The sequence below is a fragment of the Rhodovulum euryhalinum genome (genome assembly GCF_004342445.1).
Lineage (GTDB): Bacteria > Pseudomonadota > Alphaproteobacteria > Rhodobacterales > Rhodobacteraceae > Rhodovulum > Rhodovulum euryhalinum.
The window spans coordinates 1-111849 of record NZ_SLWW01000014.1; the positions used below are offsets into that span (position 1 = coordinate 1).

The window sequence follows — 111849 nt, forward strand, 5'->3', positions numbered from 1 at the left end:
CGCGTCAGCGCCATGCACTTGAAACACATTCTTCGCCAGGTCGAGCCCGACCGTGATAATCTCCGACATGACCGCCCTCCTTTGTGGATCGTCGCTGACCCACCTTGGCACATTGATGCCGTCGGGGGGCGGTCACATCATCAAAGCCCTTCGCAACCCAAACCTGACAATTGGCTCGTCTTTGGCGTCCCGCCCCTGAACCCCGCCCGTTTCGCACTCAGCGCTGCGCCTGTTGGGCTTCGGTCTCGATGGATTGACCGGCGTTCTCGATGTCCCGCCCGGCGCCTTCGATCGTCTCGCAGGCGGCGAGCCCGACAAGCGCCGTCAGGGTGAGCGACAACAAAAGACCGAATTTCATGTTCCCTCCGGGGTTTCGTGTTTCCGTTCGCCTTGTAAAACGCGACACGGGCCGACGGGTTCCCGCCCCGCACCAGGTTTCTACCCCGCGGTGGCCGTCCGGGCGGGGGCGTCGTCTTCCGCCTCGTCCTGTGTCGGTACGGACGGGGTGAAGGTCACGTGAAGCTCGTAGCGGTCGGGCTTGCTTTCGATCTCGAGCGTGCCGTCGAGCTGGGTCGCGAAGGAGGCGATCAACTGCTGCCCGAGACCGGAGCCCTCGGTCTCCTCCTCTTGGGTGTCCGCGCGCGAGTTCACCACGCTGAGACAGATCCGCCCGTCGTCGAGATGTTGCAGCGCCAATGTGATCCAGGCCGGTCCATCGGGCGGCGTGGCGCAGTATTTCACCGCGTTGAACGCCGCCTCGGCGGCCAGAAGGGACAGCGGCACCGACTGGTCGGGGCTGATCTCGACCGGATCGAACCGGGTGGCGATCCTGACGCGGCTTCCTGCGGTCTCGATGTCGCCCATCACCACCAACTGCCCGATGATGTCGTCAAGCAGCCGGTCGGCGCGCACCATCGACAGCTTGCGCGCGAGATAGAGATACCGGTGGATCGCCGCCAGCGCCATCACCCGGTCCTGGACCCGGCGCAGCAGGGCGCGGGCCTCGGGGCTGCGGGCGTTGCGGATCTGCATGTTCATGATCGAGGTGATGATCTGCAGATTGTTCTTGACCCGGTGATGCACCTCTTTCAGCAGAGTGGTCTTCTCGGCAAGGTCTTCGGCCAGGGTCTGGTCCTGTTCGGCAAGCCTGCGGGTCATCGAGCGGAACGCCTCGGCCACCACCTCAAGTTCTTCGGGGGCGCGGTCAAGCTGCGCGGACTCGAAATCCATGGTGCCGCTGGCGTAGAGCCGCATCCAGGATTGCAGCCGCCGGATGTGGCGGATCACCAGGCGGTGGACCGCGAAATAGGCAACGACGATGCCCGCGCCCCACATCAGGATCGGGAAGTAAAGCGCCATCGCACGGCCGGCAGAGGGCAGCAGGCTGCTGCGCTGGGGCGCCCAGCTGCCCAGCGCAAAGACGCGCTGTTCGATCACCGGCACGACCGCGAAATCGCGGGTCTCGCCCAGCCGGTTGCGGCCGCGGAACGACTGCCGCCCCTGCCCGGCCAAATCCTCCAGGGTGCGCGCGAACGGCAGGATCGCCTCGAAATCGCCCGGTGCGTTGGCTTGGGGACGGTTTGCGGCCTCGGCGGTCAGGAACTCGCCCTCCCGGTCAAAGACCACCAGATCGACGGACTGGCCCTGGTCGTCGAGCGTGTAGTAGGCCGCCGCGTAGGGTATCGCGATCAGCACGAAGCCCCGCAAGCCGTCGGTGTCATAGACGGGCGCGCTGACCCGCACGACACGCGGACCGGGCAGATCGTGGTTCATCCGCGTTTCGACGCGCGGCTGCGGATCGCGGAGAAGCCCCAGGAAATAGGCATCCTCGGCAAGGTTCGGGTGGTCGCCGCTCGACGAACAGGTAATCGTGCCCGCGGTGTCGATGAACCCTGCGAACGCGAAAGCGTCGGTCTCCGCGACCAGCCGTTCCAGCACCGCGTCACACGACATCTGCCCGTCCCCGAACAGCACGTTGGCGGCGGCCACGGCATGGGCGGCGCCGAAGGCCCCCTGGATCAGGGCCTGGGTCCGCGCGGCGGCGCGTTGGGTGCGGTCCATCAGCGCAACGCCCGAAAGCCTGCGCGATTCTTTCAGCACCTGCGAGGTCTGGTAGACCGAGATCAGGCCCAGCGGCAGCATCGCCACCGTCAGGGCACCGATCAGCCAGAGCGCAAGACCGTTCTGCCAGGGGTGCTTCCGCAGCCGGTCCTTCAGGCGGTCGGTCATGCGACGGGTCGGCCCGACAGCGCAGCAAGCGTGGCGCGATCGGAGATCAGGACATCCTCGCCCTCGTCCAGATGCATCAGTTCGATCAGGCGGGCCCGCCCCCGGTTGACCCGGCTCTTGATGGTGCCGACCGCGCAACCGCAGGTCGCCGCGGCCTCTTCGCACGAGAATCCCTCGGCGCCCACCAGGATCAATGCTTCGCGCTGCTCGTCACTCAACTGCTCGAAGGCCACCCGGAAATCCTCCAGCGCCAGGCGCCCGTCATGGCGCGGCCGGTCCGACAGGGTCGCCGCGTGGACGCCCTCGGGATCCTCGACCTCGCGCCGGCGCTTGCGGTGCATCGAATAGTAGGTGTTGCGCAGGATCGTGAACAGCCAGGCCCGAAGGTTGGAGCCCGGTTCGAACTTGTCGAGATTGGCCCAGGCCTTGACGATCGCCTCCTGCACCAGATCGTCGGCGGTGGCCGGGTTGCGCGCAAGGCTCAGCGCGAAGGCACGCATCGCCGGTAGATGTCCGACAATCTCGTCGCGGGGATCGCCGCGCGCAGTCACGATTCGGCCCCATTGCCCGGCGGCTGCTTGCGCAGTTCTTCGAGCAGCTTGAGCAACCTGTCCGGAATCTCTTCCTCGGCCGCCTGTGCGTAGACGCGGCGCAGGTTCTCGTCGATCTGCTCTTCCATGCGTGCCTTTCGATCCTTGTCCGACATCGTCCGCTGCCCGTCCTCCAAGCAAACTTTTTTCGCGCTTCACCCGCGCGCCCGGGAACCAAACGCCGTGTGGGCGCGTTGGGTTCCATGAGCATTGCAATTTTTCAGAGGTCGCGCATGACGCAATCCCCCAGAGCCGAAGAGTTGTCCCGATTGATCGGATCCGAGCTGCCCTATCTGCGCCGCTATGCGCGCGCGCTGACCGGCAGCCAGACCAGCGGCGACGCCTATGCCGCCGCCACGCTCGAGGCGATCCTGGCCAACCGGGAGGTTTTCGCCCTTGGCCTGTCGCCGAAAACGGCCCTGTTCAAGGTCTTCAACGATATCTGGGTGTCATCGGGTGCGCCCGCCGGGGCCGGCGATGGGACAAGCGGCATCGAGGCGCAAGCCCAGTTGCGCCTGGCCGGGCTGACCCGGAACACGCGCGAAGCCCTGCTGCTGCACAGCATCGAGGGTTTCGCGGCCGAGGATATCGGCGCGATCATGGGCGTCTCGGGCGCCGACGCGGCCGAACTGATCGGGATCGCGCGCGACGAGATGGCAAAGGCGATCGCGGGCCGGGTGCTGGTCATCGAAGACGAAGCGATCATCGCCGCCGACATCGCCGACATCGTGCAGGGCCTGGGTCACGTCGTGACGGGCATCGCCCGCACCCGGACCGAGGCGGTCGAGCTGGCGCGGAACGACCCGCCCGAACTGGTGCTTGCCGACATCCAGTTGGCCGACAGATCCTCGGGCGTGGATGCGGTGAACGACATCCTGTCCGAACTGGGTGACCGGCCCGTGGTGTTCATCACCGCCTTCCCGGAGCGCCTGCTGACAGGGGAACGCCCCGAACCGGCCTTCCTGATCTCGAAACCCTATACCGAACATCAGGTGCGCTCGGCGGTCAGCCAGGCCATGTTCTTCGCCAGCACCGAAACGCTGGGGGCGTGAACCCGCCTGTGCGCGGACCCGAGCCCCGGAGTCGAAAGGCCCCGCCGTTTCCGGCGGGGCCCGGTCGTTCCTGCCTGATGCCGATCACGGCCGGCGGCCGCGCATCACGCCCATCACGATGGCCCCCACGAACAGCACGAGGAAGATAAAGAACAGGATCTGCGCGATCCCAGCCGAGGCCGAGGCGATCCCGCCGAAACCGAAGACACCGGCCACGAGGGCGACGAGAAGGAAGATTAGGGCCCATTGAAGCATTCTTTTGATCCTTTCCATTCCATTCCGTTGGTACCTGCCCAACGTGGAAGGACGGCATCCGGTTCCATCGCCGCGGCAAGTCCTTCTGCTGCGTTGCCGTCGCGGGGCCTGCAGGAACCGAACCCGCGTGTCATGCGTTCCTTTCCCGCAACGACAGGTGAAACAGGGAAGAAAGGCGGCAGGACAATGGCACAATCGCAGAAAAGCTCCGCGACCGATGATGATCTCGGACGTCAGATCGAGGCCTTGAAATCCGATGTCTCGGACATCTCGAAGACCCTTGCGCAGATGGGCGCCGAGCGCCGGGATGAAACGGTTGACGGTGTGCGCCGGGCCGCCTCGGGCCTGCGCGCGCGAGGCGCCGATGCCGCCGACCAGATCAGCACCGGGGGCATGGCCCTGGGCGAGGAGGCCGCCGACGCCGTGCGCCGCAATCCGGGCTCGGCGATGGCGCTGGCGGTGGGCGCGGGCTTCATCGTGGGGCTGATGACGGGCCGGCGCTGATGCGCCTTCAGCCGATCGAGGCGGTCGAACGCCGTGCCGCCGACCTGTCGCGCCGGCTCGCCCTTGGCACCCTGGGGGCGGTCGCCATGGGCGCGGGGTTCGGCTTTCTTACGGTGGCGGCGTGGCTTGTGCTCGATGCCTGGAAAGGGGCGCTTTTCGCGGCGGGCACGATCGGGTCGGCCTATCTCGGGCTTGGTCTCGTCCTGCTGGCGCTGGCCTGCAAGGGAAAGTCGCGCCGCCCCGCGCGGGTGCCGGAAGAGTCGGTCGATCCCTTCGTCCGGATGGCAACAGGCTTCGCGGCGGGCCTTGAGGCGGGGCGTGCTGCGCGCGAAGGCCGGATGGACCGGCGCTAGCCCTCGGCCAGCGTGTCGTGGACCATGCGCTCGGTGAAGGGCCGGGGCAACAGATGCCAGCCATGACAGGCAACCCGCTCGGCGTCCTCGCCGAGGGTCAGAACGAGGCGTGCCCCGAGGCTTGCAAGCGCCCTGGCCAGGGCGCTGTTCAGCGCGTCGTCGAACCTCATCTCGAGAAATGCCGCCTCCACCCGGCAAAGCCCGCGCAGCGCGCTTTCGGCATCCTGCGTCGACGAAAAGTGCAGAACCCGGCAAGGCCCACGGATTTCCAGCGCCTGGATCAGATCCGACGAGATCAGTGCATCCTGTTCCAGAACCAGGAAGGTTGGCATGACGCCGGGATCCGTGTCCGGCGAGTGATGGTCGGTCATCTGGCGGTCCGTCAGAAGGAGCAATCCCGCTTCAGGATACGACAAGCCCAGATCGCAGCACGCAGATTCAAGCACGACATCGCGGAAATTCGCATCAGGGGGCGGCGTCCGGTAGCGCACCGCTGCACGGGTCTGCTCGACAGGGTCCCGAACGCGCGGTCGCTCCCGCGGGCTACAGAAAATAATCGGCCCCGCCCGATGGGGCGGGGCAGGGCAGCGAAAGTCGATGAACCCCGAACAGGGGAATCAGAAACGGCTCAGGAACTCGTCCACCTCGCGTTCGGCGGCCTCGCGGGTCTTGCCATAGCGGGACTGGATCAGCCCCACCAGCTGTTCACGGTCGCCCTCGATCTGGTCGACATCGTCGTCGGTGAGAACCCCCCAGGCCTCGCGCACGCGGCCCTTGACCTGCTTCCAGCCACCTTTCAACTCGTCCATGTTCATTTCGATCTCCTTTCCGATCGGTTTCCGGGGACTCAACGCATGGCAAGGAACCTGGTTCCCCCGGGGGCACGGAAACCCCGACGAAACCCTGAAGCCCGCCGGAGCGGCCCATGGGGCAGAGACGGGCATCTTTCGTCTTCCGGTCGCGACTACAATGGCCAGATCAGGAGCAGCAGGGGCAGGCTGACGGAAACCACCAGCACCTCGAGCGGCAGACCCAGTTTCCAATAGTCCCCAAAGCGGAACCCCCCGGACCCAAGGATCAAGGTGTTGTTCTGGTGTCCGATCGGGGTCAGGAAGGCGCAGGAGGCGCCGATTGCCACCGCCATCAGGAAACTGTCGGGATTGACCCCCAGTGTCGCCGAAATGCCCAGGGCAATGGGGCATAGAACCGCCGCGGTGGCGGCGTTGTTCATCACGTCCGACAGGAACATGGTGGTGATCAGGACCACCGCCAGGGCCGCAATGCCGTTGCCCTGCGCGATGGTGTCGACCAGAAATCGCGCCAGCAGATCCGCGGCGCCGGTGGCCTGCATCGCGCCGGCGACCGGGATCAGCGCCCCCAGCAGCACGATCACCGGCCAGTCGACGGCGGTATAGACCTGTCGCAGCGGAACGGTGCCCAACAGCATCGAGGCCAGCACACCCAGCGCAAAGGCCGGGGCCGCGGGCAGCAGTCCCAGCACCACGATGCCGATTGATCCCAGCATGACCGCTGCCGCGACGAGTGCCATCCGCTTGTCCGGAAGCCGCAGATCGCGCTCTCCCAATGGCACGCAACCCGTTTCGTTAATGAAATCGTTCAGAATGTCCGCCGGGCCCTGCATCAGCAGCAGATCGCCGGATTTCAGCCTGAGCGTGCGCAATCTTGCCCGCGGAGGACGCCCTTCGCGGGCGACGGCCAGCAGGTTGATCCCGTATCGGGTGCGCAGCCGCAGGCCGCTGGCCGACCGTCCGACAATGGTCGAACTGGGCAGGACCGCCAGTTCGCGCAGAACGATGGCCTCATCGGTTTCCGCGCTTTCGTCGTCGTCCTTGTCCGGGGCGCTGGTGGCTGCATCCCCCGCGTCGTTCGTGTCGCTCGCGGGGGATGCGTCCTTCTTTGTGGAAGAGGCCTGCTCTTCCAGCTTGATGTCGAACGCCGACAGAACATTTGCGAGCGATCCGACATCTGCCTCCAGCGACAGGATATCCTCGGCGTGAATGCGTCGGTTGCCATGTGGTGCGATCATCCGCACCTCGTTGCGCACAAGGCCAACGACCTGGGCGCCGCTGTCCTCGATCTCGCGTTCGAAGGCATGCAGGGTCAGGCCAACGGCCTTGCTCTTTTTCGGCACGCGCACTTCGGTCAGATACGCGCCGGTATCGAAGCCTTCGCCCACCGCGGATTTGCGGGCGGGCACCAATCGCCAACCGATGACCGCCACAAAGATCACGCCAAGCGTCGCGACGGCCGCCCCCACCGGGGTGAAATCGAACATGGTGAAATGCCCCAGGCCCGCCTCGTCCCGGAAGCCCGAGACGATCAGGTTGGGCGGCGTGCCGATCAAAGTGGTCATGCCCCCCAGAATGGTGCCGAAGGCCAGTGGCATCAGCACCTGACCCGGTGTCAGGTCCAGCCGCCCGGAGAGTTGCACCGCAACGGGCATCAGCAATGCCATGGCGCCGACATTGTTCATCAACCCCGACAGCGCCGCGCCCAGCCCGATCAGGGCGATCAGACTGGTCACACGGCCAGCCTCTCGGGGAAGCACGGCACGCGCCAGCCGGTCCACGGCACCCGTGTTCTGCAAACCCTGACTGAGGATCAGGACACAGGCCACCGTGATGACCGCCGGGTGACCGAAGCCCGCAAAGGCATCAGCCGCCGGAACCAGACCCAGGATCACGCAGGCCAGAAGCGCGGCAAGCGCCACGACATCATGGCGAAAGCGCCCCCAGAGAAAGAGGGCCATGGTGGCGGCCAGAACGCTGAAGGTCAGCAACTGTGGGGTAGCCATGAGAGCGCTTCTCTTGCCGGGTGCGATGCAAGATGAACAGACGAAGGTTACGGACTCAATGGCATGTTGCGGCCATTGGGGACGCGAGGCACCCGGATACCGATAATGCCTCCTGTGCGCGGTCGGCCCGGGGCGGTCCTTGGCCGCGGACGGGCGTTGCCGCATCGCCGCGTGCGGTTCGCCCCATCGTGCGACGCGCAGCGAAACCGAGAGCGGAAGTCAAGCGACTGCAATGCCTTTGGGCCCCTCGAAACAGCGGTGAGACCGATTCCGCTATCCCGGCACCATGCCCGTCGCATGGGCGTTGCACACACGCTGCGGGTGCGCAGGCCAAGGCGCGACCCCGGTCGCTCGGGGTCAGGGTCGCGCCGGGTCGTTGGCCGGATTCAGGAAATTTCCTATGGCCTTGCCCAGTTGCCACGAAACAGGCCCATGCCGGCACTCGGACTCGACCCCATGGCTCTTGCAGAACGCGTCAATTGCCTGGCGCGTCCCGGGGCCGATAAGTCCGTCCGCCATGCCGGGATCGAATCCGCCTCGCGCCAGACGCGACTGCAAGGCCTGGACATAAAGCCTTTGATGCGGCCGGAGGTCGAGAAGGGCGGCGGTGTAGTCCTTCCCCTCCAACGTCTCGAGCATCGCCACGGCTTCGGCGCGCGCCGCCTGTCCCTCGATCCGCGGTGCCGTCTGGACAAGCTCGTGGCGGACAAGACGCGGCCGGTCCAGGAGTGCCCCGTATGCCTCGACGATCATGGCCGATTGCCGGGCCGCGTTCGGTGACCTTGTTGCCAACCGGTGCCAGTAGTCGAACAGGCTGCGGGCTGCCGTTTCGTCGCCGCTGGCTGCGGCTTGCCCTGCGATATCCAGGGCCGTCTTCCGCAGGTCTTCGGTCTTGCGCGCGATGGCGCCTTTCTCTTCCCGCATGGTCACGGCGACCCGGACCATGCCGGGATCGCCCGCGGCGATGCCCTCGGCAACAAGGTCAAGACCGGCACCGGGATCGGACAGGGCACCGAATTTCCGGTAGAGATGGGCGGTGGCAAGATCGCGCCGCGCCGTCGTGACGACGTCGCCCTCGCCGGTCAGCGCCACCTTGAAATTCCGCAGCGCCTCGGCCGGGTCGGGCTGCGTGCCCTCGCCGTTCAGCAGCATCCGGGCAAGATGAAGCGCGGACCAGGCATTTCCCGCCTCTGCAGCATTCCGCATGGCAAGGAACGCGCCCTCCGGATCGACCTCGCCGCCCTCGCCGGCCCTGCGCATCCGGGCCAGGTCGGACCAGGCGTTGAATCCGGGCAGGGCCGAAGCCGCCTCGAAAATCTGGCGCGCGGCACGTATTCTGTCCGGATCGGGCTCTCGCATCAGCCCGCGGGCATAGCTCACGCCGGAAACGACGTCTCCGGCTTCCCATCCCATCCGCAGGGCTTCGAAGATTTTCCCGTCATCGGCGCCGATCTGGCGCAAGAGCCATGTCAGGCGCTGGATGGAGGGAATGTCGCCTGACGTCGCGGCGGGCCCAAGGATGTCGATCGCCGCCTGAAGATCGCCTTGTCTCTCGAACGCGCGTGAAAGGATTCCCGCGGCCGCCGCGTCGCCCGTTCCGGCAAGGTCGCGCAGTTGCGCCTCGGCGGCGTCGCGGGTGGCGGTTTCGGTCGAGAAGAGATTTTTCTGAAGCGTCGCGACGTCCGGCAGGTCCCGGCCTGCGGCAGGGAATGCTACCGGACCAAGCAGCAGGCAGGCGACAAGGAGAAGGGGAGGTCTGGGCATTGATTCAGGTTCTGCCTCTTGCCACGTGCCGAAATGTCAGTTGATCCGCGCCACCGAAAACGCAACGGAGATGTCCGTACGCAGATCGGAAGATATATCCGCCAGTATCCGCGTTCCAGTCGAAACATGATGCCCTGCATGACGTGTCAGGGGCGGCACGGCGCCGATGCGGGACGTTGCGCTGATCCGGTCCGGTTCTCCTTCCCCGGTGCCGTACATTCAGTCGGCGTCAGGCCCGCGCTGCCCGCCTGCCGCCCCGGAGGGGGCATCGGGATCGTCCGGCGCACGCGGACTTCAGGGCCAGGGGTAGCCTGCCACGGGCAGGCCCGCAGCGGTCAGGTCGGCCGCCACCGTTCGGCGCAGCGCCACCACGTCCCCGACGCGCTCGGCGCGCAGGGCTGTGACTTCGGCGGGCGTGAAGGGGCGATAATCCGCTGGCAGCGAGGCGCCTGCGAACCTTTCCATCACATGGTTCATCACCTCGGCGATCTGCGTATCGGTGAGCGAGGCATTGGTCACCCCGGGCACGTGCATCAGGTACCGCCGTCCCGCCTCGGAGGCCGAGAACGAGCCGACATAGCCGCGGAAATCGGGAATCCCGACATCCGCGCTGCCCGCACCGTCGGCACCGTGGCAGCCGATGCAGCGCAGGACATAGTTTGTCTCTGGGCCCCAGGCCTCGGGGCCGGCATGGGCCGGCATGGGCGCGGCCAGAGCAAGGGCCAGGGCGGCTTGATTGAGGAAACGGCTCACTGACTGCCTCCACGCAATTGCATAAGATCCTTGTGGCCCGGCGGCGCGGCGCGTACGGCGGCGATGTCGGCGGGCGTGACTTCGGCCTCGATCCCGCCCAGATTACGCAGCACATGGGTCGTGACGGCGGCCAGTTCCTCGTCGCTCAGTTGGCTTTGCGGCGGCATGACCAGGCCGTAATAGCCCATCCCCTGCGAGAAGATTGTACCCGAAAAGCCCGCGATCACCACGCCCGCGATGAAGCGCGCCGATGTCTCGGGCCCCAGCCGCGTCCACAGCGGCGGGTCCGCCAGCGGTGGCGCCACGCCCGGCGTGCCGATGCCGCCCGCATTGTGGCAGGCGGCGCAGACCCGGTCGAACACTTCGCCCCCGTCCGCGGCGGCGGCATGGGCCGGGGTGGCGAGGGCCAGAAAGGCCCCCGCCAGCAGCATCCGAAGGTTCATTCCGCGATCCCCACCAGAACCGCCACCGTGCAATGGTAGCCCTGGCTGGTATTGGCCATGCACCAGTTGATGTCGTTGTGCAGGCCCATGCGGTAGCCGGGGCGCTCGCCGACGTTCTGGTTGCAGAACGGAGAGTTGTCGCAGGCCGTCCGGCCGCAGCAGTCGTTGTAGGAGACCAGATAGTCCTTGCCGTCCGAAGGGTTGCGGCACGTCCCGACCCAACTGACCTTGGACGTTTCCGAGCCCGGCGGGCATTCGGTCAGCGTACCGCCGCAACTGTTGCAGAGGTTGCCGTCCAGCGCGCAGTAACGCCAGTAGTCGCACGCGTATTCGTCCTCGCCCGTGGCCGCGAAGGCTGTGCCGAAGGTTCGGTCATAGGGCAGAACCGGCATCAGCGCAGCCCCCACGAGGCCGCCCCCCATCCGGGCGAGGAAGCTGCGCCGTCCGGTCTTGTGGGCAACGCCGCGCACGCCGGCCTCGGTCGCGCGATCCATCAGGTCGGTGATCTTTGCAAGAATGTCCATGGTTTCCCTCATGCTGTGATGGCGGGGCGGTCGAGCCAGGACTGGATCGAGTCCACCCCCATGTCATGGGCGTTGAACAGGCTGTCGAGTTGTTCGCGAGAGTTGATGAGCCCCTTGGAGCGGATCGTGCCGTCGGCCGCGAGCAGCACCGCGAAGGGCAGCCGCGAGACCCGGTAGGCAAGGCCAAGCTCGGTCGAGTTCACGAACGGGAACTCGGTCAGGTCCGCCGTCTGGATGAAGCGGCGCAGCCGGGGTTCCTCGCCGTCCGAGGCCAGCACGATGTCAAGCCAGCCCGCCTCGCCGGTCCGTGCCGATTTCAGGATCGGCAGCAGCTTCTTGCAGACCGGGCAGGTGGGCGAGAGGAAGAACACCAGCGTCGCACGCCCCTCGCGCGGGCCGATCTCGACCGGCGCGGGCCCGGTAAGCGAGGCAAGCGTGAAACGCGGCGTGGCCTGGCCGACCCGGGGCCCGGAATCGTTCACCAGCGCGCCCATGGGCGCGATGCGTTCGAACAGGACGCCCACCTGCCGTGCGAGCGCGAAAAGGGCCACGGTCAGCGCGATCACGATCACGAAGAGTACGGCCACAAGGAAGGTCAGTATCGTTGTCATGTCTCGGGTTCCCTAGCTGCGCCGCGCGACGGGGTCGGCGGCGTTCGAGATGATCTGGTCGAAAAGCAGGTAGGTGATGAACAGCGCCCCACCGGCGGCAATGGCGGCCCCGGCCCCGGCAAGGCCGAGTATCCCGTCCGCTCCCGCCCCGCCGGCAAGCATCAGCGCCGCAAGTCCCGCGTTGCGGACGACGAGCGCCGGACCGAGGGGCTGAGGCGCGCCCCCGCAGCCACATTCGATGCGGGTATGGCCGCGGGCGAGGTTCGCTGCGATGGCCGCACCATAGGCCGCAACCATCACAGCCCCCGTCACCAGCCCGGGCACCCGCGCGCCCGGCACCAGCATCGCCAGCACCACCAGCGTCTCGATCAGCAGGATAGCCCCTGCCGCAGGCACCACGGCACGTGCGGGCAGCAGCCGGTAATCCGCGACGAAGCCGGTGAAGGCCCAGAAATCCCAGGCCTTGTGCCACGCCGCGCGGGCAAAGAAGATCGCCGTGAAGGTCGCGACCGCGGCCGATGCCAGGGCGGCAAGCTCGGCCCAGTTCATTCCGTCACCCATAGCGACATGGCAAAGCCCGCTAGGCCCGTCTCGGCGGACTTGGTCAGCGCCATTCCCGCGTCGATGTCGTAGCGGATCAGCTTGCCCTCTTCCGTAGTGCCGAACAGCACGGGCGCTGCGGCCGGGGTGACCGTGATCGAGCTCAGATGCTCGACCTTCGAGCGCGCGGCCACGGTGCCGGTGGCAAGGTCGATGGCCCAGATTTCCTCCATCCCCTTCTTGTGGCTGCCGTCGAAGGATTCGGGGTGCATCCCGACAAAAAGGACGTTCTTCGCCGCATTGGCTGCTATCAGTTCATAGCCGCCGGGCGCCCATCCGCCCTCGATTCCGGCGACGAGATCGGTCTCGGACAGCTTTTCGACAGCCGCCCCCGTGTCGGAAAGGCGTATGAGCTTGCCCGAGTAGGTCAGGAACAGAAGCGCGTCACCCACCCGTTCGTCCTCGATGAAGATCGGGTCGGTCTCGGGGTCGAAGACCGCCGCGCTTGTGGCCTTTTCGGCACCGGTGCCGTCGGCGCTCAGGGTGTAGCTGGCGAAGGTTCCGTCGCCGCAGATCGTCGAGAACCTTGCGCCTTCGGCCGCGGGATAGATACCCCAGCAGCCGGGGGTCGGAATCTCCTGCACCACGGTCTGCGCCGTCACATCCACCACCGTCACCGACGAGGCGGGCGTGGCGTTCTGCACCAGGACGAACCGGCCGTCGGCGCTGTGGCGCAGAAGCGGCGTGTAGCCGAGCGCCATCGCGGCCTTGGGCGGCAGGATCACCTCGGGGCCGATGGCAGCGGTTTCGACGTCGAAGCGCGTCAGCACCATTTCGTTCGGTCCGTAGGTGGTGCGCTTGAGAAAGCTCGACTGCGCCCAGGCGGTCTTGCCGTCGGCCGAAACCAGCATCTGCCCCATCGCGCCCGTCGGCAGCAGCGCCTTGAGCTTCAGCGTCGCCTGGTCGAAGATCGCGATCGAGCCCGCGCCGATCCATTGCTGCTGGTTGACGAAGACGTTGGGGCCGGGGTCGATCGTCGGCTTCACCGACAGGGTTTCGGGCACGAAATCCTGCGCCGGGGCAGGGCCGCCGGCGAGGGTCAGCGGAACGGCCATTGCCGCGGCCAGCACCACGGGGGCCTTGAGACTTGGTCCGGTCACTCGGGTCACTCCTTTGGATCAGGTTCCGTAACCAAGCCTAGAATTGTCCCAATGAGAGCCGCTATCCATTCCGGGTGGAAAGACTGCCCGGAATCCGGGCATCCTGCGAACCGGCTATCCCTCCGGCCCAAAGTCGGTCGTCCTTCGCTCCGCAGGCCGGTGCAGCCGCCCAAAATTCCACCATTGCCCGAATGGAGCCCGGGAAAGACCACTGCAGGCTTTACCGCGCCGGGGTGTGCTTCTTCCGTTGGTAGGTGAGCAATCCGATAGGGCGGTGGACATGGAGACGAGCTGCGCCTCGCATACGCGGCAGAGCTTTTCCGACGTTTCCGAGCAGGAAAGCGCGCTTGAGGGCTGGGCGCAGCGCTATGCCCAGTCCGAACCCGGCGCCTATCATGGCTCGGTCGAACGCCTGATGTTGCCTGGCATCACCGTCTCGCGCGAGAGGATGGCGCGCGGCGTCGAGCAGAGCGTGGTGCCACCCGAGGATCGCATCGTCTTTGTCCAGGGTATGGGCGGGGCCGGACCCTGGCGGGTGAACGCCGAACCCTGCGGGCCGCGTTTCGCGGCGTTCATCCGCAGCGGCGAAGAGCATCTGGCCGACCTGCCCGCGCAAAGCGACGTGCTGCTGGTCGAGGTAGACGCCGCGCTTCTGGCCCGGACCGAGGAAATTGCCCCGGCCGCGCTTGTGCTGCGGACGGCGATGGCGGTGCTTCCGCCTGCGCCCGAGGTGGCGGTGCTGGCCGAATGGTTCGCCCATCTGCTTGCCGCGCCGGGACTCATCCCTGCCATCGTGCCCGATCTGGCGCTCTACAATCTCGGCCGGCTCTTTGGCCGGCTCGGCGTCGCCCAAGCCGCGCCCGCCGCCTCGGCGCGTTCGGGGCGGGCCGCGTATCGGCTGTTCCGACGCGCCGAGGCGCGGCTCAGGGAGGCGGGCGGCGAGGTGGTCTCGGTGGCGGGCCTTGCGGCCGAGCTTGGCGTTCCGGTGCCAAGACTACGTCAGGCCTTCGAACAAACCGTGGGGGTGTCGCCGGCGGAATGGCTGCGCCGCCACCGGCTTGACGGGGCGCGGCGTGACCTGCTGGCTGGCACGGCGGATATGACGGTAACCGACGTGGCGATGAAGTGGGGTTTCCTGCATCTGGGGCGGTTTTCGTCGACCTATGCCGCGCAGTTCGGCGAAAGTCCCTCGACTACGCTCCGACGTTGCCGACCCGCCTGAACAAAGGTGTCGGGATGTGCTTCGCCGATCCATCTCGGGCACCTGGGGTCCCCACCGCCGGGACCGCGACAGCCTCCGTCGGGGCCCCATTGTCATCACCGGTCAGAATGGCAGGAGGGGTGAATCGTTCCGAAGGTAAAGCGGGTGCTTGGCCGAGCCGTCCTGGTTCCTGCCGAAGCAGAAAAGCGGCTTTCCCGTGTTCCGTATCGCCTCGACGATCGTGCCGACGACCGGTGCATAACGCGGATGAAGACGCCCATAGACCATCACGATGATCTCGGACTCGGCCGCCATCGAGAGTAGATCGGGAAGGTTTCTGTCGCTGCAGGCCAGGGCCGGATCCTGCGGCAGATCCCTGGGGTCGGTGGCCCGGTAGTCCAGCACGTTCCCCTTCAGGTACCGCGTATAGCCCAGAACCTGGGCGCGTGATGTTTCCTTCTGGCAGGTGGGATCCTGTGTTACTGCATCCGCCGTACTCGGGTTCTTGCCCAGATACATGATGGTTCGCGGTGCTTCGCCCTCGGCCGTCCAGTCGCGCTCGAGACATGTGCGGTACTTGCCACAGGGCGAGAACACGGCGCTGCCACGCATGCCTGGCGGAAGCGGCCAGCGCACGCTGCCACCTGGGTCATGGAGTTTCGAGGGATCGTTGAAGGTGTTCATGGGACCATCGGCCAAGGCTTGGTATTCCGGACGGGGTCAATCACCGGCGCGGCCCGGGGGCACCGGCATGCGTCCGCCCGGCGTCAGCAGGACCACATCGCGCCCCTCGATCACGACCGCCGAGACCGGGCCGCCATAGCCCGCGCCGGTATCCAGATCGACCCGGTTGCCGTGGTGTTCTACCCGATCGACGGGGGTATGGCCGTGGACGATCAGCGCGCCATGGTCGCGCCGGTCGTCCAGGAACTCTCCCCGGATCCAGATCAGGTCTTGTTCGTCCTGCGCATCGAGCGGCACGCCCGGGCGTATGCCCGCATGACAGAAGAACACCTCGCCGCGATGATGGAACGGGGCAAGGGCATCGAGCAGTGCGCGCTGTGCCGCCGGGACCGCGTCGCGCGCGCGCCTGCGCAGCGCGGCCGTTCCGCCATCCGCCGCGGCTGTGATCCCGTAGGAGGCCAGCGTCTCGCGCCCGCCGAAACGGCCCGAGAGCCAGCCCGCGACATCGGCATCCGCCACGTCACTGCCGAGAAAGTCGCGCATCACCGCGTCGTGGTTGCCCCGGAGCAGCACCCAGTTCTCGCCCGCCGCCAGACCCTGCACGAGATAGTCCAGCACGCCGCGGCTGTCGGGCCCGCGATCGACATAATCGCCCAGATGGACAAGCGGTGCCGTGTCATCGCCCACCCGCGCGCGATCCGCCGCGACCAGCGCATGCGCGGCCTGCAGGCGGGCAAGCTGGCCGTGGATATCGCCGATGGCATAGCTGCGCAGCATTTGGGTGTGACCTGAGAACGGAAAAAGGGCCTGCCGCACATCTGGCGGCAGGCCCCGCGATTGTCAAACCGGCCGCTGTCAGGCGACCTCGAACTCCAGCGGGCGCACCTGCTGGAACAGCCCGGTCGCCTTCAGTTCGGCGACCACCGCCTCGGGGATCGGTTGGTCGAGATAGAGGATCGCGATGGCGTTCGCCCCCGGACCGGTCCGGCCGAGGGTGAAGTTGGCGATGTTCACCCCGTGGCTGCCCATGGTCGCACCCAGCGCGCCGATGATGCCGGGCACGTCCTTGTTGGTGGTGTAGAGCATGTGCTCGCCGATCTCGGCGTCGATATTGATGCCCTTGATCTGGATGAAGCGCGGCTTGCCGTCCGAGAACACGGTGCCCGCGATCGACCGCTCGCGCTTGTCGGTCACGACCGTCAGCTTGATATAGCCGTCAAAGGCGCCCGACTTGCCCTGCGTCGTGGTCGACATCGCGATGCCGCGTTCCTTGGCGACGATCGGGGCCGAGACCATGTTGATCGCCGGATTGGCCTCTTTCATCACGCCCGCGATCGCGGCGGCATTCAGCGCCGCGATGTTCATTTCGGCCGCCACGCCATCATGCAGGATGTTGATCGCCTTGATCGGCTCGTCGGTCATCTGCCCGGCGAACGATCCCAGATGGCCCGCCAGCGCGATCCAGGGCCCCATGACCTTGGCCTCTTCGGCGGTGATGGACGGCATGTTGATCGCGTTGGTCACCGCACCGGTCAGCAGGTAGTCGGCCATCTGCTCGGCCACCTGAAGCGCGACGTTTTCCTGCGCCTCGGTGGTCGAGGCGCCAAGGTGCGGGGTGCAGACGACGTTCGGCAGGTTGAACAGCACGTTCTCCTTGGCCGGTTCCTCGGCGAAGACGTCAAAGGCCGCGCCCGCCACGTGCCCCGACTTCAGCATCTCGGCCAGCGCCGCCTCGTCCACCAGGCCGCCGCGGGCACAGTTGACGATGCGCACGCCCTTTTTGGTCTTGGCCAGGTTCTCGCGGGACAGGATGTTCGCGGTCTTTTCCGTCATCGGAACATGCAGCGTGATGAAATCGGCCCGCTTCAGCAGTTCGTCCAGTTCCACCTTGTGCACGCCCAGCTTGTCGGCACGCTCTTCGGACAGGAACGGGTCGTAGGCCAGGACCTTCATCTTGAGCCCGATGGCGCGGTCGGCCACGATCGAGCCGATATTGCCGCAGCCGATCAGGCCCAGGGTCTTGCCGGTCAGTTCGACGCCCATGAAGCGGGACTTCTCCCACTTGCCGGCATGGGTCGATGCGTTGGCCTCGGGGATTTGCCGCGCCACCGCCATCATCATGGAGATCGCGTGTTCGGCCGTGGTGATCGAGTTGCCAAAGGGCGTGTTCATCACGATCACGCCCTTCTTGGACGCGGCGTGGATGTCCACGTTGTCCACCCCGATCCCGGCGCGGCCCACGACCTTGAGATTGGTCGCGGCCTCCAGCACCTTTTCGGTGACCTTGGTGGCCGAGCGGATCGCGAGGCCGTCATATTTGCCGATTGCGGCAATCAGCTTGTCCTTGTCCTTGCCCAGGTCGGGGTCGAAATCGACCTCGATGCCGCGGTCGCGAAAGATCTGGACGGCGGTTTCGGAAAGCGCGTCGGAGACGAGAACCTTGGGGGCCATCTGGGGCACTCCTTGAAAATGGGATATGTCGCGCGCCCCGGGGTGATCCGGGGTCGCGTGGTATGTGGGGAAATCCCGGCGCAGAGGCCGGGACCGGCGTCAGGCCGCCCTGGTCTGCGCCGCGATCTCGGCCTCGAAGGCCCACTCGATCCACGGCATCAGGGCGGCGATATCCGCAGTCTCGACGGTGGCGCCGCACCAGATGCGCAGACCGGCGGGTGCGTCGCGATAGGCGCCCACGTCATAGGCCACGCCCTCGGCCTCCAGCCGCTTGGCGACGGCCTTGGCGAAGCCCGCGCCATCCACGATGCGCGGATCGGTGAACTTGAGGCAGACGCTGGTGTTCGACCGCGTCGCCGGGTCCACGGCCAGGTTCTCGATCCAGTCGCGGGCATCGACGAAGTCCTGCACGGCCGCGAAATTGGCGTTCGCGCGCGCCATCAGCGCGGGCAGGCCGCCGATGGATTTTCCCCAGTCGAGCGCCACCAGGTAATCCTCGACCGCGAGCATCGAGGGCGTGTTGATCGTCTCGCCCTCGAAGATACCTTCGATCAGCTTGCCGCCCTTGGTCATCCGGAAAAGCTTGGGCAGGGGCCATTTGGGGGCGTAGCTTTCCAGCCGCTCGACGGCGCGGGGGCTGAGGATCAGCATGCCATGCGCGGCCTCGCCGCCCATCACCTTCTGCCAGCTGAAGGTGGTCACATCCAGCTTGTCCCAGGGCAGGTCCATCGCGAAGGCGGCGCTGGTCGCGTCACAGATCGTCAGGCCCTGACGGTCGGCCGGGATCGCGTCGCCGTTCGGCACGCGCACGCCGCTGGTGGTGCCGTTCCAGGTGAAGACCACGTCCTTGTCGAAATCGACCTGGGCGAAATCGACGATCTCGCCATAGGCGGCCTCGCGCACGGTGGCGTCGAGTTTCAGCTGCTTGACCACGTCCGTCACCCAGCCGGCGCCGAAGCTTTCCCAGGCCAGCATCTCGACGCCGCGCGCGCCCAGCATCGTCCACATCGCCATTTCCACGGCGCCTGTGTCCGAGGCGGGCACGATGCCGATGCGGTAATCGGCGGGCACGCCCAGAATCTCGCGCGTGGTCTCGATCGCGGCCTTCAGCTTGGCCTTGCCCACCGCGGCACGGTGCGACCGGCCGAGCGGCGCGTCGTTCAGCTTGTCGAGGGAGAAGTTCGGGATCTTGGCGCAGGGGCCAGAGGAAAAGCGCGGATTGGCCGGCCGCGCGGCCGGTTTCACGGGGTCTGTCATGGTATCCTTCCAGATAGTCGCCCCTCGTTGGGGAGGGGTGTCCCACCGCTGCGGTTACGCCCGTTGCGCCGACCGCGCAAGGGGGCAAACTGCACCGTCTCGTCGCTTTCCAGGCGATTTGCGACATCGCCGTTGCCGATCGGAAACGTCGTCCTCCGCCACCACGTGAAACCCCCTGCGCGCGCGAAGGGGCGGCGCCGGCGCGGTGCCGGGGCACTGGCCCTCGGTCCCGGCCCGTGCTTAAAGACCGGCGATCGCGGATCGTAGCGGAGCACGCCATGCATGTCGTCACCCTGATCGCCCCTCCGGGCCGGCTTGCCCCCGCCCTGGTCGAGTCGCTGCGCAACGCCTGGGGGGGCGGCGCGGCGGTGTGGCTTGCCCCCGATCTCGCGGCCGAATTCGCCCTCGACGCGGTGCCCGCGAATTTCTGGGAGGTCTGGGCAGAACTGCAGACCCTGGGCGTCGATCTTGTGGCCCAGCCCGCCGAGGGACGACGCAAACGCCTGCTGATCGCCGACATGGATTCCACGATGATCGGCCAGGAATGTATCGACGAACTGGCCGACGAGGCGGGTGTCGGTCCGCGCGTCGCAGAGATCACGGCACGCGCGATGAATGGCGAGCTCGATTTCGAGGGGGCGCTGCGCGAGCGGGTGGGTCTGCTGGCCGGGCTTGACGCGGGCGTGATCGACCGGGTTCTGGCCGAGCGGATCACCTGCACGCCCGGCGGGGCCGAGTTGATCGCCACGATGAAGGCCCATGGCGGCTACTGCGTGCTGGTCTCGGGCGGGTTCACCAGTTTCGCGGCGCGGGTCGCGGCCGAACTGGGCTTCGACGAGCACCAGGCCAACACGCTGCTGATCGAGGGGGGGCGGCTGACCGGACAGGTGGCCGAGCCGATTCTCGGGCGCGAGGCCAAGGTCGCGGCGCTGCGTTCGGTCTCGGCCCGGCTGGGGATTTCGACCGGCGCGGTCATGGCCGTCGGCGACGGGGCGAACGATCTGGGCATGCTGGGGATCGCGGGGGCCGGGGTCGCGCTGCACGCCAAGCCCGCTGTAGCGGCCCAGTGCGATATCCGGATCAACCACGGCGACCTGACGGCGCTGCTGTACATTCAGGGCTATGCACGCGCCGACTTTTCCGCCCGAGCCTAGTCCTCGGGGTCGACCGCGCCGCGCAGCGCCTTGACCGCGCCGCGGGTTTTCTTTGCCGCAAGGCGCCGTTTCTTCGAACCCAGCGTGGGCCGGGTCGGCAGCCGGCGTTTCGGCTTTTCAAGCGCCTTCCTGACAAGTTCGACCAGCCGCTCGCGGGCGATCTCGCGGTTGCGGGCCTGGCTTCGGGTGTCCTCGACCCGGATCAGAACCGCTCCGCCGTCTGTCCAGCGTCGCCCGGCCAACCGTTTCAGCCGCGCCTTGACCGGATCGGCCAGGTTTGGCGAGCGCTCCGCCTCGAAGCGCAGGTCGACCGCGGTCGAGACCTTGTTGACGTTCTGGCCGCCAGGCCCCGACGACCGGGAAAACACCTCGGTCAGTTCCCAGTCCTCGATCGTGATCTCGTCGGTGATGCGCAGCATGGGGCGAGACTGGGCCAGCCTGTCGAAAATGGAAAGGGCCGCCCATTGCAGGCGGCCCCGAGAGCTACGGAGATGGGCCGGTTAGAGCGAAGGGCCCAATCGGGGATGTTCGGCCTTCGGGGCTGCCCTCAGGCCACGGCCCCCCCGACTGTTCCAACACCTGTCTCCACTATCACTCTAGACACTGGACCACCTCCTTTCTGCTGTTGCCGTCAGGGGTAGCGTGCCACAGATTTGGTGTATGTCCAGTTAAATTACGCAACCTGTACGGTCATGCGCCGAACAATCAGGCGGAACGGCACCAGCGCGATCAAGGCGAGGGCAAGTTTGACACCCCAGTCGGCGACCGCGAGCGACAGCCAGAGCGGCGCGGTCGGGCCGAGCCCCAGCAGGGGCAGCGACTCGTTCGCCCACGAGACGTCGTTTCCCGGCTCCAGAAAGGCCAGCGCGCCCGAGAACGCGATGGTGAAGAAGATCGCGGTATCGACCGTCGAGCCGACCAGCGTCGAGGCGAGCGGCGCGCGCCACCAGCGGCCCTGCCGCAGCCGGTCGAACACCGCCACGTCCAGAATCTGCGCCGTCAGGAAGGCAAGGCCCGAGCCCATCGCGATTCGCAGCGTGACCAGCGGTCCGAATTCGCCCTGGATCTGGGTGCCGACGAACGAGCAGATCACCCCGACGACGAAGCCGGCGAAAACCACCCGGCGCGCGGGCCCCGGCCCGTAGACACGGTTCATCACGTCGGTCACCAGAAAGGCCAGCGGATAGGTGAAGGCGCCCCAGGTCAGCCACTGGCCGAACAGGATCTGCACGAGGACGTTCGAGGCCACGACGATCGCGGCCATGGCAAGGATGCCGGGAAGAAGACGGATCATGGGGTCGGTTCCGTTTTGGCAAGGTGGCGGAGACTTGGCCCGCCGGATCGCGGCGGACGCGGTTTCCTAGCCGTCGCCGGGCGCGCTGACAACCCGGTATTCGACCAGTTCGTTGCGCTGCAGCGCCATGCCGTTGTCGTCGGTCACCATCGTCAGCCGGATCGCCCCCGCAGCATCGCGCCACACCGACAGCCCTTCGAGATTGCCATGCCGGCCGATCCCGGTCTCAAGCAGGATCACCTCTTCGGTGGGTCCGGCCGGTCCCAGCGCAAAGCGGCGCACCCGGCTGCGAAAGGCCAGCGGCGGGACAAAGGCGCGCTCCAGCACGTAAAGCCGCCCGTCCGGCCCGAAATCGGCACCGACAGGATGAAAGGGGCCGCGGGCGGGCAGTGAAAGGTCGCGGTTCCAGGCGGCTTCCCGGTATCGGCCGGCCGGTCCGCCGTCCGGGCCGGTGTTGCTGGCAGGCAGGAGGTAGCGGTAGACCGGGATTCCGCTGGCCTCGACCAGCGTCTCGGGCAGGGCGTAAAGCGCACCATCCGGGCCGAGCGCCAGCGCCTCGATCCCGGAATTGCCGCCGAGCCGGGGCGCGTCTGGAAGATCGGGCAGCCGGATCGCGCGCGCGCGTATCAGGCGCCTTGCCTCGATCCGGTGATCGTCTTCGAACGACACGAAAATCCGCCCGTCCGGGGCGATGGCAAGCCCCTCGGCATCGTGCCCGTGGCCGCGCATCGATCCGCCCTTGTCGCGCGACATCGACACCGCGGGCAGATCGACGCTCAACGCCACCGGCCCGCCTTTCTCGCGCAGGATTCGGCCGGTCACGAACCAGCCCCGGTCGGCGATCGCGACAAAGTGTGTGCCGTCCTCCGACACCTCCAGTCCGGACAGTCCCTTCAGATCCGGGCTTTCCGGCATGCCCAGAACCGCCACCTTCACGGCCTCGTCCGCCCGAACCGGCAGCGCAAGGAACAGCAACAGCGCCAGCGCGGCGCTCAGTTGGCGGCGAGGACGTTGCGGCACTGGGCGGGCAGGTCGGCCATGGTGTAGTCCCGCGGGTGGCTCTTTTTCGGCGCGGGGTCCGGTTTCTTGCCGGGCCTGGTCTTCGGCGGATCGAGATAGTCGGTGACCCACCATGTCAGCGTCTCGTCACAGCCATCGCCGCCCCCGGACAGGTCCGCGACCGTGGGGCGCTGGGTTTCGCAACTCCGCTCGCCCGGCGGACATTTCAGGCGCACGTGGAAATGGGTGTTGTGCCCGTAGAGCGGACGGATCTTCTGCAGCCACGCCCGGTCGGCCCGGGTTGCCTGCCTGCACATCTCGATCTTGACGGGCGGGGTGACGAAGATGCGGTCCACCGACCTGTCCATCGCCGCGGCGCGCAGGATCGCCGCATGTGACCTTGTGAAATTGCCGTTCACGCGGCGCTGGTCCTCGCTGCGGACCGAAATCGAGGAAATCGACTCGCGTTCCGCGCGCGACAGGTTCAGCCGCGCGGGTGGCAGCATCCAGATGTCGACGTCCAGGCCGATCTGGTGCGAGGCGTGACCGCTGGTCATCGGTCCGCCGCGCGGCTGGCTGATGTCGCCGACATAAAGCCCCCGCCACCCGAAGCGCGTGGCCTCGGCGCTCAGCCGCCTGATGAAGGCGATGGTTTCGGGATGGCCCCAGTTGCGGTTGCGGGACAGCCGCATCGCCTGCCAGGTGGGGCCGCTTTCGGGCAGTTGCACCAGCCCCGCCGCGCAGCCCTTGGCATAGGTGCCGATCGCCGCGGGCGGCTGGTTCGAGGCGGTCTTCTGGGCGCCGAAAAGCGCACTGGCCGGCGGTTGCGCCGCGGCCGGTACCGCCAGCGCCAGACCCAGGATCAGCCCGATCAGGATGCGTGCCATCTGTCCTCCCGTTCGCCCTCGGCCCGGACGAAGACTAGCAGAGCAAGGCCGATCAGGAAAAGGACAACCAGAGGTGTAATCCCGGCCTGCTGGGTTCCGGTGATCCCCGTCATGATTCCGATCGACAGCGGCGCCAGGAACGAGGTCGCCTTGCCCGCCAGCGCGTAAAGGCCAAAGCTCTCGGTGATCCGGGCGGGGTTGGACTGGCGCACCATCATCGTGCGGCTGGCCGTCTGCAGCGCGCCGCCCGCCGCCCCGATCGCCGCCCCCAGCACGTAGAACGCGATGTCGGGCAGGTTCGACCCTGGCGCCACGGGCAGGCCGAACAGGCTGTCGCGCGAGACGAAGATCACCGCGACGGCGACCAGCGTCAGCAGCACCACGTTGAACACGATCACCGGTTTCGGCCCGAAGCGGTAATCCGCCAGCCCCCCCACCCAGGAAAACAACGCGCCCGAGATCACCGCCAGGATGCCGAAGATGCCGACATCGACCACCGACCAGCCCAGCACCCCGGCCGCGTAAATGCCGCCGAAGACATACATCCCGTTCAGCGCGTCGCGATAGAACATCGAAGAGGCGAGATAGGCGAACAGGCTCGGCGTGCGCGGCAGGCGGGCCAGCGTCGAGCGCAATTCGGGCAGGCAGGTGGCCAGCGACTCGCGCACCGTGGCGATCGGCGGCGTGGGCGGCACCCGTACCCAGGCGAAGAACGGAATCATGAAGACCAGGTACCACAGCGCGACGAAGGGGCCGACGAACCGCGTGCCCTCGCGCGTCTCGGGGTCAAGCCCCAGTGCCGGTTCGCGCCCGATCAGGGTGGTGCCAGCCTCGTTCTCGGCAAAGAACAGCAGCATGACGACCAGCGCGATCAGCCCGCCGACATAGCCAAACGCCCAGCCTCCACCCGAGATCCGGCCCAGCGCGTCGCGTGCGCCCAGGCCCGGCAGCAGCGCATTGGTGAAGATCGTCGCGAATTCCAGACCCACCAGCCCCAGGCCGAACAAGAACAGGATCAGCGGCAGGCTGAACGCTTCGGGATGGGCCAGCCACAGCCCCGATGCCCCCAGCACGTAGCAGGCCGAGAACAGCACGATCCACCGCATCCGGTGCCCGCTCTTGTCGGCCACGGCGCCGAGAATCGGCGCCAGCAGCGCGATCACGATGCCCGCCGCGCCGACCCCGTAGCCCCAGGCCGCCTGCGCCGCGGTGCCGTCGCCGAGCAACTCCTTGACATAGGGCGCGAAAATGAAGGTCAGCAGCAGCGTCGCATAGGGCTGGGACGCCCAGTCGAAGAACCACCAGCCCCAGATGCGCCGCCTTGCCGATCCCGTCATGCCGCCAGTCCCGCTCCTGCAACCGCAGGCATAAGACAGGCCTTTCGCCACCCGCGCAACTGCGCAGATGACCGTTGGTCAGTCGGCCATCGGCGGCCAGGGCCGGTACGCCTCGGCCTCGATCCAGGCGCACACCCAGCCGGGCAAGGGAGGCGAGGCCACGTCCAGGCCCATCGCCTCCATCACCCGGGCGGGCGCCACGATGCCGTTCGCGTCCGTTACCGCCGAGCGGTAAAGCGCGTGGTTGGCGCACTCGCCCTTTCGCCACATGCCCTGCTCGATATAGATGAACCGCGCGTCCCAGCCGATGCAGCGGCTTCGCGTCTCGAACCGGTCGAACATCCGGATCCGCCGCCGGTAGCGCACCGTCACCCCCGCCATGGTAAGCCCCCAGCGCTGCGCCTTGAGCGCCGCGATCAGGCCGACCCGCTTGGCCAGGGGCAGCCGCCCGAGGTCCAGCAAGGTCAGCGTGCGCCCGTTGTTCAACTCCATCCACAGGTCCAGATCCCAGGGCCAGCAGACATGGCGCGAAACGTGCATCCCCGTCAGCGGCAGGGGGGCCGCGTTGCGGTGGACGTGGAATTCCTTGGCGAGGCGCAGGAAGGGATACATCGGCTTGCTCCGGTCGGCGGGCACTGGGTCGCGCGGGGCGCCGGGATCGTCAAGGGGAAACGCTGCGGAAAGCCGGTTGCGCCGCGCGCGTGACCGGCTTACCTGTCAGGGACCATTCCCGATCCGGAAAGTCCCCGACATGATGGCAATCTTTGGTGTGCTGGACCTTATCCTCGACGTGGTGTTCTTCATCATGATCGTCCACATCATCCTCAGCTGGCTGATCTCCTTTCAGGTGCTGAACACGCGCCAGCCGGTGGTGATGCAGATCTGGGACGGTCTGAGCCGCCTGCTCGAACCGCTCTACAGTCCGATCCGGCGGATTCTGCCCAATACGGGCGCCCTGGACCTGGCGCCGCTGGTGGTCTTCGTGATCATCATCGCGCTGCGCGACATCATCCTGCCCTCGGTGGCGATGTCCCTGTACTGAGGCGGTTCACCCGGTCACCCCACGCTGAAGTGGTGGGGTGACGGAGAACCGGGCAACTCCTCCGAAAACCGATTGGGACCATGGCCGGCGCCCAGGACCTTCTGTCTTCCGTCTTCGGATTCGACGCCTTCCGGCCGGGTCAGCAAGAGATCGTGGCCGCGGTGGCCGCGGGGCGGAACACGCTGGCCATCATGCCGACCGGCGGGGGCAAGTCGCTGTGCTTTCAGTTGCCCGCGCTGATGCGCGACGGCGTGACGGTGGTGATCTCGCCGCTGATCGCACTGATGCGCGACCAGGTGCGCGGGCTGGCCGAAGCGGGCGTCGCCGCGGGCGCGCTGACATCTGGCAACACCGAGGACGAGACTCGCGAAGTCTTTGCTGCGCTCGATGCGGGGGCACTGAAACTGCTCTACATGGCGCCCGAACGGCTGGCATCGGGTGCCACGCTCAGCCTGTTGCGCCGGATCGGCGTGGGGTTGATCGCGGTGGACGAGGCCCATTGCGTCAGCCAGTGGGGCCACGATTTCCGCCCAGACTACCTGCGGATCGGCGAATTGCGCCGGGCATTGAACGTACCGCTTGCCGCCTTCACCGCCACCGCCGATGCCGAAACCCGCGACGAGATCGTGGCCCGGCTGTTCGACGGGGCGGCGCCGCAGACATTCCTGAGGGGCTTCGACCGGCCCAACATCCACCTTGCCTTTTCGCCCAAGGATCAGCCCCGACGCCAGATCCTGGCCTTTGCCGCGGCGCGCCGCGGCCAGTCGGGCATCGTCTATTGCGCCACGCGCGCCAAGACCGAAAGCCTGGCCCAGGCGCTGGCCGAGGCCGGGCACAGCGCCTGCGCCTATCACGGCGGGATGGAGGCCGGGCAGCGCCGCGAGGTGGAACGCCGGTTCCAGGCCGAGGACGGGCTGATCGTGGTGGCGACGGTCGCCTTCGGCATGGGGATCGACAAGCCCGATATCCGCTGGGTGGCCCATGCCGACCTGCCGAAATCCATCGAATCCTACTACCAGGAAATCGGCCGGGCGGGCCGTGACGGGGCGCCGGCCGAGACGCTGACGCTTTACGGCCCCGAGGACATCCGCCTGCGCCGCGCCCAGATCGACGAAAGCCCCGCCCCGCCCGAACGCCGCGCCGCGGATCACGGCCGGCTGAACGCGCTGCTGGGCCTGGCCGAGGCGCCCGGCTGCCGCCGTCAGACCCTGCTGGGCTATTTCGGCGAGACCGTGCCCGAGCCCTGCGGCCATTGCGACCTCTGCGACACCCCGCCCGAACGCTTCGACGCGACCGAAGCCGTGCAGAAGGCGCTTTCGGCGATGCTGCGCACGGGCGAGAGCTTTGGCACCGGGCATCTCGTCGACATCCTGACCGGCACCGCCACCGACAAGATCCGCGCCCGCGGCCATGACCGGCTGCCGACCTTCGGCGTGGGGCGCGAGTTCGACCGGCGGGGCTGGCAGGCGGTCTTCCGGCAGATGATGGGCCGCGACCTCGTCCGCCCCGACCCCGAGCGCCATGGCGCGCTGCGGATGATGGATGCCGCGCGCCCGATCCTGAAGGGCGAGGCGCGGATCGAACTGCGCCGCGACACCATCGCCGCCGAGAAGGCGCGCCCTGTGGTCAAGGCGCTGGTCTCGGACGAGGACGCGCCGCTGTTGTCGGCGCTGAAGGCCAAGCGGCGTGCGCTGGCCGAGGCTGCCGGTGTGCCCGCCTACATCATCTTCACCGACCGCACCCTGATCGAGATGGCCGAGAAACGCCCCGCGACGCTGGACCAGATGGCGCGGATCGGCGGCGTGGGCGCGACCAAGCTGGAACGCTATGGCGCGGCGTTTCTGGAGGTCGTCGCCGGGGTCACGGCCACGCTGCCCCACCCCGCGCGGCGCAGGCTCGCGGGCCGGGATGCGGGCGATCTCTTCGACCGGCTGATGGCGGTGCAGGCCCGGCTGTCCCGCGGCGAGGGCGGGCTCGACAAGCCATTGTCCTGTTCGGCCTCTCTGGTCGCGAAGCTGGCCGAACTGCGGCCGCGCGACATGGGCACGATGACCCGCATCCTGGGCGAGCGCCGGGCCGACCGCTTCGGCCAGGCCTTTCTGGACGTGCTGGCCGAGGACTGAGGCTGGACGGCCCCGGCCGGTCTGCTATCTGTCCGGCCGATCCATCGCACAGGGGTGCCCCATGCTCGTCGTCATCTCGCCCGCGAAACGGCTGGACCTTGCGCCGGTGGACGGCATCGCCCCCACTTTGCCTGCCTTTCACGAGGATGCAGTGCATCTGGCGGGCGTCGCAGGCGCGCTGAGCCCCGCAGACCTGACGAAGCTGATGCATATCAGCGACAAGCTCGCGCGGCTGAATACCGACCGGTTCCGCGATTTCGCCGCCGCGCCCGCCCCCGAGGCGGTCAAGCCCGCGGTCCTGATGTTCGCGGGCGACACCTATGCCGGGTTCGAGGCCGCCTCGCTGGACGCCGACGATTTGCGCGTCGCCCAGGACCGGCTGCGCATCCTGTCGGGGCTCTACGGGCTGTTGCGTCCGCTCGACGCGATCCAGCCCCACCGGCTGGAAATGGGATCAAAGCTGAAGACCGAGAAGGGCGGGGACCTCTATGCCTATTGGGGCGACCGGCTGGCCCATGTGCTGAACGACGCGGCGCGGGGGGCGGGGACCGATGTCCTGGTGAATTGCGCAAGCCGGGAATATTTCGGCGCAGTCGATGCTGCGGCGCTGTCGCTCCGGGTGATCACGCCCGTCTTCCTCGAGGATCGCCCCGGCGGACCGGCGATCGTCAGCTTCTACGCCAAGAAGGCGCGCGGCGCGATGGCGCGCTTCATCGTCGAACGGCGGCTGACAGATCCCGAAAGCCTGAGCGATTTCGACACGGGCGGCTACCGCTACATGCCCGAGATGTCCGAACCGGACCGGCCCGTGTTCCTGCGCGGCGAAGCCGAGGACTGACGCTCGCCCGTGCGGGCCAGCCGGGTCGACCGGTGCGGGTAAAGGGTTTGCTGCGCGCCGCGGGATTGATGCGCACACATTTCCGTGCGGATCGCAACCTAGATCGCGCGAAGACGCGGCTGGGCCTCGGCGTCGCCGTCAGGTGCGGCGGCCGGATCGGTCCCGGCTTCGGGCGCGTCCGGATGAAGCGGCGCACAGGTCTCGGGGTGATGCGCCTCGATCGTGCCGAGGATGTCGCTTTTCCGCAGCGGCTTGGTCAGGCAGGCGTCGAGCCCTGCCGCGAGGATCTCTTCGGCATCGCCCTGAAGCGCATGGGCGGTCAGCGCGACGATCGGCACTGGCAGATCGCCTTCCTCGGCCTCGATCCGGCGGATCGCGCCGGTGGCCTCCTTGCCGTCGCATTCGGGCATCGAGATGTCCATGAAGATGAGGTCGGGCCGTGAGTCGCGAAAGGCGGCGATCGCCTCGTTTCCGTCGGCCGCGAACCGCATGTCGACATTCAGCCCCGACACCATCTTCTGCAGGACAAGCCGGTTCGTGCGGTTGTCTTCGGCCGCCAGAACGCGCATCTGCCGCAGCGGCGGCACCGGCTTGGGCGCGATCGCCGGTGTCACGGTCGAGATCGCCTCGTAGAGCGCGCGGCGCAGCACGGGTTTCTGCAGGACAAGGTCGATTCCGGATTCCGCGTTCTCGCCGGTCCTTCCAAGGTGGGACGGGTTCGAGGTGAGCATAAGGATCGGGCCCGCATAGCCCGACCGCCGCAGCGCCCTGGCAAAGGCGTAGCCGTCCATGCCGGGCATCCGGTGGTCGGTCAGGATGAGGTCGGCGGACGCGGCGTCGCCGAGCGCGGTTTCGGCCGTGACATGGCAGGTCACATCGAGGCCGAGTTGCGAGAGCTGGCGTTCCAGGATCGTGCGGTTCACCTCCTGGTCATCGACCACAAGCACGTGGCGGACCTCTGCGGTTTGCGGCGAGGGCAGTGCATCGCGTTCTTCGGCAACCGGCAAGGGAAGCCGGAAGCCGAAGCAGGCGCCCTCGCCCTTTTCCGATTCCAGCCAGATCTCGCCGCCCATCATCTCGATCAGGCGCTTGGTGATCGCAAGCCCCAGCCCGGTGCCCTCGAACTTGCGGTTCTGCTGGTCCTCGACCTGGTTGAACTCGCCGAAGATGTGCTCCTGCATATCCTCGGCAATGCCGATGCCGGTATCCTCGACGGTGATATGGACCTGCTGGACCGCACCCTCTTCGACCTCGAAGCCGACGACCCGGACCAGCACGTGCCCTTGCGCGGTGAACTTCACCGCATTGCCGATCAGGTTGGTCAACACCTGGCGGACGCGGCCGCGGTCGCCGGTGAACCAGGTCGGCAGGAACATGTCATAGTCGATAAGCACATCAAGCTGCTTGTCCCGCGCAGGTGCCTGCAGCAGCATGACGATCTCGTAGATCGTGCGCTCCAGATCGAAGGGCTCGGGGTGAAGCTGCAGCTTGTCCGCCTCGATCTTGGAATAGTCGAGCACATCGTTCAGCAGGCTCAAGAGCGCCTCGCCGGATTCCTTGATGGTTTGCGAGTAGAGCCTTTGTTCCTCGTTGAGCTCGGTCTCGCACAGCAGCTCGGCCATGCCGACGACGCCGTTCATGGGCGTTCTCAGCTCGTGGCTCATGTTGGCGAGGAAGGCGGACTTGGCGCGGTTGGCGGCTTCGGCAGCGACCCGGGCACGGTCGAGCGCCTCTTGCTGACGCTTCTGTTCGGTGATGTCGACGCGCAGACCCACGAGGCCGCCATCGGGCGTGCGTTCCTCCAGGATGCGCAGCCAGCGGCCGTCGGCCAGCCGCTGTTCGATCATGCCTTCGGGGCTGTGGTGGCGGTTCAGCCGCTCGGACAGCCATTCCTCCTCGCGGCCCTGCGCCTCGGGATACTGACCTTTCTCGATCCCGAACCGCAGGATGTCCTCGAAACGGTTGCCGGGCTGCATCGCGGGCGCGCTCTCGGCGTAGAAATCGCGGTAGCGGTCGTTGCACATCACCAGCCGGTCGTCGTGGTCGTACAGAACGAATCCGTCGGGGATCGCCTCGACGGCGGCCCACATGCGCATCATTTCCGTGATGTTCATCGAAAGGCACACCATGTCGCCCGAGGGCGTCCGGCGGTCGACAAGCTTGATGTAGTCTCCGCTCCACAGCCGGATGACCCGCGGCGGTACCGGCTCTTCGTGCCAGCGGGTCAGCATGTTCTCGATCCAGCCCAACGGGTCGCGGTCGCCGATGTCGACGATCCCTTCCTCGACGGTCAGGCGGACGATCTCGTCATAGCGCACCCCGGGCATCACCGCCTCGAGCCCGTCGAACACCGACAGATAGGCGCGGTTGGCGATCACCAGCCGGTCCTGGGCATCGAACAGCGCAAAACCGTCCTTGACGGTTTCCAGCGAATCCCAAAGACGCTGCTTGGCGACATCGGCCTCTTGCGAGACCTCGGCCAGTTCCGACAGGACCAGCGAATTCTGCCCGCGCAGTTCCTCGGCGGTCTGGCGAGTCTCGATGATCTCGTCCGACAGGGTGCGCGCGTGCTGGGCGAGCCGGCGGTTCGCCTCGAACAGTTCGCGGCTTTTCTGGTCGAGAAGGCGTTCGGCGGCCAACCGTTTTCGGCGCTCGTTCGCCAGTCTCTCGGGCATGTCCATGCGCGGGTTCTCCACGTGGTTTCGAGCAATGTGACAGAAACGGGGTGAACAGCCGATTAACGCCTGTGGAGGAATCGTTGCCAATCGCGGCGGGGGCATGCCAGCATCGCTGCGCGAGGAGAAGCGCAGAAGGAGGCCGTGATGCGCCGGTTTGCCGCCCTCTTGACCCTCGTGGTCCTGACCCTTCCCGCCCTGGCGCAGCCCGTCCCGGACCCGGTGCCAGAAAAGCGCCTGGCGATCTCGCGCGATGTCGACTTCCCTGGCGGCGATCTGCGCAGCCTGTTCGACACGACCCTTGAGGCCTGCGCGCGGGCCTGCCTGAACGATCCGGCCTGCGGTGCCCTGACCTTCAATACCCGCTCGAACGCCTGTTTCCCCAAGGCGGGCGTCGCGGCGAGCGAACCCTACCAGGGCGCGCTGTCGGCGGTCGTGCTGCGGACGGATCCGGGTGTACTCGCCGCCGCGGCCCAGCGGGCGGTCGATCTGGGATTTCTGACGCCTTCCGACATCGAAGCCGCACGCGCGCAGGCCGAGGCGCTGCCACAGCGCCACCATGTGAACGGCCAGCCGATCGACGCCTGGCTGGCGGCAGCGGCCCGCGCCCGGGCCGAAGGGCGCACCGCAGACGCGCTGGGATTTACCGGGGCCGCGGTCGTGCTGGCGGATACCGGTGCGCTCTGGGTTGAATACGCCACCCTGGCGCGGGCTCTGCCCGCGCAGAACCCCGATGAACGGCGCGCGGCGCTTGGCCGGTCGCTGTCGGCCGCGATCAACGGCTATCTGCGCAGCGTCGCCCCCGCCACCCGGGCGCAGGCACTGGTGGTGATGGCAGAATCGCTCGAGGGGTTGGGGCGCGGGCGCGAGACGGTTCCGGCGCTGCGGCTCGCGCAGGCGCTGGCCCCCCGCGACGACATCGCGCTGCGGCTGGAAGGGGCGATCGGGAAATACGGGTTCCGCGTGGTGGAAACGCAGGTCGAAAGCGATGCGCCCAGCCCCCGCATCTGCGCCCGGTTTTCCGAGCCGCTGGCCCGGGGCGCCGATTTCGCGCCCTTCGTGCAACTGCCCGAACCGGGGCTTGCGGTCACGGCCGAGGACCGGCAGATCTGCGTCTCGGGTGTCCGCCATGGCGAACGCTACCGGCTGACCCTGCGCCCCGGCCTGCCCGCAGAAAGCGGCGAGGTGCTGACCAAGGCGGTCGAACTGACCCAATATGTGCGCGACCGCATCCCCTCGGTGCGCTTTCCGGGCCGGGCCTATGTGCTGCCCAGGGCCAGCGAGGCCGCGCTGCCCGTGGTCACGGTGAACGCCGACCGGTTGGACCTGCGGTTGTACCGGATGACCGATCGCAACCTGCTTCGCGTGATGCAGGACGGCTATTTCGGCCGCCCGATCTCGGCCTGGCAGCAGGACACGTTTTCCGGCGACATGGCCGAGGAGGTCTGGTCCGGTACCGGCGAGGTGGGCATGGATCTGAACCGCGACGTGACCACGCGGCTGCCCCTGTCCGAGGCCATCGCGGGGCTGCCCGCGGGAGTCTACGCGTTGCAGGCCGCGATCCCGGGGGCCAACCCATACGATGAACCCGCCGCGATGCAGTGGTTCGTCCTGTCCGACCTGGGACTCGCGACGATGGACGGGACGGACGGGCTGCATGTCTTCGTCCGGTCGCTGGCCACCGCCGGGCCGAAGGCGGGGGTAACGGTGTCGCTGCTGTCGCGCGCCAACCGCGTTCTGGGAACCGCTACGACCGATACCAAAGGCTATGTCCTGTTCGCTCCTGGGCTGATGCGGGGGCAGGCCGGGGCGGCGCCCGCCCTGGTGACGGTGCAGGAGGGCGAGGCGGATCTGGCCTTCCTGTCGCTGACCGATCCCGAATTCGACCTCTCGGATCGTGGCGTCGAGGGCCGCCCGCCCGCGCCGCCCATCGACGTTTTCCTGTCGACCGACCGCGGCGCGTATCGTGCGGGCGAGACGGTGCGCGCCACCGCGTTGACCCGCGACGGTCGGGCCGAGGCGATCGAGGGCTTGCCGCTGACCGCGATCCTGATCCGGCCGGACGGGGTGGAACATGTCCGCGCGCTGTCGCCGGGTGGCGTTGCGGGCGGGCATGTCTTTGCGCTGCCGGTTGCAGGCAACGCCCCCCGTGGCACCTGGACGCTGGCTGTCCATGCCGATCCCGAGGCGCCGCCGCTCGCTGCGCAAAAGCTGCTGGTCGAGGATTTCCTGCCCGAGCGGATCGATTTCGACCTGACGCTGCCCGACGCGCCGCTGCGCCTGTCGGACCGGCCGGTGCTGGGCATCGAGGCCCGCTATCTGTTCGGTGCCACCGGGGCGGACCTGCCCATCGAGGGTGAGGTGCGGCTTTTGGCGACCGACACGCTGCCCGCCTATCCCGGGTTCCGCTTTGGCCACTATGGCGCCCGTGTCTCCCCCCGGCTGACTGTGATCGAGGGTGGCCCGCGCACCGACGATGGCGGCCGCGCCGCGGTCCCGCTTGCCTTTCCCGCGATCGAGGCCGAGGGAAAGCCGCTTGAGGCGCAGGTGATGGTACGCCTGTCCGAGGGCTCGGGCCGCCCGGTCGAGCGCCGCCTGACCCGCGCCGTGGCGCCCGAGGCGCCGCTGATCGGCATCCGGCCGCTGTTCGAGGGCGTCGTCGGCGAGGGTGCAGAGGCCGGGTTCGACCTGCTCGGCCTTGGCTCGGACGGCACCCCGCAAGAGATGCGGGTCGAATGGGCGCTGAACCGGGTCGAAACGCGCTATCAATGGTACCAGATGGATGGCGACTGGGCATGGGAGCCGATCACCACCCGCTCGCGCGTGACCGGCGGCGAGGCGGTGCTGGCGGGTGGGCGGCTGTCGCTGACGGCCCCGGTGCAATGGGGCCGCTACGAACTGGTGGTCGAACGGCTGGATGGCCCCTATGCCGAGGCGGCGGTTGATTTCTTCGCGGGCTGGTATGCCCCGGCCGACACCACCCGCACACCCGACATGCTGGAGGTTTCTCTCGACAGGCCCGCCTATCGGCCGGGCGAGACCGCAACGCTGCGGATCGTGCCGCGCCACCCCGGCAAGGCGCTGGTCACGGTCATGTCGAACCGGCTGATCGACATGGTTCCGGTGGACCTGGTGGCAGGCGAGAACACCGTCACCTTGCCCGTGACCGATGACTGGGGGGCCGGGGCCTATGTTGCGGTCACGCTGATCCGGCCGATGGACGTGGACGCGGGCCGCAACCCCGCGCGGGCGCTAGGCCTTGCCTATGCGACGGTCGATCCCGGCCCGCACCGGCTGCGCGCCACCTTCGAGGTTCCCGCCGAGGCCGCGCCCCGGCAGCCGCTTGATGTCGTGCTGAGGGTAGAGGGCGTCCAGCCGGGCGAGACGGCGCACGCCACCATTGCCGCGGTCGACCTGGGGATTCTCAACCTCACGGGTTTCGAAAGCCCCGACCCGGATGACCACTATTTCGGCCAGCGCCGGCTGGGGATGGGGCTGCGCGATCTCTATGGCCGCCTCATCGACGGGATGAGCGGCGACATGGGCCAGGTGCGATCGGGCGGCGATGCGGGCGCGGGTGCGCGCATGCAGGCCCCGCCGCCCACCGAGGATCTGGTCGCCCTGTTCGCGGGGCCGGTCGAGGTCGGCCCCGATGGCCTTGCCCGCGCCCGGTTCGACCTGCCCGCCTTCAACGGCACCGTGCGGCTGATGGCGGTGGCCTGGTCGAAGACCGGTGTCGGGCAGGCCGAGGCGGAGGTGCTGGTGCGTGACCCGGTGGTTGTGACCGCCAGCCTGCCGCGCTTTCTCGGGCCCGGCGACCGAAGCCGCCTGCTGCTGGAGATCGTACATGCGACGGGCCCGGCGGGGCGGATGGGGCTTGACGTCACCGCCTCCGGCGTGGCGCTGGATGTGGCCGCGATCCCGTCGGGTCTTGACCTTGCGGCGGGGGGCAAGGCGATCGTCTCGGTCCCCTTGTCCGCAGGCGATCCGGGGCTGCACGAGATCGCCGTGACACTGACCACCCCGGACGGCAGGGTGCTGGTCAAGCGGCTTTCCCTGCCGGTAGACGTCACCGACCCCGAGGTGATGCGCACCTCGCGTTTCACGCTGGCCGACGGCGACCGGTTCACCGCCGATCAGGTCCTGTTCACGGGTTTCCTGCCGGGGACCGGTCGGGCGACGCTGGCGATCGGGCCCATCGCGCGGCTGGATGCGGCGGGGCTCCTGGCAGCACTCGACCGCTATCCCTATGGCTGCACCGAACAGGTGACTTCGCAGGCCCTGCCTCTGCTCTATCTCGACGAGATGGCCGAGGCGATGGGGCTGGGTGCGCGCGACGACTTGCGCAAGCGCGTCGACCGGGCGATCACGGCTGTGCTTGCCAACCAGGCGCCGAACGGATCCTTTGGTCTCTGGCGGCCGGACTCGGGCGATTTCTGGCTGGACGCCTATGTCACCGATTTCCTGAGCCGCGCCCGGGCGCAGGGCCATGACGTGCCCGGCCATGCCTTCCGCTCGGCGTTGGACAACCTCAGGAATCATGTGAACTCTGCCCCCGATTTCGACAAAGGTGGCGAGGACATTGCCTATGCATTGATGGTTCTGGCCCGCGAAGGGGCCGCCGCGATGGCCGACCTGCGCTATTATGCCGACGTCAAGGGCCGGGCCTTCGCGACCCCGCTGGCCGCAGGCCAGTTGGGCGCGGCGCTGGCCGCCTATGGCGACCCGGTGCGGGCCGACGCGATGTTCGCCCATGCCGCGGGCCGGATGGGGGTGCGGATGGTCACCGACGAACAGCCTCTCTGGCGTACCGATTACGGCACCGATCTGCGCGATGCCGCGGGGCTTCTGGCGTTGGCGGCCGAGGCGGGCAGCGCCGCGGTCAATCGCACGGCGCTTGCCGATTTCGTCGCCGCCCCGGGCCGCACCCGATCCACGCAGGAGGCGGTCTGGACGCTGCTGGCCGCCCACGCACTGATCGACCGGCCAGGCGGCGCGGGGTTTACCCTGAACGGGGCGCCCCTCGACGGCCCGCTGGTGCGGATGCTGCGCGAGGGCGACTCCCCGGCCGTGATCGCCAACGCCAGCGGGGCCGAGGAAACCCTGACGGTCACCACCTTTGGCGTGCCCGAGATGGCCGAACCCGCAGGGGGCAACGGCTTTGCCATCACCCGGCGGCATTACACGCTGGAGGGCAAGCCCGCCACGATGGACACCGTGCCTGCGGGCACGCGGCTGGTGACGGTTCTCGAAGTGACGCCCTTCGAGCCGACCGAGGCGCGACTGATGATCGCCGACCCGCTGCCCGCGGGGTTCGAGATCGACAATCCGAACCTCCTGCGGGCGGGCGATGTCCGCGCGCTGGACTGGCTGGGGCTGACCGTCGAGGCGACCCATGCCGAGTTCCGGCAGGACCGGTTCCTGGCCGCGGTGGACCTGCGCTCGGACAACCCGTTCCGGCTGGCCTATATCCTGCGCGCGACATCTCCCGGCACCTACCGCCACCCCGCGGCCAGTGTCGAGGACATGTACCGCCCCGACCGGCGCGCCTGGACCGATGCGGGCCGGGCGACGGTCACCGAATGAGGCGGCTGCCGCTGATACTTGTTGCCGCGCTGGGGCTTGTCGCGGCAGCACGGGACGCGGCCGACAACTGGATCGCGGCGACCGAGTTGCCGCCGCTGGTGGCGGAAGCCTCGGTCGAGGTGCTCGACCGGACCGGCGATCTGCTGCGCGCCTATACCGTGGCCGATGGGCGCTGGCGGCTTGCCATCAGTCTCGATTCGGTGGACCCGGACTACCTGGCGATGCTGATCGCCTACGAGGACCGCCGTTTCCGCCGCCACAACGGCGTTGACGCGCTGGCGCTTGCCCGGGCGGCAGGGCAGGCGGTGCGCCACGGCCGTGTGGTCTCGGGCGGCTCGACGCTGACGATGCAGGTCGCGCGGCTGCTGGAGGACAGCGGCACCGGGCACTGGGCGGGCAAGCTGCGCCAGATGCGCGTGGCGCTGGCGCTGGAACGGCGGCTGACCAAGGACCAGATCCTCGCGCTTTACCTCAACCGCGCGCCGTTCGGCGGCAACCTCGAAGGCCTGCGTGCGGGCAGCCTGTCCTGGCTCGGCAAGCCGCCCCGGCGGCTGACGCCGGCCGAGGCCGCGCTGCTGGTCGCGCTTCCGCAATCGCCAGAGGCCCGCCGCCCCGACCGCGACCCCGCCGCCGCCCGTGCCGCCCGTGACCGCGTTCTTGCGCGGATGGCCAGGGCGGGCGTTCTGGCCGCCGAAGAGGCCGAGACGGCCGTCCGAACCCCCGTGCCCACGGTCCGCCAACCCTTCCCGGCGCTCGCGCCGCACCTTGCCGACCGCACCCGCGCGGCCGACCCGCTTGCACCGCTGCACCGTCTGACCGTCGATGCCGCGCTGCAGACCCGGCTCGAGTCCCTGCTCCGGCGCACCGTTGCGCCCCTCGGAGCCCAGCTTTCCGCAGCCCTCATAGTTGCCGACCACCGCACGGGCGAGATCCTTGCCCATCTCGGCAGCCCTGATTTCACCGACACCGCGCGGGCGGGCTATGTCGACATGACCGCTGCGCTCCGCTCACCCGGCTCGACGCTGAAACCCCTGGTCTACGGCCTTGCCTTTGCCGAGGGGCTGGCCCATCCCGAAACGCTGATCGAGGACCGTCCGACCGCCTTCGGCGCCTACCGCCCGGCGAATTTCGACGGCAGTTATCGCGGCACGATTCCGGTGCGCGAGGCGCTGCAAGCCTCACGCAACATCCCCGTCGTGGCGCTGGCCGAGGCGCTGGGCCCGGCCCGTCTGATCGCTCGGCTGCAACGGGCCGGTATCCGTCCGGCGATCCCCGGCGAACTGCCCGGTCTCGCGATCACGCTGGGCGGGCTCGGGCTCACGCTCGAAGACCTTGTCCGCCTCTATGCCGCACTCGCCAATGGCGGCCGCGCGGTCGACCTGCACTGGCGTTCCGACGCGCCGGGCGACACCCCTGGCTCCGCCGTGCTGCCACCGGAGGCCGCCTGGCAGGTGGCCGACATCCTGCGCGGCGTGCCCGCGCCCCCGACTGCGCCGCAGCGCCGGATCGCCTTCAAGACGGGCACCTCCTACGGCTACCGCGACGCCTGGGCGGTGGGGTTCGACGGGGCCCATGTGATCGCGGTGTGGATGGGCCGCCCCGATGGAACCCCGGTGCCAGGGGCCTTCGGGGCCGATCTCGCCGCGCCGCTCCTCTTCGAGGCCTTCGCGCGGTTGAAGTCCGCGCCCGATCCGCTGCCGCCTCCACCGCCGGGCACGCTGATCGCCGCCAATGCCGGGCTTCCGCCGCCGCTGCGCCATTTCGATCGGCGCGACGCGTCCGGGTCGGACAGGTCGGGCCCCCGTATCGGCTTTCCCCCGCACGGGGCGCGCCTGCCGCTCGATGCCGCCCGCCTGCCGGTCAGGCTCGACGGCGGCACGCCGCCCTTCACGCTGCTGGCCGATGGAGCGCCGGTGCTGACCGGGCTGCGCCACCGCGAAACGGAACTCGCCGCGCCCGGCGCCGGGTTCCTGACGCTCTCGGTGATCGACGCCAATGGTCACGCTGCAAGAGCAGAGGTCTTCTTCGTCCCCTGAGCTTCTTCTTGGTCGAAATACTCGAACGCGCGCCGCAAGGCGCGCGCCCTGAAAGACTTGGCCCCGAAGGGGCCTCCACTGGATAACCGTCTAGAGCCGCTCCAGCGCCAGCGCGATGCCCTGCCCGCCGCCAATGCACATCGTCACCAGCGCGCGCTTGCCGCCGATCCGCTCCAGTTCATAAAGCGCCTTGAGCGTGATGAGCGCCCCGGTCGCGCCGACCGGGTGGCCCAGCGCAATGGCCCCGCCATTCGGGTTCACCCGGGCGGGGTCGAGCCCCAGCGCCCGGCTGACCGCGATGGCCTGGGCCGCGAAGGCCTCGTTGCTTTCGATCACGTCGAAATCGTCGGCCTTGAGGCCGGTCCGGGCCAGCAGCGCCTCGACCGCGGGTACCGGCCCGATCCCCATCACCTCGGGCCGCACCCCGGCATGGGCATAGCCCAGCAGCCGCGCGATGGGCTTGAGGCCCGCCGCCTCGGCCGCCGCCTCGCGCGCCAGTACCAGCGCCGCGGCGCCGTCGTTGATGCCGCTGGCGTTGCCCGCGGTCACGCTGCCGTCCTTCTGGAACACCGGCCGCAGCCCCGCGAGCGCGTCGAGGGTCGTGGCCTTGGGGTGTTCGTCCACCTTGAAGGCCACTGTCTCGCGCCGGACCGTCACCTCGACCGGGACGATCTGGGCGTCGAAGCGGCCCTCGGCGATGGCCCAGGCGGCGCGTTCCTGGCTTTGCAGCGCGAAGGCGTCCTGATCGGCGCGGGACACCCCGTGCTCGGCGGCCACGTTTTCGGCGGTGACGCCCATGTGCCCGGTGCCGAAGGGGCAGCTGAGCGCGCCCAGCATCATGTCGGCCGCGCCCGCGTCGCCCATCTTCTGGCCCCAGCGCGCGGCGGGCAGGATGTGGGGCGACCGGCTCATGTTCTCGGCGCCGCCCGCCAGCCCGAACTCGGCGTCGCCCAGCATCAGCGCCTGCGCGACCGAGACGATGGCCTGTGCCCCCGACCCGCACAGCCGGTTCACGTTCATCGCGGGCACCGTCTCGGGGATGCCGGCCTCCATGGCCGCGACGCGGCTGAGATACATGTCGCGCGGCTCGGTGTTGATCACGTGGCCGAAGGCGACGTGGCCGATCTGGGCGCCCTTGACGCCCGCGCGTTCCAGCGCGGCCCGGGCGGCGATGGCGCCCAGCGTGATGGGTGGCGTGCCCGCGAGGGCGCCGCCGAAGGTGCCGATGGCGGTGCGCGCGCCGCTCAGGATGACGATGCCGGTCATGGGCCGATTCCTCCCCGGATGTGCCGTTGCGGCAGTCTTGCCCGGCCGGACGTCCTTGGCCAGCGCGGAATTCCGGTTTCGTGACCGCCTGCCGCAAGCGGCGATACCGTTTCCCCGGGGCGCCGGCCCGTTGGTGCCGAGGGAGAACCGCCATCAACGAGGACGCCGGGCCGTGCGGACCGCCGCAGGCCAAGGCATCGCCGGGACGGCGGCGGGAAACCGGTGGTGTCGGCGGTACCTATGCGGGACGGGGCTGGGATTGCGACGCGAACAGCGACGGGGGCGGGGATTGCGGTGGTGGAGACTGAGCGTTTCCATCCCCGGCCTTGACCCGACATTGACGGTGGCCTGAAAACGGGGCACCGGGCGGCATCGGGCCTTGGCGCGGTTGCCGACCCCGCCCCGGCCGATCGGACGAAAAAACCGGTTGCAGCTTGACGCGGGCTGGCAGAGGTTAACAGCCGGATAGCGGACAAGAACAAGAACCGGTGTGGGAGAACGCTATGTCCAAGGGTCCCGGCCGGGGCGCGCCCCGGTGTTGTCCGTGCGTCAGCCCGACGGGGTCCATCCTGACGCCGATCGCGGGGAGGTCCGCGGATGCCCTATGACTACAAGCCATTCCCCTATGTCGCGCCGCCCGGCCTGACGACGCCCGAGCCGCGCCACAAGGTGATCGTCGTCGGTGCGGGGCCTGTCGGGTTGGCCATGGCGCTGGATCTGGCGGCGCGCGGCGTGCCCTCGGTCCTGCTGGACGACAATGATGTGGTCTCGGTCGGGTCGCGCGCGATCTGCTGGTCCAAGCGCAGCCTCGAGCTGTTCGACCGGCTGGGGGTCGCCGACAAGGTGCTGGGCAAGGGGGCGACATGGAGCGTCGGCCGGGTCTGCCACGGTGACGACGAGATCTTCAGCTTTGACCTCGCCGCCGAGCCGGGCCACCGGATGCCGCCCTTCGTCAACCTTCAGCAATATCATGTCGAGGCGTTCCTGGCCGAGCGTGCACTCGCCGAGCCGCTGGTGGACCTGCGGTTCAGAAACCGCGTCACCGGCATCGACCAGACCGGCGACACGGTCCATGTCACGGTCAAGACACCCGACGGACACTATGCGCTGACCGCCGATTACGTCATCGCCTGCGACGGTGCGCGTTCGACGATCCGGGCGATCCTTGACCTCGATTTCGATGGCGAACTGTTCGAGGAACGGTTCCTGATCGCGGATATCGAGATGGAGGGGGACCTGCCCTCGGAACGCTGGTTCTGGTTCGAGCCGGGGTTCCACGACGGCCAGTCGGCGCTGTTGCACCGTCAGGCGGACAATGTCTACCGGATCGACCTGCAGCTTGGGCCGGATGCCGACCCGGAGGAAGAGAAGAAGCCCGAGAAGGTCATCCCCCGGATCGAGAAGGTGGTTGGCCCCGATTTCGAGCTGGACTGGGTCAGTATCTACAGCTTTCAGTGCCGGCGGCTGAAGGATTTTGTCCATGGAAGGGTGATCTTTGCCGGCGATAGCGCCCATCTGGTCTCGCCCTTCGGAGCGCGCGGCGGCAACGGCGGATTGCAGGATGTCGACAACCTGGGCTGGAAGCTTGCCGCGGTGCTGGACGGCCGGGCGCCCGAAAGCCTGCTGGACAGCTACAACCGCGAGCGGGTGCAGGCCGCCGACGAGAACATCGTCCAGTCCAGCCGCGCCACGCGTTTCATGACCCCCGCGAACGGCGCCGAGCGGTTGTTCCGCGACCAGGTTCTGGCGCTGGCGCGCAAGGCACCCTTTGCCCGGGGCTGGGTCAATTCCGGGCGGCTGTCCACGCCCTGCGTCTATGCCACGACCGCGCCCGATGACCCGGCCTTGCCGCCCGTGTCGCGGCCCGGTGCCGTCGCGCCCGACGCGCCGCAGGGCAATGGCTGGCTGCTGAACGCGCTGGGCCGGGATGTCGTGCTGCTGGCCGTGAATTGCGACGCGCCCGCGGGGCTGGATGTGCCCGTGCTGCGGATCGAGGTGAATGATCTGGTGGCCGAACGCTATCTCGGGGATGCCGAGCGCGCGCTTTATCTGGTGCGCCCCGACCAGGTGATCGCCGCGCGCTGGATCGAGGCCGATGCGCGGCAGGTCAGGAAGGCGCTGGCCGCGCTTTGGGAGGGGCGGCCGTGAGCCTGATCGCGACGCCGAATATCGACGACCATGACGCGTTCTATGCCGAGTTGCTGGCCGCCCATCGGGGGCTGACCGAGGCGCAGAGCCAGGCGCTGAACGCCCAGCTTGTGCTGATCCTCGCCAACCATATCGGGGATCGCCAGATCCTGCGTGAGGCACTGGAGCTTGCCCGGGCGCGGTGAGGTTCCGGCCCGGCCGGATCAGTCCAGCCTGCGCGCCTCGTCGACCAGCATGATCGGGATGCCGCCCCGGATCGGAAAGGCAAGGCCGGCCGCCTTGGATACCAGTTCCTGCCGCTCGGCATCATAGGCCAGCGTTGCGTGGGTCACGGGGCAGACCAGCGATTCCAGCATCCTGCGGTCGGCGTGGGGGGCATCGTTCACTGCATCGTCTCCTCGTCGGTACCGCTTCTCAGTGCGAACTCGATCAACGTCACCAGGGTTTCCCGCCGCGTCGAGAGCGAGGGTGCCTCCAGCAGCGCCTGCTTGTCCTCGGGCGAGAATGGGCACAGCATCGACAGCGAGTTGATCAGAAGCTCGTCCTCGGCCTCCTTCAGGCTGTCCCAGTCGGTGGCAAGATCGCGGCTTGCGAAGAACCGCCGCAAAAGGTTCAGGAACCGCACGCGGTCAAAGCTGGCATCGTCTTCGCCTGGACCAAGATCGCGGGCGAAGCCGTCCCAGGAGACCTCGGCCTTGAGATAGGGGGCAAAGCCCGACACCTCGCGCGTGATCCGATAGCGCGAGGCGCCCGACAGCGTGATCATGTAGCGCCCGTCCTCGGTTTCCGAGAACGCGGTCACGCGGCCGGCACAGCCGATCGCATGAAGCCTGCGCTCGCCCCCGCCGGGCACCTCGCGCGGCTGGATCATGCCGATCAGTCGATGTGGGGTTTTCAGCGCGTCATCGAACATCGCCAGATAGCGTGGTTCGAAGATGTGAAGGGGCAGCCGGGCGCGCGGCAACAGCAACGCGCCCGGAAGCGGGAAGACGGGGATCGTGTCGGGCAGGTCGGCCGATGAAATCATATCCGGCAAGCTAGGCCGCGATCCCCGTCAGGCAAATATCATCGACGACAGTTTTCTGCGGCCTTTCAGCACGATCGGATCCTGCGGCTTGAGCGCGTCGAAGATGGTGAACAACTGGGCCTTTGCCGCGCCGTCGTTCCACTCGCGGTCGCGGCGGAACAGGTCCAGCAATTCGTCCACCGCCTCCTCGACCTTGCCAGAGGCGTGCAGCGCCTTGGCAAGGTCGAACCGCGCCTGATGGTCGTCGGGATCGTGGTCGACCGCGGCGCGCAGTTCGGCCACGGGGCCCGCCTCGGCGGCCTGGCGGGCAAGGGCGATCTGGGCGCGGGCGGCCTCGATCTCGGGCGCCTTGGCGACCTCGGTCGGGACCGAGGCCAGAAGCCCCTCGGCCTGGTCGATCTCTCCCAGGGCAAGGTGCGCGCGGATCAGCCCGCCATAGGCGCCCGCGTGGGTCGGATCCTCGCCCAGAACCGCGGCAAAGGTCTGCGCAGCATCGACCACGGCGCCCTCGGCCAGCATCTGCTCGGCCGCCTCGACCGCCTCGCCAAGCCCGCCATCGCCTGCCGCGGCGGCCACGCGCTCGACAAAGGCGCGGATCTCGGATTGCGGCAAGGCACCCTGAAAGCCGTCCAGTGGCTGGCCCTCGAAGAAGGCATACACCGTCGGGATCGACTGGATGCGCAACTGGGCGGCGACCTGATGATTCTCGTCCACGTTGATCTTGACCATGCGGACCTTGCCGCCGGCTTCGGTCACCGCCTGTTCCAGCATCGGACCCAAGGTCTTGCACGGCCCGCACCAGGGCGCCCAGAAATCGACGATCACAGGCACCTCTTTCGAGACGTCGATCACGTCCTCCATGAAGGTCGCTTCCGAGATTTCCTTGATCAGGTCGCCCTGCGGCTGGGCCGTCTTCGAAGAGCCGCCAAGTTCCAGCATGTCACCGTCTCCGTGTTTCAGAGATTTTGCGCCTTATATGAGGTTTGCGAGGCAAAACCCAAGGCCGAAGTCCTAGAGATCGAAACAGGCGAAGACCGGCGCATGATCCGAAGGCTGGTCCCAGCCACGGGCGGCGCGCAAGATGCGGCTGCCATGGGCGGCCAGAGCGATATCGGGCGAGGCCCAGACATGGTCGAGCCTGCGCCCCTTGTCGGCGGCGTCCCAGTCGCGCGCGCGGTAGGACCACCAGGAGTAGAGCTTGCCCTCGGGGATGTCGGCGCGGGTGACGTCGACCCAACCGCCGGCCTCCTGCGCCTCGGCCAGATGCTCGACCTCGATCGGCGTATGGCTGACCACCTTGAGAAGCTGCTTGTGGCTCCAGACGTCATCTTCGCGCGGGGCGATGTTGAGATCCCCCACGAGGATTGCCCTTTCCGGCCTGTTTTCACGGAAGAAGTCGCGCATTTCGCGTACATAATCGAGCTTCTGGCCGAACTTTTCGTTTACCGCGCGGTCGGGTATGTCCCCGCCTGCGGGCACGTAGAAATTGTGGATCGTCACCCCGCTTTCCAGCCGCGCGGCCACGTGCCGGGCATGTCCCAGCCCGGCGAAATCCAGATCGCCCGCGTCCTCCACCGGCAGTTTCGACAGGATCGCGACGCCGTTGTAGCCCTTCTGCCCGCGGGCCACGACATGCCCGTAGCCCAATCCCCGGAACGTCTCGAGCGGCATCTTCTCGACCGGGCTCTTGCATTCCTGCAGACACAGGATGTCGGGCGCCTCCTCGGTCAAGAGGCGTTTGACCAGCGTCTCGCGCAGGCGGATCGAGTTGATGTTCCAGGTGGCAAGCGTGACGGGCATGGGGGTCTCCGGTCCGGGGCAACCGGGCGCAGGCTAGTGGCCTTGTTGCCGGGTCTCAAGGGGCCGCCGGCCGGTGTCCCGGCGCAGGTGCAGATCATCGGGCATTAACGTCTGAGAAAGTCTCTGGTGGGACAAAGGGGGCGCCCGAAGGATGGAACGTGCCATGCCCCTTGATCCCGGCTTTGACCGGCGCGAGAATGAAGCTTACCTGGATGCGCTGGTTTGCACCGGCGAGGTGCTCGGCCGCGACATCGTCGAGGTCGCAGCGTTTCTGGACGACCTCGAAAGCGCAGCGGAAGCGCAACTCAGCCATATCAAGGCCGCACACGAGGCCGCGTCTTCGGTTGCCGCCGCGAACGACCGTGTCCAGGGCGCCGTCGACCAGGTTGCGGGCGCCGTCGACGAGACGATGGAGGCGGTCTCCGGCTCGGCCGAGCTGCTGCGCGATACCGGGCGGCGCAGCCAGAGTCTGGCGGCCTGGGTGCAATCTGTCGACTCCCGGATGGCCGATGTCGTCGGCACACTCAGTTCGGTGCACGACTCGAATGCCGAGATCGTGAGCATTTCCAAACAGGTGAACATCCTCGCCATCAATGCCAAGATCGAGGCGGTGCGGGCAGGCGACGCGGGCCGCGGCTTTGCCGTGGTGGCCGAGGCGATCAACCAGCTTTCGCACCAGACCGCTACCGCGGCAGACAAGATTTCCCGGGCGATCTCGGGATTGAGGGAAACGATCGTCACGCTGAAGACCGAGGCGGGCAAGGCGTCCGGCGATGCCGGGGCGGTGCTATCGGCCGCCACCGAGACCGACCAGATGCTGGGACGGATGACCGGCTCGGTCGAGATGACGCGGGCCGCCGCGCTGGACATCGCGGGACGCGCCCAGGAGGTGCGTGCTGCCAATGACAGTTTCGCGCCTTATTTCCACGAGCTGGTCGGGACCACGCGCCGGACCGCCGAAGGGGTCAAGGAGGCGCGGGCCCGCGTCGACGGCCTTGTGACGATGGGTGAAACGGTGGTGCAGAACTCGGTCCTTGCCGGGGCATCCCATGCCGACGCCACGCTGATCGACTTCGTGCGCCAGACCGCCGCGCAGATCGGCCAGATCTTCGAGGCGGCCGTCGACAGCGGCAAGATTGGCGCGGGCGCCCTGTTCGACCAGCGCTACGCGCCGATCCCCAACACCGATCCGCAACAGGTCATGGCGCCCTATACCGCACTGACCGACGCCCTGCTGCCGTCGGTCCAGGAACCCGCGCTGGACCTCGACCCCCGGATCGTGTTCTGCGCGGCGGTCGACCGCAACGGCTATCTGCCTACCCACAACCGGAAATATTCCAGGCCGCAGGGCGACGACCCCGTGTGGAACACCGCGAACTGCCGCAACCGCCGGATCTTCGGCGACCGTGTGGGGTTGCGGGCCGGACGGTCGCAGGATCCGTTCCTGATCCAGATCTACCGCCGCGACATGGGCGGGGGCGACTTCGTGCTGATGAAGGACCTGTCCGCGCCGATCGCGGTCAAGGGACGACACTGGGGCGGGTTGCGGCTGGCCTACCGGTTCTGATCTGGACGGTGCAGCCGTTCGCCCGCCAGACGCAGCCACATGGCGGCCTTGCCCGCCATGCGGCCGCCCAACCGCGTCCGCGGCGCCTCAGGCCACCAGCCGGTAGCCGCCCGACTCGGTGACCAGCAGCCGCGCGTTCGACGGATCGGGCTCGATCTTCTGGCGCAGCCGGTAGATATGGGTTTCCAGCGTGTGGGTCGTGACCCCCGCGTTGTAGCCCCAGACCTCGTGCAGCAGGACGTCGCGGGCGACCACGCCCTCGGAGGCGCGGTAGAGGAATTTCAGGATGTTGGTCTCCTTCTCGGTCAGGCGGATCTTGCGCTCGTCCTCGGTGATCAGCATCTTCATCGCCGGTTTGAACGTGTACGGCCCCAACTGGAACACCGCGTCCTCGGACTGTTCGTGCTGGCGCAACTGGGCGCGGATACGCGCCAGCAGGACGGGGAACTTGAACGGCTTGGTGACGTAGTCGTTGGCGCCTGCGTCCAGCCCCAGGATCGTGTCGGCATCGCTGTCATGGCCCGTGAGCATCAGGATCGGGCACTTGACGTTCTGCTTGCGCATCCGCCGACACAGTTCGCGCCCGTCGGTGTCGGGCAGGCCGACGTCCAGGATCACCAGATCGTAGATCGCGGCCTTGGCCTTTTCCATCGCCTCGGCGCCGTTGCCGGCTTCGAACACGTCGAAATCCTCGGTCATCACCAGTTGCTCGCTGAGCGCCTCGCGCAGGTCGTCGTCGTCATCGACCAGCAGGATTTTCTTCAGGTTGCTCATGCTTCTCCCTCCTGTCACGTCCCCGCGACCAGATGTGCACGGGGGCAGGCCGCACAAGTTTTGCAACAGGCTTTTCACGCAAGCGTGTGGCGGGGAAGAGTTTTGTTTCATATCTGTCGGATTTGGCGCTACACCCGGCCCCACGGAAAGGACCACCCATGCCCCTTGGCCCCGACAGCACCGAAAGGATCGCGCGCGCGCGTGGCGACCTGCGCATGGGCGTTCCCGTGGTGGTTGACGGGCTTCTGGTGGCGGCGGCCGAGACGCTGACGCCAGCGCGGCTTTCGGCGCTGCGCGAGCTTGGTCCTGCCGTGCTGGCGATCACGGCGCGGCGCGCGGTGACATTGAAGGCACGGCCCTATGACGGCGACATCGCCCGGCTGCGGTTGCCTGCGGATGTCGGCCCGGACTGGGTGCGTTCCGTGGCCGAGCCCGCGGATGACCTGAGCCACCCGCTTCTCGGCCCCTTCGTCACGCTGCGCGAGGGCGACGCAGCGGCGCATCGCGCGGCGATCGGGCTGGTGAAATCCGCCCGGCTTCTGCCCGCGGTGCTGGCGGTCGAGGTTCCGGGGGCCGTCGCATTCGCCATGGCCCATGGGCTTACCCGCGTCACTCTGGCCGAGGCCGCAGCGGCGCTGGCCGACGCAACGACGCTTTCCGAGGTGGTCTCGGCGCGGGTACCGCTTGCGGTGTCACGCGCCACGCGGCTGCATGTCTTTCGCCCCGCCGATGGCAGCGAGGAACATTACGTGGTCGAGATCGGCAGCCCCCCGCGGGCCGAGCCGGTGCTGGCGCGGCTGCACTCGGCCTGTTTCACCGGCGACCTTCTGGGCAGTCTGAAGTGCGATTGCGGCGCGCAACTGAACGCCGCGCTGGCCCAGATGGGGGCCGAGGGCGCGGGCGTGTTGCTTTATCTCAACCAGGAAGGCCGCGGGATCGGGCTGGCCAACAAGATGCGGGCCTATTCCCTTCAGGATCAGGGCTTTGACACGGTCGAGGCCAATCACCGGCTCGGCTTCGAGGATGACGAGCGCGATTTCCGCATCGGCGCGGCGATCCTGCGCGAGATGGGGTTTTTGGCCGTCCGGCTGATGACCAACAACCCCGCCAAGATCGAGATGATGCGCGCAAACGGCATCGAGGTGACTGGCCGCGTGCCGCTCAAGGTCGGGCACACGGCCGAAAACGCCCGCTACCTCGCCACCAAGGCCGAGAAGTCCGGGCACCTTCTGTAGGGCCGGATCAACCCTGGTGCGGCGGTCGCATCTGGCGAATCGCCGCCTCGATCGCGCGCCAGGTCTCTGCGTCGCCGGTTTCGCCGGCCGCCTCATGCGCGGCGGCCTTCTGCGCGGCCTCTGCCTGCGCCTTGTCGCCATGGGCTGCCAGGAGCGAGCGGGCGTAGTCCATCACCTTGGCCGTTTCCATCTCGAACCTCCTTTCGTCATGTTCATGCAGGCCGCAGTGCCTGCCCGAAGCCAAGCCTAGCACGTTGGTACCGGTTGTGCGCTTGATCGACCTCAAGCCCCCTTCCTCTTGCCGGGGAGCTGGGGCAATTTGCCTATCATGCGTGCAACCGACCTGGTTCTGACCCCGACTCTCCTGCGTTTTGCCGGACGCAGCTTTCCCCGGTCCATCGGGCGCGGTGGTGTGACGGATGACAAGCGCGAGGGCGACGGCGCGACGCCGCGGGGCGTCCACCGCATCGTGGGCATGCTCTATCGCCCCGACAGGATGGCGCGGCCGGCGCCCTGGGCCGTTCCGATCGGACCCATGGATCTCTGGTCCGACGACCCGGGACACGCGGACTATAACCACATGGTGCGCGCGCCCTATCCTCACAGCCATGAACGGCTGCGCCGGGCCGATCCCCTCTATGACCTGGTGCTGGTCACCGATTGGAACTGGCCTTGCGCCGAACCGGGGCGCGGGTCGGCGATCTTCGTCCACCGCTGGCGCAAGCCGCGCCATCCGACCGAGGGCTGCATCGCGCTTGCCCCCGATCACCTGCGCTGGATTGTGGAAAGGCTGATGCCGGAGAGCAGGTTGATCATCCGCTGACCGCGCAGCGCCGCCGCCTCAGCCGTAGGCGCGGGCCCCGAAGATCGCCGAGCCGACCCGCACATGGGTCGCGCCCAGCGCGATCGCCTCTTCGAAATCGTCGCTCATACCCATCGAGAGGCCGGTCAGACCGTTCCGTGCGGCGATCTGCGCAAGCAGCGCGAAATGCGGCGTCGGTGGTTCGTCCACCGGCGGGATGCACATTAGCCCCCGGACGGGCAAGTCGAGCGCGCGACATTCGGCCACGAAGGCATCCGCCTCGCCCGGCAGGACGCCAGCCTTCTGCGGCTCCTCGCCCGTGTTCACCTGGATGAACAGGTCGGGACACGCCCCCCGCTCCTGCGCGTGGTCGGCCAGACGGTGGGCCAGTTTGATCCGGTCGACGGAATGGATGGCGTCGAACAGGTCGACCGCCTGGCGGGTCTTGTTGCTCTGCAACGGGCCGATCAGGTGCAACTCGACCCCCGGATAGCGCTCCATCAACGCCGGCCACTTGCCCGCTGCCTCCTGCACGCGGTTCTCGCCAAAGATCCGGTGGCCGGTCTCCAGCACCGCCTCGACCCGCTCGATCGGCTGCACCTTCGACACCGCGATCAGAATGACCGAGCCGGGCGCCCGCCCTGCCTTGGTCTCGGCCGCCGCCAACCGTTCACGAATCTCTTTCAGGCCCATCCTGTCCCCCTCAGTCTATTGCATCGCCCAGCGCCTCGATCAGCGGGGCCAGTTCGTCCGCGTGCCGTTCCCACGCCTTCATCGACGTGGCATAGATCGGCTGGCGCACCTGGTGCAGGCTGAGCGTCGCCACCCGGCGTTCGGTCTTGTGGAAGTCGAGGCAGCCATCCTCCCATGCCAGCCCGCCGGCGGCCACCAGTGCGCGCGCCTGGGGTTCGGGGTCGGCGATCAGGTTCTCGTAGCGAATCTCGTGAAAGCCATCCGGCAGACGCGCGCGCCAGAAGTCGATCACCTCGACGAACATCCGGTAGTAAAGCCCCAGGTCGCGCAGGTCGTAGGCGTAGCGGTGCGTGCCCTCGGCGAAGATGTTCTTGTAGATCGACAGGCAGGTGTCGCGCGGGTCGCGATGCACGACGACGATCCGCGCGTTGGGCAATGCCAGCCGCACCAGCCCCGCCACCATGTAGGTCTGGATCGACTTGTCGGTGACGATGTCCGAACCGGGCAGCCGCATCCGCAGATGCGCCTCGACCGCATGGCCGAACTCCGCGATTTCCCGGTCGCCCAGGCCGGACAGCGGCCGCAGCCCGCCCGCACCGTCGGACATCAGCCGCATTGCTTCGCCCGCGACGAATCCCAGCTCGCCCCCGCCGGTGACGCGGGAATGGCTGGCGAGGATCTGCTCGACCAGCGTGGTGCCCGAGCGCGGCATGCCGGTGACGAAGATCGGCGCGTAGTCCGTCACCCCGGCCACCCGGCGCGCTGTGAAATCGGTGTCCGCCACGGCGGCCTTCAGCGCGTCGATCTCGGCCCGGCGCTCGGCGATGTCATAGGGGTAAAGCTTGCGCATCAGCGCGTTGGCCGGGTGCAGATAGGCAAAGATGCGGTCGGGCTGCCCGGCATCCTCCATCGCCTTGGCCAGCGCAAAGCCGAGGTTCATCCGGCTGTGGTCGCTCAGGTCCGGCCGGTCCCACAGCGCCGCCATCTCGGCCACCAGGGGATCGTCGGCGCCGATCCGGCGGCCCTTGACCAGAAGCCGGAACGGCTCGCCGTTTGTCGGGTCCAGGTCGATCGACCGGCGGAATCCGGCCTCGGCCTCCTGGAACCGGCCCATCTGCTGCAACAGGATCGCGCGGCGGCCGTGAACCTCGGGGCGGTCGGGGGCGGCGGCCACGGCGCGGTCATGGGCGGCAAGCGCGTCCTCGGGGCGCCCGGCCCGTTCCAGCGCGCGGGCAAGCGCCTCGAAGGTCTGGGGCCGTGTTTGGCCAAGGGCGATAGCGCGCGAGAACGCGTCGGCCGCGGCGGCATAGTCCCGCGCCGCCAGATGCGCCTCGCCCAGATGCAGCGCCGCCTCGACCAGTTCCGGGGCCAGGCGCAGCGCCTCGGCAAAGGCGGCGCGCGCCGCGTCGGGGCGGCCCAGCCGGTTCAGGACGGTGCCGTGAATGTCGGCCAGCACGGCGGAATCGGCATGGCGGGCGCGCAACGCGGCGGCGCGGGGCTCGGCCGCGTCCAGCCGGCCGGAATTGACCAATGCCAGCAGCGCGTCGATCTCGGCCGGGGGGGCCGATCCCAGAACGCCGGGGCCCGGAATTCCGGGGCGGGTGCCGCGGGCGAGTACCGCCTGGATGCGGGCCTGCACGTCGGGCGGCAGCCGTGCGGCCCTGGTCTTGGCGGCAAAGCCGCGGAGGCGGGCCTTGTCGCCCAGCGCGGCCAGTGCCTCGGCCCAGGCCAGCCAGATCGCGGGTTCGCCCGGTTTCGCCTGCGCCGCCTTTTCGAACTGCTGGACGGCGCGTTTGGGGGCGCCGCGGGCCATCGCGATCCGGCCCAGTTGGAACAGCGCCTCGGGCTGGCGGGGGCGGGCGGCCAGCACCTGTTTCAGCAGCGCCTCGGCGCCATCCAGATCGCCAGCGGCCTGCCGGTCGACGCCCTGTTGGTAAAGACGGGCGATCTGTGCGGGGCTTGGGGGTTGCATGGGCACCGGTTCCGGATCCTCGGGCCGGGGCTTAGCACGGGCCGGGCCGGTTGTCGATTTGCCCGCCCGCAAAAGAAAAGAGCGGGCGCAAGGCCCGCTCTTCCAGTCCGAAAGTCTTGCGACTTAGAACTTCATAGCCAAGCCGAGCGACCAGGTTTCGAAGTCGCCGGCAGTGTTGTCGATGTCCGAGTCGCCGTAGCCCGCGTGCACCGAGGCGCCACCGCCGAGGTCATACGCGACGACAAGGCCGTAGCCGCTGGCATCGTTGCTGACGTCCCAGTCATACTCGCCATAGTTGGCGTGGAACGACCAAGCGTTGATCTCGTAGCCCATCGAGATGCTCCAGTGGTCGGCATCGTCATTGCCGGTGAAGTCGTAGGACGTGTAGGTCAGCCCACCGACGAAGCCATTCTGGAAGTCGGCAGTCAGCGAGAGGCCCCAGAGGTCCATGTCACCAGCGGCCGCCGCGTAGCCGTAGTCATCCAGGTAACCCGGAGCCCAAACTCCATTGAGCTCAGCTTCCTGATAGGCAAGCCCGAGGCCCAGATCGACGCCGGTCATCTGGGTGTTGTAGTTGACGCCAACAGCGAAACCATCGTCACGCGCGCCGGAATCGTCAAGTTCGGTCGAAACCGAGAACCCGAAATCGCCGAAGTTATAGTCGTAGCGCAGGATCTGGTTGTCGTAGGCGGCGTCGCCATAGCCGAAGTTGAACCCGGCATGGATCGTTTCGTCGTCACCGATCGTGCCCGGGTTGCCCGAGTTTTCGGTCAGGCGGTAGTCCGCCGCGCCGTCGATCTCGCCCATGGTCAGGGTGCCGAAGCTGCCCGAGATGAACATCGCGGTATTGTCAGCTCCGAAGTTGCCGTTGGCTTCACCTTCGGCTTTCTGAATCTCGGTGCTGACACCGACGGTGACGCCCATGTCGGTCTCGGTCGAGGCCGAGAATTTCAGCATCAGATCGTTGTGGAACTGGGTTGTGGCATTGTTAGCGCCTTCTTGGGCGAAGCCGATGCTGTCGTCACCGCCGCCGACGACGCCCATCTCGGCGTAGCCGGAGAAGGTGATTTCGGCCGCTGCGATGCCGGCCGTGGCAACCAGCGCGGTGGTCGCGAAGAGAACCTTTTTCATGGTTTTCCCTCATTCGTTAAAGATGCACCTCAGGCCGGAGCATCCGATCTGAGTATGCTCTGGGTTTCGCTCTTGCCCCCCTCAAATGCAAGGAACACCACCCGCCCCCCTGAACGGCGCCCCCGATTGATGCAGCAAAGCCACACCGCCCCCGCGCCCAAGCGGACGTGCCGCAAGGGAAAAACCTTGTCCGCCTTGGCCGGCTCGGCTAAGCACAGCCCAAGGACAAAGAGGGCGCAGGTCATGACCTTTCACCGCATCGCTCGCGGGGCATTGATCGGGATGCTGGCTGTCGGCCTTTCCGGCTGCGGCGACAGCGGGCTGTTCGGCCGCGACCGGCAGCCGCGGGTTCTGACCCCCGAGGAAGGCGCCGCGCTGGAACAGTCGCGCGAGGCCAACATCGCCCGGCAGTACGAAAACACGCCGATGGCCGAGATCGATCGGGACCGGCAGTCGAAATCGACGATCTGGGACCTGTTCACCAATTCCGACGACCCGAACACCACGGTCGAGGTGAACAAGTATCTCTGGCAGGCCTCGCTCGATGTGCTGAACTTCCTGCCGATTCGGTCGGTCGATCCGTTTTCCGGCGTCATCGTAACGGGTTACGGCACGCCCCCCGGCGGCGGACGGGCCTATCGCGCGACCGTCTATGTGCAGGACCCGGCGCTGGATGCGCGGTCACTGAAGGTCGCGCTGCACAGCCAGTCGGGCGCGGTCGACTCGGCCACCGTACGCGCGGTCGAGGACGCGATCATGACCCGCGCCCGCCAGATCCGGATCCGCGACAGCAAGCTTTGAGCGGCCACTGGACGCCCCGCGCGTCGCCGATTATGCACGACGCCGGGCCATGCGCCCGGCGTTTGACTGAGGATTGCTGACATGGCGCGCTACATCCCGGCCGAGATCGAGCGGAAATGGCAGGACGAATGGGAGGCGGACGCGACGTTCCGCGCCTGTCACGACCCGGCGCGTCCGAAATACTACGTGCTGGAGATGTTCCCCTATCCGTCGGGCCGCATCCACATGGGGCATGTGCGCAACTACACCATGGGCGATGTGGTGGCGCGGTTCAAATCCTCTTGCGGATTCAGCGTGTTGCACCCGATGGGGTGGGATGCGTTCGGGATGCCCGCGGAAAACGCGGCGATGGAACGCGGCGGCCACCCCAAGGACTGGACCTACGGCAACATCGCGGACATGCGCGCGCAGATGAAGCCGCTGGGCTTGTCGATCGACTGGTCGCGCGAATTCGCCACCTGCGATCCGGAATATTACGGCCAGCAGCAGGCGATGTTCATCGACTTCCTTGAGGCGGGGTTGGTCTATCGCAAGAACGCCGTGGTCAACTGGGACCCGGTGGACATGACGGTTCTGGCCAACGAGCAGGTGATCGAGGGCAAGGGCTGGCGGTCGGGCGCGCCGGTGGAACGGCGGGAACTCACGCAGTGGTTCTTCAAGATTTCCGATTTCGCCGAGGAACTGCTGGACGCGCTCGACGGGCTGGAAAACTGGCCCGAGAAGGTCAAGCTGATGCAGCGCAACTGGATCGGCAAGAGCCGCGGGTTGCAGATGGCGTTCGGGCTGGCGGACGGGCCCGAGGGGTTTGACCGGATCGAGGTCTACACGACGCGCCCCGACACGCTGATGGGGGCGAGTTTCCTCGGCATTTCGCCCGACCACCCGCTGGCGAAGGCGCTGGAGGACGGCAACCCCGAGGTGGCCGCCTTCTGCGCCGAATGTCGCCGGATGGGGACCAGCGAGGAAGAGCTGGAAACAGCCGAGAAGAAGGGTTTCGACACCGGACTGAGGGTGCGCCATCCGTTTGATCCGGAATGGGAATTGCCGGTCTACATCGCCAATTTCATCCTGATGGACTATGGCACGGGGGCAATCTTCGGCTGCCCGGCGCACGACCAGCGCGACCTGGATTTCGCGCGGAAATACGGGTTGGACGTGATCGACACCTTCGTCGCGCTTGAGAACGGTCAGCCGGTCGGAGCCGAGGCGTTCGTGCCGCCCAAGACCGAAAAGGTCCGCTGGACGAAGCCCTTCGCCTGGGACGAGGTCGCCAGCGGCGAAGAGGCCATCGACGCCGCGATTCGCCATTGCGAGGCGCAGGGCATCGGCGAAGGCGTGACCAAGTTCCGCCTGCGCGACTGGGGCCTGTCGCGGCAACGCTATTGGGGCTGTCCGATTCCGGTGGTGCATTGCGACGCCTGCGGCGTGGTGCCCGAGAAGAAGGAAAACCTGCCGATCGAGCTGCCCTATGACGAGGGTGGAAAGCCGATCGACTTCTCAATTCCCGGCAACCCGCTCGACCGCCACCCGACATGGCGCGACTGTGCCTGCCCGTCCTGCGGCAAGCCCGCGAAACGCGAAACCGACACGATGGACACCTTCGTGGATTCGTCGTGGTACTACGCCCGCTTCACCGCGCCCCATGCGGCCACGCCGACCGACAGGGCCGAGGCCGAATACTGGATGAATGTCGACCAGTACATCGGCGGGATCGAGCACGCGATCCTGCACCTTCTGTATTCCCGGTTCTTCGCCCGCGCGATGCAGATCACCGGCCACCTGCCCTCGAAGGCCATCGAGCCCTTCGATGCGCTGTTCACGCAGGGCATGGTGACGCACGAGATCTACGAAAGCAAAGGCCTCAGAAAAAGCCGCGCTAAAGACGGCTCGGAGGTCGAGATAGCCTTTGATCAGTACTACTTGCCGGAAGACGTCGTGATTGCTGAATTTGGCGGCGAACGGTCGGCAGTGCTTCGATCGGAAATGGTTGCTGACGGCCTCGACCCCTCGAATCCACAGCACGTCAAGGACTACCTTGACGTTCTGGATCGCAGCCAAATCAAGATCACTCCCTCGGCCAAGATGTCGAAATCCAAAAAGAACGTGGTCGATCCGGTCAGCATCATAGAATCCTTTGGCGCCGATACCGCGCGCTGGTTCGTGCTGTCCGACAGCCCGCCTGAGCGTGACGTGGAGTGGACCTCGGCGGGCGCCGAGGCGGCGCACCGGCACCTGGGCCGGGTCTGGCGTATCGCCAACGGCATTGCCGAAGAGATGGGGCAGGGGGGCGGGGTCGCCGCCTACGAATCCGAAGGCGAGGGCGCGGCCTCAACGGGCGGAGACGATCTGACCCTCCGCCGCGCCCTGCACAAGACGATCCACGACGTGACGATGGGGATCGAAAGCTTCGGCTTCAATACCTCGGTCGCGAAACTCTACGCCTTCACCAACGTGCTGGCGAAATCGACCGCCTCGCTGCCCGCGCGCCGCGAGGCCGCGATGGTCATGGCGCAGCTCATGGCGCCGATGACCCCGCACCTGGCCGAGGAAATCTGGGACATGCTGGGGGGGGCAGGTCTGATCGCCCGCGCGCCCTGGCCCAAGGCGGACCCGGCGTTGCTGGTCGAGGATACCGTCACGCTGCCGATCCAGATCAACGGCAAGCGGCGGTCGGAACTCCGGGTGCCGAAGGACATGTCTGCCGAAGAGGTTGAAAAGCTGGTGCTGGCCGACGATGCTGTGGCCAAGGCGCTGGATGGCGGCGCCCCGAAAAAGCTGATCGTCGTGCCGGGCCGCATCGTCAATGTCGTCGTCTGACCGCCGCACCTTCCTTGCCGTTCTTTCCGGGCTGGCGCTTGCCGGCTGCGGCTTCCGGCCGGCCTATGGTCCGGGCGGCGTGGCCGAAGGACTGCGTGGCCGGATCGCGGTCGACCCGCCCGACACGCGCAACGCCTTTGCGCTGGTCGAGCGGCTGGAAGAGCGGCTGGGCCGTGCCGAGGCGCCGCTTTACCGGTTGAGCTATCGTCTCTCGACCATCCGCGAAGGGCTTGGGATCAGCGAAGCGCAGGAGACCACGCGCTATACCCTGCGGGGTGAATTGCCGTTCCAGCTTGTCGACCTGTCGACCGGCACCACCGTGCAATCGGGCACCATCAAGGCCTTTTCCGCCTATTCTGCCACTGGCAGCACCGTTGCCACCCTGGCTGCCGAACGCGATGCGGAACGGCGGTTGATGGTGATGCTGGCCGACCAGCTTGTGACCCGTCTGGTCGCCACGGCGGGCGACCGCGCGCGATGAAACTTTCGCCCCGCGAGGCGGCGCGCTATTTCGCCCGGCCCGATCCCGACCGGGCGGGGCTTCTGCTCTACGGCCCCGACCCGATGCGCGTGGCGCTGAAGCGCCAGGAGGTGATCGCAACGCTGCTTGGTCCCGGGGCCGAAGAGGAAATGCGGCTGACGCGGATGATGGCGGGCGACCTGCGCGCCGACCCCGCCGCTCTTTTGGACGCGATCAAGGCGCGCGGATTCTTCCCGGGCCCCCGCGTCGTATTCCTGGAGGACGCGTCCGACACCCAGGCCGACACCGTTGTGTCCGTGCTGGAGGACTGGCAGCCGGGCGATGCGCAACTGGTGGTGACGGCCCGGCAGCTTACGCCGCGTTCGGGACTGCGCAAGGCGTTCGAAGCCCACCGGAACGCCTATGCGGTCGCGATCTACGACGACCCGCCGGGCCGCGACGAGATCGAGGCGATGCTGGCGCGGGCGGGGCTGTCGGGGCTCGACCGGTCGGCGATGGGCGCGCTGGCGGATCTTGCCACGGCGCTCGACCCCGGCGATTTTCGCCAGACGGTCGAGAAGCTTGCGCTTTACAAGCTGGGCGATGCCGCGCCCGTCACGCCGGACGAAGTGGCGGTCTGCGCGCCCCGCTCGACCGAGGCGGATGCCGACGACCTGATCCATATCGTCGCCGAGGCGAACACCGCCGCGATCGGCCCGCTCTTGCGGCGGCTCGAGGCGCAGGGGGTCACGCCGGTCACCCTGTGCATTGCCGCGACGCGCCATTTCCGCGCGCTGCATGCCGCGACGGCCGATCCGGGCGGACCTGCGCAGGGAATCGCGCGCCTGCGCCCGCCGGTGCATTTCAAGGCGCGCGACCGGATGGTGCGGCAGGCGCAGGCCTGGGGCTTGCGCCGTCTGGAACAGGCGCTGGGCCTGTTGATCGATACTGACCTTGTGCTGCGGTCCTCACAGCGTGCGCCGCAAATGGCGGTGATGGAGCGCAGCCTGATCCGGCTGGCCCGGCTGGCGAAGGCCTAGACCGGCTCTGCATCCACGTTGTCCGGTGGCGGGCGGAAACGCGGTCAACCAAACCCATGACGCTTGGGGGTGTCCCTTCGCCGCACAGGGCGATGTGCCAGACGCGTCGGATTCGGAGACAGGTATTCCTGACCTTGCGGTTTCTGGTGTCGCGGTCGTGATGAAGAAGCGACCTTGATGCCTGTGCGGGGCGACCTCGAGCGGCGAATTGCGCCGGGTGGGGCTTGATCTTGCGCAATCAAGTTGAGAACCCTTTCGGGAAAACCGGGGGACGTGACATGTATCGCGTGATCGGCAGCGGCAACAGCCGCGCAAGGCGGGTGCTCTGGATGCTGGAGGAGCTTGGCCTCCCTTACGAGCATTTGCCGGCCCTGCCGCGCTCGGAGGACGTTGTCGCCCTGAATCCGGCCGGCAAGGTACCGGTGCTGATCGCCGATGGTGTGCCGATCCCCGATTCGACCGCGATCCTGACCTTCCTTGCCGACCGCCATGGGCGGCTGACCTATCCTGCCGGCACCATCGACCGCGCCCGGCAGGACAGCCTGACCCAGTTCCTGCTGGACGAGTTCGATTCGGCGCTGTGGATGGCGGCGCGGCACAGCAGCGTGCTGCCAGAGGCACTGCGGCAATCGGCGATCAAGGACAGCCTCAAATGGGAATTCGTCCGCAGCCAGAAGGTGCTTGTGGGGCGGATGGGCGAAGGACCGTTCCTGATGGGCGCGGCGATGACCGTACCCGATATCATCCTCACCCACTGTGGCGACTGGGCCGAGACCGCGTGCTTTCCGATCACCGAGCCGGTTCTGTCGGACTACCTGTCCCGGATGCGGGCGCGCCCGGCCTACATGCGCGCGCAGGACGCCTGAAGCCGCCGCGCCGCAGCCGCGCCCGCCCAGCGCCCGGTGGCAAGGCAGGCGGTGAGGAGATAGCCGCCCGTGGGGGCCTCCCAATCCAGCATTTCGCCGGCCAGCCAGGTGCCGGGCCGGGCGGTCAGCATCAGGTCGCCATCCACCGCCTGCCAGCACACGCCCCCCGCCGTCGAGATCGCCTCGTCCAGCGGGCGCGGGCCTGCGTGGCGGATCGGCAGGGCCTTGGCGAGTGTGGCAAGCGGCGCGCCCTCGGGCAGACGGCGGGCGAATTCCATCAACAGCGCCAGCCGTGCGGGGTCGAGCCCCAATGCCTTGCGCAGGTGGTTGGAAAGGCTCGCCTTGCCCCGCGGCCGGGCGAGGCGGTCAGCGACCTTTTCAGGTGTCCAGTCCGGCAGCAGGTCGGCGACCAGCGGCGCGCCCTCGCGCAAGGACCGCGACAGCGCGTAGATGCCGCCACCTTCAAGCCCGCGGGCCGAGATCACGAACTCGCCCCGGTGCCAGGGCCCGTTTCCCGCGCGTAGGGCAACGCCCTTGACCGGCTGGCCGAAATGGCGGGCCATCGGTGGCGACCAGTCCACCCGCAGCCCGACATTGGCCGGCGCAAAGGGTGCCAGCGGCACGCCCTGCGCGGCGACTGCATCGGCCCAGCGGCCATCCGAGCCCAGCCTCGCCCAACTTGCCCCGCCGAGGGCAAGAATCGTGACGCCGGCCAGAACCGCGCGCGGCCCCTCCGGCGTCGCGAACCGGACCGTGTCGCCGTCGAACCCCGTCCAGTGCCAGCGGGCTCTCAGCGTCGTGCCTTGGCGATCGAGCCGCCTCAGCCATGCGCGCAGCAGCGGCGATGCCTTCATTGCCCTTGGGAACACCCGCCCCGTGCTGCCGGTGAAGACCGGTTGGCCCAGCCCTTCGGCCCAGGCGCAGACCTGATCGGGGCCAAAGGCCTCAAGCATCGGGCGCAGGTTCGGCGCGGCCTCGGCATAGGCGGTTAGAAACGCGTCGAAGGGTTCGGCCCGGGTCAGGTTCAACCCGGACTTGCCCGCCATCAGGAACTTGCGCGCGGGTGCCGCCTTGGCCTCGGCGATCACCGCCGGAATTCCTGCGGCACCCAGCGCCTCGGCGGCCATCAGCCCCGCGGGCCCCGCCCCGATCACCAGCGCCCCGATCCGCTCCATCGTCCCCTTGCCCGGGCGCCCGACGCGCCCCATTCTTGCGCCCATGACCAACGCGCCGATCTGCCCGCTCTGCGGCCGCCCGATCCCTTTGGAGGCGAAACAGAGCCTGCACCATCTGACCCCGAAGCTGCGCGGAGGCAAGGGCGGGCCCACGGTCCGACTGCATCAGATCTGCCACAACGAGATCCATGCCACGCTGACCGAGGCCGAACTGGCCCGAGACTATAACTCGATCGAGGCGTTGAGGGCACACCCGAGGTTGGCAAAATTCATCGCTTGGGTGGAACGGCGCCCACCTTCGTTTCATTCAAGGACGCCGGGTGTACGCCGACGGCGTTAGAACCGTGCCGGGGAGCGACGGTTTCCTGTTGCCGTTCGGGGCGAGGGGTTAGCGATCGAAGAAATCCTCTTCGACTTCGCTGGGATTGATGCCGATGGCTTCGAGGCCCGCTTCGAGATAGTCGGCAAACAGCGGCATGCTGGCGAGATAGTTCTCGGTGGGCGTCGTCGCCTCGGTCTTGGCGGTTTCGATCGCCTCTGCCAGGTCATCGGCGTCGAACGTCTCGCGCCCGATCCAGGTCAGCGCCACCAGGCTTGCCTTCTCGTCTTCGTTCATCGCCGCGATGAAGGCGCGCAGCTCGGCCTCGGCCATGCGCTTTTCGCGGGCATAGAATATCACCTGCACCACCTTGCGCGGGCTGATCTCGAGCAGATCTTCCATCTTTTCGCGGTCTCCTCCGAAGTCGGTGCCAGTTTCGCCCGCCCCTGCCGGATGCACAAGCCTTGGCTCAGCGTCGAGGCGCGAAAATCCGGTAATAGGCCCATTCGGGCAGGAATTGCGACAGGCGGAACAGCCAGGCGAAGGGCGTGGGGAAGCTGCGCGAGAAGTTGTCGGTCATCATGTGCTCGACCACTTCGCGAGCCGCGGGCTCGGGGTCCATGATGAAGGGCATGGCGAATTTGTTCTTGTCGGTCAGCCGGGTGCGGATGAAACCCGGGTTCACGACCTGTACCCTGACGCCCGTGCCGCGAAGGTCGGCATGCATGCTTTCGGCCAGCGACATCACCCCGGCCTTGGACGCGCAATAGCCGATCGCGCCGGGCAGGCCGCGGAACCCCGACAGGCTGCCGGTCAGCACGATATGGCCGCTGTCCCGGGCGACGAAATCGGGCACGACCTGGCCCAGCACGCGGGCGGCGCCGGTGAAGTTGATGTCGCACATCGCCTCGACCTCGTCGGCGTTCCAGTCCTGTGCCGCTTGCGGCCAGTAGACGCCGGCCAGGAAAACCAGCCCGTCAATCCTGCCGACCCGGGTGAACGCCTCCTTGACCGACACGCGGTCCGACACGTCGATGGTCACCACCTCGGCCCTTGCGGGCAGCGATGCGGCCAGATCCTCCAGCCGCTCGGCCGTGCGGGCGCTGAGGACGAGTTCAACACCCAGCGCACTCAGCCGTTCCGCGAGAGCGCGGCCCAGGCCCTCGCTTGCGCCGACGATCCAGTAGCGTTTGCCGATCCAGTCGTTCACGAGGCCTCCTTGGGACGCAGGGTCGCGACCAGTTCGGCGACGGGGATGCCGAACTTGCGGAACTGGCTGCGGTTCATGATCGTCCCGTTTTCCAACAGATACATCCAGTCGATCGCGTCCAGCACATGCCCCCCCGATTCCTCGGGCAGGCGGATTCGGTAGCGCAGATGGACGCCGCTTCCCTTCTGCCATCCCTCGCCGCTGCCCACAACATCGGGTGCCTCGGCGCGGATGCAACCATCGTTACCCAGCGTGAAATTCCAGCAGCGACTTTGCGTCGCGCCGCTGTCATAGCGGAATTCCTCGGCCATCGTGCCGGTGTTGCCGTCCCAGCGCGCCTCGATGTCGGCCACGAAGCGCGACGCCACGCGGCCCGTGGGGCCGTAGATCACGCCTTCGCACAGAATCGGGCCGTTCAGATGCCTGCGGATGTCGAACGCGGGGCCCTTGCCCGCGTAGTCCCCGGGCTTCTGGGCGGGAAAGGTCAGGGTCCGCGCGCGAAGGACCAGCAGCGCAAGCATTGCCAGCGCACCAAAGAGGAACGCAAGAAAAACGCTCATCGGATCGCCTCCCGTGTCAGTGGCGTCGCGGCGAGAAGCGCGATCGCGATCAGTTTCAGGGCGCAGGGGACCAGCGCATATAGAACCCCCAGCATCGCCAGCGCCTCGGGCGGGTTGTCGGCCCCGGCGGTGAACCCCGCGCGGTCAAGCAGCGGCAGCAGCGTCACCGCGGCAAAGGCCAGGGTGAATTTCGACACGAACGACCAAAGCCCGAAGGCCTGGCCCGCATTCGGCGCCACATGGGCCATGCGGCCCGCGAAGATCGCGGGCAACAGGGTCATGTCGGCGCCCAGCGCCGCGCCCGAGGCGATGCAGATCAGGGCAAAGGGCAGGGTGTCCCCGGCCCCCAGGACCGCGGCATAGCCGAAGGCGAGGATCGACAGCACCATGCCCGCGATCAGCATGCGCTTTTCCCCGAAGGCGCGCGCAGCCCGCCCCCAGGCCGGTGCCGAGGCTGCGGCTGACAGGAAGAACAGCAGCAAAAGCGGCCCCTCCCAGCCCGGTGCGGCAAGGCGGCTTTCGACGAAGAACAGGAACAGCGTCGAGGTGATCGCCACGGGCGCGGCGTTGACCAGGGCGATCAGCAGCAGCCGCCGCGCGATCGGGTCGGCCAGCACCTCGCGAAAGCCGCTGTCCTCGGGCGCGATGGGCAGCCGCCATTCCCGGCGCATCGCAAGCGCGGCGACCAGCCCGAGCACGGCGAAACCAGCGGCGAACAGCGCAAAGGGCGCGTCCGAGGACATCAACAGCGTCGGCGCCACGGCCGCTGCACTGACGCCCAGAAGCGCCCCTGTCTCGCGCCAGGCGGCGATGCGCACATGCCCGCCGGGGCCAAGCCGCCCGGCACGGGCCACGCCCTGCGCGTAGAACGTGATGGTCAGAAAGCTGAACGCGGTGAACAGCCCCGTCAGGGTCAGTCCGAACCACAAGAGCGGCGCCACGGGCGGCGTCACGGCGAAAAGCGCAAGCATCGAGCCCGCCAGCAGAGCCACGCCCAGCGCCACCGCCAGCCCCCGCGCCCGGTGCAACCGTTCCGACAGCCAGCCAAGCACCGGGTCCTGCACCACGTCGAACAGCCTCAGTCCGAACAGCACCGCGCCCAGCGCGGCGAGGCTGACGCCGTATTCGTCGACGTAGAACTTGGGCGCGTGGATATAGATCGGCAGCCCCGCCGACGCCAGCAGCGCCGCGAACAGCGCATAACCGGACAGCGGCGCGGCCTGCGCCATCAGCTGACCTCTTTGGTCGGCGGCTCGGGATGGGCGCGGTACTTGGCACCCTTCAGGAACAGGACCAGCGCATGCCAGTGGATCAGCGCCAGAACCCGGCGCGAGCCGAAGGGGCGGCGGAACATGCCCTTGAGGATCGCCCAGTTGCTCAGCGGCCGGCGCGGGCCGGTGAGTGTTGCGTAAAGCCCCGTCTCGTCGTTCGAGGAATAGTCGATCCAGATGCCGACCTTGTCGGGCCGGATGTCGAAGCGGAACCGGTAGCCGCCCTCGATCGGCAGGAAGGGCGAGACATGGAAGATCTTGGTCGCGGTCAGGATGTCCGACGGTTCGATCGGGCGCTGGTCGGGGTGGTGGCACAGATAGGAATGTCGGTCGCGCCACGGGTTGTTCACCTCGGCGATCACCACGCGCAGCGCGTCGTCCTTGCCGTAACACAGCCAGAAACTGACCGGGTTGAATTCATGCCCCATGACCCGCGGCAGGGTCAGCAGCTCGATCCGGCCCTTGGCGGCGAACAGGTCATGCGCCGCCAGAACCTCGCGCACCCATTCCGCCCCGCGCCCTTCGCCCCAGGCACCGCCATGGTCGCGGTCCCAGACCGACATCAGGTTCCTCGCGTTCAGCGAAAACCAGCGCGGTGTCTTCGGCGCCTCGGCTTCGGCGTCATAGAGCACATAATCGACCGTGTGGTGCAGCTTGTGGGCGACCGCGCCGCGCCGTTGGTGAAAGGTCGTGCCGCGGACATGTTCGACGATCGCGGTCATGCCGCCACCGTTTCCGGCTGGCGCCGCCGCATCGCCTCGACGACGTCATGGGCGCTGGCCAGCCCGTCCTCGTGGAACCCGTTGCGCATCCATGCGCCGCAGAACCATGTGCGGTTCGTGCCGTTCATGTCGCGAATCCGCTTTTGTGCATCCAGTGCGGCCAGATCGTAGACCGGGTGGCGGAAGGTGACCCTGTCATGGATCAACTCTTCGCGGATCTCGCGTTTGCTGTTCAGCGTGACGAACAGCGGATCGCTTTCCGGGATCGGTTGCAGCGAATTCATCCAGTAGGTAAGGTCGATCCGGTCGCTGTGGCGGGTCCGGTCTTCGGTATAGACCCAGCTTGCCCAGGCCGCGCGGCGCTTCGGCATCAGGGCCGTGTCGGCGTGCAGGACGGCGTCGTTCGGCTGATAGCGCACGGCGCCCAGCGCGGCCCGTTCCTCGGGGCTGGGATCGGCCAGCAGCGCGAGGCTGTCGTCGGAATGGGTGGCCAGCACCACCTCGTCGAACAGTTCCCAGTCGCCGCCTCTGGCACGGACCTCGACCCCGGCCTCGATCCGTCGGACCGCCTCGACCGGGGCGCCGGTGCGGATCTCGACGCCGCGTGCGAGAAGCGCGGCCTCGACCCGGCGGACATACTCGATGGACCCGCCCTTGACGGTGTACCACTGGTGCTGGCCCTTGTGGCTGAGCAGCGCGTGGTTCTCGAAAAAGCGGATCATCGCGTGCGCCGGAAAGTCGAGGATACCCGTCGTCGGCGTCGACCAGATCGCGCCCGAGAGCGGCAGGAGGTAGCGATCGCGGAACCACTCGCCGGTGCCAAGCGCGGCGAGGAACTCGCCGATGGTCGCGCCGGGATGCGCCCCGGCCACCTTCAGCGCATTGGCGTTGAATTTCAGCACGTCGCGCAGCATGCCAAGGAATTTCGGGTTCAGCGCGTTCGAGGGCTGGGCGAAAACCGCCTTCAGATCCTTCAGCCCGTATTCAAAGGCGCCGCCGTCCAGCGACGCGCCAAAGCTCATGTCGGATTTCGCGACCGGCACGCCAAGCTCGTCGAACAGCCGCGTCATCAGCGGATAGTTGACGTGGTTGAACACGATGAAACCCGTGTCCACCGGCTGGTCGCCGCGCTTGCCTGCCATCACCGTGCGCGCGTGCCCGCCAAGCCGTTTTTCCGCCTCGAACAGCGTGATCCGGTGGTCGGTTCCCAGAAAATGCGCCGCGCCCAGGCCCGAAATGCCGGCACCTATCACTGCGATGCGCCGGGGGGCGCCCGCTGCGGTTTCGAAAGGCATCTGTCCTGCTCCTGCTCTGTCCGTCGCTTGCATATGGTCCAGGCCGCACCGCTGTCCAGTTGTGCGATGCGGTCGGGCGGATCGAAGACGCAATCTGGCGTTTTTTTCGGCAGACCGGTGATCCGACCGGGGGCGAGGGGCGTATTCCCGATATGTTGAACGGCTCATGCGCCACCGAGGAATCGGGTGCAGCCCTGCCAGACAGGTCCTATCCTGTTGTGAGCAATGGTGCAGTCCGATCGATCGAGGCGAGGGTCGTGAACGAGAGACAGACGTCCGACGTGCGTTGGGTGCAGTTGGTCGAGCGGGTGCGGTCCGGCAGGGATCAGCGCGCATTTGCCGAACTGTTCGGCCACTTCGCCCCTCGCGTGAAGGCGTTCCTGATGAAATCGGGCGCGGATGCGTCCCTTGCCGAGGAGTGCGCGCAGGAGGTGATGGCGACGGTCTGGCACAAGGCGCACCTGTTCGACCCTGAACGGGCGAGTGTCGCGACATGGGTCTTTACCATCGCCCGGAACCGGCGGATCGACGCGCTGAGAAAACAGCGCCGCCCGGAGCCCGAGGACTTGCCCTGGGGACCCGAGCACGAACCCGACCAGTCCGAGACGATCGCCCTGCAACAGGAGAGCGAACAACTGGGCCGGGCGCTTGCTGCCCTGCCGGATAACCAGCGCATGCTGATCGAAAGGGCCTATTTCGGCGAGCTTTCGCACAGCGAGATCGCCGCCGAGACGGGGCTTCCGCTCGGCACGATCAAATCGAGGATACGCCTGGCGCTGGAGCGCCTTCGGCACGAAATGAAATGAAGAAGACAATGACCACAACGATCAAGCACCACCTGACCGACGATCTGCTGATGGCCTATGCCGCGGGCAACCTGCCCGAAGCGTTCAGCCTGGTCGTGGCGACTCATGTCTCGCTTTGCGATGAGTGCCGCGCGCGGCTGATGGAATACGAGGCCGTGGGCGGCGCGGTGCTGGACGATGCCCCGGAATGTGCGATGGCCGAGGACAGCTTTGCTGCGACCATGCGCCTGATCGACGGGATGCCCGCCGATGAGCGGATCGAAACATCCGCCATGGTCAGGCATGACGGAAATGCCGTTTTCCCCCAGCCGCTGCGCGACTATGTGGGCGGCGATGCGGAAGCCGTGAGATGGAAATCGCTGGGTGGCAGGATACGCCAGGCAGTTTTGCCGACATCGAAAGAAGCCTCGGTGCGTCTGCTTTACATTCCCGCCGGCATGGCGATGCCCGATCACGGGCACAAGGGAATGGAACTGACGATGGTTCTGCAAGGCGCGTTCGAGGATGACGAGGGCCTTTACGCGCGCGGTGATGTCGAGGTCGCGAACGAAGAGATGGAGCACACGCCAGTCGCCGCCCCCGGCCCCGACTGCATCTGTCTTGTCGCGACCGATGCGCCGCTGAAATTCTCGGGCCTGCTGCCGCGGATTGCCCAGCCCTTCATCGGCATCTGAGCCTACTCGGCGGGTTTCGTCAGGGCAACGATGTGGGGCTCGTCGGGCTCCAGTTCCTCGAAATCGAAATTGTCGAGCCTGGCGGCGCGCTTGCCCGCCCGCTCGGCCGCGGTGCCGATCCCCTCGAGATCCGCGCGCGCCTGGCCAAAATGGGTGTTCAACTTGTCCACCCGCTCGACCACCAGTTCCACGTCCCGGTGCAGTTGCTTCAGCGTCTTGCGGATCGCGCCCGCCTGTTCGCGCATCCGCGCGTCCTTGAGGATGGCGCGCATCGTGTGCAGCGTCGCCATGCAGGTGGTGGGCGAGACGATCCAGACCCGCGCCTCGAACCCCTCGCGCACCAGTTCCGGAAAATTGGCGTGGAGTTCCGCATAGACCGCCTCGGAGGGAAGGAACATCAGCGCGCCATCCGCCGTCTCGCCCTCCAGGATGTATTTCTCTGAAATCGCGCGGATATGGGCGCGCACCGAGGTCCGTAGTTGCTTGGCCGCCTCGTTCAGTTCCCACTGGGTTTCCGCGCGCCTGAGCGCCTCGTAGGCCTCCAGCGGGAATTTCGAGTCGATCACGATGGGGCCCGGCGGATTCGGCAGGTGGATCAGGCAATCCGCCCGCTTGCCGTTCGACAGCGTCGCCTGCATCACGTAGCTGTCCTTGGGCAGCGCCTTGGACACGATGTCGTGCAGCTGGATTTCCCCGAACGCGCCGCGGGTCTGCTTGTTCGACAGGATGTCCTGCAGGGACAGCACGTCGCCGGACAGCTTCTCGATATTGGCCTGCGCCTTGTCGATGGTCACCAGCCGCTGCTGCAATTCGCCCAGCGACAGCGCTGTCCGCCGCGAGGTGCCTTCGAGGTTCTGGTTCATCTGCTCCGAGACCTGCGCCAGCCGCGCCTCCATCAGGCGCAGCATGTTGGCCTGGCTCGCCGCCTGTGCCTCGGACACGTGGGTCAGCCCGCCCGCCAGCCGGTGCTGTCCCTCGCCCAGCGCCTCGACCCGGCGGGTCAACTGGTCCATCTGGTAGATCAGGGGTTCGGCCAGCGACGCCGACCGCCCGGACCGGCGCACGGTCAGGATCAGCAGCGTGACGACAAGGATCACCAGCGCCGCGACGACCCCCGCGCCGATCACCGCCGGATCGTCCCAGCCGTAGGTCCGCCCGCCGATCACGATGTCCCTGCCGATCTCGATCATCGCCGCCCGAAAAGCCTTTCGATATCGGACAGCCTCAGTTCCACGTAGGTTGGCCGCCCGTGGTTGCACTGGCCGGAATGGGGCGTCGCCTCCATCTCGCGCAACAGCGCGTTCATCTCGTCCACCCGCATCCGCCGGCCCGAGCGGATCGAGCCGTGGCAGGCGACGCGGGACAGGATCGCCTCGATCCGCGCCTGAAGCGTCTGGCTGTCGCCCAGATCGGCCAGATCGTCGAGAATGTCGCGGATCAGCGCGCCCGCGTTCACCTCGCCCAGCAGCGCGGGCGTTTCCCGCACCGCCACCGCGCCGGGGCCAAAGGGTTCGACCGTCAGCCCGAGCCGCGCCAGCGTCCCGGCATGCTCCATCAGCCGCGCCAAGTCGTCCTCGGACAGGTCCACGATCTCGGGGATCAGCAGCGCCTGCGCGGCCACCCCGGTGTCCGCCATCTGGCGCTTGAGCTTTTCGTAGACCAGCCGCTCATGGGCGGCATGCTGGTCGACAATCACCATGCCGGTCTCGGTCTGGGCGAGGATGTAGTTCTCGTGGATCTGCGCACGCGCCGCTCCCAGCGGCAGGCTTTCCGCCCCGGGCGCGGACTCGGCCGCCTCGAACCGGGCCGAGGGGTCGGCGAAGCCGGGCGCGAGCGGCGCCGGGGCCTGTGCTCTGTGCGCCACGGCCAGCACACGCGGGCCGGGACGGTCCATCTGGTAGAGGCGCGGCGCGGTCGGTTCGGGCCGCATCGCGCCCAGCGTTTCGCCCGCAACCGTCGTCGATGCCCGATGCCCCGCCTCGGCCAGCGCATGCCGCAGGGCCGACACGATCAGCCCGCGCACTACGCCCGGTTCACGGAACCGGACTTCGGCTTTGGCGGGATGCACGTTCACGTCCACGAAGGTCGGGTCGCACTCGACGAACAGCGCCGCCGCCGGGTGACGGTCACGCGACAGGAAATCGGCATAGGCGGCCCTCAGCGCCCCGATCAGCAGCTTGTCCCGCACCGGACGGCCATTGACGAAGAGGTATTGCGCGACCGCCGCACCCCGCGAATAGGTCGGCAGCGCGGCATAACCCACCAGCGCCACGCCCTCGCGCTCGGCGTCGATCCTCAGCGCATTCTCGGCGAAATCCGCGCCCAGCACCCGCGCCAGCCGCCCGCGCAGCGCGTCGAACAGGTCGCCCGTCTCGGCATCGGCGCGGAAGGTGACGCGGCCCTCGCCCCCCTCGGAGACATCGCGCAGGGTAAAGGCCACGAAAGGCTCGGCCATGGCCAGCCGCCGGACGACATCGCCGATCGCCTGGCTCTCGGCGCGGTCTGTGCGCAGGAATTTAAGCCGCGCAGGCGTGGCGAAGAAAAGGTCGCGCAGGTCCACCACCGTGCCGCGTGTCAGCGCGGCTGGCGTGACCGGCCCCATGCGCCCGCCCGAAACCTCGATCTGTGCGGCCTCGGCCCCCGGGGCACGGCTGGTGATCGCCAGCCGCCCGACCGCGCCCAGCGAGGGCAGCGCCTCGCCGCGGAAGCCGAAGCTCGCGATGTTCAGAAGGTCCGTTCCGTCGATCTTGGATGTCGCGTGACGGGCCAGTGCCAGCGGCAGATCCTCGGCCGCGATCCCGTGCCCGTCATCGGCGACACGGATCAGGGTCTTGCCGCCATGGGCGATCGCAACGTCGATACGCCGCGCCCCCGCGTCCAGCGCATTCTCGACCAGTTCCTTGACCGCCGAGGCCGGGCGTTCGACCACCTCACCCGCCGCGATCCGGTTGATCGCAGCCTCGTCGAGTTGGCGTATCCGGGGCAGATCGGCGCTTATCTTGGGGTTGGGCGAGTTCATGCCACAAGGGTTAGCACGCCCACCCCGATTCTGCCACAGGGTTCAGTTCGTGGTCTCAAGCCCCTCGGGCCGACCCACCACGACGAAGTGCAGCCGGTCGGGTTGCAAGACCTCGCCCGCCACACGCCGCACATCCTCCAGCGTCACCGCCATGATCTGGTCGTTGCGGGTGTTCACGTAGTCGGGGCTCAGCCCCTCCATCTGCATGCCGACAAGAATGCGGGCAATCGGCGCGTTGCCGTCGAAGCGCAGCGGATAGGCCCCGGTCAGGTAGGTCTTGACGTCCTCCAGTTCCTGCTCGGTCACACCCTCGGCCGCCATCTTCGCCCACTCGTCCCGGATCACCGAGATCGCCTCGGCCATCCGGTTGTTGGCGGATGCGACCTGCCCCAGCATCAGGGCGGCATAGTCCATCGGGTAGATGTAGGAATAGACCCCATAGGTCAGGCCGCGTTTGACCCGAACCTCCTTCATCAGGCGCGATTCGAAACCTCCCGCCCCCAGCACCTCGTTCATCACATAGGCGGCGAAGAAGTCGGGATGGTCGCGCTCCATCCCCTCGTGGCCGAAGACCGCCGATGATTGCGGCGTGTCGAAGGGCACGACTGTCACGCCGCCATCGAGCGCATAGGCCGCCCGGTCGGGCAGGGGGGCGCCGGTCTTGGGCAGGCCGTTGAACAGCCTGTCCAGCAAGGCGCCCAGTTCCTCGGCGGTGATGTCGCCCGCGGCCGCGACATGGATGCGGTCGCGCGCGATCACCCTTGCATGTGCCTCGACCAGATCGTCGCGGGTCAATGCCGCGACGCTCTCCTCGGTGCCGTCGCTTGCACTGGCATAGGGGTGGTCGCCAAAGGCCAGCCTGTCAAAGGTCTGCGCAGCGATGGTTCCCGGATCCTTGGCGTCCGACCTGATATTCGCCAGAACCTGCCCCCGCACCCGGTCGATCGCGTCCGCGTCAAAGCGCGGTTCGTGCAGTGCCTGGCGCAGCAGGTCCACTGCCGCGTCGCGATTCTCGGTCAGCATCCGGGCAGAGACTGAAATCGCATCCTGTCCCGCATCGAACCGGAAAGATGCGGCCAGCGCGTCGCGTGCACGGACGAAGGCGCGGGCATCCATCTCGCCCGAGCCTTCCTCCAGCAGCGCGGTCATCAGGTTGATTGCGCCGCGCTTGTCCGGGGCGTCAAGGCTTGCGCCCCCCCGGAAACGGATTTCCAGCGCGACAAAGGGGATCTCGTGACTCTCGACCAGCCACGCGTCGATGCCCCCGGGCGAGGTGACCTCCTGGATCTCGATCGCGGCGCGGGCGGGAAGGGCAAGCCAGAGCGCAAGCCCGGCAATGGCAAGGATGCGCACCATGCTCATTGCGTCACCTCCGTGCGCTCGTCGGCGGGCCGTTCCAGCCAGCCGGTCACCGCGTTGCTGCGGTTCAGCACGTCGCGGGCGGCCTCCATCACATCCTCGGGCGTTACCGCCTGAAGGATGTCTGGCCAGGCCTGCACGTCCTCGACCGTCAGCCCCGAGGTGAGCGCCGCACCATAGCGCCGCGCCAGCCCCTGCACGCTGTCGCGCGAGAAGATCTCCGAGGCATGGGTCTGCGTCTTGAGCGTTGCGAATAGTTCGGGATCGATGCCCTCGGCCAGGAACTCGGCCAGCGCGTTATCCAGCGCCGCTTCGGCCTCGTCGAGGCCGACGCCGGGCGCGGGCACGACGACGAGGCCGAATGTCGTGTCATCGAGCGAAAGCCCGTCATAGAAGGCCGAGGTGTAGATTGCCGTGCGGGCTTCGAATTGCAGCTTGTCGCCAAGCACGGAATTCGCGCCCTCGCCGCCGAGGATTTGCGCCAGATAGGTCAGCGCCGCGGCGGTCTGTTGGGCCCCCGGGTCGCGTTCGGGCGCAAGATAGGTGCGTAGGACATATGGCTGCGCCACGCGCGGATCGGCGAATTTCAAACGGCGTTCTGCCAGTTGCGGCGGTTCCTGCGGGCGGGCGCGTTCGGGCAGCGCCCCGGAGGGGGCGAGGGGGCCGTAATGTTCTTCGGCAAGCGCGCGCACCTCGTCGGGGTCGACATCGCCGGCCACCACGAGGATCGCGTTGTTCGGCGCGTAATAGGTTTCGTAGAACGCCAGGGCGTCGGCTCTGGTGAGCCCCTCCATCTCGTGCTTCCAGCCGATGATCGGGATGCCGTAGGGGTGGTTCTGGTATTGCGCCGCGCGCCGCTGTTCCGAGAACAGCGCACCGGGGTCGTTCTCGGTGCGCTGGTTGCGTTCCTCGAGGATCACCGCGCGTTCGGTCAGAACGTCCCCGTCGGCAAGCCGCAGGTCCCTCATCCGGTCGGCCTCGATCTCCATCATCAGGCCCAGCCGGTCGGCTGCGACGCGCTGGAAATAGGCGGTGTAGTCCCACGAGGTAAAGGCGTTGTCGGATCCGCCATTGGCCTGCACGATGGCCGAGAATTCACCCGGGCCCAGATCGTCGGTGCCCTTGAACATCAGGTGTTCCAGAAAATGCGCGATGCCGGACTTTCCCGCCGGCTCGTCCGCGGCGCCGACGCGGTACCAGACCATCTGCACCACAACCGGCGCGCGGTGATCCTCGATCACCACGACCTCAAGCCCGTTGCCGAGGGTGAAATCCGTGACCGTCTCTGCCCGTGCGGGCAGGGCCGTCACGAGAAGTGCGGCAAGCGCAAGGCGGATCGGGCGCATCGGGGACTCTCCTTACCTTGAACGGTTCCGGAAAACCTACGCAGACCCCCGCCGTTTTCAAGCGGTCGGAACGGAGTTGTGAGGCGCGCCGCTACTCGGCCGCGGGATCGGGCGGTGCGCCCACGTTTCGTGCGCCCGCCCGGCGCCAGCGTTCCAGTTCGGCATGCTGGTCCAGTGACTGCTTGCGATACGCCTTGAAATAGACGTTGACGTTGAACACCCGTTCCAGAAGCCGACCGTCGTTCTGGCGGCGGTATTCCAGATCCTCGGCGGCCAGCGTCTGGCGGATCGAGGGGCTGACGCCGTAGCGGGAGACATGGGCCATCAGCCCGTTGTCGCCCCGCACGCCACGGGCCGCATTGCCGCCAAGGGCGGCGATCGCATCCGCCTCGGGCGTGGGATCGGTGCGCGAGGGGGCGCCGGGCGTCGGCGGCGGCAGTTCGGCGAAGCTTTCGGGCATCTCCAGCGGCTTGCCGGGCATCACCGCAAACTCGTCCGGCCCGCGGGTCTGCGAGCGCAGGTTCATCAGCTCGGGCGTCTTGTCCCGGCTGCATCCAGCCAGAACAGCGGCCATCGCGGCCCCCAGAAGCAGTATCCGCGCGGATCGCATCGCGTTCGTCCTCCGTCCGATCCCGCCCTCTTTAGCGCAAGCCTCCCGCGCCGTCACGGGGTGTTCTCGCGGCCGGTAAAGGCGAACAGCCCCAACGCGCCGGCGAATATCGCGATGTCGGCCACGTTGAAGGCATAGGGGTTGTCGATCCCGCAGCAGGACATGTTGAGAAAATCCGCAACCGCACCGTAGACCAGCCGGTCGATCACGTTGCCCAGCGCGCCCCCCACCAGCAGGCCACCTGCCACCAGCGCAACCGGCCTGTGCGCCCCACGCGCCATCCAGATGGCCACCCCTGCGGCGATTGCCAGTGCCACCCCGATCAGCAGCCAGCGGCCAAGGTCGCTGTCATTCGACAGAAGCCCGAAATTGACGCCGCGGTTCCACGCCATCCTGAGGGTCAGGTAGGGCGGCCAAACGTCGATCCGCAGCCGCTCGGCCAGGCCCAGCACCTGCACGATGTAAATCTTGGACGCCTGGTCGAGCGCGAAGACCAGGGCCGCGGTGATCCAGAGAACCCGCATCGCGTCAGTGCAGGAAGTGGCGCATGCCGGTGAACACCATGGCCAGCCCCGCCTCGTCGGCCGCTGCGATCACCTCGTCGTCGCGCATGCTGCCGCCGGGCTGGATCACCGCGGTCGCGCCCGCATCCGCCGCGGCCAGCAGGCCGTCGGGGAACGGGAAGAAAGCATCGGAGGCCACCGCCGCGCCCTTGGTCAGGGGGGCCGAAAGCCCCAGCACCTCGGCCATGTCCATCGACTTGCGCGCGGCGATCCGCGTGGAATCGACCCGGCTCATCTGGCCCGCGCCCACACCCACCGTCGCGCCGTCCTTGACGTAGACGATGGCGTTCGACTTCACATGCTTGGCCACCGTCCAGGCGAACAGCATGTCGGCGATCTCGGCCTCGGAGGGCGCGCGTTTCGTCACCACCTTCAGATCCTCGCGCCGCAGGCGGCCGGTGTCGCGGTCCTGCACCAGGAACCCGCCCGAAACCTGGCGGAAGGCCAGCCCCGGCTCGGCGGGGTTCGCAAGGCCCCCGGTGGTCAGCAGGCGCAGGTTCTTCTTTGCCGCGAAGACATCCTTGGCGGCGTCGTCGGCGGCGGGGGCGATCACCACCTCGGTGAAGATCTCGCAGATCGCGCGCGCGGTCGCCTCGTCCAGCTTCATGTTCAGCGCCACGATCCCCCCGAAGGCCGAGGTCCGGTCACAGTCGAAGGCGCGGCGATAGGCCTCTTGCAGCGTGGCCGCACGGGCAACGCCGCAGGGGTTGGCATGCTTGATGATGGCGCAGGCAGGGCCGTCGGCGGGAAGGAACTCGCTGACCAGCTCAAAGGCCGCATCGGTGTCGTTGATGTTGTTGTAGGACAGTTCCTTGCCCTGCCATTGGGTCGCCGTGGCTACCCCAGGCCGGTCCGACCCGTCGACGTAGAACGCCGCCCTCTGGTGCGGGTTCTCGCCATAGCGCAGCGTCTGGGCCAGCGCGCCCGCAAAGGCCCGGCGCCGGGGCGACGTCTCGCCCAGGGCGCCGGCCATCCAGGTCGAGACCGCCGCGTCATAGGCCGCCGTCCGCGCATAGGCCCGCTGCGCCAGCCCCTGCCGGAAGGCCAGCGAGGTCGCGCCGTCGTTCTTCTCAAGCTCGACCAGCAGGCCCGCATAATCCTCGGTGTCGATGACCACGCCCACGAAGGCATGGTTCTTGGCCGCCGCGCGGATCATCGCCGGGCCGCCGATGTCGATGTTCTCGATGCACTCGGCATAGTTGGCGCCTGCGGCAACGGTTTCCTCGAAGGGGTAGAGGTTTACCACCAGCAGGTCGATCGCGCCGATGCCGTGCTTCTCCATCGCGGCGGCATGGTCGGGATTGTCGCGCAGCGCCAGAAGCCCGCCATGGACCATCGGGTGCAGCGTCTTGACCCGGCCGTCCATCATCTCGGGAAAGCCGGTCACGTCGGCCACGTCGATCACGCCCAGCCCCGCCTCGCGCAGGCTGCGCGCCGTGCCGCCGGTGGACAGCAGTTCCACCCCGCGCGCGGCCAGTGCCCGGCCGAGTTCGACCAGACCCTCCTTGTCGGAAACGGAAAGCAGGGCGCGGCGCACGGGCACGAGATCGGTCATGGGGATCATCCTTCGGATTCTGGTCGGTCCCGCCTTGCCCAGGGCAGCACCCACGCCTCCGTCTCGTCCTCTTGATCGAGGTCGCGCGGGGCGCGCGCGCTGCTGTCCTGTGCCTTGGCCAGGGTCCATGTGATGAGGCTCGCATAGTCCATCACGCGGGCGGAGAGAACGATTTGTTTCGTCGCGCGTGGTTTCGCGCGGCCCTTTTCCAGATAGACGCTGGGCGCCAGTTGCAGTTCGGCCGCCCCGTCGTGGCGAAACACCCAGATCTCGCCGCTTTTCAGCGCGAGCGACACCGCCGCGCCGCCCATGTCGATCTCGGTATCGACATCCGGGTGGATATGGAACCGGATGTCGAAGCCGACGCCCTGCCGCCCGCTGCGGTCCATCACCCGGTCGAACACCGCACGCTCGTCGTCGGTAAAGGCGGCCAGCGTGTCCTCGCCCGACAATGCCCGGCCGTCATAGGCCAGCATCAGCTGGCGGACATGGGTGAGGCCATGGGTTGGTCCGTAGCCATCGTGCCAGGCGGTCAGGCTGTGCCCGGCCAGACCCGACTCGATTCGGAATTCGACGGTCTTCGGCACCTCGGCCAACAGCGACGGGCGGCCGCCCCGCTGCCTGGGTGCGAAACGGGATGACGAAAAGCCCTTGATGGCAAGGGTAGAATGCGACGGCGTGGCGCGTCCTGCCCGGCGCCACTCCGCCCCGAAATCCGTACCCGCGCCGCAATTGACCACCACCGGCCGCCGGCCGGACGTCATTTCGAAGGCGAGCGTCGAGGCGTGCGCCTCTTGTGAGACGGGGGGCGGTGCCGCATCCACGATCACCGTGGTCCGCCCCGAGGCGAGCCGGGCATAGCCCATCGCAAGCCCGCGCACCGGGCGCGGCTTGACCTCGGCCTCTGCCAGCGCCTGGTCAAGCCGCCCCTCGGACCCGCGCCCGCCCCCGTGGAACCGGGCAAGGCCACCGTCGGCATGGCGCAGTGCCCTCAGCGTCGGCGCGATGCGCTGGATCGCCGCGCGGTGGGCCGGCGCGGGTTCGCGGCCTGCGCCGGTCAGCGCCGCCTCGGCCCAGGTCAGATGGGTAAAGACCTCGAGCAGTTCCTCGGGGTTGCGTGTTGGCAGCCCGCCGCCATCGTCGATGTCGCGGTCGCACTCCCGTTCCAGCGCCTTCAGCGCTGGGGTAAGGTGGCGCTCCATCCCGGTCAGCGACAGGCCCGCATAGATCAGCCCGGTCAGCGCCTCGACACGCGGCAGGCCGCTTGGCGCGCTTTTCCAGCGCCGGGCGAGGAAATTGGTCTGCTGGGCGAGGGACCGGAAGACCGATGCGGACTGGGCGGGCGTCAGCCCGTTCAGCAGCATCAGCGCGTGGTGCAACCAGCGGATCAGCCGTCGGGCAGCCAGATCGGGGGTCCAGCCCGGGCCGCGCCCGCTGCCATAGCGGTCGATCCAGCCCAGCGTCCAGTCCTGGGCCCGCTTGCGCGCCGCCCCGTCACCCGCCGCGGCCAGATCGTCGAGCCAGGCAAAGCCATGCAGGTCCGCCTCAAAGCGGGGGCCGGGCATGGCGAGGTCCCAGATCGCGGTTTCGGGCGCCTCGACCAGATCGCCGGCGAACAGGAAGTTGCCCGCGCAAAGCTGGCGCCCGCGGGCAAAGCTGCCGATCGAACGCGGCTCGGGCTGCGAGACGATGGCGGTGGCCGGGCTCGCCAACGTCGAAAGCCGCGCCTGAACTCGGTTCATCATGTCACCGCGCCGCCGCGGCGGAGGATCGCTCTGCAACGCGCCTGCCATGGGTTGGGATCTGCTCTCGGGCCTCGATGCCTGCGCGGCGGACAATACCGGCGGGGCCAGCCGCTGTCACCGCCGAAAACCCCGCTTATCCGGGTTTGGCCAGGCACGCGATGTAAAATCCGTCCATCCCGCCGCGATTCGGCCAGAAATCGGGGCGCAGCCGCAGCGCGCCGTGGGCCGTGCGCCATGTGGGCTCGATCCAGGGGGCCTCGGCCGGAATCGCGCTCAGGCCGTGGTGACGCGCCAGCGCCGCCGCGACCTGCGCCTCGCCCTCCTCGGGCAAGAGCGAACAGGTGCAATAGACCAGCCGCCCGCCGGCGGCCAGCATCGCAAGTGCGCGGTCAATCATCTGCGCCTGCAGCGCGAACAGCGGCTTGATGGATGCGGCGTCCTTGGCAAACGGCAGATCCGGGTGGCGACGGATCGTGCCGGTGGCCGAGCAGGGCGCATCCAGCAGGATCGCGTCCGCGGGAGCCGGGGGAGTCCATTCCATCAGGTCGGCCACGACAAGATCGGCCGACAGCCCCGTCCGCGCCAGGTTCTCCTCGACGCGCGCCATCCGCACCGCAGAGATGTCGACGGCCGTTACCTGCGCCCCGGCCGCGGCCAGTTGCAGGGTCTTGCCCCCCGGCGCGGCGCACAGGTCGAGTACCCGCTCGCCCGGCCGCGGCGCCAACAGCTTGGCGGGCAGGGCGGCGGCGGCATCCTGCACCCACCACGCACCGTCCCCATAGCCCGCCAGCGCCGAGACCTGACCCGGTGCCATCAGCCGTACCGACCCGGTGGGCAGCGCTTCTGCGCCAAGCTGCGCCGCAAGTGCCGCGGCATCGCCATCCCGGGGGGTCAGGTCCAGCGGCGCGCCCGCCCCGTGCGCCGCCTCGATCCCGGTTACCGCCGCCCGGCCCCAGGCGCTGTCCAGCCGCCCGCGCAGCCAGCCCGGCAGCCGCTGGGGCGGCAGCGCCTGCCACGCGGCCCGCGGCGTTTCGGCCACCTTGCGCAGAACCGCGTTGACGAGGCCCGCCATCGCCTCTGTCGACCGTTCGGACCGGGCCAGCGACACGGCCGCGTTCACCACCCCATGGGCGGCGGCGCCCTCCTGAAGCATTTCGACCGTGGCAAGGCACAGGATTGCGCGCACCGGCGAAGGGGGTGGTTTGCGCAGATGGGGTTTCAGGACCGCATCTGCTTGTCCCAGGTGGCGCAGCGTGGAAACCGCCAGCCGCTGCGCCCGCGCGCGCCCCGCCGGGTCGAGCATGCCGAGCGGGCCGTCCGGTCCAGCAAGCTCGGCGATCAGCCGATCTTCGTCCAGCACCCCGTGCAGAAGTTGCAGGGCTGCGCGCCGTGCGCTGGTGTCGGTGTTGCCCATCGGTCCGGTCCCGCTTGCCCCTCGATCCGGTCCGGGTATATCACCCTGAACCCACCGGCAAGGAGGCCTCGCCATGACCGATACCGCCCGCAGCGACCTGCCGCCCGAGGCGCTCCGCGCGCTGCAGGAGGCCGATGAGCGCCGCCGGGCTGCGCGTGAGCTTGATCTGCCGACGGAACTTGGCGGCCGAGACGGCCCAGAACCGGTACGGTATGGCGACTGGGAAAAGAAGGGTATTGCTGTCGATTTCTGATCGCAACGCGCGGTTGCGAGGCCATCGGTAATGTGCCCCGCCGGCCGTTCGGACAGGCGGGGCGACGGCGCAGGGCGCGCGTTCGGCGCGGCTATTCGATCCTCAGATCCGCGTGTTCGCCGGCGCCTTTGTCGGCGACGAATCGCACGGTCCGGCCATTGACCAGCACCAGCTGGCAGTTCGGGCCGATGTCACGGTTTCCGAAAGAGAGGTCACGGCAGAAATACTTGCCGTCCCAGCGCCAGGCCCCGGTGACGCGCCGCCCGAAGGCTTCGCCGCGGATTTCACCGCCGGGCGTCACTGCAAGGCTTATTCCAAGGCGTTTCAAGCTTTTGCCGTCCACGAGGCTGAGAAAGCCCGACCGGCTTTCCACCGGGCGGAAGCTTTCGGCAAAAGCGGGCGCTGCGGTCAGCATTGTCATGGCCGCGGCGGCGAGAATGGTTGCGAGCTTCATCGCAAGTCTCCGTTGTCGTTCTGACAGGCTTGCTCAGGGTTACGCAGAACCATTGCGATTGGATGAATCGTCAAGGTCCGCGCGATCGAGCCGCCCTGTCTGAACGCGCCCCTAGAGCCCCAGCACGTCCAGCATGTCGTATTCGCCCGGCTTGCGGTCCTGACCCCAGAGCGCCGCCCGGAGCGCGCCGCGGGCGAAGATCGCCCGGTCGGTCGCAATGTGGCGCAGCACCACCCGCTCGCCCATGCCGGCAAAAATCACGTCATGTTCGCCGACCACGTCGCCGCCCCGGATCGCCGAGAAGCCGATCGCGCCCCGCGCCCGTTCGCCGGTGATGCCGTCGCGCCTCCGATCGGCTACCTCGTCGAGCGCGACGCCGCGCCCCTCGGCCGCGGCCTGGCCCAGCATCAATGCGGTCCCCGAGGGCGCGTCGACCTTGTGGCGGTGATGTGCCTCGACGATCTCGATGTCGAAATCGGCGTCAAGCGCGGCGGCCACCTTGCGCGTCAGTTGCATCAGCAGGTTCACGCCAAGGCTCATGTTGCCCGCCCGCACGATCACCGCGTGCTGCGCGGCGGCCTTGAGCTTTTGCAGGTGCTCGGGTCCGAATCCGGTTGTGCCGATCACATGCACCGCACGGGCCTGCGCGGTCAGCGTGGCGGTCGCCACCGTCGCATCGGGCGTGGTGAAGTCGATCACCGCCTGGGCCTGGGCGATCACGTCGATCGCGTCGTCGGTGACGGCAAGGCCCAGATGCGGGCCACCCATCGCCTCGCCCACGTCGCGGCCGACCCAGGGGTGTCCCGCACGCTCGACACAGCCGACAAGGCGGGCCTTCTCGCTTTGCAGAACGGTGTGAATCAGCATCTGGCCCATCCGGCCCGACGCGCCCATGATCACGATGCCCGGCAGGTTCGCCATCTTGCCCTCCATTCGTCGCCCGGCCCCATGTAGCCGCTTCGCGCGCGCTTGGCAAAGCGGCTGGCATCGCCTAGATGAAGGCCATGTCCAGATCGTCCGCCCCCTCCCAGCGGCAGCTTCGCGTCGGCGAACTGATCCGCCGCGCCCTGTCCGAGGTTCTGGCCCGCGGCGATGTGCATGATCCCGAACTCAACGCCGTGTCGATCACCGTGGGCGAGGTGCGCACATCGCCCGATCTCAAGGTGGCGACGGTCTTCGTGCTGCCGCTTGGCGGGCGAGGGGCCGAAGAGGCGCTGTCGGCGCTGAGGCGGAACCGGGGCGAGTTGCGCCGCCTGGTCGCCCGCAAGCTGACGCTGAAATTCGCCCCGGAACTGCGGTTCGCACTGGACGAGACCTTCGACCGGATGGACGAAACCCGCCACCTGCTTTCGCAGGAGAATGTCCGGCGTGATCTCGCCGCCCCCGAAACCGATGAGGACTAGGAGACTCGCCGGGCTTCTGGCCGCGTTGCTGGTGCTGCCCGCTGCGGCGCGGGCGGAGTGCGGCCATGTCGCGCACGAGGGGCGGGGCTATGTCGTCTGCGAGACCGATCCTGCCCGGGTCGAACTCAGGCTGTTCCGGCTGGACACGACCGGCGCGGTGCTGGGCAGTTTCGCCCGCGTCGACCTGATGCTGGCGGGCGAAGGCAAGACGCTCGCCTTTGCGATGAACGCGGGCATGTATCACGCCGACCGGTCGCCCGTGGGCCTCTACATCGAAGGTGGCGAGCAGCAGGCGCCAGCCGTGGCCTCGGCCGGGCCGGGAAATTTCGGGCTGCTGCCGAACGGTATCCTGTGTCTGGCCGACGGGGTGGCGCGCGTGATCGAGACGCGCGCCTACCTGGCCGAGCCGCCCGCCTGCCGCTACGCCACGCAGTCCGGTCCCATGCTGGTGATCGACGGCGCGCTGCATCCCCGGTTCCTGCCCGACAGCGATTCCCGTTTCGTCCGGAACGGGGTGGGGGTGACGGCAGATGGCCGCGCCCTTTTCGCGATCTCGGACCGGCCAGTGACGTTCCACGAATTCGGCCGACTGTTTCGCGACGTGCTGGAAACGCCCAACGCGCTTTACCTTGACGGCAAGATCTCGCGGCTTTACGCGCCCGAACTGGGCCGGTCCGATATCGGGTTGCCGATGGGGCCGATCGTCGGCGCCTTGGTGGACGCCCCCGGTGATGCGCCGCGTTGACGGCGCCCGCCCGCTTCGCTAGCAGGCGGGTCTTGCAACGATCAGGGGGTGCAGGCGTGGGACGCAGCCGCAAGGGACGCGACATTTCGGGCTGGCTGGTTATCGACAAGCCCGCCGGGATCACCTCGAACGCGGTGGTGAACAAGGTGCGCTGGGCCTTCGGTGCCAAGAAGGCGGGCCATGCGGGCACGCTGGATCCGGCCGCGACAGGTGTTCTGGCCGTGGCGCTGGGCGAGGCGACGAAGACGGTTCCCTATGTCACCGACGCGCTCAAGGCTTATCGGTTCACCGTGCGGCTGGGCGAGGCGACCAACACCGACGATGCCGAGGGCGAGGTGATCGCAACCTCGGATCTGCGCCCCGCTGATGCCGAGATTTCAGCCGCGCTGCCGCAATTCGTGGGCGACATCGAGCAGGTGCCGCCGCAATTCTCGGCCGTCAAGATCGACGGCGAACGCGCCTATGCCCGCGCCCGGGCCGGCGAGGAGATGGAGATCGCCGCACGCCCGCTTTTTGTCGAAAGCCTGGACATGGTGGCGCGGCCCGATGCCGACCACGTCGTGCTGGAAATGATCTGCGGCAAGGGGGGCTATGTCCGGTCCATCGCGCGCGATCTTGGCCGGGCGCTGGGCTGTCTCGGCCATGTGACCGAGCTGCGCCGTGTCTGGTCGGGACCGTTCGACGCCGAGGACGGGATCGGCATGGAGTTGATCGAGAAACTGGCGAAGACGCCCGAGCTGGACGATTTCCTTCGCCCGCTGGAAGAAGGGCTGGCCGACCTGCCCGAATTGCACACCACGGCCGAAGGCGCGGCGCGGATGCGGAACGGCAATCCCGGCCTCGTGCTGGCCTCTGACGTGGAATATGGCGACGAGGCCTGGGCGTCCTACGATGGCGAGGCGGTTGCGGTGGGCGTCTACAAGGCGGGCGAACTGCATCCGCACCGGGTGTTCTGTACCTGAACGTGGGGCCGCCGCCTAAAGCGGCCGGCCGGTCATCAGCCGCGGCAGGTCGCCGGTCAGACCGGCGGCCTCGCGGATGAAGCGGCGGCGCAGACCGGGAAGCGCGTTGACCGCGCCCATTCCCAAGTCGCGGCCGAGCCGCAGAATAGGGTTGTCGTTGGAAAACAGTTTGTTGACGGCATCAGTGCCGGCCGCCATCAGCGTCGTGTCGAAGCGCCGCCAGATCTGGTAACGCTCCAGCACGTCGATCGCGCCGATATCCTCGCCGCGCCGTTTCGCCTCGACCAGCACCTGGGCCAGCGCGCCCACATCGCGCAGCCCGAGGTTCAGCCCCTGCCCCGCGATCGGGTGGACGCCGTGCGCCGCATCGCCCAACAGCGCCACACGGGGCGCGACGAAGGCGGTCGCGATGGTCAGGTTCAGCGGATAGGTGAAACGCTCGCCTTCCAGCGTGATCTCGCCCAGGAAATCGCCGAAGCGGGGGCGCAGCGCCGCCAGATAGCCCGCATCGTCCAGACCTTGTATCGCGGCGGCGTTCGCATGCGTCTCGCTCCAGACGATCGAGGACCGGTTGCCCGGCAGCGGCAGGATCGCCAGCGGTCCCGGCGGCATGAAGAACTGGTGCGCGGTGCCGTTATGCGGGAGTTCATGGCCGATGGCGCAGACCAGCGCGGTTTGCCCGTAATCCCAACCGGTGCGCTTGATGCCGGCGCGTTCAGCCGTGCCCGACCGCCGCCCGTCACAGCCCACCAGAACCCGGCCCCGGAGTGTCCGGCCCGAGGCGAGCGTCACGATGACGCCGGTCGCGTCCGTTTCCTGCGCGACGACCGTCTCGCCCGAAAGCGTTGCGATGCGGGGCTCGGCCGCCATCGCGTCGAGGAAGGCACCGCGCAGGTAGCGATCCTCCAGCATGTAACCCATCGGGCCTTCCTCGATCTCGCCATGGTGGAAATCCAGGAAGAAGGGTGCAGGGCCTTCGCCCGCACGGCCGTCCGAGGCGACGATCTCGAGAATCGGCTGACTTTGGGCATGCACCTTGCCCCAGATGCCGATCGCCTTCAGCAGGCGCATCGAGGCCAGCGCCAATGCATAGGCGCGCCCGTCAAAGCGGTCCTGGGCACGGGCCGCCTCGGGCAGCGCGTCGATCACGGTGACGGACAGCCCGCCCTGGGCCAGCGCAAGGGCAAGCGCCGGGCCATTCAGCCCCGCGCCCACGATCAGGATATCGGAATCGAACGCCATGCCCCGCTATATGGCGGTGCGCGCGGGATTGTCCATAAGCGCGGCGCCCGCTAGCCTCGCGCCATCCACAAAAGCGGGAGGCGGGCAATGGCGGGCGACTGGCGGACGATGAGCGCGGGGGCGCTGGGGCAGGGTATCGGTGCAGGCCGGATCGACCCGGTCGACCTGACGGCCGCGTTCCTCGATGCGATCATGGCACATCCTGCCGCCGAGCGCATCTATGCACGCCTGACCCGTGCCCGCGCGCTGGCCGAGGCCGAGGCAGCGCGCGCCCGTGCGAAGACGGGGCATCGCCTCGGGCCGCTCGACGGTGTGCCGATCTCGTGGAAGGACCTGTTCGACACCGCGGGCGTTGCGACCGAGGCGGGTTCGGCGCTGCTGGCCGGGCGCGTGCCCGACCGCGATGCCGAGGTGTTGGCCAACGCCACCGCCGCCGGGCTGATCTGCCTTGGCAAGACGCACATGACCGAGCTTGCCTTTTCCGGCCTCGGGCTGAACCCGGTGACCGCGACCCCGCCCAATGTGCATGATCCCGACGCCGCGCCGGGTGGCTCGTCGTCGGGGGCGGCGACCTCGGTTGCGTTCGGGTTGGCGGCAGGCGGGATCGGGTCGGACACCGGCGGATCGGTTCGGGTGCCTGCGGTCTGGAACGATCTGGTGGGGCTGAAGACGGGGGCCCGGCGGCTGTCGTTGACTGGGGTCGTGCCGCTTTGCCCGAAATTCGATACGGTGGGGCCGCTGACGCACAATGTCGACGATGCGGCGCTGCTGCTGGCCGCGCTGGAGGGCGGCAAGCCTGCCGATCTGACCGGCGCGACGCTGAAGGGCGCGCGGCTGATGGTGCTGGACACGGTCGCCCTGGACGACATCCGCGAGGCGCCGCGGGCCGGGTTCGAACACGCACTCGACCGTTTGGCGCAGGCGGGGGCGACCATCCTGCGTGGCGACATTCCGGAAGTGGCCGAGGCGATCGGCCTTTCGGGCGTTCTGTTCGCGACCGAGGCCTATGGAACCTGGGCTGCGACGATCGAGGCCGCGCCCGGCAAGATGTATCCCGAGATCCTGAAACGGTTCCGCGGCGGGCGCGATCATTCGGGCGCCGATTATGTCGCCGCGTGGCAGAGGCTCGGTCGGCTGCGCGCGGCCTATGCGGCCGCGACCGCCGGGTTCGACGCCGTCCTCGTTCCCACCTGCCCGATCCTGCCGCCCAAGGTCGAGGCCCTGATGGCCGATCCCGGGTTCTTCGTGGCCGAGAACCTGATGACGTTGAGAAATACCCGGATCGGCAACCTGATGGGGCTGGCGGTGCTGACCCTGCCGACCGGCGTGCCCTCTACCGGCGTTTCGCTGATGGGGCCGCCGATGTCCGAGGAACGGTTGCTGCGCTTGGGGGCGGCGGCCGAGGCGGCGCTGGCCTAAATGCCACAACTTCGCCCCTCAAGCTGAGGGGGAGCGGGCGTTTTTCTGGACCGGGGGCGATCCAGCCGGTATCTTGCTGGACAAACGGGGCGCGACAAGACGACCCCGACCCGAGGCAGTACAGACAGACAGGGGTCCATGACCTTTCCCGAGCGGTTTTCGAACCTGCCAGATTACGCATTCCCGCGGTTGCGGCGGTTGCTGGATGCCCACGTGCCCGGCGGTGCCGTCGTGCACATGACCATCGGCGAGCCGCAGCACGCGTTTCCCGACTGGGTGGCGGGGATCGTGGCCGGGCATGTGGCCGAGTTCGGCAGGTATCCTCCGAACGAGGGTACGCCGGAACTGTTGTCCGCGATAGCCGCCTGGGTTGAACGCCGCTATGGCGTCCGGCTCAACCCCGCGACGCAGATCGCCCCCCTGAACGGCACGCGCGAGGGGTTGTTCAACGCCGCGCTGGCGCTCTGCCCCGAGGAAAAGCGGGGCCAGCGTCCCGCGATGCTGATCCCGAACCCGTTCTACCAGGTCTACGCGGTGGCCGCCCTGGCGCTGGCGGTCGAACCTGTCTACCTGCCCGCCACGGCCGAATCCGGCTTTCTGCCGGATTACGCGGCGTTGCCGCCCGAACTGTTGGACCGGGTGGCGATCGCCTGGCTTTGCTCGCCCTCGAACCCGCAGGGCGCGGTTGCGGACCGGGGCTATTGGGCCGATCTGATCCGGTTGGCCGAAAGGCACGACTTCCGGATCTTCGCGGACGAGTGCTATTCCGAGGTCTACCGCGACACGCCGCCCCCCGGCGCGCTGGAGGTCGCCCGCGAGATCGGCGCCGATCCGGAACGGGTGGTGGTGTTCCATTCGCTGTCGAAACGGTCGAACCTGCCGGGGCTGCGTTCCGGCTTCTGCGCGGGCGGACCCGAGAGCCTTGCCCACATCAAGAGGCTGCGGTCCTATGCGGGCGCGCCGCTGCCGCTGCCGCTGCAAAGGGTGGCCGAACAGGTCTGGGCGGACGAGGCGCATGTCGCGGCGAGCCGGGCGCTTTACCAGCGCAAATACGCGATCGCTGACGAGATTTTCGGTGATGTGTCCGGCTATCACCCGCCGCAGGCGGGGTTCTTCCTGTGGCTGCCCGTGCCCGACGGCGAGGCGGCCGCGCTGAAGGCGTGGCGCGAGACCGGGGTGCGGGTGCTGCCCGGCGCCTATCTCTCGCGTGCGGTGAACGGCGACAATCCGGGCGCGGGCTATATCCGCGTCGCGATGGTCGCCCCAGAACAAGAAATGCGGCACGGGCTGATGCGGCTTCGTGACTGCCTCTACGGGTAAGGACGGCAACGGTATGGCTTCGTATCAGATGAAACGGCGCGAACCGCTTCTCGACTCCAACGTCCAGGCGGCGATCGAGCGGCGCGGCAAGGAACTGCTTGGCTTTACCCTGATCGGCGCGGCGCTGGTGATGGCGGCGATCCTGGGCAGCTACGTGCCAGATGACCCGAGCTGGCTTTCGGCGACGGATGCGCCGGCCGAGAACTTGTTGGGCCGCTTCGGCGCCTCGATCGCCTCGCCCTTGTTCATCATCATTGGCTGGGGCGCCTGGGGTCTGGCCGCGATTCCGGCGGTCTGGGGGCTGCGCCTTGCCGGTCACTGGGGCGAAGAGCGTGCGCTGTCGCGGCTGATCCTGGCGCCCGTGGCCGTGGCGCTGGCTGCGGTCTATGCCTCGACCCATGTGCCGCCTGCGAGTTGGACCCACAGCTTCGGTATGGGCGGGCTGTTCGGCGATACGGTGCTGGGCGCAATCCTTGGTGTCGCGCCGGTCGATACGGTCTTTGGCCTGCGCGTCGTGGCGGGGCTGGTCTGGCTGGCTGCGCTGGGAATGGCGCTTTTCGTGCTGGGCGTCGACCGGGACGAGTTGCGCCGGTTCGGCCGATTCCTGCTGATCGGCGTGATCCTGAGCTATGCGGGGCTGCGGCGTCTGGCAGGGCAATCGGCGCGCGGGGCGCTGGCCGCGGGCCTGCGGTTGGGCGAGAACATTCAGGCCCGGCGCGGCGGCGCGGCGTTGCCCGCCCGGGCGAGCCACGCGGAACCCGTTGTGGCGACCCGCGGCTGGGCGCCCGAGGACGAGCAGCCGCGCGTCCGCACCGGACTGCTGGCGCGGGTGCCCGGTCTGCGCCGCCGGGTGGCCGATCCCGAAATGGAACTGGTCGAGCGCGACCTGCCCGCCGAGGCGGACGAGATCGGCCCGATCTCCGAGGACCGGATCAAGGCCCGCATCGCCGATGTGATCCGCAACCGCACGCGCCACGAGCCCCCGGTTTTCCGTACCGAACCCCCGGTGCTGCGCGGTTCGGCCGTCACGTTCGACGCTCTGCCGGGCGAACCGACCCTGACCGCCATGGCGGACCCCGAACAGGTGGCGATCCCCCGCGTACAGGTCGAGGAACCGCGCCGCGTGGTCCAGCACCCCGCGCGCAAGCCCGCCGCGCCGTCGCGCCGGGCACAGGACGAGGTGCAACCCGCGCTGCGGTTCGACGACCCGATGGGCGGCTACGAACACCCGCCCCTCTCGCTGCTGGCCAGCGCCGACGCGGTGCAGCGCCATGTGCTGTCCGACGAGGCGCTGGAGGAAAACGCGCGGATGCTGGAGAACGTGCTGGACGACTATGGCGTCAAGGGCGAGATCGTCAGCGTCCGCCCGGGCCCCGTCGTCACCATGTACGAACTGGAACCCGCGCCGGGGCTCAAGGCCAGCCGGGTGATCGGACTGGCCGACGACATCGCGCGGTCGATGTCGGCCCTGTCGGCGCGCGTCTCGACCGTGCCGGGGCGCAGCGTGATCGGGATCGAGCTGCCGAATGTCCACCGCGAAAAGGTGGTGCTGCGGGAAATCCTCGCGTCGCGCCATTTCGGCGACAGCGCGATGCGGCTGCCGCTGGCGCTGGGCAAGGATATCGGGGGCGATCCGGTGGTGGCGAACCTGGCCAAGATGCCCCACCTGCTGATCGCGGGAACCACGGGCTCGGGCAAGTCGGTGGCGATCAACACGATGATCCTGTCGCTGTTGTACAAGCTGACGCCCGAGGAATGCCGGTTGATCATGATCGACCCGAAGATGCTGGAACTGTCCGTCTATGACGGCATCCCGCACCTGCTGTCGCCCGTTGTGACCGACCCGAAAAAGGCCGTTGTCGCGCTGAAATGGGTCGTCGGCGAGATGGAAGAGCGCTACCGCAAGATGTCCAAGATGGGCGTGCGCAACATCGAGGGCTATAATGGCCGGGTGCAGGATGCGCTCTCGCGTGGCGAGATGTTCAAGCGCACGGTGCAGACCGGTTTTGGCGACGAGACCGGAGAGCCGGTCTTCGAGACCGAGGAATTCCAGCCCCGGACCCTGCCCTATATCGTCGTGATCGTCGACGAGATGGCCGACCTTATGATGGTCGCCGGCAAGGAAATCGAGGCCTGCATCCAGCGGCTGGCCCAGATGGCGCGGGCCTCGGGGATCCACCTGATCATGGCCACCCAGCGCCCCTCGGTCGACGTCATCACCGGCACGATCAAGGCGAACTTCCCCACCCGGATTTCCTTTCAGGTGACCGGCAAGATCGACAGCCGCACGATCCTCGGCGAGCAGGGGGCGGAACAGCTGCTGGGCATGGGCGACATGCTCTACATGGCGGGTGGCGGGCGGATCAGCCGCGTCCACGGGCCGTTCGTGTCCGACGAGGAGGTGGAAGAGATCGTCACCTATCTGAAGGGTTTCGGCCCGCCCGACTATGTCGGCAGCGTGGTCGAGGGACCGGACGAGGACCGGGAAGGCGACATCGACCTGGTGTTGGGTCTGGGCGGCAATACCGATGGCGACGACGCGCTTTACGACCAGGCGGTGGCGATCGTGCTGAAGGACCGCAAGTGTTCGACCTCCTACATCCAGCGCAAGCTGGCCATCGGCTACAACAAGGCCGCGCGGCTGGTCGAGCAGATGGAAGAACAGGGCGTGGTCAGCCCCGCCAACCACGTGGGCAAGCGAGAGATCCTGGTGCCCGAGCAGGGGTGATCGGCGGCGGGCCGCGCCCCTCGCCCAATCGTGACGGATTGGCAGATGCATTGCGCCGCGGACGCGCCTAGATTGCCGCCATGATGAAACGCCTCGCCCTTGGTCTTGCCCTCTGGGCCGCCGCCGCGGCCCCCGGCCTTGCCGACAGGATCCCGCTGCCGGCGATCTCGGCCTATCTCAACAGTTTTGTGACGGCCGAGGCCGACTTCACCCAGGTGAACCCGGACGGCTCGATCTCGACCGGTCGGCTGTCGATCAACCGGCCGGGACGGGCGCGGTTCGAGTACAACCCGCCGAACGAGGGGCTGGTGATCGCCGGCGGGGGGCAGGTGGCGATCTTCGATGCCAAGTCGAATCAGCCACCCGAACAGTATCCGCTGGCGAAGACGCCGCTGAACATCATCCTCGAACGCAACGTCAACCTGTCGCGCGCGCGGATGGTGGTCGGCCATGACGGCGACGCGACCTCGACCCGGGTCATCGCGCAGGATCCAGAGCATCCCGAATACGGCACCATCGCGCTCGTCTTCACCGGCAACCCGGTCGAGTTGCGGCAATGGGTGATCACCGACGACACCGGGCAGGCCACGGCGGTGATCCTGGGCGAAATGAGGACAGGCGTGTCGATGTCGTCCCGGATGTTCAACATCGTCCAGGAAACGGCCGAGCGGATGGGCGGGCGCTAGCCCCGCGCGCGGCCTTTCGGCAAGCCTCGAACCGGGCCGGTTCCGTTCGGCATCCGCGCGATCTCGCGCCACGCGCAATTTTCTAACCTTTTGCTTGACCGCCTCTTTGCCATGCGCAAATGTCCACCTGTCCCGGTTCGGAGGAGGCTGGTGCGGCCAGAGCAAGCCGGGGCGATACGAGGGAATTTCGGCGGATCAAGGCCGCCGGCGAGGCCGGAAAATCGGTCATGCCGAGGTAACGGAACGGCCCTGCGGAGCGCGCGGGGTTGTTCGGGTAGCTTGGCACAGGGGAGGAGGCAGTCTTGGCACCACGCGGCGCGTCCACGGACGAGCTTTGTTCCATTCCGGCATATCTTGCCCGGAATGTGCGGCAGTATGGCGACAAGCCCGCCTATCGCGAAAAGGAATTCGGCATCTGGCAGTGCTGGACCTGGGCCGAGGCCAACGATGAAATCCGCGCGACCGCCATGGGTCTGCTCGCGCTGGGAATCGAGCGCGGCGAATACGTCGCGGTCATCGGACGCAACCGGCCTGCGCATTACTGGGCCATGGTTGCCGCGCAGATGTGCGGCGCGATCCCGGTGCCGCTCTACCAGGATGCGGTGGCCGAAGAGATGGCCTATGTGCTGGACCATTGCGGCGCCCGTTTCGTCGTCTGCGGCGACCAGGAGCAGGTGGACAAGGTCATCGAGGTCCAGGACCGCGTCCACCAGATCGAGCATGTTCTCTACAACGACAATCGAGGCATGCGGAAATATGATCACACGCACCTGAACTGGTTGAAGGACATCGAGGAAGAGGGGCGCGTCGCCCACGCCCGGCTGGAGCCGGAGCTGGAGCGGCGGATCGCCGAACTCACCTGGGACTCGACCTGCGTGATGCTCTACACCTCCGGCACCACCGGCAAGCCCAAGGGCGTTGTGCTGTCGAACCGCAACATCATCGAGACGGCCAAGGCCTCGGTCGCGTTCGACAATCTGGGCCAGGACGAGGAGGTGCTTGCCTATCTGCCGATGGCCTGGGTGGGCGATTTCATCTTCTCGATCGGACAGGCGATGGTGGCCGGGTTCTGCGTGAACTGCCCCGAAAGCCCCGACACGATGATGACCGACCTGCGCGAGATCGGGCCCACCTACTTCTTCGCGCCGCCGCGCATCTTCGAGACGATGCTGACCAACGTGATGATCCGGATGGAGGATGCGGGCGACCTGAAACACGCGCTGTTCCACCATTTCATGGAGTTCGCCAAGGGCACGGGCGAGACCTACGGGATGCCGCGCTACCGCAGGCAGCAGTCCAGGCCGACGCTGAGGCGTCGGGCGCGCTGGATCTACCGCTATGCCATGGGGATCGGCTTTGCCGTCGAGACCATCGTCGAGAATGCAGTGCGCGGCTTTTTCGTGCGGTTGCGTCATCCCATCGAGGCGCGGAAATACTTCAAGGCGCGCGGGCCGCTGCTGAACCTCTACCCGCAGCCCCTGCGGGACTATTTCGAGTACCGGACGGGCGACGTGCTGGTCTACGGGCCGCTCAAGAACACGCTGGGATTGTCGCGCATCCGCGTGGCCTATACCGCCGGAGAGGCGATCGGCCCCGAGATCTTCGATTTCTACCGCTCGCTGGGGATCAACCTCAAACAGCTTTACGGCCAGACCGAGGCATCGGTCTTCATCACCCAGCAGCCCGATGGGCAGGTCCGGTCGGACACGGTCGGCGTGCCGTCGCCGGGGGTGGAGGTGAAGATCGCCGAGAACGGCGAGGTGTTCTACCGCTCGCCCGGCACATTCGTCGAATACTACAAGAACGCCGAGTCGACCGCGTCCACCAAGGACCCGGAGGGCTGGGTGGCCACCGGCGATGCCGGGTTCTTCGAGGAAGGCACCGGGCACCTGCGGATCATCGACCGGGCCAAGGACGTGGGCAAGATGGCCGACGGCCGCCTCTTCGCGCCGAAATACGTCGAGAACAAGCTGAAATTCTATCCCGACATCCTCGAGGCCGTGGTCTTTGGCGCGGGCCGCGAGATGTGCACGGCCTTTATCAACATCGACCTGACGGCGGTGGGCAACTGGGCGGAGCGCAACAACATCGCCTATGCCAGCTACCAGGAACTGGCCGGCCACCCCCGCGTGCTGGACACGATCCAGGCCCATGTCGAGGAAGTGAACCGGTCGGTGGCCGAGGACCCGATGCTGTCGGGCTGCCAGATCCACCGCTTCCTGATCCTGCACAAGGAACTGGACGCCGACGACGGCGAACTGACCCGCACCCGCAAGGTCCGCCGCAACATCATCGCCGAGAAGTTCGGCGACCTGGTGACGGCCCTCTATGACGGGTCCGACAGCGTCTATACCGAGACCGAGGTCACCTACGAGGATGGCCGCAAGGGCAAGATCCGGGCGACGCTGCAGATCAGGGATGCGAAGGTAAAGGCGCCGACGCAGGCCGGGCAGGTGGCCGCATGAACATCGCCAGTGTTGAACCCTACGTCACCGAGGACGGCCGCACCATCGGGGGCGTGCTGATGGAGTTGAAACACATCACGCTGCGCTTCGGCGGCGTGGTGGCGATCAAGGATATCTCCTTCGACATCCGCGAAGGCGAGATCCGCGCGATCATCGGGCCGAACGGCGCGGGCAAGTCTTCGATGCTGAACGTCATCTCGGGCTTCTATACGCCGTCCGAGGGCGAGGTCTGGTTCGAGGGCAGGAAGCGTCCGCAGATGCGGCCCTATCAGGTCGCGCAGCAGGGGATCGCGCGGACCTTCCAGAACATCGCGCTGTTCTCGGGTATGTCGACGCTCGACAACATCATGACGGGCCGCATCACCCGGATGAAATCGGGGCTTTTCTCGCAGGCGATGTGGTGGGGCAAGGCGCAACGCGAGGAGTCCGAGCACCGCGCGGCGGTCGAGAAGATCATCGACTTCCTCGAAATCCAGCACATCCGCAAGACGCCGGTGGGCCGGCTGCCCTATGGTCTGCAAAAGCGGGTGGAACTGGGGCGCGCGCTGGCGGCCGAACCGCGGCTTCTGCTGCTGGACGAGCCGATGGCGGGCATGAATGTCGAGGAGAAGGAGGACATGTCCCGCTTCATCCTCGACGTGAACGACGAATTCGGCACCACCATCGTGCTGATCGAGCACGACATGGGCGTGGTCATGGACCTGTCCGACCGGGTCGTGGTCATGGACTACGGCAAGAAGATCGGCGACGGCCCGCCCGACGAGGTGCGCGCCAACCCCGAAGTGATCGCCGCCTATCTGGGGGTCAGCCATGACTGAGTGCCTTGGCTGCGCCCGCCGCCGGAAGGAGACCCGATGATGCCGGACCAGTTTCTTTTTGCCGTCGAGGTGATGATCAACGGGCTGATGGCGGGCGTGCTCTACGCGTTGGTTGCGCTGGGCTTCGTGCTGATCTTCAAGGCGTCGGGCATCTTCAACTACGCCCAAGGCGTGCTGGCGCTGTTCGCGGCGCTGACGCTGGTGGGGTTGCAGGAGGGGCAGATCCCGTTTGCGCATCTCATCAACGCGACGCTCGGGACGGATGTGCACCATTTCGGATGGCAGATGCCGGCGATCCTGGCGATCCTGCTGACGGTCGGGGTGATGATCCTGCTCGCCATCGCGATCGAGCGGTTCATCCTGAAACACCTGGTGAACCAGGAGCCGATCATCCTGTTCATGGCCACCATCGGGCTTGCCTATTTCCTGGAAGGCTTCGGCGACGTGATGTGGGGGGCCGACGTCAAGACGCTGGACGTGGGCCTGCCGCAGGGCGCAAGCCTCTGGGTCGAGGAGAAATCGGCCGTGCTGGGGGGCGAGGGGTTCTACGGCTTCTTCGTCGACAAGCTGGATATCGTGGCGGCGCTGGTGGCAGCGGTCCTGGTGATCTCGCTGACGCTGTTCTCGCAGTATTCCAAGCAGGGCCGGGCGTTGCGCGCGGTGGCCGACGACCACCAGGCGGCGCTGTCGGTCGGCATCTCGCTGCGGTTCATCTGGGTGCTGGTGTGGTCCATCGCGGGCTTTGTCGCGCTGGTGGCGGGCATCATGTGGGGCGCGAAATCCGGCGTGCAGTTCAGCCTGTCGCTGATCGCGCTCAAGGCATTGCCGGTGCTGATGCTGGGCGGTTTCACCTCTATTCCGGGCGCCATCGTCGGCGGGCTTATCATCGGGGTGGGCGAAAAGCTGTTCGAATTCACCATCGGCCCGATGATCGGTGGCGCGACCGAAAACTGGTTCGCCTATGTCCTCGCCCTAATCTTCCTCGTGTTCAGGCCGCAGGGCCTGTTCGGGGAGAAGATCATCGAAAGGGTCTGACCATGCACAAGTTCTTTGCCATCGCCTGCGTCATCGGGTGGGGATTCTTCTACGCCTTTTCCTTCCTCGCCGTGACGTCGCTGAACGATGCGGCCTGGATGCCGGCCGCCTACGCCGTTCTCGCCTTTGCGGGCTTCCTTGCGGGAATGTTGTGCTGGGTCCGGATCGTCGGCGGCAAGCGTCCGGACCTGAAACCGGTGCGCCTGCGCGCATCGCGGCGGCGCCATTTGACGAGGGAGATCGCCTGAGATGTTCTACCGCGAGGCCGGAGACTTCAAGACGTCCTACGTGGACGACAGCCAGACCTTTCCGATCCGGTTCGACCGCTATCGCTATTACGCGGTCCTTATGGTCGCCTTCGCGGTGATCCCCTTTTTCGTCGACAGCTACTGGGCCAACGCGATCCTGGTGCCATTCCTGATCTACGCGATCGCGGCGATCGGTCTGAACATCCTGACCGGCTATTGCGGGCAGGTCAGCCTGGGTACCGGCGGCTTCATGGCTGTGGGGGCCTATTCCTGCTACAAGCTGATGACTGCATTTCCCGATGTCAGCATCATCCTGCACGTGATCGCCGCGGGGTTCATCACGGCGGCTGTGGGGGTGCTGTTCGGGCTGCCCAGCCTCAGGATCAAGGGGTTCTACCTCGCGGTGGCGACACTGGCGGCGCAGTTCTTCCTGGTCTGGCTCTTCAACAAGGTGCCGTGGTTCTACAACTATTCGGCCTCGGGCCAGATCTCGGCGCCCGAACGCACCGTCTTCGGCATCGCCGTGACCGGCCCCAATACCGAGGCCTGGGCGAAATACCTGGTCTGCCTGCTGTTCGTGATGGTGCTGGCATGGGTTGCACGGAACCTGACGCGCGGCACGATCGGGCGGTCCTGGATGGCGATCCGCGACATGGACATCGCGGCCGAGATCATCGGGGTGAACCCGCTCAAGGCCAAGCTGACCGCCTTTGCGGTGTCGTCCTTTTACATCGGCATCGCGGGCGCCCTGTTCTTCGCGGTCTATCTTGGCGCGGTCGAGGTGGGCGAGGCGTTCGGAATCCAGAAATCCTTCCTGATCCTGTTCATGGTGATCATCGGGGGGCTGGGATCGATATTCGGAAGCTTCGCGGGGGCGGCGTTCCTGGTGCTGTTGCCGGTGCTTCTCAAGAACGTGCTGGTTGGTACCTTGGGCTGGCCCACGGACCTTGCGGCCCATATCGAGTTGATGATCGTGGGGGCGCTCATCATCGTCTTCCTGATCGCGGAACCGCACGGGCTGGCGCAGCTCTGGCGGATCGGCAAGGAGAAACTGAGGCTTTGGCCGTTCCCGCACTAGGGAACGGGGAGACGCGCGAAAGCCGGGCCAACCCGGCAACGGACTGAACTCATGGGAGGAGACATCATGAAACTGAAACTGGCATCCGTGGCGCTGGGCGCCCTGATGGCCGCGGGCCCGGCGCTGGCCGATCTCGTTTTCCCCGATCTCAGCTATCGCACCGGGCCCTTCGCCGCGGGCGGCATCCCGTTTTCGGACGGCTACCAGGACTATTTCACCCTGATGAACGAGCGCGACGGCGGCATCGGCGGCGTCAAGGCGCGGGTGATCGAATGCGAGACCGCCTACAACACCGAGAAGGGGGTCGAGTGCTACGAGGCGACCAAGGGCGAAGGCGCGTTGATCTACCAGCCGCTCTCGACCGGTATCACCTATCAGCTTATCCCGAAGGTCTCGGCGGACAAGATCCCGCTGCACACCATGGGTTATGGCCGCACCTCGGCCGCGAACGGCAAGGTGTTCGAGTGGGTGTTCAACTACCCCGCCAATTACTGGGACGCCGCTTCGGTGGCGATCAACTACCTGCTGGACGAGAACGGCGGCAGCCTCGAAGGCAAGAAGATCGCGCTGCTCTACCACAACTCGGCCTATGGCAAGGAGCCGATCCCGACGCTCGAGGCGCTGGCCGCCAAGCATGGCTATACCCTGACCCTGCTCCCGGTGGACAGCCCCGGCCAGGAGCAGAAATCGCAATGGCTGCAGATCCGCCGTGAACGGCCCGATGTCGTGCTGATGTGGGGCTGGGGCGTGATGAACCAGGTCGCCGTGCAGGAGGCCGCCAACATCCGTTTCCCGATGGAGAACTTCATCGGCAACTGGTGGGCGGGCGCCGAACATGACGTGTCGCCGGCGGGTGCCGCGGCCAATGGCTACAAGTCGCTGAACATGAACCGGATCGCCGATTACCCGGTGTTCGAGGATATCAGGACCCATGTCCATGCCAAGGGCCTGGCCGCGGGCGACGGTTCGAACGTGGGCAAGGTGCTCTATACAAGGGGCATGTACGCCGCGATGCTGGCGGTCGAGGCGGCCAAGAAGGCGCAGGAAATCCACGGAACCCCCGACATCACCGCCGAGATGATGCGCGACGGCATGGAAGCGCTGGAGATGACGGCCGCCAGCATGGAAGCCCTGGGCGCCCCGGGGATCGGGCCGGAATTCGGCGTCACCTGCGCTGAACATGGCGGCTCGGGCATGGGCATCGTCCAGCAGTGGAATGCCGCCGAGGGCAAATGGGTCGCGCTGACCGATTATATCGCGCCCGATGACGAGGTCATCGCGCCGCTCGTCGAACAGGACTCGATGGCCTACGTCGCCGAGAACAACCTGTCGCTGCGCTGCGAGTGAGCTGACACGTTCCGGCGCGGGCCGTGATGCCCGCGCCGGGGTTTTCCGGAATTCGAAGGGACCGCCCGGGGATGCTTGACGCAGGCCGAACCCAAGAGACACTTCTCGAAGTGAACAACATCGAGGTGATCTACAACCACGTGATCCTCGTGCTGAAGGGCGTCTCGCTCTCGGTGCCCAAGGGGGGCATCACCGCGCTGTTGGGGGGCAACGGGGCGGGCAAGACGACGACTCTCAAGGCGATCTCGAACCTGTTGCACAGCGAACGGGGCGAGGTCACCAAGGGCTCGATCCTCTATCGCGGCGAACGGGTGCAGGATCTGGGCCCCTCGGATCTGGTCAAGCTGGGCGTGATCCAGGTGATGGAGGGGCGGCACTGCTTCGAGCACCTGACCGTCGAGGACAACCTCTTGACCGGGGCCTATACCCGCACCGACGGCAAGGCCGCGATCCAGGCCGACCTCGAGATGGTCTATGCCTATTTCCCCCGCCTCAAGGAGCGGCGGAAATCCCAGGCGGGCTATACCTCGGGCGGTGAACAGCAGATGACGGCCATCGGCCGGGCGCTGATGTCGCGCCCCGAGACGATCCTGCTGGACGAGCCGTCCATGGGGCTGGCGCCGCAGCTTGTCGAACAGATCTTCGAGATCGTGAAATCGGTGAACGAGAACGAGGGGGTGACCTTTCTTCTGGCCGAGCAGAACACCAACGTGGCGCTGCGCTATGCCCATTACGGCTATATCCTGGAATCCGGACGTATCGTGATGGACGGGCCCGCGGCGGACTTGCGCGAGAACCCGGACGTCAAGGAATTCTACCTCGGCATGTCCGACACGGGGCGCAAGAGCTTTCGCGACGTGCGGTCCTATCGCCGCCGCAAGCGGTGGCTCAGTTGACGCGGGCTGCGGCCCGGCGCACCCTTTGTGCGATCCCGAACCGCGACCGGAAGGACATCCCATGACCGCCCATTTCGACGATCTCGAGACGCGCTCGGCGGACGAGCGCGCCGCCTCGCTGGCCCAGTGCCTGCCCGCCCAGATCGCGGCGGCCAAGGCCCTGCCGGGCTATGCCAAGGCTCTGGCCGAAGTCGACCCGGACTCGGTCACCGGGCGCGAGGCGCTGGCGACGCTGCCGGTCCTGCGCAAGTCGGCGCTGACGGGCGCCCAGGCGGCGCACCCGCCCTTTGGCGGCTATACCGTCTGGCCGGCGTCGGGCTTTGACCACGTCTTCCAGTCGCCCGGGCCGATCTACGAACCCGGTTGCGTCTCGACCAACTGGTGGCGGCTCGGCCGCTTCGTTCATGCCTGCGGGATCGGCGAAGGCGACATCGTGCAGAACTGCTTCGGCTACCACCTGACGCCTGCGGGAATGATGTTCGAGAACGCCGCCCGCGCGGTGGGTGCCGCCGTTTTGCCCGCCGGCACCGGCCAGACCGAATTGCAGGCCCGCGCCGCCCATGACGTCGGCGTGACCGCCTATGCCGGGACCCCGGATTACCTCAAGGTCATCCTCGACAAGGCCAACGAGATGGGGCTTGACCTGTCGCGTATTCGCCGGGCTGCGGTGTCGGGCGGGGCGCTTTTCCCGTCGCTGCGGCAGGAATACGCGGATCGGGGGATTTCCGTCCTGCAATGCTATGCCACCGCCGATCTGGGCAATGTCGCCTATGAAAGCCCCGCGATGGAGGGGATGATTGTCGACGAGGGAGTGGTCGTCGAGATCGTGCGCCCCGGCACCGGCGACCCGGTGCCGGATGGCGAGGTGGGCGAGGTGGTGGTGACCTCGCTCAACCCCGACTATCCGCTGATCCGCTTTGCCACCGGCGATCTGTCCGCCGTGCTGCCGGGGATATCCCCCTGCGGGCGCACCAACATGCGGATCAAGGGCTGGATGGGCCGCGCGGACCAGACCACCAAGATCAAGGGCATGTTCGTCCGCCCAGAACAGGTGGCCGACCTCGTCGCCCGCCACCCCGACGTGGCGAGGGCCCGGGTGATCGCGGGCCGCGAGGACGAGATGGACACGATGACCGTTCAACTCGAAACGACGGCGACGGACCCCGCTCCGTATGAGGCGAGCGTCGCGGCCGTGCTCAAGCTCAAAGGCAAGGTGGAACTCGTGCCGCCGGGCAGCCTGCCGAATGATGGCAAGGTCATAGACGACCAGCGCAGCTACGGCTGAGGCGCCGGACTTGCAGGCATCGAGTGTCGATCTCTGCTTTGCGGACCAATCAGGAATGTTGCCGCCGGGGTCTTCGCGCCGTTGACCCGGGTGCGTGAATGGCCGCGCTATTTCTGGAAAACGTACATCCCCGGCGCCGGGCCGAGAGGTGGCAGGCCGGCCTCGGGGGCGCCCATCGCGGGCGAAGGCACGTCAGCCGCACCGCTTTTCGAGGCAAGCCAGGCTGCCCATTCCGGCCACCACGACCCCTCCTGCGGGGGGTGGTGCTGAAACCAGGTCTTGGGATCCATGTAGCTCTTGTCCCGGGTCCGGTGCCCGATCCGGTAGTGCCGCCCCTTGTGACCGGGTTCGGACAGGATGCCGCCGTTATGGCCGCCCCTGGTCAGCACGAAGGTCAGTTCGTTCTCGGTGAACAGCGTTGCCTTGTAGACCGATTGCCAAGGCGCGATATGGTCCTTCTCGGTTCCGAGGACGAACATCGGAGCCTCGATATCCTTGAGTGCGATCACGCGGCCATCGACCGCAAACCGGCCCGCGGTCAGGCGGTTCTCCATGAACAGCGCCCGCAGGTATTGCGCGTGCATCCGCGCGGGCATGCGTGTAGCGTCGGCGTTCCACACCGAGATGTCGAATTGCGGCTCGTCCTCGCCCAGCAGATAACGCCGGACGGAGCGCGACCAGATCAGTTCCTCGGCCCGCAGCGCGCGGAAGGCGCCCGCCATCTGGTTCTGGTCCAGATAGCCCTGGTCCCACATCATGTCTTCCAGGAAGGCCACCTGGCTTTCGTCGAGGAACAGCATGAGTTCCCCCGCCTCGGTGAAATCGGTCTGCGCCGCCAGCAACGTGATCGACGCCAGCCGGTCGTCGACCTCGCGCGCCATGGTCGCTGCCGCGATGGCAAGGATCGTGCCGCCGAGACAATAGCCGCAGGCATGGATGCGTGGGCCGGGCACGATCCGGCTGACCGCGTCGATCGCCGCCATCACCCCCAGCCGACGGTAGTCGTCCAGCGACACGTCGCGATGCGCCGCGGTCGGATTGACCCAGGACATCGCGAACACGGTAAACCCCTGTCCGACAAGATAGCGGATCAGCGAGTTCTCGGGGGACAGGTCGAGAATGTAGTATTTCATGATCCAGGCGGGCACGATCAGCACCGGCTCGGGATGCACCTTGTCGGTGGTCGGCGCATACTGGATCAGTTCGAACAGGTCGTTGCGATAGACCACCTCGCCCGGTGTGCAGGCGAGGTTCCGGCCGACCTCATAGTCGCCATGCAGTACCGGGGTTTCCCCGGACAGCAGGGCGGCAGCGTCTTCGGCGAACCGCGTCGCCCCCCGGACAAGGTTCGCGCCGCCCGCCTTGACGGTCTTCTGCAGGATCTCGGGATTGGTCGGGACCCAGTTCGATGGCGAGACCAGATCCAGCGTCTGGCGTGCCATGAAGGCCACGCGGTCGGCATTGTGCCGGGACGTGCCGCGGGCGGGTTCTGCGGCGCGGTCCCACCAGTCCTGGCTGGCAAGGAAGCCCTGCTTCCACAGGCTGAAGGGCGGCATGTCCCAGCCGGGATGGTCAAAGCGGTTGTCGCCCGGCCGGGGCGCGAAGGGCGCATCGCCTTGCCCGCCCGTTGCCGTGTAGGTGGCCAGTTTCCACGCCGTTCGCATGCCGTGTTCGGCCAGTTCGAGCTGGCGGCCCGGCGCGCGTGCGAGATGGATGGCCCAGTCGGCCCAGGCCGCGGCGGCCGCCGTAGGCGAACTGCCCCCGATAAGCCGCGCCGCCAGTGCGCGGCTCGCCCGGTCGAGCGTCTCGTAGGGGTGCTGTCTGTCGCCGTGCCCGTTCGGTGTCGTCATCGCCTGCCTCTGCCTCTCGTCCGCCGCGCTTCGTTGTGCCGGAGCGGTATGACAGTTCTGCGATAGCAGCCGGGGAAGGGCGGGTAAATGCAGCCGAGGAAAAGAAAACCGCCCCGGCAATGGGCCGGGGCGATGTCGCTGATCATTTGGGCGCTTTGGCTCAGCCCTGGCGGGCCTTGTAGCGGCGCTGGGTCTTGTTGATGACGTAGACACGCCCCTTGCGGCGCACAACGCGGCAATCGCGGTGACGCTGCTTCAGCGAGCGGAGCGAGTTGCGGACCTTCATCGGCCTTCTCCTCATGTCGCGGCGCGTCGGTGCGCCTGGTTGTTTCGCGGTCTGCCCGAAGGCAGGGAATTCGATGGTGGGCGGTACTGGGATCGAACCAGTGACCCCTACGATGTCAACGTAGTGCTCTACCGCTGAGCTAACCGCCCGGTGCCGTCCCGATCCCGCCAGTCCGAAAGAAAACGGACGCGGGCGGGACCGCGTCGGTCCGCAGGTCTATAAAAGGAGTCGGAAAGCGGTTCAAGGGCTTTCGGTACGCGCGGAATCGCCGCTATAAACGTTCCGAAGGAGGATGCTGGACGGTGTGCGCCTACAGGTTGTTCCGGCCGGATCGGCCGACCACGAGCGTGGTGTTTTCCTCGCCCCATAGCGGGCGCGATTACCCTTGGACGTTCCTCCGCCAGACGGTGCTGGACGAGCGCGCGATCCGTTCGTCCGAAGATGCCTTCGTCGATATTCTCTTTGCCGACGCGCCGGTGCACGGTGCGCCGCTGATCGCGGCCAACGCGCCGCGCGCCTATGTCGACCTGAATCGGGCGGCCGAGGAACTGGATCCGGCCGTGATCGAGGGGGCGCGGCTTGCGGGGCATAACCCGCGGATCAGTTCGGGGCTTGGCGTGATCCCGCGCGTCGTCGCGAACGGGCGGGCAATCTACAACGGCAAGATCGGTCTGGCCGAGGCCGAGACCCGGATCGCGACCTGCTGGCGTCCCTATCACGATCGGCTTCAGGCGCTGGTGGACGAGGCACAGGTGCGGTTCGGCGAATCGATCCTGATCGATTGCCACTCGATGCCGCGCGAGGCGATCGAAAGCATCACCTCGGGTGGCAAACGCCGTCCCGACGTGGTGCTCGGCGACCGGTTCGGGGCATCGGCCGCGGCCGACGTGGTCGACCGGGTCGAGGCGGCCTTTGCGGCGGCCGGCTTCCGGGTCGGGCGGAACGCGCCCTTTGCCGGGGCCTATATCACCCAGCGCTATGGCCGGCCCGCGCGGCGACAGCATGCGGTGCAGGTCGAGGTGGACCGATCGCTCTACATGGACGAGGCCGAGGTTCGGCCAAGCCGTGATTTCGACGATTTCCGCCGGGTGATGGCCTCGATCGTCGCCGATCTGGCAGAGATCGGCCGGGCCGGTGAAGTGCCGCTCGCCGCCGAGTGAGGGGCCAGAGGTCTTGCCCAGGATGGGTGGAAACTCATTTCACTGAAGTCCGGGTACGGATTGTCAGCGCAGCGCGCGGCCCTTGAGAATCGCCCGCGCGCCGAATCGCGCGCGAATCGTGTCGCTCGCCCGCTCCGCCCCGACGCGGACGGCTGCCTGCGGGTCGAGAAGGTCGCCCGAGAGATCCGCCTGTGTCGCCGGAACGATGTCCGACAGCCCCACGCCGATCAGCCGGAATGGCCCCGTCTCGCCCGTCTGGTCGAACAGGGCCCGGGCTTCGCGGTAGATGCGGTCGGCAAACTGGGTCGGCTCGGCCAGCGCATGGCGCCGGGTCAAGAGCCGGTGGTCCGCCCGCTTGAGCTTCAGCACGACGACGCGGCCGGCCCGTCCCTTGGCCTTGGCCCGGTCGGAAACCTTTTCGGCCATGCGCCAGATATGTCCGTCAAGGAGATCGGGGTCCGAGATGTCTTCGGCGAATGTGGTCTCGTTCGAGATGCTTTTCACCGGCGCATTCGGCGAGACGCGGCGGGAATCCTGGCCGCGTGCGAGGTGCCAGAGACGATCCCCCGTCGACCCGAAACGTGCCATCAGATCCTGCTTTTGCCAGCGCCTGAGGTCGGCGAAGGTGCGGATCCCCGCGCGTTCCAGCGCAGCCCTGCCGGTCTGGCCAACACCCCAGATCAGGCCAACCGACCGGTCGGCGAGGAAATCCTCGGTCTCGGCCCGGCCGATCACGGCGAAACCGCGCGGCTTGTCGAGGTCGGAGGCGAGCTTGGCGAGGAACTTGTTGTGCGACAGTCCGATCGAGCCCGAAAGGCCCAGTTCTTCCTCCATCCGCTTCACCAGCCGTGCCAGCAGCAACGCTGGCGGCGCGCCGTGCAGGCGCATGGTGCCGGTGAGGTCGAGAAACGCCTCGTCGAGCGCCAGCGGCTCGATCGCGGGCGTCAGGTCTTCCATCAGCGCGCGGATCGCGCGGGATGCCTCGGCATAGGCGCCGCCGCGGGGCTTCACCACCACGGCCTCGGGGCAGAGATCGAGCGCCTTGAACATCGGCATGGCCGAGCGCACCCCCCGGATTCGGGCAAGATAGCAGGCGGTCGAGACCACGCCCCGGCGCCCGCCACCGACGATCACCGGCTTGTCGCGCAGTTCGGGATTGTCGCGCTTTTCCACCGCCGCATAGAAGGCGTCGCAATCCATGTGCGCAATCGTGAGTTCGAACAGTTCTGGATGGGCGATCACCCGCGGTCGGCCGCAGGCCGGGCAACGGCGTCCGGTCTGAAAGACGGTCAGGCAATCGCGGCAGAGGGCGGGCATCGCGCCGGTTCCACGGGTGACACGGTTGTTGCACAATTCCGGCAAGGTCGCATGCCATGATGCACGCGGCCGCGCGCGCGGGGCAAGGGCTTCCGCATGGTGTCCGGGCGGCGCATAATGACAACGGATTCACGAGGACGGGCAGATGACGCTGGAAGACTTTCTCGCCGGGCTGATCGGCGGCAATCTCGTTATTCTCCTTCTGGCGGCCTTCATCATCCTCAGCGTCATGCTGGGGGTGCGGATCGTGCCGCAATCTGAAAAGCACGTGGTCGAACGGTTCGGCAGGCTGCGGTCGGTGCTGGGGCCGGGGATCAACATCATCGTGCCGTTCCTCGACAAGGTGGCGCACCGGATCTCGGTTCTGGAACGACAGCTTCCCAATGCCAGCCAGGATGCGATCACCGCGGACAACGTTCTGGTGCAGGTCGAGACCAGCGTCTTCTACCGCATCCTCGAACCGGAAAAGACCGTCTATCGCATCCGCGACGTGGACGGCGCCATCGCGACGACGGTTGCGGGCATCGTGCGGGCCGAGATCGGCAAGATGGAACTGGACGAGGTCCAGTCGAACCGGGCGCAGCTGATCGGGACGATCAAGTCCAGCGTGGCGGATGCGGTCGACGGCTGGGGCATCGAGGTGACTCGGGCCGAGGTGCTGGACGTGAACCTGGACCAGCAGACCCGTGACGCGATGCTGCAGCAGTTGAATGCCGAGCGCGCGCGCCGGGCGCAGGTGACCGAGGCCGAGGGCAAGAAGCGTGCGGTCGAACTGCATGCAGATGCCGAACTTTATGCCGCCGAGCAGGCGGCCAAGGCGCGGCGTGTCACCGCCGAGGCCGAGGCCTATGCCACGCAGGTGGTGGCCCAGGCGATCGCCGAGCACGGAATCGAGGCGGCGCAATACCAGGTCGCGCTGAAGCAGGTCGAGGCGCTGACCAAGGTGGGCGAAGGGCAGGGCAAGCAGACGATCATCGTGCCCGCCCACGCGCTGGACGCCTTCACGGATGCCTTCCGGATGCTGAAGGGGCGGGGCTGATGATCCTCGAGATCTGGTGGGTCTGGCTGGCCGGCGCCGTCGTTCTTGCAATTCTCGAAATGATCGCGCCGGCCTACGTGTTTCTCGGCTTTGCGGTGGGCGCGGCGGTCGTGGGCATCGCGATGTGGCTGGGTCTGGTCCTGGCCTGGCCGTGGCTGGTGCTGGCCTTCGCGCTGGTCTCGCTGGCGTCCTGGCTGGTGCTGCGGGTTGCGCTTGGCGTGCGCCAGGGGCAGGTCAAGGTCTGGCACCGCGACATCAACGAGGACTGAGGGCTCAGGGCAATTCGGCCAGCACGGCGCGCACGGCGGTACGCGGATCGGCGGCCTGCCAGACGGGGCGGCCGACCACGATGTGATCGGCACCCTCGGCGATGGCCTGGGCCGGGGTTGCAACCCGCTTCTGGTCGCCGATCTCGGCGCCCGCGGGACGCACGCCGGGGGTGACGATCAGCTTGCCCTTGGATTGCGGCAGCGCGCGCAACATCTTCGCTTCTTGCGGGCTGGCGATCAGCCCGTCCGCCCCGGCCTCGAGCGCCCGGATCGCGCGTTCGGCCACGATCTCGCGGATGTCGCCCGGCCGGATCAGGCTGGCATCCAGATCGGCGCGGTCGAGCGAGGTCAGGATCGTGACCGCCAGGATCTTCATCTCCGAACCGCTCGCGCCCTCACGCGCCGCGCGCACCACATGGGGGTCGCCATGAACGGTCAGGAAGTCGAGATCGAACCGGGCAAGGCCCCGAACCGCCGCCTCGACCGTCGCGCCGATGTCGAACAGCTTCATGTCCAGGAAAATACGCTTGCCGTGCTCGTCCTTGAGTTCCTGGGCAAGCGCCAGCCCCCCGCCGGTCAGCATCCCCAGCCCGATCTTGTAGAACGAGACCGCGTCGCCGATGCGCGTGGCGAGGGCCAGCCCCGAATGGGCGTCGGGTACATCGAGGGCGACGATCAGTCGGTCATCGGGCATCTTTGATCCTCCGGGAAGCGTGACGCCTACCTAGGCCGGGGGGCTGCGCACGTCCAGCGCGACAATGCGTTGTGGCACTCTTGCAACGGGTTGGGGGTTCTCCCACATTGTCCATCGAGGCCCGCGACCGAGGGTGCGCTGCAAGTCAGGCACCGCGACGGACGGGCGCTTTGCAAAAGGAGACTACCGATGAACCTGGAAAAGTTCACGGAACGGTCGCGCGGGTTTCTTCAGGCCGCCCAGACCATCGCGATGCGGGAAAGCCACCAGCGGCTTGCGCCCGAACACCTGCTGAAAGCGCTGATGGATGATCCCGAGGGGATGGCGTCCAACCTGATCCGCCGCGCTGGCGGCGCGCCCGAGCGCGTTGTCGAGGCCGTCGATGGCGCGCTGGCGAAGGTGCCCAAGGTCACCGGCGATGCGGGCCAGACATATCTGGACCAGACCACCGGCCGGGTTCTGGACGAGGCCGAGAAACTGGCCAAAAAGGCAGGCGATTCCTTCGTGCCCATCGAACGCATCCTGATGGCTCTGGCGATGGTGCCGTCCAAGGCCAAGGACGCGCTGGATGCGGGCGCGGTGACGGCGCAGAACCTGAACGCCGCGATCAACGACATCCGCAAGGGCCGCACCGCCGACTCGGCCAGCGCCGAGGAAGGCTATGACGCGCTGAAGAAATACGCCCGCGACCTGACCGAGATGGCGGAACAGGGCAAGATCGACCCGATCATCGGCCGCGACGAGGAGATTCGCCGCGCGATGCAGGTGCTGTCGCGCCGGACCAAGAACAACCCCGTGCTGATCGGCGAGCCCGGCGTCGGCAAGACCGCCATCGCCGAGGGGCTGGCGCTGCGCATCGTGAACGGCGACGTGCCCGAATCCCTGAAGAACAAGCGGCTGATGGCGCTGGACATGGGCGCGCTGATCGCGGGCGCGAAATACCGCGGCGAGTTCGAGGAGCGGCTGAAGTCGATCCTGAACGAGATCACTGCCGCCACCGGTGAGATCATCCTGTTCATCGACGAGATGCACACGCTGGTCGGTGTCGGCAAGTCCGAAGGCGCGATGGATGCCGCCAACCTGATCAAGCCCGCGCTGGCCCGCGGCGAGTTGCACTGCATCGGCGCGACCACGCTGGACGAGTACCGCAAGCATGTGGAAAAGGACGCGGCCCTTGCCCGCCGGTTCCAGCCGGTGTTCGTCGAGGAGCCCACGGTCGAGGACACCGTGTCGATCCTGCGCGGCATCAAGGAGAAGTACGAGCTTCACCATGGCGTGCGGATCTCCGACTCGGCGCTGGTCGCGGCGGCGACGCTGAGCCACCGCTACATCACCGACCGGTTCCTGCCCGACAAGGCGATCGACCTGATGGACGAGGCCGCCAGCCGGTTGCGGATGGAGGTGGATTCGAAGCCCGAGGAACTGGACGCGCTCGACCGCGACATCCTGCAGAAGCAGATCGAGGCCGAGGCGCTGAAGAAGGAGGACGAAGCGGCCTCGAAGGAACGTCTGGCGAAGCTGGAAAAGGAATTGTCCGACCTCACCCAGAAATCGGCCGAGATGACCGCCAAGTGGCAGGCCGAGCGCGACAAGCTGGAAAGCGCGCGCGATCTGAAGGAGCAACTCGATCGGGCGCGGGCGGAACTGGACCACGCCAAGCGCGAGGGCAACCTGGCGCGGGCCGGGGAACTGTCCTACGGCGTGATCCCGCAGCTTGAAAAACAGCTGGCCGAGGCCGAAAGCCAGGAAGAGGACGTGCTGGTCGAAGAGGCCGTGCGGCCCGAGCAGATCGCGCAGGTCGTGGAACGCTGGACCGGCATCCCGACCTCGAAGATGCTGGAGGGCGAGCGCGAGAAACTGCTTCGCATGGAAGACGAACTGGGCCGGCGCGTGATCGGCCAGCGGCAGGCGGTGACGGCGGTGGCGAACGCGGTGCGGCGCGCGCGCGCGGGGCTGAATGACGAGAACCGCCCGCTGGGCAGCTTCCTGTTCCTCGGCCCCACCGGCGTCGGCAAGACCGAGCTGACCAAGGCCGTGGCCGAATACCTGTTCGACGATGACCAGGCGATGGTGCGCATCGACATGAGCGAATTCATGGAGAAGCACTCGGTCGCCCGTCTGATCGGTGCGCCCCCGGGCTATGTCGGCTATGACGAGGGCGGCGTGCTGACCGAGGCCGTCCGTCGGCGCCCCTACCAGGTGGTGCTGTTCGACGAGGTCGAGAAGGCGCATCCGGAGGTGTTCAATGTGCTGTTGCAGGTGCTGGACGACGGGGTGCTGACCGACGGGCAGGGCCGCACGGTCGACTTCAAGCAGACGCTGATCGTGCTGACCTCGAACCTCGGCAGCCAGGCGCTGAGCCAGTTGCCCGAGGATGCCGATGCCAGTGCCGCCAAGCGCGACGTGATGGAAGCGGTGCGGATGCACTTCCGACCCGAGTTCCTGAACCGTCTGGACGAGATGGTGGTGTTCGACCGGCTGACGCGGGACGACATGACCGGGATCGTCGAGATCCAGTTGCGGCGGTTGCAGAAACGGCTGGCGGCGCGGAACATCACCCTGAATCTGGACGCGGATGCCGAGAAGTGGCTGGCAGACGCGGGGTACGATCCGGTCTACGGCGCGCGTCCGCTCAAGCGGGTGATCCAGCGCAGCCTGCAGGACAAGCTGGCCGAGATGATCCTGGCGGGCGAGGTCCGCGACGGGGACACAGTGACGGTGACCGCCGGGGCCGACGGGCTGATCATCGGTGACCGGGTAGTTGGGTCGAACCGGCCCAAACCCGAGGATGCGGTGCTGCACTGAGCCATCGTCTCACCGCAGCGGAACGCCCCATCGCAAGGTGGGGCGTTCTCGTTTTCTAGCGGCCGCGGGCGGCAGTCGGACCCGCCCGCGGCGTGCTCTGCCCTGTTACATCGCGGACGGGGGCAGTATCACCTGGTCGATGACGTGGATCACGCCGTTCGAGGCCTCGATGTCGGCGGCGGTGACGTTCGCGCCCTGGACGGTGACGCCGCCCTCGGTACCGATCGTGACCTCGGAGCCCTCGACGGTTGCGGCGGTCATGCCATCGGACAGATCGCCCGACATCACCTTGCCCGGCACCACGTGGTAGGTGAGGATCGCGGTCAGCTTGTCCTTGTTCTCGGGTTTCAGCAACTCGTCGACGGTTCCCGCGGGCAGGGCGGCGAAGGCCTCGTCGGTCGGCGCGAAGACGGTGAACGGGCCTTCGCCCTTCAGCGTCTCGACCAGGCCCGCGGCCTGGACGGCGGCGACCAGCGTGCCGAAGCTGCCGGCCTCGACGGCGGTGTCGACGATGTCCTTGCCCATTTGGTTGTCCGCGAGGGCGGGCGTGGACAGCATCGTTGCAGCGGTCAGCGCGATGAAAGTTCTGCGAAGCATCGAATGGTTCCCTTCCTTGTCATTCAGACGAACCCGTTGGTCGGGTCGTGCCGGACTACGGAAGGAAGATGCGGTTGGATGACCGGGGATTTCCGCCGATGCGGTTTGACGATGCCGCGCGCCGCCCTAAGCCAGCGGCGCGCGCGAAGTCACATCAAGATGCGTTGATTTCGTTTGAAAATCCGTGAGTTCGGATCGGTGGTCAGTCCAACCCCACGGCCTCGCGCGCGATCGCGTCAAGCAGCGCCTCGACCTCCTTCATCGGGCCTTCGGGGAACTGGCGGAAACCGATGGTGGTCTGGTCGGGGCTGTCGGGCATCTGCAGCACGAAGATGTCGTAGGGGCAGAACTGCACGTTCATCGGGTCGGCCTCCATCACCTTGCGCGACAGCGAGGCCGAGCAGAAGCTGAAGATGTCCGCCTTCAGAAAGATCGTGACGTCCGAGCCGACATCGCCCTTGGTGCGCTCCAGCATGTCGCCGGTATGGCTGACGCTGTCGATCACCAGTCCCTGGCCGGTGACGGCGTTTTCGAGGCCGAAGACAACGTCGTCGAAACTCTGGTCCACGGTATAGGTGACGACGCCCTCGGCCCCGGCCGAGGTAGCGGCCAGCGCAAGTGCGACGGCAGCAAAAATTGCTTTCATGGTCTCCTCCCTTTGATGTCGGCGTGGGGTTGTCAGATGCCCCTCTCGCGGCCACTCTAGCGAGTGGGAACCCGACCTCCTTGATTGAGGTCAACCCGGGCAGGCAGGGAGATCGCGCCATGGGCTGGGCCTACTACGCTTTGCAGGTCATGGCGGGGGCTTTTGCGCTGTTCATGGGGCTGCTGTTCCTGATCGTCCTGGTGCTGTTCGTCATCGACCGCATCCAGACCGGCGACGCGATCCGGCGTAACTATCCCGTGATCGGTCGGTTCCGGGGTCTCTTCACCACGCTGGGCGAGTTCTTCCGGCAATATTTCTTCGCCATGGACCGCGAGGAGATGCCGTTCAACCGGGCGCAGCGCAACTGGGTCTACAACGCCTCCGAGGCCAAGGGGAACACGGTTGCCTTCGGGTCGACCCGTAACCTGAACATCCCGGGCACGCCGATTTTCATGAATGCGGTCTTCCCGCCGCTCGACGATCAATACGCATCGACGGAACCCCTGGTGATCGGGCCCCATTGCCGCGAGCCCTATGCCGCGCCCTCGATCTTCAACATCTCGGGCATGTCCTATGGAGCGATCTCGAAACCCGCGGTGCGGGCGCTGTCGCGGGGGGCGCGCAAGGCCGGCATCTGGCTGAATACCGGCGAGGGCGGTCTCGCGCCCTACCACCTGGAGGGGGGCTGCGACCTGGTCTATCAGATCGGCACGGCCAAGTTCGGCGTGCGCGATCAAGCGGGCAATCTGGACGACGGCAAGCTGCGCGAAGTGGCCGCGCTGCCGCAGGTGAAGATGTTCGAGATCAAGCTGTCCCAGGGGGCAAAGCCCGGCAAGGGCGGCATCCTGCCCGCGGCCAAGATCGACGAAGAGGTCGCACGCATCCGCGGCGTGCCGATGGGGCTGGACGCGATCTCGCCCAACCGCCACCGGGAGGTTGATGATTTTGCAGACCTGCTGGACCTGATTGCCCATATTCGCGAGGTGACCGGCAAGCCGGTCGGCATCAAGAGCTGCATCGGTTCGGCCGACCCCTGGTTCGACCTGTTCCGCGAGATCCGGCGGCGGGGCGAGGAAAGCGCGCCCGACTTCATCGCCGTCGACGGGGGCGAGGGGGGAACCGGCGCGGCGCCCATGCCGTTGATCGACCTTGTTGGCCTGCCCTTGCGCGAGGCGCTGATCCGCATGGTGGACCTGCGCAACCTCGCGGGCTTGCACGACCGCATCCGCATCATCGCCAGCGGCAAGCTGGTGGCCCCCGGCGACGTGGCCTGGGCGATCTGCCTTGGCGCCGATTTCGTCACGTCGGCGCGCGGCTTCATGTTCAGCCTGGGCTGCATCCAGGCTTTGAAATGCAACCGCAACACCTGCCCGACGGGGATCACCACGCATATCCCGTCACTTCAGAAGGGTCTGGTGGTCGGGGACAAGGAAACCCGGGTGGCGGCCTATGCCAGGGCGGTGATCCAGGAGGTCGAGACCATCGCCCATTCGGTCGGCGTGGCCGAACCGCGCGAAATGCGGCGCCGGCATGTGCGGATCGTGCAGGACGACGGGACGTCGGTGCAGATGAACGAGATTTATCCATCGGTGTATCCGGGGCC

At 67.5% G+C, this 111849-nt stretch carries 105 protein-coding genes and 1 tRNA gene (1 of these 106 only partly in view); 44 read left to right on the forward strand and 62 right to left on the reverse strand.

The genetic code is table 11. The features are described 5' to 3' along the window. Positions 1-217: 217 nt before the first annotated feature. The 4 genes from EV655_RS15115 to EV655_RS15130 all read right to left on the reverse strand — a co-directional run bounded on the left by EV655_RS15115 (position 218) and on the right by EV655_RS15130 (position 2908). Complete coding sequence (locus EV655_RS15115) at positions 218-358, reverse strand: entericidin A/B family lipoprotein (RefSeq protein ID WP_132546202.1); 141 nt, start codon at positions 356-358, stop codon at positions 218-220. A gap of 80 nt (positions 359-438) precedes the next feature. Then, entirely contained in the window at positions 439-2229 is a 1791-nt protein-coding gene (locus EV655_RS15120) for a sensor histidine kinase (RefSeq protein WP_132546203.1), read from the reverse strand. Continuing rightward, positions 2226-2783, reverse strand: coding sequence for an RNA polymerase sigma factor (locus EV655_RS15125; RefSeq protein WP_132546299.1), 558 nt, complete (start codon positions 2781-2783; stop codon positions 2226-2228). Before EV655_RS15125 ends, EV655_RS15120 begins: the two co-directional genes overlap by 4 nt. Then, positions 2777-2908: a NepR family anti-sigma factor gene (locus tag EV655_RS15130; protein ID WP_243645098.1), complete on the reverse strand. Its 132-nt coding sequence runs from the start codon at positions 2906-2908 to the stop codon at positions 2777-2779. The genes EV655_RS15125 and EV655_RS15130 overlap by 7 nt, the downstream gene beginning before the upstream one ends. A 144-nt stretch (positions 2909-3052) precedes the next feature. On the opposite strand from EV655_RS15130, the gene EV655_RS15135 reads away from it, so the two are divergent. Next, a complete protein-coding gene (locus EV655_RS15135; protein WP_132546204.1) occupies positions 3053-3871 on the forward strand; it encodes a response regulator in 819 nt (272 codons plus the stop codon). A gap of 84 nt (positions 3872-3955) precedes the next feature. Here EV655_RS15135 and EV655_RS15140 read toward each other — a convergent pair whose 3' ends face one another. Next, the gene (locus tag EV655_RS15140) at positions 3956-4126 is read right to left on the reverse strand and encodes a DUF1328 domain-containing protein (protein ID WP_132546205.1); all 171 of its coding nucleotides are present in this window, start codon (positions 4124-4126) and stop codon (positions 3956-3958) included. Positions 4127-4312: 186 nt separating this feature from the next. On the opposite strand from EV655_RS15140, the gene EV655_RS15145 reads away from it, so the two are divergent. Together EV655_RS15145 and EV655_RS15150 are read left to right on the forward strand one after the other, a co-directional pair. After that, positions 4313-4630, forward strand: coding sequence for an ElaB/YgaM/YqjD family protein (locus EV655_RS15145; RefSeq protein ID WP_132546206.1), 318 nt, complete (start codon positions 4313-4315; stop codon positions 4628-4630). Further along, positions 4630-4983 (forward strand): phage holin family protein, encoded by a 354-nt coding sequence (locus tag EV655_RS15150; protein ID WP_132546207.1) that lies wholly within the window; start codon positions 4630-4632, stop codon positions 4981-4983. The genes EV655_RS15145 and EV655_RS15150 overlap by 1 nt, the downstream gene beginning before the upstream one ends. On the opposite strand, the gene EV655_RS15155 is transcribed toward EV655_RS15150, so the two are convergent. The 10 genes from EV655_RS15155 to EV655_RS15200 all read right to left on the reverse strand — a co-directional run bounded on the left by EV655_RS15155 (position 4980) and on the right by EV655_RS15200 (position 13593). Next, positions 4980-5354: a hypothetical protein gene (locus tag EV655_RS15155; RefSeq protein WP_132546208.1), complete on the reverse strand. Its 375-nt coding sequence runs from the start codon at positions 5352-5354 to the stop codon at positions 4980-4982. The genes EV655_RS15150 and EV655_RS15155 overlap by 4 nt on opposite strands. 246 nt (positions 5355-5600) lie before the next feature. Then, complete coding sequence (locus EV655_RS15160; protein ID WP_132546209.1) at positions 5601-5798, reverse strand: CsbD family protein; 198 nt, start codon at positions 5796-5798, stop codon at positions 5601-5603. A 149-nt stretch (positions 5799-5947) separates the two neighbouring features. Beyond that, positions 5948-7798 (reverse strand): SLC13 family permease, encoded by a 1851-nt coding sequence (locus tag EV655_RS15165; protein ID WP_132546210.1) that lies wholly within the window; start codon positions 7796-7798, stop codon positions 5948-5950. Positions 7799-8155: 357 nt separating this feature from the next. After that, the gene (locus EV655_RS15170; RefSeq protein WP_132546211.1) at positions 8156-9562 is read right to left on the reverse strand and encodes a peptidoglycan-binding protein; all 1407 of its coding nucleotides are present in this window, start codon (positions 9560-9562) and stop codon (positions 8156-8158) included. Between the two features lie 294 nt (positions 9563-9856). Continuing rightward, entirely contained in the window at positions 9857-10264 is a 408-nt protein-coding gene (locus EV655_RS15175; protein ID WP_132546212.1) for a c-type cytochrome, read from the reverse strand. A gap of 47 nt (positions 10265-10311) precedes the next feature. After that, a complete protein-coding gene (locus EV655_RS15180) occupies positions 10312-10758 on the reverse strand; it encodes a c-type cytochrome (RefSeq protein ID WP_132546213.1) in 447 nt (148 codons plus the stop codon). Continuing rightward, positions 10755-11282 carry a methylamine dehydrogenase light chain gene (locus EV655_RS15185; protein WP_207901991.1) on the reverse strand — a complete coding sequence of 176 codons (528 nt, stop codon included), beginning with the start codon at positions 11280-11282 and terminating at the stop codon, positions 10755-10757. The genes EV655_RS15180 and EV655_RS15185 overlap by 4 nt, the downstream gene beginning before the upstream one ends. Positions 11283-11290: 8 nt before the next feature. Further along, complete coding sequence (locus EV655_RS15190) at positions 11291-11893, reverse strand: thioredoxin-like domain-containing protein (protein WP_132546215.1); 603 nt, start codon at positions 11891-11893, stop codon at positions 11291-11293. A 12-nt stretch (positions 11894-11905) separates the two neighbouring features. After that, positions 11906-12454 carry a MauE/DoxX family redox-associated membrane protein gene (locus EV655_RS15195; RefSeq protein WP_132546216.1) on the reverse strand — a complete coding sequence of 183 codons (549 nt, stop codon included), beginning with the start codon at positions 12452-12454 and terminating at the stop codon, positions 11906-11908. After that, the gene (locus EV655_RS15200; RefSeq protein ID WP_132546217.1) at positions 12439-13593 is read right to left on the reverse strand and encodes an amine dehydrogenase large subunit; all 1155 of its coding nucleotides are present in this window, start codon (positions 13591-13593) and stop codon (positions 12439-12441) included. The genes EV655_RS15195 and EV655_RS15200 overlap by 16 nt, the downstream gene beginning before the upstream one ends. A gap of 280 nt (positions 13594-13873) precedes the next feature. Between EV655_RS15200 and EV655_RS15205 the strand changes: the two genes are divergently transcribed. After that, positions 13874-14815, forward strand: coding sequence for a helix-turn-helix domain-containing protein (locus EV655_RS15205; RefSeq protein WP_132546218.1), 942 nt, complete (start codon positions 13874-13876; stop codon positions 14813-14815). Between the two features lie 102 nt (positions 14816-14917). On the opposite strand, the gene EV655_RS15210 is transcribed toward EV655_RS15205, so the two are convergent. From EV655_RS15210 to EV655_RS15225, 4 genes are all read right to left on the reverse strand, one after another. Beyond that, a complete protein-coding gene (locus EV655_RS15210) occupies positions 14918-15478 on the reverse strand; it encodes a DUF1643 domain-containing protein (RefSeq protein ID WP_132546219.1) in 561 nt (186 codons plus the stop codon). Positions 15479-15514: 36 nt separating this feature from the next. Next, positions 15515-16252, reverse strand: a complete 738-nt coding sequence (locus tag EV655_RS15215) for a metallophosphoesterase family protein (protein ID WP_132546301.1) — start codon at positions 16250-16252, stop codon at positions 15515-15517. 81 nt (positions 16253-16333) lie between these two features. Next, positions 16334-17929, reverse strand: a complete 1596-nt coding sequence (serA, locus tag EV655_RS15220) for a phosphoglycerate dehydrogenase (RefSeq protein ID WP_165905368.1) — start codon at positions 17927-17929, stop codon at positions 16334-16336. A gap of 99 nt (positions 17930-18028) precedes the next feature. Continuing rightward, positions 18029-19186, reverse strand: coding sequence for a phosphoserine transaminase (locus EV655_RS15225; protein WP_132546221.1), 1158 nt, complete (start codon positions 19184-19186; stop codon positions 18029-18031). 278 nt (positions 19187-19464) lie between these two features. On the opposite strand from EV655_RS15225, the gene serB reads away from it, so the two are divergent. Continuing rightward, positions 19465-20340, forward strand: coding sequence for a phosphoserine phosphatase SerB (gene serB / locus EV655_RS15230; RefSeq protein ID WP_132546222.1), 876 nt, complete (start codon positions 19465-19467; stop codon positions 20338-20340). Here the strand turns inward: serB and arfB are convergent. From arfB to EV655_RS15260, 6 genes are all read right to left on the reverse strand, one after another. Continuing rightward, positions 20337-20759: an alternative ribosome rescue aminoacyl-tRNA hydrolase ArfB gene (arfB, locus tag EV655_RS15235; RefSeq protein WP_132546223.1), complete on the reverse strand. Its 423-nt coding sequence runs from the start codon at positions 20757-20759 to the stop codon at positions 20337-20339. The genes serB and arfB overlap by 4 nt on opposite strands. A 254-nt stretch (positions 20760-21013) precedes the next feature. After that, positions 21014-21634: a queuosine precursor transporter gene (locus EV655_RS15240; RefSeq protein WP_132546224.1), complete on the reverse strand. Its 621-nt coding sequence runs from the start codon at positions 21632-21634 to the stop codon at positions 21014-21016. A 66-nt stretch (positions 21635-21700) separates the two neighbouring features. Further along, positions 21701-22654 carry an esterase-like activity of phytase family protein gene (locus EV655_RS15245; RefSeq protein WP_132546225.1) on the reverse strand — a complete coding sequence of 318 codons (954 nt, stop codon included), beginning with the start codon at positions 22652-22654 and terminating at the stop codon, positions 21701-21703. After that, positions 22627-23520, reverse strand: a complete 894-nt coding sequence (mepA, locus tag EV655_RS15250) for a penicillin-insensitive murein endopeptidase (protein ID WP_132546226.1) — start codon at positions 23518-23520, stop codon at positions 22627-22629. Before mepA ends, EV655_RS15245 begins: the two co-directional genes overlap by 28 nt. After that, a complete protein-coding gene (locus EV655_RS15255) occupies positions 23505-24857 on the reverse strand; it encodes an MFS transporter (RefSeq protein ID WP_132546227.1) in 1353 nt (450 codons plus the stop codon). Before EV655_RS15255 ends, mepA begins: the two co-directional genes overlap by 16 nt. 78 nt (positions 24858-24935) lie before the next feature. Continuing rightward, complete coding sequence (locus tag EV655_RS15260; RefSeq protein WP_132546228.1) at positions 24936-25469, reverse strand: acyl-CoA thioesterase; 534 nt, start codon at positions 25467-25469, stop codon at positions 24936-24938. A 139-nt stretch (positions 25470-25608) separates the two neighbouring features. Here EV655_RS15260 and EV655_RS15265 point away from each other — a divergent pair, with 139 nt between their 5' ends. From EV655_RS15265 to yaaA, 3 genes are all read left to right on the forward strand, one after another. Then, positions 25609-25899, forward strand: a complete 291-nt coding sequence (locus EV655_RS15265) for a YggT family protein (protein ID WP_132546229.1) — start codon at positions 25609-25611, stop codon at positions 25897-25899. A gap of 80 nt (positions 25900-25979) precedes the next feature. Continuing rightward, a complete protein-coding gene (gene recQ, locus EV655_RS15270) occupies positions 25980-28022 on the forward strand; it encodes a DNA helicase RecQ (RefSeq protein ID WP_132546230.1) in 2043 nt (680 codons plus the stop codon). Between the two features lie 61 nt (positions 28023-28083). Beyond that, the gene (gene yaaA, locus EV655_RS15275) at positions 28084-28860 is read left to right on the forward strand and encodes a peroxide stress protein YaaA (RefSeq protein WP_132546231.1); all 777 of its coding nucleotides are present in this window, start codon (positions 28084-28086) and stop codon (positions 28858-28860) included. 98 nt (positions 28861-28958) lie between these two features. Here yaaA and EV655_RS15280 read toward each other — a convergent pair whose 3' ends face one another. Then, on the reverse strand, positions 28959-31541 hold the full coding sequence (locus EV655_RS15280; protein ID WP_132546302.1) for a hybrid sensor histidine kinase/response regulator: 2583 nt from the start codon (positions 31539-31541) through the stop codon (positions 28959-28961). A gap of 141 nt (positions 31542-31682) precedes the next feature. On the opposite strand from EV655_RS15280, the gene EV655_RS15285 reads away from it, so the two are divergent. Both EV655_RS15285 and pbpC read left to right on the forward strand, forming a co-directional pair. Then, a complete protein-coding gene (locus EV655_RS15285; RefSeq protein WP_132546232.1) occupies positions 31683-37121 on the forward strand; it encodes an alpha-2-macroglobulin family protein in 5439 nt (1812 codons plus the stop codon). Continuing rightward, complete coding sequence (gene pbpC, locus EV655_RS15290) at positions 37118-39157, forward strand: penicillin-binding protein 1C (RefSeq protein ID WP_132546233.1); 2040 nt, start codon at positions 37118-37120, stop codon at positions 39155-39157. Before EV655_RS15285 ends, pbpC begins: the two co-directional genes overlap by 4 nt. A 90-nt stretch (positions 39158-39247) precedes the next feature. Here pbpC and EV655_RS15295 read toward each other — a convergent pair whose 3' ends face one another. Beyond that, positions 39248-40423, reverse strand: a complete 1176-nt coding sequence (locus EV655_RS15295; RefSeq protein ID WP_132546234.1) for an acetyl-CoA C-acyltransferase family protein — start codon at positions 40421-40423, stop codon at positions 39248-39250. 597 nt (positions 40424-41020) lie between these two features. Between EV655_RS15295 and EV655_RS15300 the strand changes: the two genes are divergently transcribed. Further along, on the forward strand, positions 41021-42571 hold the full coding sequence (locus EV655_RS15300; RefSeq protein WP_132546235.1) for an FAD-dependent oxidoreductase: 1551 nt from the start codon (positions 41021-41023) through the stop codon (positions 42569-42571). Beyond that, entirely contained in the window at positions 42568-42756 is a 189-nt protein-coding gene (locus tag EV655_RS15305) for a DUF2783 domain-containing protein (RefSeq protein ID WP_132546236.1), read from the forward strand. The genes EV655_RS15300 and EV655_RS15305 overlap by 4 nt, the downstream gene beginning before the upstream one ends. Before the next feature lie 18 nt (positions 42757-42774). Here EV655_RS15305 and EV655_RS15310 read toward each other — a convergent pair whose 3' ends face one another. The 4 genes from EV655_RS15310 to EV655_RS15325 all read right to left on the reverse strand — a co-directional run bounded on the left by EV655_RS15310 (position 42775) and on the right by EV655_RS15325 (position 45398). Then, entirely contained in the window at positions 42775-42927 is a 153-nt protein-coding gene (locus EV655_RS15310) for a Trm112 family protein (protein WP_132546303.1), read from the reverse strand. 26 nt (positions 42928-42953) lie between these two features. Further along, on the reverse strand, positions 42954-43598 hold the full coding sequence (locus EV655_RS15315; RefSeq protein WP_132546237.1) for an LON peptidase substrate-binding domain-containing protein: 645 nt from the start codon (positions 43596-43598) through the stop codon (positions 42954-42956). 27 nt (positions 43599-43625) lie between these two features. Continuing rightward, on the reverse strand, positions 43626-44537 hold the full coding sequence (gene trxA, locus EV655_RS15320) for a thioredoxin (protein WP_132546238.1): 912 nt from the start codon (positions 44535-44537) through the stop codon (positions 43626-43628). Between the two features lie 72 nt (positions 44538-44609). Then, complete coding sequence (locus tag EV655_RS15325; protein WP_132546239.1) at positions 44610-45398, reverse strand: exodeoxyribonuclease III; 789 nt, start codon at positions 45396-45398, stop codon at positions 44610-44612. A gap of 163 nt (positions 45399-45561) precedes the next feature. Between EV655_RS15325 and EV655_RS15330 the strand changes: the two genes are divergently transcribed. After that, on the forward strand, positions 45562-46965 hold the full coding sequence (locus EV655_RS15330; protein WP_165905369.1) for a methyl-accepting chemotaxis protein: 1404 nt from the start codon (positions 45562-45564) through the stop codon (positions 46963-46965). An 87-nt stretch (positions 46966-47052) separates the two neighbouring features. Here EV655_RS15330 and EV655_RS15335 read toward each other — a convergent pair whose 3' ends face one another. Further along, positions 47053-47739, reverse strand: coding sequence for a response regulator transcription factor (locus tag EV655_RS15335; RefSeq protein WP_132546241.1), 687 nt, complete (start codon positions 47737-47739; stop codon positions 47053-47055). A gap of 158 nt (positions 47740-47897) precedes the next feature. Here EV655_RS15335 and ribA point away from each other — a divergent pair, with 158 nt between their 5' ends. Beyond that, positions 47898-48974, forward strand: a complete 1077-nt coding sequence (ribA, locus tag EV655_RS15340; RefSeq protein WP_132546242.1) for a GTP cyclohydrolase II — start codon at positions 47898-47900, stop codon at positions 48972-48974. Positions 48975-48981: 7 nt separating this feature from the next. On the opposite strand, the gene EV655_RS15345 is transcribed toward ribA, so the two are convergent. Continuing rightward, positions 48982-49164 carry a hypothetical protein gene (locus EV655_RS15345; RefSeq protein WP_132546243.1) on the reverse strand — a complete coding sequence of 61 codons (183 nt, stop codon included), beginning with the start codon at positions 49162-49164 and terminating at the stop codon, positions 48982-48984. Between the two features lie 138 nt (positions 49165-49302). On the opposite strand from EV655_RS15345, the gene EV655_RS15350 reads away from it, so the two are divergent. After that, entirely contained in the window at positions 49303-49797 is a 495-nt protein-coding gene (locus EV655_RS15350; protein WP_132546244.1) for a L,D-transpeptidase family protein, read from the forward strand. A gap of 18 nt (positions 49798-49815) precedes the next feature. Here the strand turns inward: EV655_RS15350 and EV655_RS15355 are convergent, their stop codons facing one another. The 3 genes from EV655_RS15355 to EV655_RS15365 all read right to left on the reverse strand — a co-directional run bounded on the left by EV655_RS15355 (position 49816) and on the right by EV655_RS15365 (position 53572). Beyond that, entirely contained in the window at positions 49816-50469 is a 654-nt protein-coding gene (locus tag EV655_RS15355; protein ID WP_132546245.1) for a YggS family pyridoxal phosphate-dependent enzyme, read from the reverse strand. A 10-nt stretch (positions 50470-50479) separates the two neighbouring features. Then, a complete protein-coding gene (locus EV655_RS15360; RefSeq protein ID WP_132546246.1) occupies positions 50480-52441 on the reverse strand; it encodes a tetratricopeptide repeat-containing sulfotransferase family protein in 1962 nt (653 codons plus the stop codon). Positions 52442-52564: 123 nt separating this feature from the next. Then, positions 52565-53572, reverse strand: coding sequence for a porin (locus EV655_RS15365; protein ID WP_132546247.1), 1008 nt, complete (start codon positions 53570-53572; stop codon positions 52565-52567). Positions 53573-53815: 243 nt separating this feature from the next. Between EV655_RS15365 and EV655_RS15370 the strand changes: the two genes are divergently transcribed. The 5 genes from EV655_RS15370 to EV655_RS15390 all read left to right on the forward strand — a co-directional run bounded on the left by EV655_RS15370 (position 53816) and on the right by EV655_RS15390 (position 59556). After that, positions 53816-54373, forward strand: a complete 558-nt coding sequence (locus tag EV655_RS15370; protein WP_132546248.1) for a DUF3576 domain-containing protein — start codon at positions 53816-53818, stop codon at positions 54371-54373. Between the two features lie 81 nt (positions 54374-54454). After that, positions 54455-57190: a leucine--tRNA ligase gene (gene leuS / locus EV655_RS15375; RefSeq protein WP_132546249.1), complete on the forward strand. Its 2736-nt coding sequence runs from the start codon at positions 54455-54457 to the stop codon at positions 57188-57190. Beyond that, entirely contained in the window at positions 57177-57671 is a 495-nt protein-coding gene (gene lptE, locus EV655_RS15380; protein ID WP_132546250.1) for an LPS assembly lipoprotein LptE, read from the forward strand. Before leuS ends, lptE begins: the two co-directional genes overlap by 14 nt. After that, complete coding sequence (gene holA, locus EV655_RS15385) at positions 57668-58690, forward strand: DNA polymerase III subunit delta (protein WP_132546251.1); 1023 nt, start codon at positions 57668-57670, stop codon at positions 58688-58690. The genes lptE and holA overlap by 4 nt, the downstream gene beginning before the upstream one ends. A gap of 278 nt (positions 58691-58968) precedes the next feature. After that, on the forward strand, positions 58969-59556 hold the full coding sequence (locus EV655_RS15390) for a glutathione S-transferase family protein (RefSeq protein ID WP_132546252.1): 588 nt from the start codon (positions 58969-58971) through the stop codon (positions 59554-59556). On the opposite strand, the gene EV655_RS15395 is transcribed toward EV655_RS15390, so the two are convergent. Beyond that, the gene (locus EV655_RS15395; RefSeq protein ID WP_243645100.1) at positions 59532-60764 is read right to left on the reverse strand and encodes a TIGR03862 family flavoprotein; all 1233 of its coding nucleotides are present in this window, start codon (positions 60762-60764) and stop codon (positions 59532-59534) included. The genes EV655_RS15390 and EV655_RS15395 overlap by 25 nt on opposite strands. Positions 60765-60774: 10 nt before the next feature. Between EV655_RS15395 and EV655_RS15400 the strand changes: the two genes are divergently transcribed. After that, a complete protein-coding gene (locus tag EV655_RS15400; protein ID WP_132546253.1) occupies positions 60775-61071 on the forward strand; it encodes an HNH endonuclease in 297 nt (98 codons plus the stop codon). Positions 61072-61119: 48 nt separating this feature from the next. Here EV655_RS15400 and EV655_RS15405 read toward each other — a convergent pair whose 3' ends face one another. The 6 genes from EV655_RS15405 to EV655_RS15430 form a co-directional block, all read right to left on the reverse strand. Beyond that, positions 61120-61452 carry a DUF3775 domain-containing protein gene (locus EV655_RS15405; RefSeq protein ID WP_424511320.1) on the reverse strand — a complete coding sequence of 111 codons (333 nt, stop codon included), beginning with the start codon at positions 61450-61452 and terminating at the stop codon, positions 61120-61122. 67 nt (positions 61453-61519) lie between these two features. Beyond that, entirely contained in the window at positions 61520-62260 is a 741-nt protein-coding gene (locus EV655_RS15410; RefSeq protein WP_132546254.1) for an SDR family NAD(P)-dependent oxidoreductase, read from the reverse strand. Then, positions 62257-62820 carry a DUF3833 domain-containing protein gene (locus tag EV655_RS15415; RefSeq protein WP_132546255.1) on the reverse strand — a complete coding sequence of 188 codons (564 nt, stop codon included), beginning with the start codon at positions 62818-62820 and terminating at the stop codon, positions 62257-62259. Before EV655_RS15415 ends, EV655_RS15410 begins: the two co-directional genes overlap by 4 nt. Beyond that, a complete protein-coding gene (locus EV655_RS15420) occupies positions 62817-64049 on the reverse strand; it encodes an MFS transporter (RefSeq protein WP_132546256.1) in 1233 nt (410 codons plus the stop codon). Before EV655_RS15420 ends, EV655_RS15415 begins: the two co-directional genes overlap by 4 nt. Then, entirely contained in the window at positions 64049-64813 is a 765-nt protein-coding gene (locus EV655_RS15425; RefSeq protein WP_132546257.1) for a DUF1365 domain-containing protein, read from the reverse strand. The genes EV655_RS15420 and EV655_RS15425 overlap by 1 nt, the downstream gene beginning before the upstream one ends. Next, entirely contained in the window at positions 64810-66108 is a 1299-nt protein-coding gene (locus tag EV655_RS15430) for an NAD(P)/FAD-dependent oxidoreductase (protein WP_132546258.1), read from the reverse strand. The genes EV655_RS15425 and EV655_RS15430 overlap by 4 nt, the downstream gene beginning before the upstream one ends. A gap of 152 nt (positions 66109-66260) precedes the next feature. Between EV655_RS15430 and EV655_RS15435 the strand changes: the two genes are divergently transcribed. Next, positions 66261-66914: a sigma-70 family RNA polymerase sigma factor gene (locus tag EV655_RS15435; protein WP_132546306.1), complete on the forward strand. Its 654-nt coding sequence runs from the start codon at positions 66261-66263 to the stop codon at positions 66912-66914. An 8-nt stretch (positions 66915-66922) separates the two neighbouring features. Beyond that, positions 66923-67588 carry a ChrR family anti-sigma-E factor gene (locus tag EV655_RS15440; RefSeq protein WP_243645101.1) on the forward strand — a complete coding sequence of 222 codons (666 nt, stop codon included), beginning with the start codon at positions 66923-66925 and terminating at the stop codon, positions 67586-67588. Between the two features lie 2 nt (positions 67589-67590). Here the strand turns inward: EV655_RS15440 and EV655_RS15445 are convergent, their stop codons facing one another. From EV655_RS15445 to EV655_RS15485, 9 genes are all read right to left on the reverse strand, one after another. Next, a complete protein-coding gene (locus tag EV655_RS15445) occupies positions 67591-68778 on the reverse strand; it encodes a DNA recombination protein RmuC (RefSeq protein WP_132546260.1) in 1188 nt (395 codons plus the stop codon). Then, positions 68775-70607: a DNA mismatch repair endonuclease MutL gene (mutL, locus tag EV655_RS15450; protein ID WP_132546261.1), complete on the reverse strand. Its 1833-nt coding sequence runs from the start codon at positions 70605-70607 to the stop codon at positions 68775-68777. Before mutL ends, EV655_RS15445 begins: the two co-directional genes overlap by 4 nt. Positions 70608-70649: 42 nt before the next feature. Continuing rightward, positions 70650-71969, reverse strand: coding sequence for a M16 family metallopeptidase (locus tag EV655_RS15455; protein WP_165905370.1), 1320 nt, complete (start codon positions 71967-71969; stop codon positions 70650-70652). Further along, positions 71966-73312, reverse strand: a complete 1347-nt coding sequence (locus tag EV655_RS15460) for a M16 family metallopeptidase (protein ID WP_132546262.1) — start codon at positions 73310-73312, stop codon at positions 71966-71968. Before EV655_RS15460 ends, EV655_RS15455 begins: the two co-directional genes overlap by 4 nt. 91 nt (positions 73313-73403) lie before the next feature. Then, positions 73404-73922 (reverse strand): DUF3035 domain-containing protein, encoded by a 519-nt coding sequence (locus EV655_RS15465; RefSeq protein WP_132546263.1) that lies wholly within the window; start codon positions 73920-73922, stop codon positions 73404-73406. Positions 73923-73975: 53 nt separating this feature from the next. Then, positions 73976-74446 carry a signal peptidase II gene (gene lspA / locus EV655_RS15470; protein ID WP_132546264.1) on the reverse strand — a complete coding sequence of 157 codons (471 nt, stop codon included), beginning with the start codon at positions 74444-74446 and terminating at the stop codon, positions 73976-73978. Positions 74447-74450: 4 nt separating this feature from the next. After that, positions 74451-76040, reverse strand: a complete 1590-nt coding sequence (gene purH / locus EV655_RS15475; RefSeq protein ID WP_132546265.1) for a bifunctional phosphoribosylaminoimidazolecarboxamide formyltransferase/IMP cyclohydrolase — start codon at positions 76038-76040, stop codon at positions 74451-74453. A 5-nt stretch (positions 76041-76045) separates the two neighbouring features. Beyond that, entirely contained in the window at positions 76046-77782 is a 1737-nt protein-coding gene (locus EV655_RS15480; RefSeq protein ID WP_132546308.1) for a heparinase II/III family protein, read from the reverse strand. Positions 77783-77918: 136 nt separating this feature from the next. Then, complete coding sequence (locus EV655_RS15485) at positions 77919-79199, reverse strand: RsmB/NOP family class I SAM-dependent RNA methyltransferase (RefSeq protein ID WP_132546266.1); 1281 nt, start codon at positions 79197-79199, stop codon at positions 77919-77921. Between the two features lie 73 nt (positions 79200-79272). Between EV655_RS15485 and EV655_RS15490 the strand changes: the two genes are divergently transcribed. Further along, a complete protein-coding gene (locus tag EV655_RS15490) occupies positions 79273-79452 on the forward strand; it encodes a DUF1674 domain-containing protein (protein WP_132546267.1) in 180 nt (59 codons plus the stop codon). A 91-nt stretch (positions 79453-79543) separates the two neighbouring features. Here EV655_RS15490 and EV655_RS15495 read toward each other — a convergent pair whose 3' ends face one another. Together EV655_RS15495 and dapB are read right to left on the reverse strand one after the other, a co-directional pair. Next, a complete protein-coding gene (locus EV655_RS15495; protein WP_132546268.1) occupies positions 79544-79906 on the reverse strand; it encodes a dihydrodipicolinate reductase in 363 nt (120 codons plus the stop codon). Positions 79907-80017: 111 nt separating this feature from the next. Beyond that, positions 80018-80827 carry a 4-hydroxy-tetrahydrodipicolinate reductase gene (gene dapB / locus EV655_RS15500; RefSeq protein WP_132546269.1) on the reverse strand — a complete coding sequence of 270 codons (810 nt, stop codon included), beginning with the start codon at positions 80825-80827 and terminating at the stop codon, positions 80018-80020. An 83-nt stretch (positions 80828-80910) separates the two neighbouring features. On the opposite strand from dapB, the gene rbfA reads away from it, so the two are divergent. Genes rbfA through truB form a run of 3 tightly spaced genes read left to right on the forward strand, consistent with a single transcriptional unit; the run spans position 80911 to position 83016 of the window. Next, positions 80911-81309 (forward strand): 30S ribosome-binding factor RbfA, encoded by a 399-nt coding sequence (gene rbfA / locus EV655_RS15505; protein ID WP_207901993.1) that lies wholly within the window; start codon positions 80911-80913, stop codon positions 81307-81309. Further along, positions 81299-82054, forward strand: coding sequence for a phosphodiester glycosidase family protein (locus EV655_RS15510; RefSeq protein ID WP_132546271.1), 756 nt, complete (start codon positions 81299-81301; stop codon positions 82052-82054). The genes rbfA and EV655_RS15510 overlap by 11 nt, the downstream gene beginning before the upstream one ends. 56 nt (positions 82055-82110) lie before the next feature. Next, positions 82111-83016, forward strand: a complete 906-nt coding sequence (gene truB / locus EV655_RS15515) for a tRNA pseudouridine(55) synthase TruB (protein WP_132546272.1) — start codon at positions 82111-82113, stop codon at positions 83014-83016. A 15-nt stretch (positions 83017-83031) separates the two neighbouring features. Here truB and EV655_RS15520 read toward each other — a convergent pair whose 3' ends face one another. Continuing rightward, a complete protein-coding gene (locus tag EV655_RS15520) occupies positions 83032-84258 on the reverse strand; it encodes an FAD-dependent monooxygenase (RefSeq protein WP_132546273.1) in 1227 nt (408 codons plus the stop codon). Between the two features lie 87 nt (positions 84259-84345). On the opposite strand from EV655_RS15520, the gene EV655_RS15525 reads away from it, so the two are divergent. From EV655_RS15525 to EV655_RS15580, 12 genes are all read left to right on the forward strand, one after another. Then, positions 84346-85677: an amidase gene (locus EV655_RS15525; RefSeq protein ID WP_132546274.1), complete on the forward strand. Its 1332-nt coding sequence runs from the start codon at positions 84346-84348 to the stop codon at positions 85675-85677. 138 nt (positions 85678-85815) lie between these two features. Continuing rightward, positions 85816-86997, forward strand: coding sequence for an aminotransferase class I/II-fold pyridoxal phosphate-dependent enzyme (locus EV655_RS15530; RefSeq protein ID WP_132546275.1), 1182 nt, complete (start codon positions 85816-85818; stop codon positions 86995-86997). A 13-nt stretch (positions 86998-87010) separates the two neighbouring features. Continuing rightward, positions 87011-89725: a DNA translocase FtsK gene (locus EV655_RS15535; RefSeq protein ID WP_132546276.1), complete on the forward strand. Its 2715-nt coding sequence runs from the start codon at positions 87011-87013 to the stop codon at positions 89723-89725. An 83-nt stretch (positions 89726-89808) separates the two neighbouring features. Then, complete coding sequence (locus EV655_RS15540) at positions 89809-90411, forward strand: LolA family protein (RefSeq protein ID WP_132546277.1); 603 nt, start codon at positions 89809-89811, stop codon at positions 90409-90411. 302 nt (positions 90412-90713) lie between these two features. After that, on the forward strand, positions 90714-92876 hold the full coding sequence (locus EV655_RS15545) for an AMP-binding protein (RefSeq protein ID WP_132546278.1): 2163 nt from the start codon (positions 90714-90716) through the stop codon (positions 92874-92876). After that, entirely contained in the window at positions 92873-93694 is an 822-nt protein-coding gene (locus EV655_RS15550) for an ABC transporter ATP-binding protein (RefSeq protein WP_132546279.1), read from the forward strand. The genes EV655_RS15545 and EV655_RS15550 overlap by 4 nt, the downstream gene beginning before the upstream one ends. A gap of 39 nt (positions 93695-93733) precedes the next feature. Beyond that, positions 93734-94729, forward strand: a complete 996-nt coding sequence (locus tag EV655_RS15555; protein WP_165905371.1) for a branched-chain amino acid ABC transporter permease — start codon at positions 93734-93736, stop codon at positions 94727-94729. A 2-nt stretch (positions 94730-94731) separates the two neighbouring features. Next, positions 94732-94977: a hypothetical protein gene (locus tag EV655_RS15560; RefSeq protein WP_132546281.1), complete on the forward strand. Its 246-nt coding sequence runs from the start codon at positions 94732-94734 to the stop codon at positions 94975-94977. Between the two features lies 1 nt (position 94978). Beyond that, a complete protein-coding gene (locus tag EV655_RS15565) occupies positions 94979-96055 on the forward strand; it encodes a branched-chain amino acid ABC transporter permease (RefSeq protein WP_132546282.1) in 1077 nt (358 codons plus the stop codon). A 66-nt stretch (positions 96056-96121) separates the two neighbouring features. Further along, entirely contained in the window at positions 96122-97402 is a 1281-nt protein-coding gene (locus EV655_RS15570) for an ABC transporter substrate-binding protein (RefSeq protein ID WP_132546283.1), read from the forward strand. 71 nt (positions 97403-97473) lie between these two features. Next, complete coding sequence (locus tag EV655_RS15575) at positions 97474-98298, forward strand: ABC transporter ATP-binding protein (protein WP_132546284.1); 825 nt, start codon at positions 97474-97476, stop codon at positions 98296-98298. 61 nt (positions 98299-98359) lie between these two features. Beyond that, a complete protein-coding gene (locus EV655_RS15580; RefSeq protein WP_132546285.1) occupies positions 98360-99583 on the forward strand; it encodes a phenylacetate--CoA ligase family protein in 1224 nt (407 codons plus the stop codon). Between the two features lie 107 nt (positions 99584-99690). On the opposite strand, the gene EV655_RS15585 is transcribed toward EV655_RS15580, so the two are convergent. From EV655_RS15585 to EV655_RS15595, 3 genes are all read right to left on the reverse strand, one after another. Next, on the reverse strand, positions 99691-101433 hold the full coding sequence (locus EV655_RS15585; RefSeq protein WP_132546286.1) for a PHA/PHB synthase family protein: 1743 nt from the start codon (positions 101431-101433) through the stop codon (positions 99691-99693). 160 nt (positions 101434-101593) lie between these two features. Continuing rightward, on the reverse strand, positions 101594-101719 hold the full coding sequence (ykgO, locus tag EV655_RS15590; RefSeq protein ID WP_075784404.1) for a type B 50S ribosomal protein L36: 126 nt from the start codon (positions 101717-101719) through the stop codon (positions 101594-101596). A 74-nt stretch (positions 101720-101793) separates the two neighbouring features. Then, positions 101794-101868 (reverse strand) — tRNA-Val (locus EV655_RS15595). Between the two features lie 153 nt (positions 101869-102021). Between EV655_RS15595 and EV655_RS15600 the strand changes: the two genes are divergently transcribed. Further along, entirely contained in the window at positions 102022-102879 is an 858-nt protein-coding gene (locus tag EV655_RS15600; protein ID WP_132546288.1) for an N-formylglutamate amidohydrolase, read from the forward strand. Positions 102880-102942: 63 nt separating this feature from the next. Here the strand turns inward: EV655_RS15600 and EV655_RS15605 are convergent, their stop codons facing one another. Continuing rightward, entirely contained in the window at positions 102943-104196 is a 1254-nt protein-coding gene (locus EV655_RS15605) for a DNA polymerase IV (RefSeq protein WP_132546289.1), read from the reverse strand. A 145-nt stretch (positions 104197-104341) separates the two neighbouring features. Here EV655_RS15605 and EV655_RS15610 point away from each other — a divergent pair, with 145 nt between their 5' ends. After that, on the forward strand, positions 104342-105235 hold the full coding sequence (locus EV655_RS15610) for an SPFH domain-containing protein (RefSeq protein ID WP_132546290.1): 894 nt from the start codon (positions 104342-104344) through the stop codon (positions 105233-105235). Next, positions 105235-105504 carry an NfeD family protein gene (locus tag EV655_RS15615; protein ID WP_132546291.1) on the forward strand — a complete coding sequence of 90 codons (270 nt, stop codon included), beginning with the start codon at positions 105235-105237 and terminating at the stop codon, positions 105502-105504. The genes EV655_RS15610 and EV655_RS15615 overlap by 1 nt, the downstream gene beginning before the upstream one ends. A gap of 4 nt (positions 105505-105508) precedes the next feature. Here EV655_RS15615 and pyrF read toward each other — a convergent pair whose 3' ends face one another. Further along, on the reverse strand, positions 105509-106198 hold the full coding sequence (gene pyrF, locus EV655_RS15620) for an orotidine-5'-phosphate decarboxylase (RefSeq protein WP_132546292.1): 690 nt from the start codon (positions 106196-106198) through the stop codon (positions 105509-105511). A gap of 189 nt (positions 106199-106387) precedes the next feature. Between pyrF and clpB the strand changes: the two genes are divergently transcribed. Continuing rightward, positions 106388-109003, forward strand: a complete 2616-nt coding sequence (clpB, locus tag EV655_RS15625; RefSeq protein WP_132546293.1) for an ATP-dependent chaperone ClpB — start codon at positions 106388-106390, stop codon at positions 109001-109003. Between the two features lie 105 nt (positions 109004-109108). Here clpB and EV655_RS15630 read toward each other — a convergent pair whose 3' ends face one another. Then, entirely contained in the window at positions 109109-109600 is a 492-nt protein-coding gene (locus EV655_RS15630) for a fasciclin domain-containing protein (RefSeq protein ID WP_132546294.1), read from the reverse strand. Between the two features lie 202 nt (positions 109601-109802). Further along, positions 109803-110246 carry a DUF302 domain-containing protein gene (locus EV655_RS15635; RefSeq protein ID WP_132546295.1) on the reverse strand — a complete coding sequence of 148 codons (444 nt, stop codon included), beginning with the start codon at positions 110244-110246 and terminating at the stop codon, positions 109803-109805. A 119-nt stretch (positions 110247-110365) separates the two neighbouring features. On the opposite strand from EV655_RS15635, the gene EV655_RS15640 reads away from it, so the two are divergent. After that, positions 110366-111849, forward strand: the 5' portion of a protein-coding gene (locus EV655_RS15640; protein ID WP_132546296.1) for an FMN-binding glutamate synthase family protein. Its footprint extends 70 nt past the window's final position; the window shows 1484 of its 1554 coding nt (coding positions 1-1484); it begins with the start codon at positions 110366-110368; the stop codon falls past the right edge of the window.

What these genes read in the sequence shown, in the direction of transcription:
- dapB (WP_132546269.1), bottom strand. Translation starts at nt 80,827, where the DNA reads ATGGCGAACCTGCCGGGCATCGTGATCATGGGCGCGTCGGGCCGGATG.
- EV655_RS15120 (WP_132546203.1), bottom strand. Translation starts at nt 2,229, where the DNA reads ATGACCGACCGCCTGAAGGACCGGCTGCGGAAGCACCCCTGGCAGAAC.
- EV655_RS15190 (WP_132546215.1), bottom strand. Translation starts at nt 11,893, where the DNA reads ATGACAACGATACTGACCTTCCTTGTGGCCGTACTCTTCGTGATCGTG.
- serB (WP_132546222.1), top strand. Translation starts at nt 19,465, where the DNA reads ATGCATGTCGTCACCCTGATCGCCCCTCCGGGCCGGCTTGCCCCCGCC.
- EV655_RS15540 (WP_132546277.1), top strand. Translation starts at nt 89,809, where the DNA reads ATGAAACGCCTCGCCCTTGGTCTTGCCCTCTGGGCCGCCGCCGCGGCC.
- EV655_RS15440 (WP_243645101.1), top strand. Translation starts at nt 66,923, where the DNA reads ATGACCACAACGATCAAGCACCACCTGACCGACGATCTGCTGATGGCC.
- EV655_RS15315 (WP_132546237.1), bottom strand. Translation starts at nt 43,598, where the DNA reads ATGATTTCATCGGCCGACCTGCCCGACACGATCCCCGTCTTCCCGCTT.
- EV655_RS15310 (WP_132546303.1), bottom strand. Translation starts at nt 42,927, where the DNA reads ATGCTGGAATCGCTGGTCTGCCCCGTGACCCACGCAACGCTGGCCTAT.
- EV655_RS15580 (WP_132546285.1), top strand. Translation starts at nt 98,360, where the DNA reads ATGACCGCCCATTTCGACGATCTCGAGACGCGCTCGGCGGACGAGCGC.
- holA (WP_132546251.1), top strand. Translation starts at nt 57,668, where the DNA reads ATGAAACTTTCGCCCCGCGAGGCGGCGCGCTATTTCGCCCGGCCCGAT.
- EV655_RS15180 (WP_132546213.1), bottom strand. Translation starts at nt 10,758, where the DNA reads ATGAACCTTCGGATGCTGCTGGCGGGGGCCTTTCTGGCCCTCGCCACC.
- EV655_RS15445 (WP_132546260.1), bottom strand. Translation starts at nt 68,778, where the DNA reads ATGATCGAGATCGGCAGGGACATCGTGATCGGCGGGCGGACCTACGGC.
- EV655_RS15570 (WP_132546283.1), top strand. Translation starts at nt 96,122, where the DNA reads ATGAAACTGAAACTGGCATCCGTGGCGCTGGGCGCCCTGATGGCCGCG.
- EV655_RS15255 (WP_132546227.1), bottom strand. Translation starts at nt 24,857, where the DNA reads ATGACGGGATCGGCAAGGCGGCGCATCTGGGGCTGGTGGTTCTTCGAC.
- EV655_RS15585 (WP_132546286.1), bottom strand. Translation starts at nt 101,433, where the DNA reads ATGACGACACCGAACGGGCACGGCGACAGACAGCACCCCTACGAGACG.
- EV655_RS15405 (WP_424511320.1), bottom strand. Translation starts at nt 61,452, where the DNA reads ATGGAAGATCTGCTCGAGATCAGCCCGCGCAAGGTGGTGCAGGTGATA.
- EV655_RS15325 (WP_132546239.1), bottom strand. Translation starts at nt 45,398, where the DNA reads ATGCCCGTCACGCTTGCCACCTGGAACATCAACTCGATCCGCCTGCGC.
- EV655_RS15355 (WP_132546245.1), bottom strand. Translation starts at nt 50,469, where the DNA reads ATGGGCCTGAAAGAGATTCGTGAACGGTTGGCGGCGGCCGAGACCAAG.
- EV655_RS15490 (WP_132546267.1), top strand. Translation starts at nt 79,273, where the DNA reads ATGACCGATACCGCCCGCAGCGACCTGCCGCCCGAGGCGCTCCGCGCG.
- EV655_RS15155 (WP_132546208.1), bottom strand. Translation starts at nt 5,354, where the DNA reads ATGACCGACCATCACTCGCCGGACACGGATCCCGGCGTCATGCCAACC.
- EV655_RS15485 (WP_132546266.1), bottom strand. Translation starts at nt 79,199, where the DNA reads ATGGGCAACACCGACACCAGCGCACGGCGCGCAGCCCTGCAACTTCTG.
- EV655_RS15280 (WP_132546302.1), bottom strand. Translation starts at nt 31,541, where the DNA reads ATGGACATGCCCGAGAGACTGGCGAACGAGCGCCGAAAACGGTTGGCC.
- EV655_RS15195 (WP_132546216.1), bottom strand. Translation starts at nt 12,454, where the DNA reads ATGGGTGACGGAATGAACTGGGCCGAGCTTGCCGCCCTGGCATCGGCC.
- EV655_RS15520 (WP_132546273.1), bottom strand. Translation starts at nt 84,258, where the DNA reads ATGGCGTTCGATTCCGATATCCTGATCGTGGGCGCGGGGCTGAATGGC.
- ribA (WP_132546242.1), top strand. Translation starts at nt 47,898, where the DNA reads ATGCCCCTTGGCCCCGACAGCACCGAAAGGATCGCGCGCGCGCGTGGC.
- purH (WP_132546265.1), bottom strand. Translation starts at nt 76,040, where the DNA reads ATGACCGATCTCGTGCCCGTGCGCCGCGCCCTGCTTTCCGTTTCCGAC.
- EV655_RS15145 (WP_132546206.1), top strand. Translation starts at nt 4,313, where the DNA reads ATGGCACAATCGCAGAAAAGCTCCGCGACCGATGATGATCTCGGACGT.
- EV655_RS15160 (WP_132546209.1), bottom strand. Translation starts at nt 5,798, where the DNA reads ATGAACATGGACGAGTTGAAAGGTGGCTGGAAGCAGGTCAAGGGCCGC.
- EV655_RS15300 (WP_132546235.1), top strand. Translation starts at nt 41,021, where the DNA reads ATGCCCTATGACTACAAGCCATTCCCCTATGTCGCGCCGCCCGGCCTG.
- EV655_RS15615 (WP_132546291.1), top strand. Translation starts at nt 105,235, where the DNA reads ATGATCCTCGAGATCTGGTGGGTCTGGCTGGCCGGCGCCGTCGTTCTT.
- EV655_RS15115 (WP_132546202.1), bottom strand. Translation starts at nt 358, where the DNA reads ATGAAATTCGGTCTTTTGTTGTCGCTCACCCTGACGGCGCTTGTCGGG.
- EV655_RS15240 (WP_132546224.1), bottom strand. Translation starts at nt 21,634, where the DNA reads ATGATCCGTCTTCTTCCCGGCATCCTTGCCATGGCCGCGATCGTCGTG.
- clpB (WP_132546293.1), top strand. Translation starts at nt 106,388, where the DNA reads ATGAACCTGGAAAAGTTCACGGAACGGTCGCGCGGGTTTCTTCAGGCC.
- EV655_RS15480 (WP_132546308.1), bottom strand. Translation starts at nt 77,782, where the DNA reads ATGAACCGAGTTCAGGCGCGGCTTTCGACGTTGGCGAGCCCGGCCACC.
- EV655_RS15360 (WP_132546246.1), bottom strand. Translation starts at nt 52,441, where the DNA reads ATGCAACCCCCAAGCCCCGCACAGATCGCCCGTCTTTACCAACAGGGC.
- EV655_RS15140 (WP_132546205.1), bottom strand. Translation starts at nt 4,126, where the DNA reads ATGCTTCAATGGGCCCTAATCTTCCTTCTCGTCGCCCTCGTGGCCGGT.
- pyrF (WP_132546292.1), bottom strand. Translation starts at nt 106,198, where the DNA reads ATGCCCGATGACCGACTGATCGTCGCCCTCGATGTACCCGACGCCCAT.
- EV655_RS15395 (WP_243645100.1), bottom strand. Translation starts at nt 60,764, where the DNA reads ATGGGGCGCGTCGGGCGCCCGGGCAAGGGGACGATGGAGCGGATCGGG.
- EV655_RS15225 (WP_132546221.1), bottom strand. Translation starts at nt 19,186, where the DNA reads ATGACAGACCCCGTGAAACCGGCCGCGCGGCCGGCCAATCCGCGCTTT.
- EV655_RS15495 (WP_132546268.1), bottom strand. Translation starts at nt 79,906, where the DNA reads ATGAAGCTCGCAACCATTCTCGCCGCCGCGGCCATGACAATGCTGACC.
- recQ (WP_132546230.1), top strand. Translation starts at nt 25,980, where the DNA reads ATGGCCGGCGCCCAGGACCTTCTGTCTTCCGTCTTCGGATTCGACGCC.
- EV655_RS15390 (WP_132546252.1), top strand. Translation starts at nt 58,969, where the DNA reads ATGTATCGCGTGATCGGCAGCGGCAACAGCCGCGCAAGGCGGGTGCTC.
- trxA (WP_132546238.1), bottom strand. Translation starts at nt 44,537, where the DNA reads ATGCTGGAACTTGGCGGCTCTTCGAAGACGGCCCAGCCGCAGGGCGAC.
- EV655_RS15555 (WP_165905371.1), top strand. Translation starts at nt 93,734, where the DNA reads ATGCCGGACCAGTTTCTTTTTGCCGTCGAGGTGATGATCAACGGGCTG.
- EV655_RS15415 (WP_132546255.1), bottom strand. Translation starts at nt 62,820, where the DNA reads ATGAGCGTTTTTCTTGCGTTCCTCTTTGGTGCGCTGGCAATGCTTGCG.
- mutL (WP_132546261.1), bottom strand. Translation starts at nt 70,607, where the DNA reads ATGAACTCGCCCAACCCCAAGATAAGCGCCGATCTGCCCCGGATACGC.
- EV655_RS15205 (WP_132546218.1), top strand. Translation starts at nt 13,874, where the DNA reads ATGGAGACGAGCTGCGCCTCGCATACGCGGCAGAGCTTTTCCGACGTT.
- EV655_RS15455 (WP_165905370.1), bottom strand. Translation starts at nt 71,969, where the DNA reads ATGAGCATGGTGCGCATCCTTGCCATTGCCGGGCTTGCGCTCTGGCTT.
- EV655_RS15330 (WP_165905369.1), top strand. Translation starts at nt 45,562, where the DNA reads ATGCCCCTTGATCCCGGCTTTGACCGGCGCGAGAATGAAGCTTACCTG.
- EV655_RS15605 (WP_132546289.1), bottom strand. Translation starts at nt 104,196, where the DNA reads ATGCCCGCCCTCTGCCGCGATTGCCTGACCGTCTTTCAGACCGGACGC.
- EV655_RS15370 (WP_132546248.1), top strand. Translation starts at nt 53,816, where the DNA reads ATGACCTTTCACCGCATCGCTCGCGGGGCATTGATCGGGATGCTGGCT.
- EV655_RS15165 (WP_132546210.1), bottom strand. Translation starts at nt 7,798, where the DNA reads ATGGCTACCCCACAGTTGCTGACCTTCAGCGTTCTGGCCGCCACCATG.
- EV655_RS15535 (WP_132546276.1), top strand. Translation starts at nt 87,011, where the DNA reads ATGGCTTCGTATCAGATGAAACGGCGCGAACCGCTTCTCGACTCCAAC.
- pbpC (WP_132546233.1), top strand. Translation starts at nt 37,118, where the DNA reads ATGAGGCGGCTGCCGCTGATACTTGTTGCCGCGCTGGGGCTTGTCGCG.
- arfB (WP_132546223.1), bottom strand. Translation starts at nt 20,759, where the DNA reads ATGCTGCGCATCACCGACGAGATCACGATCGAGGACTGGGAACTGACC.
- EV655_RS15510 (WP_132546271.1), top strand. Translation starts at nt 81,299, where the DNA reads ATGAGGACTAGGAGACTCGCCGGGCTTCTGGCCGCGTTGCTGGTGCTG.
- EV655_RS15635 (WP_132546295.1), bottom strand. Translation starts at nt 110,246, where the DNA reads ATGAAAGCAATTTTTGCTGCCGTCGCACTTGCGCTGGCCGCTACCTCG.
- EV655_RS15185 (WP_207901991.1), bottom strand. Translation starts at nt 11,282, where the DNA reads ATGGACATTCTTGCAAAGATCACCGACCTGATGGATCGCGCGACCGAG.
- EV655_RS15425 (WP_132546257.1), bottom strand. Translation starts at nt 64,813, where the DNA reads ATGACCGCGATCGTCGAACATGTCCGCGGCACGACCTTTCACCAACGG.
- serA (WP_165905368.1), bottom strand. Translation starts at nt 17,929, where the DNA reads ATGGCCCCCAAGGTTCTCGTCTCCGACGCGCTTTCCGAAACCGCCGTC.
- EV655_RS15435 (WP_132546306.1), top strand. Translation starts at nt 66,261, where the DNA reads ATGTTGAACGGCTCATGCGCCACCGAGGAATCGGGTGCAGCCCTGCCA.
- EV655_RS15265 (WP_132546229.1), top strand. Translation starts at nt 25,609, where the DNA reads ATGATGGCAATCTTTGGTGTGCTGGACCTTATCCTCGACGTGGTGTTC.
- EV655_RS15150 (WP_132546207.1), top strand. Translation starts at nt 4,630, where the DNA reads ATGCGCCTTCAGCCGATCGAGGCGGTCGAACGCCGTGCCGCCGACCTG.
- EV655_RS15365 (WP_132546247.1), bottom strand. Translation starts at nt 53,572, where the DNA reads ATGAAAAAGGTTCTCTTCGCGACCACCGCGCTGGTTGCCACGGCCGGC.
- EV655_RS15345 (WP_132546243.1), bottom strand. Translation starts at nt 49,164, where the DNA reads ATGGAAACGGCCAAGGTGATGGACTACGCCCGCTCGCTCCTGGCAGCC.
- EV655_RS15550 (WP_132546279.1), top strand. Translation starts at nt 92,873, where the DNA reads ATGAACATCGCCAGTGTTGAACCCTACGTCACCGAGGACGGCCGCACC.
- lptE (WP_132546250.1), top strand. Translation starts at nt 57,177, where the DNA reads ATGTCGTCGTCTGACCGCCGCACCTTCCTTGCCGTTCTTTCCGGGCTG.
- EV655_RS15565 (WP_132546282.1), top strand. Translation starts at nt 94,979, where the DNA reads ATGTTCTACCGCGAGGCCGGAGACTTCAAGACGTCCTACGTGGACGAC.
- rbfA (WP_207901993.1), top strand. Translation starts at nt 80,911, where the DNA reads ATGTCCAGATCGTCCGCCCCCTCCCAGCGGCAGCTTCGCGTCGGCGAA.
- EV655_RS15530 (WP_132546275.1), top strand. Translation starts at nt 85,816, where the DNA reads ATGACCTTTCCCGAGCGGTTTTCGAACCTGCCAGATTACGCATTCCCG.
- EV655_RS15350 (WP_132546244.1), top strand. Translation starts at nt 49,303, where the DNA reads ATGCGTGCAACCGACCTGGTTCTGACCCCGACTCTCCTGCGTTTTGCC.
- mepA (WP_132546226.1), bottom strand. Translation starts at nt 23,520, where the DNA reads ATGGCACGCATCCTGATCGGGCTGATCCTGGGTCTGGCGCTGGCGGTA.
- EV655_RS15525 (WP_132546274.1), top strand. Translation starts at nt 84,346, where the DNA reads ATGGCGGGCGACTGGCGGACGATGAGCGCGGGGGCGCTGGGGCAGGGT.
- EV655_RS15610 (WP_132546290.1), top strand. Translation starts at nt 104,342, where the DNA reads ATGACGCTGGAAGACTTTCTCGCCGGGCTGATCGGCGGCAATCTCGTT.
- EV655_RS15285 (WP_132546232.1), top strand. Translation starts at nt 31,683, where the DNA reads ATGCGCCGGTTTGCCGCCCTCTTGACCCTCGTGGTCCTGACCCTTCCC.
- lspA (WP_132546264.1), bottom strand. Translation starts at nt 74,446, where the DNA reads ATGCGGGTTCTCTGGATCACCGCGGCCCTGGTCTTCGCGCTCGACCAG.
- leuS (WP_132546249.1), top strand. Translation starts at nt 54,455, where the DNA reads ATGGCGCGCTACATCCCGGCCGAGATCGAGCGGAAATGGCAGGACGAA.
- EV655_RS15210 (WP_132546219.1), bottom strand. Translation starts at nt 15,478, where the DNA reads ATGAACACCTTCAACGATCCCTCGAAACTCCATGACCCAGGTGGCAGC.
- EV655_RS15575 (WP_132546284.1), top strand. Translation starts at nt 97,474, where the DNA reads ATGCTTGACGCAGGCCGAACCCAAGAGACACTTCTCGAAGTGAACAAC.
- EV655_RS15460 (WP_132546262.1), bottom strand. Translation starts at nt 73,312, where the DNA reads ATGCGCCCGATCCGCCTTGCGCTTGCCGCACTTCTCGTGACGGCCCTG.
- yaaA (WP_132546231.1), top strand. Translation starts at nt 28,084, where the DNA reads ATGCTCGTCGTCATCTCGCCCGCGAAACGGCTGGACCTTGCGCCGGTG.
- EV655_RS15260 (WP_132546228.1), bottom strand. Translation starts at nt 25,469, where the DNA reads ATGTATCCCTTCCTGCGCCTCGCCAAGGAATTCCACGTCCACCGCAAC.
- EV655_RS15630 (WP_132546294.1), bottom strand. Translation starts at nt 109,600, where the DNA reads ATGCTTCGCAGAACTTTCATCGCGCTGACCGCTGCAACGATGCTGTCC.
- EV655_RS15175 (WP_132546212.1), bottom strand. Translation starts at nt 10,264, where the DNA reads ATGCCGGCCCATGCCGGCCCCGAGGCCTGGGGCCCAGAGACAAACTAT.
- EV655_RS15335 (WP_132546241.1), bottom strand. Translation starts at nt 47,739, where the DNA reads ATGAGCAACCTGAAGAAAATCCTGCTGGTCGATGACGACGACGACCTG.
- EV655_RS15130 (WP_243645098.1), bottom strand. Translation starts at nt 2,908, where the DNA reads ATGGAAGAGCAGATCGACGAGAACCTGCGCCGCGTCTACGCACAGGCG.
- EV655_RS15430 (WP_132546258.1), bottom strand. Translation starts at nt 66,108, where the DNA reads ATGCCTTTCGAAACCGCAGCGGGCGCCCCCCGGCGCATCGCAGTGATA.
- EV655_RS15295 (WP_132546234.1), bottom strand. Translation starts at nt 40,423, where the DNA reads ATGACCGGCATCGTCATCCTGAGCGGCGCGCGCACCGCCATCGGCACC.
- EV655_RS15135 (WP_132546204.1), top strand. Translation starts at nt 3,053, where the DNA reads ATGACGCAATCCCCCAGAGCCGAAGAGTTGTCCCGATTGATCGGATCC.
- EV655_RS15420 (WP_132546256.1), bottom strand. Translation starts at nt 64,049, where the DNA reads ATGGCGCAGGCCGCGCCGCTGTCCGGTTATGCGCTGTTCGCGGCGCTG.
- EV655_RS15170 (WP_132546211.1), bottom strand. Translation starts at nt 9,562, where the DNA reads ATGCCCAGACCTCCCCTTCTCCTTGTCGCCTGCCTGCTGCTTGGTCCG.
- ykgO (WP_075784404.1), bottom strand. Translation starts at nt 101,719, where the DNA reads ATGAAGGTCCGCAACTCGCTCCGCTCGCTGAAGCAGCGTCACCGCGAT.
- EV655_RS15465 (WP_132546263.1), bottom strand. Translation starts at nt 73,922, where the DNA reads ATGCGATCCGCGCGGATACTGCTTCTGGGGGCCGCGATGGCCGCTGTT.
- EV655_RS15560 (WP_132546281.1), top strand. Translation starts at nt 94,732, where the DNA reads ATGCACAAGTTCTTTGCCATCGCCTGCGTCATCGGGTGGGGATTCTTC.
- EV655_RS15400 (WP_132546253.1), top strand. Translation starts at nt 60,775, where the DNA reads ATGACCAACGCGCCGATCTGCCCGCTCTGCGGCCGCCCGATCCCTTTG.